Annotated in this window: 107 protein-coding genes and 5 pseudogenes (2 of these 112 only partly in view); 62 read left to right on the forward strand and 50 right to left on the reverse strand. The window is 74.3% G+C overall.

The annotated features are described in order from the left end of the window. On the reverse strand, positions 1 to 726 hold the 5' portion of the coding sequence (locus FHR36_RS21100; protein WP_253799719.1) for a GNAT family N-acetyltransferase. It extends 72 nt beyond the left edge of the window; the window shows 726 of its 798 coding nt (coding positions 1–726); its start codon is at positions 724 to 726; its stop codon lies beyond the left edge, outside the window. A gap of 591 nt (positions 727 to 1317) precedes the next feature. Between FHR36_RS21100 and FHR36_RS21105 the strand changes: the two genes are divergently transcribed. The 8 genes from FHR36_RS21105 to FHR36_RS21140 are packed head-to-tail and all read left to right on the forward strand — an operon-like array spanning position 1318 to position 8728. Then, a complete protein-coding gene (locus FHR36_RS21105) occupies positions 1318 to 2268 on the forward strand; it encodes a SagB/ThcOx family dehydrogenase (RefSeq protein WP_253799720.1) in 951 nt (316 codons plus the stop codon). Between the two features lie 3 nt (positions 2269 to 2271). After that, positions 2272 to 3360 carry a hypothetical protein gene (locus FHR36_RS21110; RefSeq protein ID WP_253799721.1) on the forward strand — a complete coding sequence of 363 codons (1089 nt, stop codon included), beginning with the start codon at positions 2272 to 2274 and terminating at the stop codon, positions 3358 to 3360. Further along, positions 3357 to 4721, forward strand: coding sequence for a YcaO-like family protein (locus FHR36_RS21115; RefSeq protein ID WP_253799722.1), 1365 nt, complete (start codon positions 3357 to 3359; stop codon positions 4719 to 4721). The genes FHR36_RS21110 and FHR36_RS21115 overlap by 4 nt, the downstream gene beginning before the upstream one ends. Further along, complete coding sequence (locus FHR36_RS21120) at positions 4696 to 5430, forward strand: CPBP family intramembrane glutamic endopeptidase (RefSeq protein WP_253799723.1); 735 nt, start codon at positions 4696 to 4698, stop codon at positions 5428 to 5430. Before FHR36_RS21115 ends, FHR36_RS21120 begins: the two co-directional genes overlap by 26 nt. Beyond that, positions 5427 to 6188 (forward strand): CPBP family glutamic-type intramembrane protease, encoded by a 762-nt coding sequence (locus FHR36_RS21125; protein ID WP_253799724.1) that lies wholly within the window; start codon positions 5427 to 5429, stop codon positions 6186 to 6188. Before FHR36_RS21120 ends, FHR36_RS21125 begins: the two co-directional genes overlap by 4 nt. Further along, on the forward strand, positions 6185 to 7195 hold the full coding sequence (locus FHR36_RS21130; protein ID WP_253799725.1) for an ABC transporter ATP-binding protein: 1011 nt from the start codon (positions 6185 to 6187) through the stop codon (positions 7193 to 7195). Before FHR36_RS21125 ends, FHR36_RS21130 begins: the two co-directional genes overlap by 4 nt. Position 7196: 1 nt before the next feature. Continuing rightward, a complete protein-coding gene (locus tag FHR36_RS21135; RefSeq protein WP_253799726.1) occupies positions 7197 to 7946 on the forward strand; it encodes an ABC transporter permease in 750 nt (249 codons plus the stop codon). A gap of 2 nt (positions 7947 to 7948) precedes the next feature. Then, the gene (locus FHR36_RS21140; protein ID WP_253799727.1) at positions 7949 to 8728 is read left to right on the forward strand and encodes a class I SAM-dependent methyltransferase; all 780 of its coding nucleotides are present in this window, start codon (positions 7949 to 7951) and stop codon (positions 8726 to 8728) included. Between the two features lie 102 nt (positions 8729 to 8830). Here FHR36_RS21140 and FHR36_RS21145 read toward each other — a convergent pair whose 3' ends face one another. Then, the gene (locus tag FHR36_RS21145) at positions 8831 to 9280 is read right to left on the reverse strand and encodes a MarR family winged helix-turn-helix transcriptional regulator (protein WP_253799728.1); all 450 of its coding nucleotides are present in this window, start codon (positions 9278 to 9280) and stop codon (positions 8831 to 8833) included. 97 nt (positions 9281 to 9377) lie between these two features. Between FHR36_RS21145 and FHR36_RS21150 the strand changes: the two genes are divergently transcribed. After that, entirely contained in the window at positions 9378 to 9770 is a 393-nt protein-coding gene (locus FHR36_RS21150; protein WP_253799729.1) for a nuclear transport factor 2 family protein, read from the forward strand. Positions 9771 to 9857: 87 nt separating this feature from the next. Here FHR36_RS21150 and FHR36_RS21155 read toward each other — a convergent pair whose 3' ends face one another. The 3 genes from FHR36_RS21155 to FHR36_RS21165 form a co-directional block, all read right to left on the reverse strand. Beyond that, positions 9858 to 11891, reverse strand: coding sequence for a transglycosylase domain-containing protein (locus FHR36_RS21155; RefSeq protein ID WP_253800637.1), 2034 nt, complete (start codon positions 11889 to 11891; stop codon positions 9858 to 9860). Between the two features lie 149 nt (positions 11892 to 12040). Continuing rightward, a complete protein-coding gene (locus FHR36_RS21160; protein WP_253799730.1) occupies positions 12041 to 12979 on the reverse strand; it encodes an aldo/keto reductase in 939 nt (312 codons plus the stop codon). A 186-nt stretch (positions 12980 to 13165) separates the two neighbouring features. Continuing rightward, positions 13166 to 13765, reverse strand: coding sequence for a hypothetical protein (locus tag FHR36_RS21165; RefSeq protein WP_253799731.1), 600 nt, complete (start codon positions 13763 to 13765; stop codon positions 13166 to 13168). 102 nt (positions 13766 to 13867) lie between these two features. Here FHR36_RS21165 and FHR36_RS21170 point away from each other — a divergent pair, with 102 nt between their 5' ends. Further along, a complete protein-coding gene (locus tag FHR36_RS21170; RefSeq protein WP_253799732.1) occupies positions 13868 to 14215 on the forward strand; it encodes a hypothetical protein in 348 nt (115 codons plus the stop codon). 27 nt (positions 14216 to 14242) lie between these two features. Here the strand turns inward: FHR36_RS21170 and FHR36_RS21175 are convergent, their stop codons facing one another. The 3 genes from FHR36_RS21175 to sigJ form a co-directional block, all read right to left on the reverse strand. Beyond that, on the reverse strand, positions 14243 to 14836 hold the full coding sequence (locus FHR36_RS21175) for a hypothetical protein (protein WP_253799733.1): 594 nt from the start codon (positions 14834 to 14836) through the stop codon (positions 14243 to 14245). Between the two features lie 40 nt (positions 14837 to 14876). Next, positions 14877 to 15305 (reverse strand): VOC family protein, encoded by a 429-nt coding sequence (locus FHR36_RS21180; protein ID WP_253799734.1) that lies wholly within the window; start codon positions 15303 to 15305, stop codon positions 14877 to 14879. 100 nt (positions 15306 to 15405) lie between these two features. After that, a complete protein-coding gene (sigJ, locus tag FHR36_RS21185; protein WP_253799735.1) occupies positions 15406 to 16368 on the reverse strand; it encodes an RNA polymerase sigma factor SigJ in 963 nt (320 codons plus the stop codon). Positions 16369 to 16539: 171 nt separating this feature from the next. Between sigJ and FHR36_RS21190 the strand changes: the two genes are divergently transcribed. The 5 genes from FHR36_RS21190 (at position 16540) to FHR36_RS21210 (ending at position 20268) form a co-directional block, all read left to right on the forward strand. After that, on the forward strand, positions 16540 to 16926 hold the full coding sequence (locus FHR36_RS21190) for a hypothetical protein (protein WP_253799736.1): 387 nt from the start codon (positions 16540 to 16542) through the stop codon (positions 16924 to 16926). A gap of 178 nt (positions 16927 to 17104) precedes the next feature. Then, entirely contained in the window at positions 17105 to 17581 is a 477-nt protein-coding gene (locus FHR36_RS21195) for a hypothetical protein (RefSeq protein WP_253799737.1), read from the forward strand. 84 nt (positions 17582 to 17665) lie between these two features. After that, positions 17666 to 18232 (forward strand): DinB family protein, encoded by a 567-nt coding sequence (locus FHR36_RS21200; protein WP_380231049.1) that lies wholly within the window; start codon positions 17666 to 17668, stop codon positions 18230 to 18232. A 155-nt stretch (positions 18233 to 18387) separates the two neighbouring features. Continuing rightward, positions 18388 to 19641, forward strand: coding sequence for a sugar ABC transporter substrate-binding protein (locus tag FHR36_RS21205; protein WP_253799738.1), 1254 nt, complete (start codon positions 18388 to 18390; stop codon positions 19639 to 19641). A 126-nt stretch (positions 19642 to 19767) separates the two neighbouring features. Further along, positions 19768 to 20268 carry a DUF7919 family protein gene (locus FHR36_RS21210; protein WP_253799739.1) on the forward strand — a complete coding sequence of 167 codons (501 nt, stop codon included), beginning with the start codon at positions 19768 to 19770 and terminating at the stop codon, positions 20266 to 20268. Positions 20269 to 20322: 54 nt separating this feature from the next. Here FHR36_RS21210 and FHR36_RS21215 read toward each other — a convergent pair whose 3' ends face one another. From FHR36_RS21215 to FHR36_RS21225, 3 genes are all read right to left on the reverse strand, one after another. After that, positions 20323 to 20682 (reverse strand): gamma-glutamylcyclotransferase family protein, encoded by a 360-nt coding sequence (locus FHR36_RS21215; RefSeq protein ID WP_253799740.1) that lies wholly within the window; start codon positions 20680 to 20682, stop codon positions 20323 to 20325. Between the two features lie 68 nt (positions 20683 to 20750). Continuing rightward, entirely contained in the window at positions 20751 to 21404 is a 654-nt protein-coding gene (locus FHR36_RS21220) for a pyridoxine/pyridoxamine 5'-phosphate oxidase (protein ID WP_253799741.1), read from the reverse strand. 91 nt (positions 21405 to 21495) lie between these two features. Continuing rightward, on the reverse strand, positions 21496 to 22077 hold the full coding sequence (locus FHR36_RS21225) for a TetR/AcrR family transcriptional regulator (protein ID WP_253799742.1): 582 nt from the start codon (positions 22075 to 22077) through the stop codon (positions 21496 to 21498). Positions 22078 to 22212: 135 nt separating this feature from the next. On the opposite strand from FHR36_RS21225, the gene FHR36_RS21230 reads away from it, so the two are divergent. Both FHR36_RS21230 and FHR36_RS21235 read left to right on the forward strand, forming a co-directional pair. Further along, on the forward strand, positions 22213 to 22659 hold the full coding sequence (locus FHR36_RS21230) for a nuclear transport factor 2 family protein (protein ID WP_253799743.1): 447 nt from the start codon (positions 22213 to 22215) through the stop codon (positions 22657 to 22659). Between the two features lie 125 nt (positions 22660 to 22784). After that, positions 22785 to 23102: pseudogene (locus tag FHR36_RS21235) on the forward strand (mycothiol transferase); the annotation flags it as partial. Positions 23103 to 23126: 24 nt separating this feature from the next. On the opposite strand, the gene FHR36_RS21240 reads toward FHR36_RS21235, so the two are convergent. Beyond that, complete coding sequence (locus FHR36_RS21240) at positions 23127 to 23948, reverse strand: GNAT family N-acetyltransferase (protein ID WP_253799745.1); 822 nt, start codon at positions 23946 to 23948, stop codon at positions 23127 to 23129. A gap of 61 nt (positions 23949 to 24009) precedes the next feature. Next, positions 24010 to 24903, reverse strand: a complete 894-nt coding sequence (locus FHR36_RS21245; RefSeq protein ID WP_253799746.1) for an aminoglycoside phosphotransferase family protein — start codon at positions 24901 to 24903, stop codon at positions 24010 to 24012. 99 nt (positions 24904 to 25002) lie between these two features. Here FHR36_RS21245 and uxaC point away from each other — a divergent pair, with 99 nt between their 5' ends. Further along, positions 25003 to 26424 (forward strand): glucuronate isomerase, encoded by a 1422-nt coding sequence (gene uxaC / locus FHR36_RS21250; protein ID WP_253799747.1) that lies wholly within the window; start codon positions 25003 to 25005, stop codon positions 26422 to 26424. A 75-nt stretch (positions 26425 to 26499) separates the two neighbouring features. Here uxaC and FHR36_RS21255 read toward each other — a convergent pair whose 3' ends face one another. Further along, complete coding sequence (locus FHR36_RS21255) at positions 26500 to 27771, reverse strand: alpha-L-fucosidase (RefSeq protein ID WP_253799748.1); 1272 nt, start codon at positions 27769 to 27771, stop codon at positions 26500 to 26502. Positions 27772 to 27891: 120 nt separating this feature from the next. Here FHR36_RS21255 and FHR36_RS21260 point away from each other — a divergent pair, with 120 nt between their 5' ends. Next, positions 27892 to 28659, forward strand: coding sequence for an AraC family transcriptional regulator (locus FHR36_RS21260; RefSeq protein WP_253799749.1), 768 nt, complete (start codon positions 27892 to 27894; stop codon positions 28657 to 28659). Between the two features lie 93 nt (positions 28660 to 28752). Here FHR36_RS21260 and FHR36_RS21265 read toward each other — a convergent pair whose 3' ends face one another. Continuing rightward, on the reverse strand, positions 28753 to 30354 hold the full coding sequence (locus FHR36_RS21265; protein WP_253799750.1) for an FAD-binding oxidoreductase: 1602 nt from the start codon (positions 30352 to 30354) through the stop codon (positions 28753 to 28755). A gap of 82 nt (positions 30355 to 30436) precedes the next feature. On the opposite strand from FHR36_RS21265, the gene FHR36_RS21270 reads away from it, so the two are divergent. Further along, positions 30437 to 31135, forward strand: coding sequence for a TetR/AcrR family transcriptional regulator (locus FHR36_RS21270; RefSeq protein ID WP_253799751.1), 699 nt, complete (start codon positions 30437 to 30439; stop codon positions 31133 to 31135). 61 nt (positions 31136 to 31196) lie between these two features. Here the strand turns inward: FHR36_RS21270 and FHR36_RS21275 are convergent, their stop codons facing one another. Next, positions 31197 to 32267: an alkene reductase gene (locus FHR36_RS21275; RefSeq protein WP_253799752.1), complete on the reverse strand. Its 1071-nt coding sequence runs from the start codon at positions 32265 to 32267 to the stop codon at positions 31197 to 31199. 189 nt (positions 32268 to 32456) lie between these two features. On the opposite strand from FHR36_RS21275, the gene FHR36_RS21280 reads away from it, so the two are divergent. Continuing rightward, the gene (locus FHR36_RS21280; RefSeq protein ID WP_253799753.1) at positions 32457 to 32987 is read left to right on the forward strand and encodes a MarR family winged helix-turn-helix transcriptional regulator; all 531 of its coding nucleotides are present in this window, start codon (positions 32457 to 32459) and stop codon (positions 32985 to 32987) included. Positions 32988 to 33103: 116 nt separating this feature from the next. On the opposite strand, the gene FHR36_RS21285 is transcribed toward FHR36_RS21280, so the two are convergent. Beyond that, complete coding sequence (locus FHR36_RS21285; protein WP_253800641.1) at positions 33104 to 33544, reverse strand: phage tail protein; 441 nt, start codon at positions 33542 to 33544, stop codon at positions 33104 to 33106. Positions 33545 to 33854: 310 nt separating this feature from the next. On the opposite strand from FHR36_RS21285, the gene FHR36_RS21290 reads away from it, so the two are divergent. Together FHR36_RS21290 and FHR36_RS21295 are read left to right on the forward strand one after the other, a co-directional pair. Continuing rightward, positions 33855 to 34487, forward strand: coding sequence for a TetR/AcrR family transcriptional regulator (locus FHR36_RS21290; RefSeq protein ID WP_253799754.1), 633 nt, complete (start codon positions 33855 to 33857; stop codon positions 34485 to 34487). Further along, positions 34484 to 35395 (forward strand): SDR family oxidoreductase, encoded by a 912-nt coding sequence (locus FHR36_RS21295; RefSeq protein WP_253799755.1) that lies wholly within the window; start codon positions 34484 to 34486, stop codon positions 35393 to 35395. Before FHR36_RS21290 ends, FHR36_RS21295 begins: the two co-directional genes overlap by 4 nt. A gap of 17 nt (positions 35396 to 35412) precedes the next feature. On the opposite strand, the gene FHR36_RS21300 is transcribed toward FHR36_RS21295, so the two are convergent. From FHR36_RS21300 to FHR36_RS21310, 3 genes are all read right to left on the reverse strand, one after another. Continuing rightward, the gene (locus FHR36_RS21300; protein WP_253799756.1) at positions 35413 to 35913 is read right to left on the reverse strand and encodes a GNAT family N-acetyltransferase; all 501 of its coding nucleotides are present in this window, start codon (positions 35911 to 35913) and stop codon (positions 35413 to 35415) included. Between the two features lie 50 nt (positions 35914 to 35963). After that, positions 35964 to 36470, reverse strand: coding sequence for a hypothetical protein (locus FHR36_RS21305; RefSeq protein ID WP_253799757.1), 507 nt, complete (start codon positions 36468 to 36470; stop codon positions 35964 to 35966). A 149-nt stretch (positions 36471 to 36619) separates the two neighbouring features. After that, positions 36620 to 36964, reverse strand: a complete 345-nt coding sequence (locus FHR36_RS21310; RefSeq protein WP_253799758.1) for a hypothetical protein — start codon at positions 36962 to 36964, stop codon at positions 36620 to 36622. A gap of 98 nt (positions 36965 to 37062) precedes the next feature. On the opposite strand from FHR36_RS21310, the gene FHR36_RS21315 reads away from it, so the two are divergent. Then, entirely contained in the window at positions 37063 to 37812 is a 750-nt protein-coding gene (locus FHR36_RS21315) for a hypothetical protein (protein WP_253799759.1), read from the forward strand. Positions 37813 to 37959: 147 nt separating this feature from the next. Here the strand turns inward: FHR36_RS21315 and FHR36_RS21320 are convergent, their stop codons facing one another. After that, positions 37960 to 39639, reverse strand: coding sequence for a CocE/NonD family hydrolase (locus tag FHR36_RS21320; RefSeq protein ID WP_253799760.1), 1680 nt, complete (start codon positions 39637 to 39639; stop codon positions 37960 to 37962). Between the two features lie 313 nt (positions 39640 to 39952). Here FHR36_RS21320 and FHR36_RS21325 point away from each other — a divergent pair. The 5 genes and pseudogenes from FHR36_RS21325 to pip all read left to right on the forward strand — a co-directional run. Continuing rightward, positions 39953 to 40852, forward strand: a pseudogene (locus FHR36_RS21325) (ketopantoate reductase family protein); the annotation flags it as partial. Positions 40853 to 40987: 135 nt separating this feature from the next. Beyond that, positions 40988 to 41569, forward strand: a complete 582-nt coding sequence (locus FHR36_RS21330; protein WP_253800643.1) for a class I SAM-dependent methyltransferase — start codon at positions 40988 to 40990, stop codon at positions 41567 to 41569. 100 nt (positions 41570 to 41669) lie between these two features. Beyond that, positions 41670 to 42263: a cysteine hydrolase family protein gene (locus FHR36_RS21335; protein WP_253799761.1), complete on the forward strand. Its 594-nt coding sequence runs from the start codon at positions 41670 to 41672 to the stop codon at positions 42261 to 42263. Positions 42264 to 42324: 61 nt separating this feature from the next. Next, positions 42325 to 43254, forward strand: coding sequence for a GlxA family transcriptional regulator (locus FHR36_RS21340; protein WP_253799762.1), 930 nt, complete (start codon positions 42325 to 42327; stop codon positions 43252 to 43254). Positions 43255 to 43384: 130 nt separating this feature from the next. After that, positions 43385 to 44344 (forward strand): prolyl aminopeptidase, encoded by a 960-nt coding sequence (pip, locus tag FHR36_RS21345; RefSeq protein WP_253799763.1) that lies wholly within the window; start codon positions 43385 to 43387, stop codon positions 44342 to 44344. 103 nt (positions 44345 to 44447) lie between these two features. Here the strand turns inward: pip and FHR36_RS21350 are convergent, their stop codons facing one another. Both FHR36_RS21350 and FHR36_RS21355 read right to left on the reverse strand, forming a co-directional pair. Then, positions 44448 to 44657 (reverse strand): hypothetical protein, encoded by a 210-nt coding sequence (locus FHR36_RS21350; RefSeq protein ID WP_253799764.1) that lies wholly within the window; start codon positions 44655 to 44657, stop codon positions 44448 to 44450. Then, positions 44654 to 45319, reverse strand: a complete 666-nt coding sequence (locus tag FHR36_RS21355) for a class I SAM-dependent methyltransferase (RefSeq protein WP_253799765.1) — start codon at positions 45317 to 45319, stop codon at positions 44654 to 44656. Before FHR36_RS21355 ends, FHR36_RS21350 begins: the two co-directional genes overlap by 4 nt. Positions 45320 to 45403: 84 nt before the next feature. Between FHR36_RS21355 and FHR36_RS21360 the strand changes: the two genes are divergently transcribed. Together FHR36_RS21360 and FHR36_RS21365 are read left to right on the forward strand one after the other, a co-directional pair. Continuing rightward, positions 45404 to 46033, forward strand: a complete 630-nt coding sequence (locus FHR36_RS21360) for a TetR/AcrR family transcriptional regulator (RefSeq protein WP_253799766.1) — start codon at positions 45404 to 45406, stop codon at positions 46031 to 46033. A gap of 124 nt (positions 46034 to 46157) precedes the next feature. After that, positions 46158 to 46490 (forward strand): DUF1330 domain-containing protein, encoded by a 333-nt coding sequence (locus FHR36_RS21365; protein ID WP_253799767.1) that lies wholly within the window; start codon positions 46158 to 46160, stop codon positions 46488 to 46490. Between the two features lie 109 nt (positions 46491 to 46599). Here FHR36_RS21365 and FHR36_RS21370 read toward each other — a convergent pair whose 3' ends face one another. After that, positions 46600 to 47061 carry a DUF5709 domain-containing protein gene (locus FHR36_RS21370; RefSeq protein ID WP_253799768.1) on the reverse strand — a complete coding sequence of 154 codons (462 nt, stop codon included), beginning with the start codon at positions 47059 to 47061 and terminating at the stop codon, positions 46600 to 46602. Positions 47062 to 47494: 433 nt separating this feature from the next. Here FHR36_RS21370 and FHR36_RS21375 point away from each other — a divergent pair, with 433 nt between their 5' ends. The 9 genes from FHR36_RS21375 (at position 47495) to FHR36_RS21415 (ending at position 55466) form a co-directional block, all read left to right on the forward strand. Then, a complete protein-coding gene (locus tag FHR36_RS21375) occupies positions 47495 to 47644 on the forward strand; it encodes a hypothetical protein (RefSeq protein WP_253799769.1) in 150 nt (49 codons plus the stop codon). 189 nt (positions 47645 to 47833) lie between these two features. Beyond that, entirely contained in the window at positions 47834 to 48307 is a 474-nt protein-coding gene (locus tag FHR36_RS21380; RefSeq protein ID WP_253799770.1) for a hypothetical protein, read from the forward strand. Between the two features lie 98 nt (positions 48308 to 48405). Further along, positions 48406 to 49230 carry an SDR family NAD(P)-dependent oxidoreductase gene (locus FHR36_RS21385; protein WP_253799771.1) on the forward strand — a complete coding sequence of 275 codons (825 nt, stop codon included), beginning with the start codon at positions 48406 to 48408 and terminating at the stop codon, positions 49228 to 49230. A 95-nt stretch (positions 49231 to 49325) separates the two neighbouring features. Continuing rightward, a complete protein-coding gene (locus tag FHR36_RS21390) occupies positions 49326 to 50207 on the forward strand; it encodes a hypothetical protein (protein WP_253799772.1) in 882 nt (293 codons plus the stop codon). A gap of 106 nt (positions 50208 to 50313) precedes the next feature. Next, positions 50314 to 51108, forward strand: a complete 795-nt coding sequence (locus FHR36_RS21395; protein ID WP_253799773.1) for a Mut7-C ubiquitin/RNAse domain-containing protein — start codon at positions 50314 to 50316, stop codon at positions 51106 to 51108. Positions 51109 to 51209: 101 nt separating this feature from the next. After that, entirely contained in the window at positions 51210 to 51929 is a 720-nt protein-coding gene (locus FHR36_RS21400) for a TetR/AcrR family transcriptional regulator C-terminal domain-containing protein (RefSeq protein WP_253799774.1), read from the forward strand. Further along, positions 51926 to 52822 carry an alpha/beta fold hydrolase gene (locus tag FHR36_RS21405; RefSeq protein WP_253799775.1) on the forward strand — a complete coding sequence of 299 codons (897 nt, stop codon included), beginning with the start codon at positions 51926 to 51928 and terminating at the stop codon, positions 52820 to 52822. Before FHR36_RS21400 ends, FHR36_RS21405 begins: the two co-directional genes overlap by 4 nt. Before the next feature lie 118 nt (positions 52823 to 52940). Continuing rightward, positions 52941 to 53723: an alpha/beta fold hydrolase gene (locus FHR36_RS21410; protein ID WP_253799776.1), complete on the forward strand. Its 783-nt coding sequence runs from the start codon at positions 52941 to 52943 to the stop codon at positions 53721 to 53723. A gap of 192 nt (positions 53724 to 53915) precedes the next feature. Beyond that, a complete protein-coding gene (locus FHR36_RS21415; RefSeq protein WP_253800645.1) occupies positions 53916 to 55466 on the forward strand; it encodes an MFS transporter in 1551 nt (516 codons plus the stop codon). Positions 55467 to 55485: 19 nt separating this feature from the next. Here FHR36_RS21415 and FHR36_RS21420 read toward each other — a convergent pair whose 3' ends face one another. The 5 genes and pseudogenes from FHR36_RS21420 to FHR36_RS21440 all read right to left on the reverse strand — a co-directional run bounded on the left by FHR36_RS21420 (position 55486) and on the right by FHR36_RS21440 (position 62722). After that, a complete protein-coding gene (locus FHR36_RS21420; RefSeq protein ID WP_253799777.1) occupies positions 55486 to 55932 on the reverse strand; it encodes an SRPBCC family protein in 447 nt (148 codons plus the stop codon). A gap of 336 nt (positions 55933 to 56268) precedes the next feature. After that, positions 56269 to 57177: pseudogene (locus tag FHR36_RS21425) on the reverse strand (RNA polymerase sigma-70 factor); the annotation flags it as partial. Beyond that, positions 57174 to 58106 (reverse strand): NAD-dependent epimerase/dehydratase family protein, encoded by a 933-nt coding sequence (locus tag FHR36_RS21430; RefSeq protein ID WP_253799778.1) that lies wholly within the window; start codon positions 58104 to 58106, stop codon positions 57174 to 57176. The pseudogene FHR36_RS21425 and the gene FHR36_RS21430, both read right to left, overlap by 4 nt. An 81-nt stretch (positions 58107 to 58187) precedes the next feature. Further along, on the reverse strand, positions 58188 to 60395 hold the full coding sequence (locus FHR36_RS21435) for an MMPL family transporter (protein ID WP_253799779.1): 2208 nt from the start codon (positions 60393 to 60395) through the stop codon (positions 58188 to 58190). A 113-nt stretch (positions 60396 to 60508) separates the two neighbouring features. Next, the gene (locus FHR36_RS21440; protein ID WP_253799780.1) at positions 60509 to 62722 is read right to left on the reverse strand and encodes an FUSC family protein; all 2214 of its coding nucleotides are present in this window, start codon (positions 62720 to 62722) and stop codon (positions 60509 to 60511) included. Positions 62723 to 62930: 208 nt separating this feature from the next. On the opposite strand from FHR36_RS21440, the gene FHR36_RS21445 reads away from it, so the two are divergent. Then, positions 62931 to 63800, forward strand: coding sequence for an MBL fold metallo-hydrolase (locus FHR36_RS21445; protein WP_253799781.1), 870 nt, complete (start codon positions 62931 to 62933; stop codon positions 63798 to 63800). On the opposite strand, the gene FHR36_RS21450 is transcribed toward FHR36_RS21445, so the two are convergent. Then, positions 63767 to 65029 carry an MFS transporter gene (locus FHR36_RS21450; protein ID WP_253799782.1) on the reverse strand — a complete coding sequence of 421 codons (1263 nt, stop codon included), beginning with the start codon at positions 65027 to 65029 and terminating at the stop codon, positions 63767 to 63769. The genes FHR36_RS21445 and FHR36_RS21450 overlap by 34 nt on opposite strands. Positions 65030 to 65322: 293 nt before the next feature. On the opposite strand from FHR36_RS21450, the gene FHR36_RS21455 reads away from it, so the two are divergent. Beyond that, a complete protein-coding gene (locus FHR36_RS21455; RefSeq protein ID WP_253799783.1) occupies positions 65323 to 65787 on the forward strand; it encodes a DUF2871 domain-containing protein in 465 nt (154 codons plus the stop codon). A gap of 6 nt (positions 65788 to 65793) precedes the next feature. Continuing rightward, on the forward strand, positions 65794 to 66165 hold the full coding sequence (locus tag FHR36_RS21460) for a DUF4267 domain-containing protein (RefSeq protein ID WP_253799784.1): 372 nt from the start codon (positions 65794 to 65796) through the stop codon (positions 66163 to 66165). A gap of 70 nt (positions 66166 to 66235) precedes the next feature. Here FHR36_RS21460 and FHR36_RS21465 read toward each other — a convergent pair whose 3' ends face one another. Further along, positions 66236 to 68488, reverse strand: a complete 2253-nt coding sequence (locus FHR36_RS21465; RefSeq protein ID WP_253799785.1) for an MMPL family transporter — start codon at positions 68486 to 68488, stop codon at positions 66236 to 66238. A 132-nt stretch (positions 68489 to 68620) separates the two neighbouring features. On the opposite strand from FHR36_RS21465, the gene FHR36_RS21470 reads away from it, so the two are divergent. From FHR36_RS21470 to FHR36_RS21480, 3 genes and pseudogenes are all read left to right on the forward strand, one after another. Then, positions 68621 to 69340: a TetR/AcrR family transcriptional regulator gene (locus FHR36_RS21470; protein ID WP_253799786.1), complete on the forward strand. Its 720-nt coding sequence runs from the start codon at positions 68621 to 68623 to the stop codon at positions 69338 to 69340. Between the two features lie 401 nt (positions 69341 to 69741). Next, positions 69742 to 69978: pseudogene (locus FHR36_RS21475) on the forward strand (peptidoglycan-binding protein); the annotation flags it as partial. Between the two features lie 108 nt (positions 69979 to 70086). Beyond that, positions 70087 to 70377 (forward strand): annotated as a pseudogene (locus FHR36_RS21480) (M23 family metallopeptidase); the annotation flags it as partial. 7 nt (positions 70378 to 70384) lie between these two features. Here FHR36_RS21480 and FHR36_RS21485 read toward each other — a convergent pair. Next, entirely contained in the window at positions 70385 to 71188 is an 804-nt protein-coding gene (locus FHR36_RS21485; RefSeq protein ID WP_253799787.1) for a hypothetical protein, read from the reverse strand. A gap of 90 nt (positions 71189 to 71278) precedes the next feature. Between FHR36_RS21485 and FHR36_RS21490 the strand changes: the two genes are divergently transcribed. Further along, positions 71279 to 72073 carry a hypothetical protein gene (locus tag FHR36_RS21490; RefSeq protein WP_253799788.1) on the forward strand — a complete coding sequence of 265 codons (795 nt, stop codon included), beginning with the start codon at positions 71279 to 71281 and terminating at the stop codon, positions 72071 to 72073. 12 nt (positions 72074 to 72085) lie between these two features. Here the strand turns inward: FHR36_RS21490 and FHR36_RS21495 are convergent, their stop codons facing one another. Next, a complete protein-coding gene (locus tag FHR36_RS21495; RefSeq protein WP_253799789.1) occupies positions 72086 to 72814 on the reverse strand; it encodes a MerR family transcriptional regulator in 729 nt (242 codons plus the stop codon). 62 nt (positions 72815 to 72876) lie between these two features. Here FHR36_RS21495 and FHR36_RS21500 point away from each other — a divergent pair, with 62 nt between their 5' ends. Continuing rightward, positions 72877 to 73329 carry a DUF6194 family protein gene (locus FHR36_RS21500; protein ID WP_253799790.1) on the forward strand — a complete coding sequence of 151 codons (453 nt, stop codon included), beginning with the start codon at positions 72877 to 72879 and terminating at the stop codon, positions 73327 to 73329. Positions 73330 to 73359: 30 nt separating this feature from the next. On the opposite strand, the gene FHR36_RS21505 is transcribed toward FHR36_RS21500, so the two are convergent. Further along, positions 73360 to 73704: a rhodanese-like domain-containing protein gene (locus tag FHR36_RS21505; RefSeq protein WP_253799791.1), complete on the reverse strand. Its 345-nt coding sequence runs from the start codon at positions 73702 to 73704 to the stop codon at positions 73360 to 73362. Between the two features lie 37 nt (positions 73705 to 73741). Here FHR36_RS21505 and FHR36_RS21510 point away from each other — a divergent pair, with 37 nt between their 5' ends. Continuing rightward, complete coding sequence (locus tag FHR36_RS21510; protein ID WP_253799792.1) at positions 73742 to 74398, forward strand: TetR/AcrR family transcriptional regulator; 657 nt, start codon at positions 73742 to 73744, stop codon at positions 74396 to 74398. A 68-nt stretch (positions 74399 to 74466) separates the two neighbouring features. Here FHR36_RS21510 and FHR36_RS21515 read toward each other — a convergent pair whose 3' ends face one another. The 8 genes from FHR36_RS21515 to FHR36_RS21550 form a co-directional block, all read right to left on the reverse strand. After that, positions 74467 to 75597, reverse strand: coding sequence for a nucleotide disphospho-sugar-binding domain-containing protein (locus FHR36_RS21515; RefSeq protein ID WP_253799793.1), 1131 nt, complete (start codon positions 75595 to 75597; stop codon positions 74467 to 74469). A gap of 178 nt (positions 75598 to 75775) precedes the next feature. Continuing rightward, positions 75776 to 76570, reverse strand: a complete 795-nt coding sequence (locus FHR36_RS21520; protein ID WP_253799794.1) for a hypothetical protein — start codon at positions 76568 to 76570, stop codon at positions 75776 to 75778. 40 nt (positions 76571 to 76610) lie between these two features. Beyond that, the gene (locus FHR36_RS21525; protein WP_253799795.1) at positions 76611 to 77147 is read right to left on the reverse strand and encodes a SigE family RNA polymerase sigma factor; all 537 of its coding nucleotides are present in this window, start codon (positions 77145 to 77147) and stop codon (positions 76611 to 76613) included. A gap of 102 nt (positions 77148 to 77249) precedes the next feature. Then, positions 77250 to 77753 carry an NUDIX hydrolase gene (locus tag FHR36_RS21530; protein WP_253799796.1) on the reverse strand — a complete coding sequence of 168 codons (504 nt, stop codon included), beginning with the start codon at positions 77751 to 77753 and terminating at the stop codon, positions 77250 to 77252. Between the two features lie 16 nt (positions 77754 to 77769). Beyond that, complete coding sequence (locus tag FHR36_RS21535; RefSeq protein WP_253799797.1) at positions 77770 to 78972, reverse strand: geranylgeranyl reductase family protein; 1203 nt, start codon at positions 78970 to 78972, stop codon at positions 77770 to 77772. 121 nt (positions 78973 to 79093) lie between these two features. Beyond that, entirely contained in the window at positions 79094 to 80029 is a 936-nt protein-coding gene (locus tag FHR36_RS21540; protein ID WP_253799798.1) for an NADP-dependent oxidoreductase, read from the reverse strand. 202 nt (positions 80030 to 80231) lie between these two features. After that, positions 80232 to 80615, reverse strand: a complete 384-nt coding sequence (locus FHR36_RS21545) for a VOC family protein (protein WP_253799799.1) — start codon at positions 80613 to 80615, stop codon at positions 80232 to 80234. A gap of 53 nt (positions 80616 to 80668) precedes the next feature. Further along, on the reverse strand, positions 80669 to 81151 hold the full coding sequence (locus tag FHR36_RS21550; protein WP_253799800.1) for a cysteine/serine endopeptidase inhibitor: 483 nt from the start codon (positions 81149 to 81151) through the stop codon (positions 80669 to 80671). 175 nt (positions 81152 to 81326) lie between these two features. On the opposite strand from FHR36_RS21550, the gene FHR36_RS21555 reads away from it, so the two are divergent. Then, complete coding sequence (locus FHR36_RS21555; protein WP_253799801.1) at positions 81327 to 81707, forward strand: nuclear transport factor 2 family protein; 381 nt, start codon at positions 81327 to 81329, stop codon at positions 81705 to 81707. 57 nt (positions 81708 to 81764) lie between these two features. Here FHR36_RS21555 and FHR36_RS21560 read toward each other — a convergent pair whose 3' ends face one another. Next, complete coding sequence (locus tag FHR36_RS21560) at positions 81765 to 83168, reverse strand: NAD(P)/FAD-dependent oxidoreductase (RefSeq protein WP_253799802.1); 1404 nt, start codon at positions 83166 to 83168, stop codon at positions 81765 to 81767. A gap of 54 nt (positions 83169 to 83222) precedes the next feature. Then, positions 83223 to 84446 carry a saccharopine dehydrogenase family protein gene (locus tag FHR36_RS21565; protein ID WP_253799803.1) on the reverse strand — a complete coding sequence of 408 codons (1224 nt, stop codon included), beginning with the start codon at positions 84444 to 84446 and terminating at the stop codon, positions 83223 to 83225. A 151-nt stretch (positions 84447 to 84597) separates the two neighbouring features. Between FHR36_RS21565 and FHR36_RS21570 the strand changes: the two genes are divergently transcribed. Further along, positions 84598 to 85305, forward strand: coding sequence for a TetR/AcrR family transcriptional regulator (locus FHR36_RS21570; RefSeq protein WP_253799804.1), 708 nt, complete (start codon positions 84598 to 84600; stop codon positions 85303 to 85305). 5 nt (positions 85306 to 85310) lie between these two features. Here FHR36_RS21570 and FHR36_RS21575 read toward each other — a convergent pair whose 3' ends face one another. Further along, positions 85311 to 85784, reverse strand: a complete 474-nt coding sequence (locus tag FHR36_RS21575; RefSeq protein ID WP_253799805.1) for a riboflavin biosynthesis intermediates N-glycosidase — start codon at positions 85782 to 85784, stop codon at positions 85311 to 85313. A 220-nt stretch (positions 85785 to 86004) separates the two neighbouring features. Here FHR36_RS21575 and FHR36_RS21580 point away from each other — a divergent pair, with 220 nt between their 5' ends. Further along, positions 86005 to 87111 carry a PP2C family protein-serine/threonine phosphatase gene (locus tag FHR36_RS21580; protein WP_253799806.1) on the forward strand — a complete coding sequence of 369 codons (1107 nt, stop codon included), beginning with the start codon at positions 86005 to 86007 and terminating at the stop codon, positions 87109 to 87111. Positions 87112 to 87155: 44 nt separating this feature from the next. Beyond that, positions 87156 to 88040, forward strand: coding sequence for an NAD-dependent protein deacetylase (locus tag FHR36_RS21585; RefSeq protein WP_253799807.1), 885 nt, complete (start codon positions 87156 to 87158; stop codon positions 88038 to 88040). Between the two features lie 30 nt (positions 88041 to 88070). On the opposite strand, the gene FHR36_RS21590 is transcribed toward FHR36_RS21585, so the two are convergent. Next, positions 88071 to 88274: a hypothetical protein gene (locus tag FHR36_RS21590; protein WP_253799808.1), complete on the reverse strand. Its 204-nt coding sequence runs from the start codon at positions 88272 to 88274 to the stop codon at positions 88071 to 88073. A gap of 182 nt (positions 88275 to 88456) precedes the next feature. Here FHR36_RS21590 and FHR36_RS21595 point away from each other — a divergent pair, with 182 nt between their 5' ends. Both FHR36_RS21595 and FHR36_RS21600 read left to right on the forward strand, forming a co-directional pair. Beyond that, on the forward strand, positions 88457 to 89047 hold the full coding sequence (locus FHR36_RS21595; RefSeq protein WP_253799809.1) for a helix-turn-helix domain-containing protein: 591 nt from the start codon (positions 88457 to 88459) through the stop codon (positions 89045 to 89047). Continuing rightward, positions 89031 to 89975, forward strand: coding sequence for an MBL fold metallo-hydrolase (locus FHR36_RS21600; RefSeq protein WP_253799810.1), 945 nt, complete (start codon positions 89031 to 89033; stop codon positions 89973 to 89975). Before FHR36_RS21595 ends, FHR36_RS21600 begins: the two co-directional genes overlap by 17 nt. Positions 89976 to 90055: 80 nt before the next feature. Here FHR36_RS21600 and FHR36_RS21605 read toward each other — a convergent pair whose 3' ends face one another. Together FHR36_RS21605 and pth are read right to left on the reverse strand one after the other, a co-directional pair. After that, entirely contained in the window at positions 90056 to 90877 is an 822-nt protein-coding gene (locus tag FHR36_RS21605; RefSeq protein WP_253799811.1) for an SAM-dependent methyltransferase, read from the reverse strand. A 206-nt stretch (positions 90878 to 91083) separates the two neighbouring features. Next, positions 91084 to 91680, reverse strand: coding sequence for an aminoacyl-tRNA hydrolase (pth, locus tag FHR36_RS21610; protein ID WP_253799812.1), 597 nt, complete (start codon positions 91678 to 91680; stop codon positions 91084 to 91086). Between the two features lie 330 nt (positions 91681 to 92010). Here pth and FHR36_RS21615 point away from each other — a divergent pair, with 330 nt between their 5' ends. Beyond that, the gene (locus FHR36_RS21615; protein ID WP_253799813.1) at positions 92011 to 95835 is read left to right on the forward strand and encodes a Pls/PosA family non-ribosomal peptide synthetase; all 3825 of its coding nucleotides are present in this window, start codon (positions 92011 to 92013) and stop codon (positions 95833 to 95835) included. Between the two features lie 29 nt (positions 95836 to 95864). Next, positions 95865 to 97274, forward strand: a complete 1410-nt coding sequence (locus FHR36_RS21620; RefSeq protein ID WP_407660850.1) for a M1 family metallopeptidase — start codon at positions 95865 to 95867, stop codon at positions 97272 to 97274. A 36-nt stretch (positions 97275 to 97310) separates the two neighbouring features. Here FHR36_RS21620 and FHR36_RS21625 read toward each other — a convergent pair whose 3' ends face one another. Continuing rightward, complete coding sequence (locus FHR36_RS21625) at positions 97311 to 97913, reverse strand: class I SAM-dependent methyltransferase (protein WP_253799815.1); 603 nt, start codon at positions 97911 to 97913, stop codon at positions 97311 to 97313. 296 nt (positions 97914 to 98209) lie between these two features. On the opposite strand from FHR36_RS21625, the gene FHR36_RS21630 reads away from it, so the two are divergent. The 5 genes from FHR36_RS21630 to FHR36_RS21650 all read left to right on the forward strand — a co-directional run bounded on the left by FHR36_RS21630 (position 98210) and on the right by FHR36_RS21650 (position 110710). Continuing rightward, the gene (locus FHR36_RS21630) at positions 98210 to 99076 is read left to right on the forward strand and encodes a DUF4132 domain-containing protein (RefSeq protein ID WP_253799816.1); all 867 of its coding nucleotides are present in this window, start codon (positions 98210 to 98212) and stop codon (positions 99074 to 99076) included. Beyond that, positions 99073 to 104019 carry a DNA-binding protein gene (locus FHR36_RS21635; protein WP_308199616.1) on the forward strand — a complete coding sequence of 1649 codons (4947 nt, stop codon included), beginning with the start codon at positions 99073 to 99075 and terminating at the stop codon, positions 104017 to 104019. Before FHR36_RS21630 ends, FHR36_RS21635 begins: the two co-directional genes overlap by 4 nt. Positions 104020 to 104109: 90 nt before the next feature. Further along, entirely contained in the window at positions 104110 to 105279 is a 1170-nt protein-coding gene (locus tag FHR36_RS21640; RefSeq protein WP_253799817.1) for an ATP-binding protein, read from the forward strand. Continuing rightward, positions 105276 to 108827 carry a vWA domain-containing protein gene (locus FHR36_RS21645; protein WP_253799818.1) on the forward strand — a complete coding sequence of 1184 codons (3552 nt, stop codon included), beginning with the start codon at positions 105276 to 105278 and terminating at the stop codon, positions 108825 to 108827. Before FHR36_RS21640 ends, FHR36_RS21645 begins: the two co-directional genes overlap by 4 nt. Continuing rightward, positions 108824 to 110710 carry an SWIM zinc finger family protein gene (locus FHR36_RS21650; protein WP_253799819.1) on the forward strand — a complete coding sequence of 629 codons (1887 nt, stop codon included), beginning with the start codon at positions 108824 to 108826 and terminating at the stop codon, positions 110708 to 110710. Before FHR36_RS21645 ends, FHR36_RS21650 begins: the two co-directional genes overlap by 4 nt. Positions 110711 to 110791: 81 nt before the next feature. On the opposite strand, the gene FHR36_RS21655 is transcribed toward FHR36_RS21650, so the two are convergent. After that, on the reverse strand, positions 110792 to 111564 hold the 3' portion of the coding sequence (locus FHR36_RS21655) for a TIGR03617 family F420-dependent LLM class oxidoreductase (RefSeq protein ID WP_253799820.1). It continues 277 nt past the right edge of the window; the window shows 773 of its 1050 coding nt (coding positions 278–1050); the start codon falls outside the window, past its right edge — the gene reads right to left on this strand; its stop codon occupies positions 110792 to 110794.

Consider the following 111564-nt stretch of genomic DNA (forward strand, 5'->3'; position numbering starts at 1 on the left):
CGCGTTGGAGCGGTCGACCTCGGCGTAGGCCGAGGTCTTCCCGCGGTGGTGCAGTGCGTCGAGCGTGTGGGCGAGCAGGGCCCGGGCGACACCGCGGCGCTGCCAGTCGGCCCGGACGGCGACCAGTCCGATCCGCGGCTGCCGGGGCAGCTGCGCGACCCGGAGCAGCCCCACGTACTGGTCGCCGTGGCGGGCGACCGCGTACATCGACGGGTCGATCACGGTGTCCCCCGCCGGGCGGGGCCGGACCTCGGCCGGCATGGTGCACCAGCCGACGGTGGCCTCGACCTCGTCCCGGACGATGCGGTCGAGGGCGCGCAGCGGCCCCTCCTCGGCCTCGCCGGACGGCACGATCGTGATGCCGGACGGCGGCTGCACCGGGCCGGGCCCGGTGAGCTGCGGGTCGGTGCGCAGGAGGTAGTTCTGCTCTCTCCGGGCGACGGTGAAGCCGGCCTGTTCCCAGGCGGCGGCGGTGTCATGGTCGCTCTCGTCGACGACGGTGTACAGCGGGGTCGGCAGGTCTGCCAGCATCGCGTCGGCGATGGGGGCGAAGTGCGCGGCGTGCCACACGTCGACGCTGACGAACAGCCGTCCGTCGGGTCGGGGCGAGACGTCGCCGTGGCCGACCACCCGGTCGCCCTCGAGGGCGTGCCACTGGGTGTCGGAGAGCCGCGTGACGTGGACGGCGTGCTCGCCGGTGCCCGCGGCGGGATGCGAAGCGTTCATAGGTGTTGCCTCTCGGGAGTGCGTTCTCGAGGCGCTCCCGGCGACACCTTGGTCAGCCGCCTGCCGTGACGACAGAGGGGAGCACCCACACGGATACGGCCTTCATCGGGTGTCACCTCCTTGCGTTCTCTCACGGCTGCCCCGACGCTATCAGCCCCGTCGGCCCGGGCCCAACCGCTTTTTCCGGGAGCCGTCGACCGTGACATCTGATGGTCGGTCAAATGAACTGTACTGAACGGTAATTGAAGCCTGACGAGGCCGTTCCCCGGCGCTGTGCGGACTGCTACGCTCCGAGGCGGCTACCCAGCCGGATCCTTCTCCTTCGTGCCCTCGATGGGAGGTGAGGGAAACATGTTGAGCTTCTCCAGCCAGGTCGGCAGCACGGCGACCGGTGGTGCATTCGTCCAGGTCGCTCCGGGCGCCAGCACCACCTGCGGCGGCGGGAACTGCTGCTGCAGCTCGTGCTGCAGCTGGTAGTCCCCCGAGGTCGGGCGGGGTCGTGCGATCCCGCCCGACGCACCGGTTCCCAGGTACGACTGCTAGGCACTGCAAGGCCCCGTCGCGCACACCCTCGTCGAGCGAAAGGCCGAGATGTCACTGAAGGACTCGCAGGAAGCCGTCTCCGAATATCTGGGCCGCAACAGCCACGTCACCACGGTGGCGGCCTTCGGGCAGCAGCACACGTCCGTGTCGATGTACAGCGCGACGACGGTGGTGCGGGCCCCGGAGTCGGTGGTGCGTGGCCGGTGGAGCCAGGCCGTGCACGGCTTCGTCGGTGAGGAGCTGCTGCTCAACCACCGCCGCAGCGGACGGGACCTGGGGATGCAGTTGGGGGTGTCGCGGTTCTACGGCCATGACGCCGTGCTCTCCAGTGCGCACAGCGACCTCCAGGAGCGCCTTGACGGGGCGATCGCGCTGCCCTCGCACCGGCGGCTGCGCAGCGGCCTGACGGACACGGTCGCGAGCCGCCGCAGTGGCCGGGGCTTCTCGGGGAAGCCGGCGTCGCTGGAGGAGCTGGCGACGGTGCTGTGGCACGCGCAGGGGGTGTCGGGCAGCCTGCCGGTGCCGACCGCGCAGGACGGCGACGCGGCGGTGGCGCTGCGCAACGCGCCGTCGGGCGGCGGCCTGTACCCGGTGCGGCTGGCGGTGCTGGCGCAGCACGTGAAGGGTCTGGCCCCGGGCGCGTACGAGTACCAGCCGCACAGCCACACGCTCTTCCCGTACCGGCCGACCACGCAGCCGCTGGAGTTGAGCCGCCAGCTGTGGACGGCGGACGTGGAGCTCGACAAGGTGGCGTTCGCCCTGGTGTACGTCTACGACCTCTACGTCAACTCGCAGAAGTACGGGGACAGCGGGCTGGTGTTCGCGCTGATCGAGGTCGGCGGGATCTCGCAGAACGTGCACCTGGCCCGGACGGCGCTGGGCATGATCGGCTGCGACCAGGGCGGGTACGACAAGCAGACGCTGGAGCGGACGCTCGGCTGCGACGGCACGTCGCGCCACGTGGTCCATCTGACGCTCCTCGGACACGGAGAGGCCTGAGCCATGACCCTTGCACCCTCCGATGCGGGCGTCGTCCTGGCGACCTCGGTCCGGCTGCTGGCGGTGGAGCCGGGGGTGGTCCGGCTGCGCTGGGGCATCTGGAACTTCTCCGAGGTCAATGTCGACCTGCGGGCCGAGTCGCCCGCGGTCCGGGCGGCGATGACCGCCCTGTTCGAGACGCTGGCGGCGGGCAAGCCGGCCGACGGGACGTTCGCGGACGCCGCCGATCTGACGCCGGTCGAGCGGGCCAATCTGCAGCTGGCGGTCAACGAGCTGCGGCAGGCCGGGTTCCTGGCCTTCGACCGCGCCGCCGAGCGCGGCGGGGACATGGCCCGGGCGCTGCTCGGCAATCTGGACCTGTACGGCGCGGGCAGCTCGGCCGAGGCGACGGTCGCGTTCGCGGCCGACTCCCCCAGCGCCGCCGCATACGTGGCCGCCCAGGCGGAGAGCCTGGGCCTGCCGCTGGAGCTGCTGCCGGCGGACTTCCTGGACGGGCTGCGCGGCGCCGACCTGACCTCCGGGATGGGGGGTCTGGCGGCAGCGGACGCGCTGAAGCGCCTCGGCGCGGCGGTGGAACACTGCGACTCGCTGGTGGTGCACCTGGGGCAGGCCTCGATCCTGGCGCTGCGCAACCTCAACCGGCTGGCCTGCCACCTGGAGAAGCCGGTGGTGGTGGGCCTGGTGGACGGGCCGTTCGCCACCGTCGTGGGCGCGGACAGTCCCCGGACGGGCTGCCTGGAGTGCTTCGAGCAGCGTTCGCTGGCCCGGTTGGAGGACCACATCGGCTACCACGCCTTCGTGGGGGCCACCGCTTCGGCCGGCCCCGGCCGGGCGAACGGCGTGGAGTCGCTGATCTGCGCCCACCTGGTGAACGAGGCGGTGCTGCTGCGCTCGCTCGGCACCTCCCGCTTCCTCGGCCGGGCCCTGTCGATCTACCTGCCGACGTACGAGATCCAGGCGCAGGACGTGCTGCGGATCGGGACGTGTCCGGCCTGCGGCCACGTCGCCCGGGACATCGTCCGGGAGATCAACTTCAGCAGCCGGGTGGTCGTCGACCGGCACGTGCGCGAGGCGCTGGGAGGGGGCCGGTGAGCACCATCCCGATCGGCGGCCACCCGGGGATGGCCGACGCGCTCGCCCGGTACGGGCGGATCGGCGGCAACCAGGGCGGGATCCTGCCCGGCATGCTGGTGTCGGTCGCCGCGGTGGAGGGCGAGCCGTACCTGCGCTCGGCCACGGCGGCGATGCCGCAGTACCACCGCCTCGCGCTGGACGACCCGCACATGCAGATGCAGTACCACCTGGCGGGCTACGGCTCGACCAACGAGGAGGCGGTGACCCGGCTCACCGGCGAGTCGGTGGAGCGCTACGCGGCGATCATGGCGATGCCGCTGTTCGCGGACCGGATCGAGTACGCCTCCCACCGTTCGCTGTCCTCCCGGCACCGCTGCCTGCCGCTGGAGCTGCTGGGCATCTTCGACGCCGAACAGCAGCGGCAGATCGGCCGGATGATGCACCGGTACTCGCCGGAGCTGCCGACCGAGGACGACGTGATCGCATGGATCGCCTGCCCGTCGCTCACCCGTCCCGGGGAGGAGGTGTACCTGCCGGCGCAGCTGGTCTTCCTCGGCTTCCGCAGCAACCCGACCGCGGCCGACAAGATGTTCACCCCGTCCTTCTCGACCGGGACGGCGGCCCACGTGTCGCTCGACAGGGCGCTGCTCGGCGCGCTCGTCGAGGCCGTGCAGATCGACGCCTTCGTCCTCAACTGGTACACCGGCGCCAAGGCGCCGCTGATCGACCTGGACGGGGACGGCCGCGAGCTGCTCGCGGCGGCCGGGCTGGCCCCGGACGGGCCGTACGAGGTGCGGGCCAGCCTGCTGACCCGGCCGGAGCTGCCGCTGCCGAACATCGGGGTGACCCTGGTGCGCCGGGACGGGAAGCTGCCGTACATCGCCTTCGGGCTGCAGGCCGATCCGGATCCGCGGCGGGCGCTGCTGCGCGGCGCGGCCGAGGCGACCGCGATCCTCGGGATCGGCATGTTCAGCACGGTCTTCGACCTGCCCAACGTGCACTTCGCGCAAGCCGGTTCGGCCTACACCGACCTGGACACCAATGTGCTGTGGTTCGCCGCGCCCGGGGAGGCGGAGCGCAAGCTCGCCGCGGTGGAGAGCCGGATCGACGGGCGGGTCGGCTTCGCCGGGCTGCCGGGCTACGCCGACGACGACACCGCGGCGATCCGCCGGCTGCTGGCCGACCTCGCGGGCGTCAGCGAGTACGCGGGCTACCTGGACTTCACGCCGCCGGAGCTGGCCGACACCCCGTGGCGGGTGGTCCGGGCGGTCGTCCCGGAGCTGCTGAGCATGTGCCTGCCCGGGTTCCCGCCGAAGGGCCATCCCCGGATGCTCGGTCATGGGGGTGTGACCCATGTGGTCCCACACCCGCTCCCTTGAGCTGCTGGTCCTGGTCGCCACCGTCGCGCCCGCCGAACTGGTCCGCGTCGCCACCGCGTTCGGGCCGGCGGCGCGGCCGGGCGCGGACCGCGGACGGGCCGCCCGGCTGGGGCTGATCGGCGCCCCCGCCGCGTACCTCGCGGTGACCGCGCTGGCAGTCGCCGTCGCGGCGGACGGCGGGTTCGCCCCGGCGGCGCTGACCGGCTGGCGGGCCGGCGCGCCCTGGCTGGTGGCCGCCGCCGTGGTCGGCGCGGCGCTGGTCGGCGCGGAGTTCGCGGTCGGCGCGGTGCCCCGCCTGCTGGACGGCACGGGACGGCTGCGCCTCGCGGTGCACCGCGGCGGCGGTCCGGCCGGCGGCGGGTACGCGGCCGCCATCCTGGTGACCGCGGTCGCCGAGGAGCTGCTGTACCGGGGCCTGTGGATCGGCGTGCTGCACGAGCGGCTGCGACTGCCGGTGGGCGTCGCGGTCGCGGCCGCCGCGGTGGCGTACGCGGTGGGCCACCTGTTCTTCGGCGGTCTCGCGGTGGTGCAGAAGACGCTGTCGGGGGTGGTCTTCGGGCTGCTCCTGGTGGTGTCGGGCAGCCTGGCGGTGCCGCTGGTGGCGCACCTGGCGCAGAACGCGGCGGTCTTCGCGCTGGCGGTCCGTCAGGGCCGCGGCGAGCGGGCGGCCGGTGGAGGAGTGAGCGGCGGACGGGAGGCGGCCGGATGAGCGTGCCCGCCTTCGCCGCGCTCGCCACCGCCGTGGTCGCCGGGTGGCTCGCGCTGTACCGGCTGCCGTTCAACGACCCGGCGCGCCGGCGGCGCACCGCGCTGTGGCTGGCGGGCCGGACCGGCCTGCGCCCGGAGCCGGCCTTCGCGGTGTTCGGCACGGTGGTCTACCTGGTCCTGGGCACGCTGGCGCTGGCCGCCCTGCTCGCGGCCACGCCCCTCACCCTGAGCGGGCTGTTCGGCGTTCCGGCACCCGGGATGCTGCTCGCCCTGCTGCTGGCGGTCTTCGGCACCTCCAGCGCCAACATCCTCTGCGTGTCGCTGCTCTACCGGGCCGACCCGCGGGTGGACGTCCCCGGCGAGATCGCGCGCATCCAGTGGATCGCCTCGATTCTCGCGCTGCCCCGGCACTACCGGTGGATCGTCCCGGCCGTCGCGGCCCTGTTCGAGGAGGTGCTGTTCCGCGGCGCCGTCCTGCTGGGGCTCGGGGCGCTGGGCAGCGGCCTCTTCCTCGCCCTCGCCATCAGCACCTGCCTGTTCGCGGCCGGCCAGGTCGCCCTGGTCTCCACCCGGGTCCAGGCGTACGTGCTCGGCACCTCCAGCCTCACCCTCGGCGTGGTCGGCGGCCTGCTGACCGCGGCCACCGGCAGCGTGCTGCCCGCCCTGGTGCTGCACATGTCCTTCGCCGGCTTCTACACCAACCTCAGCGCCTCCGCGTCCCCCGGAGCGCGCCCGGCCACCGGGAGGCTCAGCCTGTGACTGCCAACCAGCCGTCCGCCGAACCGGCACCGTCGCCGGGGCCGTCGCCGTCGCCGTCGCGGCCCGAGGCGGTGGTGCGGGTCGAGGGGCTGACCGTCGCGTACGGGGAGTTCGTCGCGGTGCGCGAGGTCTCGTTCCGGATCGCCCCCGGCGAGGTGTTCGGACTGGTCGGTCCGAACGGCGCCGGGAAGACCTCCGTGGTCGAGGCGGTCGGCGGCCTGCGGCCGGTCCGCGGCGGCACGGTCGCCGTCTGCGGCCACGACCCCCGCCGGGACCGCGACGCGGTCACCCGCCTGATCGGCATGCAGCTGCAGGAGTCCCAATTCCCCAGCCGCGCCCGGGTCGGCGAGCTGTGCGACCTGTACGAGGCGATCTACCGGGCGCCCGGCGCCTCGGCCGCGCTGCTGGACTCCTTCGGCCTCGCCGACCGCCGCCGCAGCATGATCGCCGAACTCTCCGGCGGCATGCGCCAGCGACTCGCGCTGGCCCTCGCCCAGATCGGCGACGTCCGCCTGGTCGTCCTCGACGAGCTCACCACCGGCCTCGACCCGCACCAGCGCCGGGAGACCTGGCGCTCGGTGCTCGACCTGGCCGCGCGCGGCGTCGCGATGCTGCTCACCTCGCACGCGATGGACGAGGTCGAGGCGCTGTGCGGCCGGGTGGCCGTGCTGCGCGCCGGGGAGATCGTCGCGCTCGACACACCGGCCCGGCTGACCGCGGCGCACGCCGGTCCGTCCACCTTCACGGTCGACCTCGGAGCCTCGGACGGTCTCTCGCCCGGCGTCGAGGAACGACTCGACGGCCTCGGGCTGACCCGGCTGCCGGGCTCGCCGGATACGCCCCGTCTGGTGGAGTTCACCGGGAGCTTCCCCGCCGACTACGACCGCATCGTGCGCCTGCTCGCGGACGCCGGACTCCCCCCGTCGGCGGTGGGCCGCCGCACCCCCACCTTCGAGGACGCCTATCTGCGGCTGGTCGGCGACGCCGCCGGGAACAAGGGGGCCTGAGATGGCGACACTGTGGCCGATCCTCCGGTTCGAGTGGCGGCGGATGATGCGCAACTTCGCACCCGTCTTCTTCGCCCTCGCCTTCCCGGTGCTGATGCTCTGCATGTTCGGCGGGATCTACGGCAACAAGCCGTCGCAGCAGTTCGACGGCCGCGGCACGGTCGACATGTCGGTGCCCGCCTACCTGGTGCTGGTGGTCTCCGTCACCGGGCTGATGAGCTTTCCGCTCGGCCTCGCCGAGTACCGCGACCGCAAGGTGCTCAAGCGCTTCCGGGCGACACCGGTGGACGCCTCGGCGTTCCTGGTCGCCCAGGGCCTGGTCAACATCGCACTCAGCCTGCTCGGCGCACTGCTGCTGGTCGCCGCCGGGTGCCTGTTCTTCGACCTGCACCTGCCGCCGTCCGGGGCGGCGACCGCCGCCACAGCCGGGGCGCTGGTCCTCGCCACCCTGGCGATGTACGCCCTGGGCGGCGTGGTGGCGGCCGTCGCCCGGTCCGAGCGGGCCGCGGTGGCCGTCGCCAACCTGGTCTACTTCCCGATGATCTTCCTCTCGGGGGCGACCGTCCCGCTGCAGATCTTCCCCTCAGCGATGAAGCGGATCAGCGACGCCCTGCCCGCGACCTACGCGGTCGAACTGCTCCAGCACGCCTGGCTGGACGGCTCCGCCGACGTCGCCCTCGACCTCTCGGTCCTCGCCGGGGTGGTCGTGCTCGGCACGGCCGCCGCCGTCCGGCTGTTCCGCTGGGAGTGACCGTGCCCGCCGACCACGTCCCCGCCACCGCCTTCCTCACCGCCCTCGCCCGGGCCCGGGCGACCGGCGCACCGGACGGCGGGCTGCGGGACCCGTACGCCGAGCGCTTCGCCCGCCTCTGCCCGGAGCCCGTCCGCCGCATCACCCGCAACACCGCCGGGACGCCGGTCGTCGTCGCCCGCACGCTGGCCGTCGACCGGCTGCTCACCGACCTGCTGGCGGACGGGACCTGGGAGGTGTGCGTCAACCTCGGCGCCGGATTCGACGCCCGCACCCACCGCCTCGACTGGCCGGCCGGCTGCCGGGTGGTCGAGATCGACTGCGCCCCCGTCCTCGACCTCAAGGACCGCCTGCTGCCCGCCGCGGACGCAGCCGTCCCGGTCGAACGGCTGCGCTGCGACCTCCGCGACCTCTCCGCCCTCGCCCGACTGCTGCGACCTCGGACGGTCGGTCGGCGCACCCTCGTGCTGGCCGAAGGGCTGCTCACCTACCTCACGGAGCCTCAGGTCCGCGCGCTCGCCGGTGAGATCGCCGAGGCGGTCGGCGCGGGTGGCGCCTGGATCTGCGACGTCCTCTCCCCCGCCTCCGCCCGCACCCTCACCGCCGCCGCCCGCGCCACCGGCACCGAGCTGGCCATGCACGGCCTCGCCGACCTCACCGCCTTCGAGGCCGCCGGCTGGCACTGCGAACGCCTCTACCTCCTGCCCACCGCCCAACGCAGCCCCACCACGCGCGAGTTGCCCGACAGCGTCCTCCAGCTGCGGCAAGCGATCAACCACTGAGGGGCGCGAGGAACTGCGCGACCGACCACCAGCTCACGTAGGGCGATGGCAGGTCGCGCAGTTCCTCGCGCCCCTCAGTGGTCACGCCCGCACCCCGCAACGCTAGTCGGCGGCGAACGGTCCCTCGTCGACGAAGCGGCGCAGGTACCGGGCGAAGGTTTCCGCGTCGGCTGACGGCCAGGCGGCGAGCGAGGCCTCGATGACGTCGGCGAGGCGCTGCCGGGTGACGGCCACCAGGTGGGTGCCTTCGCTGGTGAGGGCGAGGAGGGTGGCGCGGCCGTCGGCGGGGTCGGGGCGGCGTTGGAGGAGCCCGGCCTGTTCGAGGCGGTCGGCGCGGCGGGTGACGGTGGTGCGGTCGAGGCCGATCTCGCGGCCGAGGTCGGCGGCACTGCTGGGGCCGATGCGGGCGAGGCCGCTGAGGACGGGGTAGGTGAGGTCGTCGACGGCCTCCCCCAGTCCGTCGGTGAGGCGGGCGTAGAGGCGGGCGCGGGTGTCGCGCCGCAGGAGCAGCCCGAGGGCTTCGGCGATGTCGTGTCCGGTCGAGTGGGTCACCGTCCAAGATTAGCGTGCGCCGCACACGCTTTTGCTGTACTGTCGGTTGCGTGCTTGAGGCACGCATCGACATCGCCCCACGGACCCAGGAGTCACCATGACCCGCACCGACATCCGCGCCGCCCTGACCGACCTGCTCCTCACCCCGGGCCTCGACCTGGACGAGGCCGCCGACCGTCACTTCGACCCCGCGTACCGCCAGCGCACCGACGGCAGCTGGGCCGACCGCACCGAGTTCCTCACCCACATCGCCCACCTGCGCAAGGTCGTCGCCGGCGGCTCCGTCGAGGTGCACGACGAGCTCGTCGACGGCGACCGGTACGCGGACCGGCACACCGTCACGGTGACCAAGACCGACGGCTCCACCGTCCGCATGGAGGTGTACCTGTTCGGCGAGTTCGCCGCCGACGGCCGTTTCCTGCGCATCGAGGAGACCACCCTGATGCTGGAGGGCGCCGAGCACGACCGGAACCTCGGCAGCGCCCGCTGAGCCGCAGCGGCGGTCCGCCCGTCCGTCCGCCCGTCCGCCCCGTGGCGCGCCGTGCCCCCTCGGCCGAGGAGGGGGCACGGCCGGACCCTACGGCTGCCTCGCGTCCGGCTGCCGCGGGTCCGGCAGCCGCACGTCCGCGAGCCGGCCGGCCGGGACGCCGGCCAGCGCGCCCCCGACCGCGTCGCGCCAGATCGGCCCGGCCAGGGTGCCGCCGAAGGCCTGCTCGACCACGTGCCCGGCGATCCGCTGGCCGTCCAGCGGCTTCGGGTCCTCGGTGTCGCTCACCACGGTCGCCGCCGCCATCTCGGGCGTGTAGCCGACGAACCAGACCTGGCGGCTCTCGTTGGTGGTGCCGGTCTTGCCCGCGCTGTCCCGGTCGGTGAGCCCGGCCTGGCTGCCGGTGCCGTCCTGGACCACGCCCTTGAGCATCGCCGTGACGGTGTCCGCGGTGGTCGCCGACATCACCTCGGAGCAGGCGGCCTGCGGCACCGCCAGTTCCTTGCCGTCCGGCCCGGTGACCGAGGCGACGGCGGTCGGCGCGCAGTACGTGCCGTGCGCGGCGAAGGCAGCGTAGGCGCTCGCCATCCCCAGCGGCGTCAGGTCGTTGCTGCCCAGCGTCATCGACGGGACGACCTGCAGCTTCTCTCCGCCGGCCTGCTCGGTGATGCCGAGCTTCGCGGCCATCCGGGAGACCTCGCACAGCCCGGTGTCGGCCTCCAGGTTGGCGAAGTAGGTGTTGACCGACTGGGCCATGGCGGCCGGCATGGCGAATGCCCCGGTGAGGTTCTGGCTGTCGTTGTGCACCTGGCCGGCCGAGGGGAACTTCCCGCCCGCGCAGTCCTTCATCGCCGGCCACGGCATGCTGTAGCCGCTGGTGTAGCTCTGGCTCGGCTGGATGCCCTTCTCCAGCGCGGCCGCCGCGACGATCGGCTTGAACGTCGACCCGGTCGGGAAGCCCAGCCCGCCGCCCATCGCCTTGGTGACGTTCAGGTTGATCTGCGTCTGGTGCTGCTCCGCGCTCACCCCGTACGGCCGGCTCTGGCCCATCGCGAGGATCTTCCCGGTGCCCGGCTGGACGATGCTCATCGCGGTCGCCGGCCGGTCGGCGGCATAGACGTGCCGGGTCACCGAGGCGTCCAGTGCCGCCTGGGCCTTCGGGTCCAGGGTGGTGCGGATCCGCAAGCCCCCGCGCTGCCACAGCGCCTGCCGCTCGGCGGCGGTCCGCCCGAAGGCCGGGTCGGTGAGCACCACCTTGCGCACGTAGTCGCAGAAGAACCCCTCGCCGCGCTGCGCGGTGATGCAACCCTGCTGCGAGGGGTGGACGTTGAGGCCGAGCGGGGTGGCGATCGCCTGCTGCGCCTGCTCCTGGGTGATGTGCCCGTACTCGGCCATCTTGCGCAGGACGGTGTCGCGCCGTTCCTTCGCCGCGGTCTTGTTGACCACCGGGTCGTACCCGCTGGGCGACTGCACCAGGCCGGCCAGCATCGCGGCCTGCGGCAGGGTGAGGTCCTTGGCGTGGACGCCGAAGTAGCGCATCGCGGCCGACTCGACGCCGTACGCCTTCTCGCCGAAGAAGGTGATGTTCAGGTAGTTGGTGAGGATCTGATCCTTGGTCAGCGTCTCCTCGACCTTGATCGCGTACTTCAGCTCCTGCAGCTTGCGCCCGAGGGTCTGGCGCTGCGCCTCCTGCACCTTCTGCGGGTCGTCGCCCGCCGCGTCCACGAACACGTTCTTCACGTACTGCTGGGTCAGCGTGGACGCGCCCTGGACGGTGCCCCCCGAGGTGGCGTTCTTGTCCAGCGCGCGCAGCACGCCCTTGAGGTCGACCGCGCCGTGTTCGAAGAAGCGGTTGTCCTCGATGTCGACCAGCGCGGTCCGCACGTACGGGGACATCGCCTCGGCCGGCACCACGGTCCGGTCGCGGTCGAAGACCGTGGCGATCACCCCGCCCTGCGCGTCGTAGACCGTCGACACCTGCGACAGCGCCGGCTCCTTGAAGTCGTCGGGCAGGCTGTCGAAGTCGTCGACCGCCGACACCGCGCCGAGCCCGACCGCCCCCACCGCCGGCAGCGCGACGCCCGCCACCACCGCTCCCGCCACCACGCTGGCCCCCACCAGCATCACCCCGCTGCGCACCTTCCGTCCGCCCGAACCGGCCACGGCCGCCCCCACTCCCGATGGTCACCATGTCGACCGCGTCGTTCGCGGTCCCGACTGCAACCACGCGTCGGGTACGCCTCCGGGTTTCACCGGGATGTGGGGGCGAATTCTCAGGTCGCCGGGCTGTCCGTCCCCCCGAGCAGGGCCAGTTCGTCCCCGGACAGCCGCAGGGCGCCCGCGGCGATGTTCTCGGCGAGGTGCGCCGGGTCGGCCGTGCCGGGGATCGCCAGGACGTGCGGACCGCGGTGGAGCGTCCAGGCGAGGCGTACCTGGGCCGGCGTCGCACCGTGGGTCCGGGCCACCTCCAGGACCCGCCGGTCGAGTTCCCCCGCGCCGGTGCCCGCCTCGCTGCCGGTATCCGCGGCGGCCTCGCGGCGCCGGCCGGCGATGGCGAAGAACGGCACGAACGCGATGCCGTGCTCCCCGCACAGGTCGACCAGCCCGTTCTCGTCCGAGAGGCGCCACTCCAGGCCGTACACGTTCTGCACGCACACCACCGGCGCGATCGCCCGGGCCTCAGCGAGGTGGTGCGGCCGGACGTTGGACAGGCCCAGGTGCCGGATCAGGCCCGCCTCGCGCAGCTCCGCCAGGGCGCCGAAGTGCTCGGCGATCGAGTCCGTCGCCGGACCGTTGTGCCGCAGGTTCACCACGTCCAGGTGGTCGCGGCCGAGCTGGCGCAGGTTCTCCTCCACCTGCCCGCGCAGCTGGTCGGGGCGGGCGGATCCCAGCCACTCCCCGGACGGGTCGCGTCCCGGGCCGACCTTGGTCGCCACCACCACCTCGCCGCGCCAGGTCGACAGCGCCCGGTTGATCAGCTCGTTCGCCGAGCGCAGCGGCGAGAAGTAGAACGCGGCGGTGTCCACATGGTTGACGCCCTGCTCGAACGCGCTGTGCAGCAGCCGCACGGCGGCCTCGCGGTCGATCGGCGCGGCGTCCGAATTGCCCATCATCCCGTTGCCGGTCAGCCGCATCGCCCCGTAGCCGACCCGGTTGACCTCCAGGTCACCGAGCTTCCACGTCCCCGCCGCCACCACTGCCGCTGTGCTCACTGCACTCCTCGAAACCGTCGACCCGTCAGGTGCCCGAGTATGGGACCGTCGTGTCCTGCCGCGACAGGCCCGGCGGCTGGGTGAAACCTCACACCCGGATCGGGAACGAACCGACGCCGCCCGACCGTTCGACCATGCGAGGAAACACACCGCCGGGGGCCCGTCGGCGACTGCCGGCCCGCCCGATCAGATCGCCCCGCTGCCGGCCGGCACGGCCGTGGCCAGCCCGAGCGCGCGGCGTACCGCCGCGGCATGCGGCTGCCCCGCCAGGTCCGCCGCCAGCGCGGCGGCCAGCGGCCCCTTCACCGCATCGGCCCCGGTGGCCGCCGCCGCGGACTGCCACGCCGTCAGCGCCGCACGGTGCCGGTCCAGCAGCGCGGCGAGCTCGGGACGGGCCGCCTCCGGTACGCTCGCCTGCTCCAGCGCGGCGACGGTGCGCTGCTCGCCGTCGGCCATCCGCCGACTCCAGCCCACCAGGTCGTCCCCGCTCACCAGCCCGCTGCCGGGGTCCAGCGACCCCGCGTCGGCGGCGTCGAACGGTTCCACCGCCGCCAGGTAGGCCCGCTGCTCCGCCGTGAAGCCCGACGGGTCCGTGTGCAGCGACGCGGTGGCCGGCGCCGACCGGGCGTCGTACAGGCACCCGACCGACCGGTCGCCGTGCGCCACACTCTGCATGGTCGGGAAGATCGCCACCGCGCGGACGCCCTTCGGCGCCGCCCAGCGGTCCGGCGCGAAGGCCGCGAAGGAGGGCTGGCAGGCCACGTTCGCCGCGGGTTCTGGATCCACGGCGCCGACGACCCCGGGCACTTCACCATCGACCTCCTGCTCGGCCCGGGCGCGACCCGGCCGCTGGACCTGACCGCCCCGCTCGGCCCGGAGGGCGTCGCCGTGGAGATCGAAGGCCCGGACGGACTGATCGGCGGGGCGCACGGCCTGCCGGTCGCCCTCGACGACTCCATCGAACGCACCGACGACGGCAGGATCCGCATCAGCCCGGAGACCGCCGGCTCCGCCTCGCTGACCCTGCCCGTCCAGGCCCTCTGCCCGGGCTTCGACGGCATGGCGGTCCAGCGGTCCCTCCAAGCGCCGACCGACTCGTCCAACACCATCACCGGCCAGCCCCGCTACACCCTCACCGTCTCCATCAGCGATCCCGCGATCGGCGCACTCCGCCACGCGGTCGGCTCGAACACGACAGGCGACGTCCTGAGCGCCGACAACCGCATCCCGCGCTGACGCCTGACCCCCTGCTCCGCAAGTGCGCTACGCGGTCGCTGTGGCCGCAGGACCGTGGACTTCCAGGAGGACCGCAGTTCCACCCACGGTCCGGTCCTCGTGCATGGCGATCGTCCGGCCGGGCCGGAGGTGACGCCACCGCGAGGGGTCGAGGGGTGCGAGTCGCACCGAGGATCGCTCGCCGGGCCCCAGGAGGGGCGTGAGTTCGACCCAGAGGACTGCGATGTCGAGGGTCGGTTCGCCGGTCGGCGTTCGGTTTCCGATGTTCCACATCGGCCGGAGCATCCCTGCTCCCGAGAAGGGGGTCTGCCGCCGGCTCTCGTTCGCCGGCCGGAGGGTGAGGTCGGCTCGGATGATCCCGTGACGGGCTTCGTAGCAGCGCCAATGGCACCAGGCCGCACTCTTCCTCAGCTGCATGTGCTCGGCCGCTGTGGCGAGGGTCTCCCAGAAGCCGACCGGAAGCGGCTGGACGTCGCCAAGGTCCTCCAGCAGCCCGAGGGCCACCTCCCACTCGTCGTGGATGAGGTAGTCCCAGACGTCGTTGACCGTGAGGTCGTTCTCGGTGGCGGTCTCCTCCGGGACCAGCAAGGAGGCGGCTTCCAACAGCTTGGGGACGTCCATCCCCCGATTCTGCCAGCGCTCTCCCTGCGGGCGGGCGCGGTCAGCTGTTCCAGCTGCGGCTGCACAGGACCAGCCGGTAGCCGTCGGGGTCGGCGACGGTCACGCCGTACTCGTCCCAGTAGGCGTTGTGCGCCGGGACGCGGGTGCCCCCGGCGGCGATCAGCCGGTCCACCAGGGCGTCCTCGACGGGCCCGGCCAGGTAGAGGACGAAGAGGTCGTCCACGGTGGGCGTGGGATCGAGGGGCTTCAGCGGGTCGCGGGTGAACTCGAAGTGCCAGGTGCCGCCGGCCGGCCCGGCCATCAGCAGGTCGTGCTCCCCGGGCACGCTCTCCTCGGTCCGCCAGAGCACGTCGAGCCCGAGCGCCCCGACGTAGAACCGCTCGACCGCGGCCAGGTCCCGCGACGGTCGGGCGATGCGCACCCGCATCCCGGCGGTGACGGCCGGCCCCTGCTGCGACGACTGGTTCATCGGCGATCTCACTCTCCTCGAACGGCGACCGGTCCACCGGCCCGCCGGAACGGACTCTCTCCGGAGGCGACCCTACGGGGCAGCGGATGGTGGCGGTGGGTCAGGTCCGGGAGTCGGTGTTCCAGGGGCGGAGTTTGTCGGGGTTGCGGACGGCCCAGATGTGGGTGATGCGGCCGGCGTCGAGGGCGAAGGCGGCCACGGTGACGGTGCGGCCGGCGTGCTGGGCGATCAGGCCGGGGTGGCCGTTGACGGTGCGTTCGAGGAGGGTGAGGCCGGGGGCCCGGTCGGCGAAGTGGACCAGGTAGCGGGCGATGCGTTCGGCGCCGTCGACCGGGCGGAGGGCCGCGCCGGCCAGGCCGCCGCCGTCGGCGGTCATCCTGGCGTCGGGGTCGAGGAGGTCGACGAGGGCGGCAATGTCGGCGGCCTGCCAGGCCTGCTTGAACTGCCGTACCACCGCGCCCGCCTGTCCGGCCGAGGCAGCCTGCGGGGCCTGGGCGGCGCGGACCCGGCGGCGGGCCGAGGTGGCCAGTTGGCGGCAGGCGGCGGGGGTCCGGCCGACCATGTCGGCGATCTCGGCGAAGGGGTAGCGGAAGACGTCGTGGAGGACGAACGCCACGCGCTCGGCCGGCGTCATCGACTCCAGGACGACGAGGAAGGCCATGGTCACCGACTCTTCCAGGGTGACCCGGTCGGCGGGGTCGGCGGGGCCGGTCCGGTCGCCGCCGAGGGTGGCGCCGGCCCACTCGGACCGGTCGGGCAGCGGTTCGGGGATCCAGCTGCCGACGTAGCGTTCGCGCCGGGCGCGGGCGGACCCGAGCAGGTCGAGGCAGACCCGGGTGGCGACCGTCGTCAGCCAGGCGCCGGGCGCTTCGACGGCGTCGCGCCGCTCCGGCGCCATCGCGTACCAGCGGGTGTAGGTCTCCTGCACGGCGTCCTCGGCCTCGGCGAGCGAACCGAGCAGGCGGTAGCAGAGGTTGATCAGCTGGCGCCGCTCGCCGACGACCGCGCTCAGGGCGGGCTCGGTCCGCCCGCCGTCCTCCGGCGACCCCGATGTGCTGCTCATGCCGCTGCTCCCCCTCCGCTCGACCCTGCGCTCCACCCCTACGACGAAGCAGCGCACCGGATGGTGAGGCGTCCCGCCTCACATTTCACCGGCCCGCGTCGTCGCACCACCGAGACCGTACCGATCCACCGCCGCGCGAGCGTCGCGCGGGGCAGACGAGGGGACCGTGCCATGACCGCACCGATGATCGCGAAGCAGCGCAGCCTGACTTTCCTCCAGGTCGCAGTCGCACTGCAGACCGCGGCCCTGTTCTTCCAGGCGACCACCGCCGGGCTGCTGCTGGTCACGTCCCACGGCGAGATGGTGCACGGCGTCGGGGCGCGGGTGATGTACGGGGCGTCGATGCTGTACGTGCTGGCAGCGGTGCTGGCGTGGCGGCCGGGCGGTGCGGCGCCCAGACCGATCCTGTACGCGACCGGGTCCCTGGTGCTGGCCTCGGTGCAGGTGGTGCTGGGCATCGCGCACGTGCGGGCGGTGCATGTGCCGCTGGGCGTCCTGATGCTCGTCCTGAGTGTGCTGGCGCTCCGGGGCACGGGGCGCCGCGGCGGCCGCCCGTAACCGTCCGCAACCGGCCGGATCTGCTGCGGCGTCGCCGAATCCGGGCCTATCGGATGCAATCCGCCGAAGCCGTCCGGGCGGGTCCGCTACGGTCGAGGTGAGGTGCGGTGCGGGCCGACACCGGCTGGCGGGCTTTCGCCGGGCGGCGCCCCGCGGGATCGGGCAGCAGGATGGTGACATGGTGAGCAGCGCGTTCTTGGCGTTCGGGCAGGATCCGGCGGTGTGGGTGGCCGGGGCGTTCCCGGGACCGCTGGTGCGTGCGCTGGAGGGGCGCGGCGGTCTGCCGCGGGCGGTCCGCGAGGAGATCGCGCGGCAGTTGGCGGAGGACGTGGGTCCGAGCGTGCTGCGGGAGCGGATCGAGCGGCGCTGGTACGAGCGGTTCGCGCATGTGCCGCCGGGTGAGCTGGCGGACCGGGCGGACGAGGTGGCGATGCAATTGGTGGCCGCCTCGGAGTGCCCGCTGGGGTGCGAGGACGGCTGGCTGCTGGCGGAGTCGCGGGTGTGCGCGTGGTGCCGGCCGAACGGCACGGTGGTCGACGTCCGGCCCGAGGACCTGGAGGGCGGCCGCCGGCTGTCGTCGGACGAGCACGTGGCCCGGGCCGAGGAGGTCCGGGCGCTGATGCGCCACTCGCGCCGCTACCCGAAGCCGCGCTGACGAGAGCCCGGTTCTCCGGCGAGGTGCTGCGCGTGCGGCGAAACTCGGTGGCGGCGCGGGCGGGCACCGACCACCATGCACCGCATGAACGTGAACGATCGACCCGAGCGCTGGACCGAGGCAACCGTCCACCCCGACATGTGGGCCGACCCCGATCGCGACCCGCGCAACAGCGAGGGCCCGAGCCCGGAGGGCGAACTAGCCACCCTCCGTGACTTCCTGACGAACTACCGGCTGACCCTCCGGATGAAGTGCGAGGGCCTGGACGCGGAGCAGCTGGCACGCCGCTCGGTGCCGCCCTCGACGATGTCACTGCTCGGTCTGGTCCGGCACCTCGCCGAGGTGGAGCGGGACTGGCGCAACTGGATCACCGACGGCGAGCCGCTGCCCAAGCTGTACGGCAAGCGCGACGCGGACTTCGACGGCGCCGTCGGCGACCCGGCCCTGGTGGACGCGGCGTTCGCCGATCTGGAGCGGGAGCAGGCGGCGACCGACGCCGAACTCGCCCGCCACGGCGACCCGGGCGCCCGGGTGGGGCGGGAGCGGATCGCGGTCCGGGAGCTGCTGGTGCACCGGGTCGACGAGTACGCCCGGCACTGCGGGCACGCCGACCTGCTGCGCGAGTGCGTGGACGGGCGGGTGGGCCAGTAGGCGGCGGTTCAGGCGGCGGTCCGGAGCGGCCGGGAAACCTCCCGGAAAAGTTTCTGTAATTTTCAGCAAGATCTTGCCCTGGCGAGAGGGCGTTGCTAGCTTCTGCGCACCCGGCGGTTCCGGCCGGGCCCCCACCCTCTCGACTGGAGCCACGCGTGCGAAGACACCTCGCACTCCTCGCCGGAGCGATCTGCCTGTCACTCGGCCTGTCCGCCTGCGGCTCGACGGGCGCCTCCCCGCACGCCGCGGCCGGCTCGAACCGGACGCTGGTGATCTGGGCCGACCAGAAGCGGGCCGACGTCCTGCGCCCGTTCGCCGAGGCGTTCGCCGCCAAGAAGGGCGCGCGGGCGGAGGTCGTCGCGATCGCCGAGAACCAGCAGGAGGAGTTCGTCAAGGCGTCCCAGGAGGGGCGGGGCCCGGACGTCATGGTCGGCGCCCACGACTGGATCGGCAACCTCGTACAGAACGAGCTGATCGACCCCATCGAGGTGCTCGACAACCGGATGGGCGACTACGTCGACGTCGCCCGCCGGGCCGTCACGTACCAGGGCAAGTTCTACGCGATCCCGTACGCAGTCGAGAGCCTGGTGCTGTTCCGCAACACCGCGCTCGCGCCCGACGCCCCGCGCTCCTTCGACGAGCTCGTCGCCACCGGCGAGTCGCTGCGCAAGGCGGGGAAGGTCTCGCAGGCGGTCGGCTACACCGTCAGTTCCCCGGACGGGCAGTCCGGCGACACGTACCACATGTACCCGCTGTTCAGCTCCGGCGGCGGCTACCTGTTCGGCACCGACTCGCAGGGCGACTCCGACCCGTCCGACATGGGTGTGGGCACGCCCGCGTCGGTCGCGGCGTTCGAGAAGATCGCGGCGCTCGGCGAGAAGGGCTCCGGCGTCCTGCGCAACAGCTACAACTCCGACAACTCGGCGGCCGCCTTCACCTCCGGCAAAACGCCGTTCCTGGTCTCGGGTCCGTGGCGGCTCGCCGACGTCCGGTCCGCCGGGATGAACTACGCGATCTCCCCGGTCCCGGGCTTCGCCGGCAAGGAGCCCGCGCGCTCGTTCGTCGGTGTCCAGTCCTTCTTCGTCTCCAGCAAGGGCAAGAACAAGGACCTCGGCCAGCAGTTCGTCCTCTCCACCCTCGGCAACCTCGACCTCGCCGACGCCCTCTTCAAGGCGGAACCGCGGATGCCCGCCCTCAAGGACGCCCTCGACCACGCCCGCCAGACCGACCCCGACGTCACCGCCTTCGAGCAGGCCGCCAAGAACGGCGTCCCGCTGCCCTCGATCCCGCAGATGTCCGCCATCTGGGGCCCGTTCAACACCCTGATCCACCAGACCATCAAGGGCGACCCCGTCCCACCCGCGGTCGCCGCGGCCGGCAAGGCCATCAAGGACCAGCTCGGCCACTGAAAGCCCGCGGCCCCGCCCCCGCCCCACCTCCCCGCGGGCGGGGCCGCGCCCCGAGCCGACGGATCGTCACCGCTCGTCACCGCACGCCCCTGGCGGTCGCGGCCGCGCACCTGCTATCACCGTCGGATGGTCCACTTCACCGACCTCAGCCCGTACGGCGACGGCCCCGAACTGGTCGCGACCGCGCACGGGTACCTCAGGTTCACCCCTGGCTACGTCCGGCTCTGCGTGGGCTGGCTCGGCTCCACCTGCAGTGCGGGGCCGGTGGACCGGGCGTTCGCCGACGCGCTGCACGAGGTTGTCACCCACGCGGCCCGCTTCAACGCGACCCGCGGCTTCCACCGCTGCCGGCTGTGTCCGCAGTCGGCCGTTCCGGACGTCCCGGCCGGCACCATGGGAACACCGGCCGACATCCGTGCCAACGCGGAGATCCGGGTCCCCGGGCGCGCGGACACCGTGTTCGCCGCCCCGACGACGATCTGGCACTACGTCACGGCCCACGGCTACGTCCCGCCGGCCGAGTTCCAGGCCGCCGTCCTCGCTCTCGTCGCCTCCGGCGGCCACCACGGCACACCCGACTGGATCGCCGCCTGGATCGGCGCCGACGCGTACCGCTTCCCCGGCTGACCTCCCGCTGCCGCCGGCGGGGCCGGCCCCTCCCGGGACCGGCCCCGCCGAGTGCTACGCGTCCGCCGGGGCGGCGAGGTAGGCCCAGGCGGTGCCGCCGGAGCGGAGCCGGACACTGGTGCGCGCGTAGTCATCGACCTCGTAGTCGTCGGCGGAGGCGAGTTCCTCGTCGGTGATCTCGAAGACCGAGCCTTCGACGGCGTCGTCCGGGTCCGTCGAGGGGGTCACGAGGGGGTGGCGGTCGGAGCCGCTGGCGGCGATCACCTCGGGGTCGGCGATCCGGACGTAGCCGAGGCGGTAGCCGAGCAGGGCGTCGGCCCGACCGTCGAGGAGCCGCCCGAACCGGGCGAGCTGGACCTCCGGCAGTTGCAGGGTGCCGTACGAGAACAGCCGGTGGGTGGGAAGGGAGGACATGCGGACCTTTCCGGTCGGGCGCGCCGAGGCGGCGCGATGGGTCGCGATGGGTCGAGGTGCCGTAGCAGCTACGGCCACAGCAGTTGCTTGTGCCAGCCGTCCGCCGTCGGCCGGTAGGCGAGGCGGAGGTGCCGGCGTTGCCGGTCGCCCTGCCAGAACTCCACCGAGTCCGGTCGCAGCGTGTACAGCGTCCAGGTCGGGGACACGAGTTCGGGCTCGCGCTCCAGCCGGGCGAGGGAGGCGGCCACCGCGGCGTCCCGCTCGTCGAGGTCGGCCAGCGGCTGCGACTGGCGGCCGAGCAGGGACTCGGCGCGGGCGCCGGTGCCCCGGGCGAGGAAGTCTGCGGTGCACGCCTCCGGCGGTTCCGGGGCGACCGGTCCCCGGATACGCACCTGACGCGCGAGCGCCGCCCAGTAGAAGGTCAGTGCCGCGTACGGACGGGCCGTCAGGTCGCGGCCCTTGGGGCTCGCGGCGTCGGAGGCGAACTGCCAGCCGCGGTCGCCGACGTCCTTGAGGATCAGTACGCGCGCCGCCGGGCGGCCTTCGGCGTCCACCGTCGCCAGCGTGGTCGCGTGTGGCTCCCGCACCCCGGACCTCAGCGCGTGGTGGAGCCACTGCGTGAACAGCTCGACCGGATCGTCCGGCGTCAGTACGGGGTCGAAATCGGGCAGTTCCCCCGCGAAGACCTCGATTTCGCGCAGCAGTTGACGCAGCTCACCCACCCGGCCACCGTCCCCTCCGCCGACCTGCCGCCCACCCTATCGACGTCGGCCCGCGGCAGCGGAGGGGGGTTCCGGCGGCGGACGTGGCGGTTCAGCGGGGCCGGAGGCCGTCGAGGACGACGGTGAGGATCCGTTCGCGGGCAGCGGGGTCGGCGCCGAGTTGTTCCAGGGCGGAGTTGGCGCCCACCAGGAGGGCGATCAGTTCGGGCAGGTCGAGGTCGGGCCGGACGGCTCCGGCGTCCTGGGCGCCGGCGAGGAGCTCGCCCAGGTGGGCCCGGATGGCGGCGGACGTCTCCCGGAGGGCCGCGTGAGGATTCCGGCCGGCAGCGGCGAGCGCGCGGGTGAACGCGTCCTTGCCGGCGGACCGGTCGACCACCAGGCGGAAGGCGTCGAAGAAGGCGTCGGCGGGTTCACCGGCGGCGGCGAGGCGGGCGGTCCCGGCGGCGATGGACTCGAGTCGCCGGACCATCACCGCCTCCAACAGTGCCTCCTTGGTGGGGAAGTGACGGAAGAGGGTGCCGACACCGACACCGGCGGCCCGGGCGATGTCCTCGGTGGGCGCGTCGACGCCGCGGGTGGTGAACACCTCGGTGGCGACCTCGAGCAGCCGGGCCCGGTTGCGGGCCGCGTCGGCTCGCAGGGGACGCTCCTGGGTACCGCCGGTTCCGCTCACTGGCCGTCAACTCCTCTCCTTCCAGGGTGAATCCTCCCCCTGGACAACCGGACTGGACACTCCGTATCGTCGGACCCGGATCGAACCGGAGTCGCCGGTCCGATTCTACCGACGGACGACGCCAGGAGGCCGATCATGTCCGGAACGCCCACCCCGCGCGAGGTCTTCCACCGGCTGCTCGACGGCATCACCGCCGGGCGGTTCTCCGACCTCGGCGCCCTGTACGCCGAGGACGCCGTCGTGGAAACCGTCTTCGAACCGGTCGGACCCCGCCGGTTCGAGGGCCGGGCCGTGCTCGAGGAACGGTTCGCCGCGGTCGCCGAGCGCTCGCCACTGGCCCTGACCGCCGCCAACGTGGTCGTCCGGGAGACCGACGACCCGGAGGTGGTCGTGGCCGAGTGGGACTACCGGGTGCACCACCGCACCACCGGGCGGAGCTTCGGCTGCGCCAACATCCAGGTCCTGCGGGTCCGCGACGGACTGATCGTCAGCAGTCGGGACTTCCACGACCACCTGGCCCTCGCCGTCGGCGGCGGCGCCCTGCCGCAGCTGGTGGCCGCGCTGGGCAACGACGACCGGTGAGGCACCCGGCCGGTGGCGGCGGGTTCGCCCATGAGCGTGCCGTACGACCGGCCGCTCGGCGCGGCGAAGAAGGCGCACCACCGTGACCGTCCGCTTGCACGAGCCCGACCGTGACCTCGGTGCACCTGCGGGCCACCCGGCTGCCCTCCGGCTGGTCGCCGCTGGAACTGGTCAACCACCTCGCGCACATGGAGCGGCGCCGGCTGCGCTGGGGCTTCCTGGCGGAGCAACTGCCGGACCCGCTCGGCGAGCAGACCCGGGCCATCGTCGCCGCGCCAGACCTCTCCGACGTCAGCGCGGTCGGCGGCCGGTTCGCGCCGGACGATCCGAAGCCGCGGCCCACGCTCGCCTGGATCCTGATGCACGTCCTCCAGGAGTACGCGCGGCACGCCGGACACCTCGACGCCGTCCGGGAACTGATCGACGGCACCACCGGGGAGTAGCGCCACACTCCACCGCGCCGGCCGCTACGGCTGTCCGCGCAGGTCGGCGAGCATGGTCAGGGCGGCCTCGCCCTCGCGCGGGTCGTGGACGCGGAAGCCCTCGCGCCGGTACAGCCGGGCGGCGGGGTTGTCGCGTTCGACGCTGAGGGACACCCGCTCGACGCCGGCCGCGCGGGCTTCCGCCAGCAGGCGGCGGATCAGCAGCGTGCCCACGCCCCGGCCGCGATGCGCCGCGTCGATCCCGATGCTCAACTCGGGCACGCCGCGGCCGATGAAGCCGTAGCCCGGATCGTCCTCACTGAAGTGGCGCAGCCAGGCGGCGCCGACCGGCACCGGCAGCCACCGGTTCTCCTCGTGGGTTGCCACGGCGACGACGCCCAGGTCCCCGTCGCGGGGCCAGCCGTCGACGTAGTGCGCGTTGTGCGGGTCGGCCAGCACGGCCTCGCGCGGCATGTCCCGCCCGGGTGGCCAGTTGACGGCGGCGACGAGCATGTCATGGAGCAGCTCGATGTCGGTGGCGAGCGCGAGCCGCGTGCGGATGTCGGGCGGTCCGCCGTCCGGATCGCTCGTCAGTTCCCGGCCGTGGAACCTCCAGATCCGGACGTTGCCGTTCTCCTGCTCCCTCACGAACAGTTGCACGCACTCCGGTCGCCGCCAGGGCATCCGCCCGACCTGGGCGACCAGCCCGGGCAGGTCCGCGTGGTCGATCACCCCGGCGTACACCTCGTCCTCCGGGCGCATTCCGCCACGCCATGGGGCCGCCACCCGCAGCCGTCGGCTCAACTCCTCGGCGGCGGCGCGGTCGTCCGGGTCGAGGGAGATCATGACGTCGACGACGTGGCTCATACCGGCATTCAACCGCCGATCGCGGGCCCGCGGCCACCGAGTTGACACAGCGATGCAGCCATTACGGCGCGAGCACGGCCCGGAAGGCCCGTTCGCCGATGCCGCCCATCAGCGGGTTGTCGGCCGAGTGCGTCAGGAAGGCGACGGCCAGGGCGAGCGCCCATCCGCGGGCCCGTTCCCACATCGCGTCGTCGGCCCGCCCGTACGCCTGCCGCAGGTCCGCGCGCTGCTCGGCGGGGAACAGCATCCACGTCACCGACAGGTCCGCGGCCGGGTCGCCCGAGGTGAGGTCGCCGAAGTCGATCACGGCGCTGATCCGCTCCCCGTCGATCAGGATGTTCGCCGGGTGCAGGTCGCCGTGCAGCCACAGTGGCGGGCCGTCCCACACCGGCGAGGCGGTCGCCGACTCCCACACGCGCAGCGCGGCGCGCCGATCGGCGGCGTCGGCGAGGTGCGCCAGCCCGCTCACCACGCCCTCGGCCCGACCGGCCAGCGGGATCCCCCGGTGCGGGTTGACCGGCGCGTCCGGCGCCGAGGGGAGGTGCAACGCAGCCAGGAAGTGGCCGAGTTGGGCTGCCGCTGCCGGGCAGGTGCCCGGTTCGTGCTCCGCGGCCGTCCGGCCCGGGAAGTACGGCACGATGCTCCACGACCACGGGTAGTGCTCCGTCGCCCGGCCGGTGCGCACCGGCGCCGGCACCGGCAGCGGGAGGCGGGCAGCCAGCTCGGGGAGCCACCGCTGCTCGTGCGCGGCGAGTTCGGCGCCCAGGGCCCGCCGGGGCAGCCGCACCAGGTACTCGTCGCCGAGTCGGCACACGAGGTTGTCCCAGCCGTTGGCGAGCACCTCGACCGGCAACCCCGCCAGGTCCGGGTGCTGCTCCGCCACCAATCGCCGCACCAGCCCCACGGAGACCTCGACCTCCGCCGCCGGCATTCCGCGAACCGCCCGCACCGTCATACCGGGAACCCTACGCACTCCTCGGACGGGTGCAAGGAGCTGCGGCAACTGGTGGCAAGCGATTGCCACCACCGGGCCGGGCGGCGGACACTCCACCCCATGTCACCCCCTTCCGTGCCCCTGCGTCCGCACCCGGACCGGCTGCTGCCCGCCGACCCGGGGGTGCGGGCGCTCGCCCGGCGCCTCTACGCGAGCGTGCGCGCGCTGCCGATCCTCTCCCCGCACGGGCATGTCGACCCGCGGCCGCTGGTGGACGACGTCGCGTTCCCCGACCCGGCGACGCTGCTGGTCACGCCGGACCACTACATCACCCGGCTGCTCCACGCGAGCGGCGTCGGCCTGGCGGAACTCGGCGTCGGGCAGGGGCCGCTGACCGAGCGGCAGGCCAGGGTGGCGTGGCGCCGGCTCTGCGAGCACTGGTACGTCTTCCGCGGTACGCCGGTGCGGTACTGGCTGGAGTCCGAGCTGGCGGAGATCTTCGGCGTCACCGAGCGCCCGGACGCCGCGAACGCGGACCGCCTCTACGATCGGATCGCCGAGCGGCTGGCCGAGGACGCCTTCCGCCCGCGTGCCCTGTTCGACCGCTTCGGCATCGAGGTACTGGCCACCACCGACGACCCGTGCGACGACCTGGCCGCCCACCGCGCGCTGGCCGCCGACCCCGCTTTCCGGGGCCGGGTCGTCCCGACCTTCCGGCCCGACCGCTACCTCGAACCCGCCGGGGCGGGCTGGGCCGCGGCGGTCGCCCGCCTGGGCGAGGCCGCCGACGAGGACACCACCACCTACCCGGGCTACCTGCGCGCCCTGGAGTCCCGGCGCCGGTACTTCGTCGCGCACGGCGCCACCTCCGCCGACCACAGCCACCCGGATGTCCGCACCGACCCGCTCGACCCGGCCACCGCCGCCCGGATCCACGCCGCCGCCCTGGCAGGCACGGCCACGGCGGCCGAGTGCACCGCCTTCCGCCGCCACATGCTGCTGGAGATGGCCCGGATGTCCTGCGAGGACGGGCTGGTGATGACCCTCCACCCGGGCATCCGCCGCAACCACCACACCCCGACGCTCCATCGCTTCGGCCCGGACACCGGCCACGACATCCCGGTCCGCGTCGAGTTCACCGACGCCCTGCGTCCGCTGCTGGAGCGCTACGGCACCGCGCCCGGCTTCCAGCTGATCCTGTTCACCGTGGACGAGAGCGTCCTCTCCCGCGAGATCGCCCCGCTCGCCGGGTTCTACCCATCGGTGTTCGCGGGCGCGCCGTGGTGGTTCCTGGACGCCCCCGACGCGATCCGCCGCGCCCGCCGGGCGGTCACCGAGACGGCCGGCTTCACCCGCACCTCCGGCTTCGTCGACGACACCCGTGCCTTCTGCTCCGTCCCGGCCCGCCACGACATGTCCCGCCGCCTCGACTGCGGCCTGCTCGCCGAACTCGTCGCCGAGCACCGCCTCGACGAGGACGAAGCCTTCGCCACCGCCCGCGACCTGGTCGACGCGATCCCCCGAAAGGCGTTCAAGCTCTGACCCACCCGCCCGTCGGGGCCCGCCTCCCTGCCGGGAGCCCGCCCACCGGCCGGCTGACCGCCGGCGCAGGCCGGTTCACTGCCGTCCGCGCCCCCGGTAGAGGTCGAGGTCGTCGGAGAGTTCGACGGCGAGGACGGTCGCGTACTCGTCGAGGTCCGCGGCGCCCGGAGCGTCGATCCAGGTGATGCCCGGCACCTCCCCGTGGCCGCCCGTGACGTGGTGGCCGAGCTCCGTTCCGGAGCCCAGCACGGACACCCGCTTCACCGGTGTGCGCAGTCCCTTGAGTGCGACGTACTCGCGGGGGATGTCGGGGCAGATCAGGTAGAGCGTGCGGCGGTCGGCGGAGAGGGTGCTCGGGCCGTGGTGGTGGCCGGGCGGCAGTCCGGCATCGGTGCCGTGGACGGCCGCGTCGTGCCGGGCGATCCACGCGCCGAGTCCCTCGAGCCGCTCGGCCTGCTCCGCCGGGATCGTCCCGTCCTCCCTCGGGCCCACTCCGAGCAGCAGGTTCCCACCCATGCCGATGGTCTCGGTGAAGTAGCGGACCAGCTGACGCACGCTCTTGTGATTCCCGTCGGCGTGCTGGTGGCCCCAGGAGTCGTTGACCGTCAAGCAGAGCTCCCAGGGCCCGTCGGGCGCCCGAACGGGCAGCCCCTGCTCGGGGGTGGCGTAGTCGCCGCGGGAGAGCATCCGGGCGTTGAGGACGGTGTCCGGCCCCGAGGCCGAGATCAACTCGGCCAGCGCGTCAATGCCCCACTGCTCCTCGCTGCGCTCCCACTCACCGTCGAACCACAGCAGGTCTGGGCGGTAGCGGTCCATCAACTCGGCCACCTGTCCGTCCCGGTAGGCGAGATAGCGGCGCCAGGCCGCCGGATCCTCCCGTCCGTCGACCGGCACGACCAGGGGGTGGGTCCGCGCGTGCTCCTCGCGGGACCCGGGGTACGACACGCTCGCGTAGTCCGGGTGGTTCCAGTCCGAATGGGAGTAGTACAGGCCCACCCGGAGGCCGGCACCGCGCACCGCGTCCACGAATCCCCGGACCAGGTCCCGGCCCGCGGGCGTGCGCCGGGCGACGTCGAGCCCGCCGTGGTCGCTGTCCCACAGGGCGACGCCGTCGTGGTGGCGGGCGGTGAGGACGGCGTAGCGAGCCCCGGCCCTGGCGAAGAGCGCAGCCCATGACGCGGGGTCGTAGTGGGCGGCGGTGAAGCCGTCGAGCTGCGCCATGTAGCGCTCGCGGGTGACCTGTCCGCTGTAGAACGCCCAGGATTCCGGCACGCCGTCGACGGCATAGATCCCGTAGTGGATGAAGATGCCGAGCTTGGCATCGGTGAACCAGGGCTGCATGGGCACGAGGATGCTCCGGGGGGTGCGGCACCAGCGGGAAGGCCGGTGGTCGGATATCTGCAGCCTAGGATCGACAGGGGCATCGCCACATGGGTCCGATTCACCCAGTTCTGGTAATTTTTCACCATGGCCGAGCCCCTGTGCGCAGATGTTTTCCTCGATGCTCCGCCGCTCGTGGCACAGCTCGGGGTCGGTGTGCACGGCACGGCGGTCGACCGGGAGGTCTTCCGGCTGCCCGGGCTCTGGCAGCTCCATCTGTACCGTTACCGGGCCCGGGTGATCATCGACGGGACGGTGCACGAGGTCCGTCCCAACTGGGTGACCCTGACTCCGCCGGGCTCGGTCGTGGAGTTCCATTACCGGGGCCGGTCCGAGCACGTGTATGCGCACTTCGAGACGGAGGAGGTGGGCGAGCCGCGTCGGGTCCCGGTGGCGCAGGACTTGTCGGTGGACGCTCCGCACCTGGCGGACGCACTCTCGCGGGCCGTGGCCGCCCACCCGCGCACGCCGAGGCGCGCTTCGGCGGAGCTGTGGACTGTGCTGTGGTCCATCGCCGAGTCGGCGGCGGCGCGCTCGGACGGGCCTCACCCGGCGGTCGCCACGGCGCTGGCGTACATCGAGGCGAACCTCGCCGGGCCACTGACCGTCCCCGGGATCGCCCGGGAGGCGGGGGTTTCGCACAACCATCTCACCCGCCTGTTCCGTGCCGAGCTCGATACGACCGTGGTCGGCCACCTGCGCCGCCGCCGGCTCGAGGTCGCCCGCCACCTGCTGCGCAACTCGACCCTGTCGATCCACGCCGTCGCCACTCAGGTGGGAATCCCGGACCTTCAGGCGTTCAACAAGGCGTGCCGACGCGAATTCGGGGCTTCCCCGCGGGCGTTGCGCCCGTAAAGACGGTGTGTCGGCTTCGGCCGCCGGCACCCGCGCGGCGCGGTGCGACACTCCGCCGGATCACCGGAGGGCGGGCGTCCGGCGGATGCGCCGTCAGCCGTCCACCAGCACGCCCGGGTTGAGGATCCCGTGCGGGTCGAGCGCCCGCTTGGCGGCGCCCAGCGCGAGCGCGAAGTGCTGCGGGCGCTGGCGGTCGTACGCCGGGCGGTGGTCGCGGCCGACGGCGTGGTGGTGGGTGATGGTGGCCCGGTGGCGGTGGAGTACGTCGGCGGCGACGGCCTTGAGCTCGTCCCAGACGGCGAGTTCGTCGCCCGGGCGGCCGCCGGCGATCACCGTGAAGTACGGGGCGGCGCCGTCGGGATAGACGTGGGTGAGGCGGCAGTTGATCAGGGCGGGGTGGCCGGTGGCCCGGCTCGCGGCGGCGCCGAGCTCGCTCCGGACGTCGGCGATCAGCGCGGGGATGCGGTCCCAGGTGGCGGCGGTCTCGAAGGTCTCCACGACGGCGCCCATCCGGGCCAGTCCGTCGCGCAGGTAGGGCATCCGCAGGAAGGCGGACCGCCAGGCGCGCACCGCGCCGTCGTCGGCGGTGCCGGACGCCGCCTCCGGGCCGGGGCGCCCGCCGTGGGCGCGGGCCAGGTCCACGGCGAGGGCGAGCCGGTCCTCCACCGGTGCGGTGGCGGACTCGAAGCCGAGGACGAGGACCGCCGACCCGTCCGCGGACGCCCCGGCGAGCGCGGCCTCCCCGGCGTCCAGCAGGCGGCAGTTGGCGGGCAGCAGGTCCGACTGCGCGATGTCGCGCACGGCGCGCAGCGCGGCGTCGAGACCGGTGAAGGCGACCGAGGCGGACGCCTTGTGGCGGGGGCGTTCCTGCAGCCGGATCCAGGCCCGGGTGATCACCCCGAGCGCGCCCTCGGAGCCGAGGAAGAGCCGGTCGGGCGACGGCCCGGCGCCGGAGGAGGGCAGGCGCCATGACTCGTCGGTCCCGGCGGGGGTGACCACCCGCAGCGCCTGGGTGAACTCGTCGATGCGGGTCCGGCCGGTCGCGTAGTGGCCGCCGGCCCGGGTGGCGAGCCAGCCGCCGAGCGTGGAGAACTCGAAGCTCTGCGGGAAGTGGCGCAGGGTCAGGCCGTGCGGCCGGACCCGGTCCTCCAGGTCGGGGCCGAGGATTCCGGCCTGGACGAGGGCGGCGCGGCCGTCGGCATCGACCTCCAGGACGCGGTCCATGGCGGTCAGGTCGAGGGAGAGTACCGCCCGGTGCTCGTCGCCGCGGTACTCGACGCCGCCGACGACCGAGGACCCGCCGCCGTACGGGACCACCGCCACCCGCTGCTCGCCCGCCCACTCCAGCAGCTCGGCCACGTCCCGGTCGCGGCGGGGGAACGCGACCAGGTCGGGGATCCGTCCCGGCCGGCCGCGCAGGGCCCGGACGACGTCGCGGTACGCCTTGCCCATCGCGTGTGCGGCGCGCGGGCCGGGATCCGCGGTGACCAGCGGCGCCAGGCTTCCCGGCGGCTCGACGGCGGGGCGGCCGATCCGCAGGTCGGCCACCTCGGGCTGCGGGAGGGGGCGGGCCAGGGTGCCGGGGACCAGGGCGCCCATGGCCGTGCACTCGGCGTCGTCGGGGTGGGCGTCGGCCCATCCCCAGCCCCACCAGGAGCGGGTACGGGACGGGCGGGGCGCGGCTCCTGCGGTCATGGCGGGACCTTCCGACGGCTGCGACGGCTACGGCGACATGAACTTACCGATTGGTAAATTACCGTAGGGTAAGATCCATGGCATGGCAATGCCTCCCTCCCGCCGAGCGGGAACCAGCCGAGCGGGAACCAGCCGAGCGGGGACCAAGGGCGTACCGCGCGCCGACCGCGAACAGCAGATCCTCGCCGCCGCCACCGAGGAGTTCGGCCTGCGCGGATACGACGCCACCTCGCTCGCCGCCGTCGCGGCGCGCGTCGGAGTCACCAAGACCCTGCTGCACCAGTACTTCGGCCCCAAACAGGACCTCTACCTCGCCTGCCTGAACGCCGTCGGCGACCGGCTCCTCGCCGCCATCCGCACCGCCATGGCCGACGGCGGCGCCACCGGCCCGCACACCCCCCTGCGCGTGCTCCACTCACTCTTCACCGCCCTCGAAGGACAGCGCGAAGCCTGGTTCGTCCTGTACGACACCTCCCTGCCCCCCGACAGCGAACCCGCCCGCCGCGCCGCCCACTACCGCGCCGCCATCGACACACTCGCCGAGACCGGCAGCCTCGACGTCCTCCGCCGCTCCGGCCCGGCCCACAGCCCGGACGCGGACCACCTCGGCGCGGACCCGCTCGACAGGGACCTGCTCGCGTACGCCTGGCGCGGCCTGGCCACCACCCTGGTCCGCTGGTGGATCAGGCACCCCGACGAGTCCGTGGACGCCATGACCCGCCGCTGCGCCCGGCTCTTCACCACCGCCCGCACCGCCCTCGCCCCCGACCCCGACGCGTGACCCCTGCGGCCCGGCCCGTGCCGCACGCCCCGGATCCGGAGCATGCGGCACGGACGGAGCGTCAGGCCGCGAGCGTCGGGTAGTCGATGTACCCGCGGTGGTCGCCGCCGTAGAAGGTGGACTGGTCCGGGGTGTTGAACGGCCCGTCCGCGGCGAGGCGGGCGGGGAGGTCGGGGTTGGCCAGGAACAGGGCGCCGAAGGCGATCACGTCCGCGGTGCCGTCCTCGATCAGGGCCAGCGCCTCCGGGCCGGTAGTGGCCGGATGGGTGAAGGGGTTGAGCACGAAGGCGCCCGGCCAGGCCTTGCGCAGCGAGAGCGTCAGGTCGCGGTCCGGCCCCTCCAGCACGTGCAGGTAGGCCAGGTCCAGGCCGGCCAGCCGCTCCACCAGGGCGGGGTAGACCTCGCCCGGGTTGTCCTCGGCGATGTCGTTGTACGGGTTCCCGGGCGAGATCCGCAGGCCGACCCGCTCGCCGCCGATGGCGTCGGCCACGGCGGTGGCGACCTCGACGGCGAACCGGATCCGGCGTTCCGTGTCGCCGCCCCAGCCGTCGGTACGCCGGTTGGAGTTGGGAGCGAGGAACTGGTGGATGAGATAACCGTTGGCGCCGTGGATCTCGACGCCGTCGAAGCCGGCCTCGATCGCGTTGCGGGCGGCGGTGGCGTAGTCGGCGACGGTGCGCAGGATCGCGTCCTCGCTCAGCTCCGCCGGCTCGACGAACTGCTTCGGCCCCTCACTCGTGTAGACCTGACCCTGGGCGGCGACCGGCGACGGGCCGACCGGCACCAGCCCGTCGGGCAGCAGGTCGGGGTGGCCGATCCGGCCGGTGTGCATCAGCTGCGCGAAGATCACGCCGCCCTCGCGGTGCACGGCTTCGGTCACCTTTCGCCACGCCCGCACCTGACCCTCGGTGTGCAGGCCCGGGGTGTCGGGGTAGCCCTGGCCGACGGCCGACGGCTGGATGCCCTCGCTGACGATCAGCCCGGCGCTCGCACGCTGCGCGTAGTAGGTGGCCGTCAGGTCCGTCGGCTCGGCGGCGGGGCCGTGGGCGCGGCTGCGCGTCATGGGGGCCATCGCAATCCGGTTGGCCAGGTGGCGGCCGCCGACGACGATCGGGTCGAATGCTGTGGTCATGGTCTCTTCCTCACGCACGATGAGCGATTTACCTGTCCGAACAGGTAAATCCGCGGACCCATTCCACGCCACCACTGTGACCCACATCACATGCCGTGACCTGCCTGGATGTGTCGACGTGACGAGCTGTCGCGATGCAGGCACGACCTGGCGCTACCGTTGACTGATCGATCAAGGAAGTGAGACCTGATGACCCAGCCCACCCCGAACGCCCCTGGCGCCCCGGGCGGACCCACCGGCGCCAGCGTCCCGGTCCCGGCCGCAGCCGCTGGCGGTCCCATCAGCCACGCGATCTTCCGACTCGCCCGCCTCCACCGCATGTACGCGGGACAGCTCCTGCGCCGCGTCGGCCTCCACCCCGGCCAGGAGCTGGTGATGATGCACCTGTGGGAACTCGGCCCGCAGCGCCAGACCGACCTGATCCGCCTGCTCGACTCCGACGCGGCCACCATGACCCGTACCGTCCAGCGCCTGGAGCAGGCCGGCTTCGTCCGCCGCCGCCCCTCCCCCACCGACCGCCGGGCCTCCCTCGTCGAACCCACCGCCGCCAGCCAGGCCCTGCGCATCGAGGTCGAACAGGCCTGGAGCCGCCTCGAAGACCTGGTGACCGCGGGCCTGTCCACCGACGAGCAGGCCGCCGCCCTGCACACCCTGGAGCGCCTCGAACAGAACCTCGCCCACGCCGCCGGTGACCCGACCTGCCCCGACGGCGGATGCTAGGAACCGCCCGGCCATGCGACTGTCTCCTGAGCTGCTCGCCGCCGGAGAAGCCGACAGCCAGGCCGCCCGCGTGCGCAAAGGATCGCGGCGGGCGGCCGCCGGCCAGAACTCGGCAACTACTCGACAGTGATGTCTTCGTAGGTGATCGTCACCTGTTCCGTCGCTGGCCCGGACTCGGAGGCTCCAAGCGACGGTCCCTCCCAGCGGGACGCCCAGGCGTTGCTGAGGTGAATGCGGCGGACCGTCTGCGCCTTCGCATCCTTCAACGCGATCGTGATGTTCTGGCGGGCAGCGTCGAGGTCGGCGTTGACCAGAGTGGCCTTGATCCAGTCGGTGAACGCGGTGCTCTTGTCCATGCCACGAGTGATCGTGATCTCACCGCTCTTGCGCGCCCCCGGCTGCTTGCGAACAAGCAGCTCACCGGTCGGTGAGACCTGCCGCACCTCGACGACGTCCTGCTCCAGTTGCAGCCCCGATACGGACTGAACGGTCTCAACCTGAAACTTGCCCAACTCGATGGCAAAGGTGCTGCTGCTGAACGAGTCACCGGTCAACACGATGTACGCCTCCCACGGCTCATCACGGAACAGGCCGGTGATCATTTCCTCCGGCCCGCAAAGTGCCTAACGCCACAAGCCCACGGCGGTCACGTGATCCCGCCGGCTCCCGCACGCCGCTCTCTTCCGCGAACGCGGCGATGGCCCGCAGGTACGAGGCTTCGACCGGGCCGTGCTCGCAGACCTGTCGCAGCCCTTCACGCGTCCGCAACCGCGCCCTCACCGTGCGATCCGTCCGATCCGTGCGATCCGTACCCACGTGCGCTTTAATGAATGAACAGTCATTTATGAACGACGGAAGGATGCGGCAGTGGCACGCCCCCGAGGGCTCGACGACGCGGCGATCCTGCGGGCGACCGCCGAGGTGATGGGTCGGCTCGGCCCCACCGGGCTGACGCTCGCCGCCGTGGCGCGGGAGGTCGGCCTGGTCCCCGGGACGCTCATCCAGCGCTTCGGTTCCAAGGCCGGGCTGCTCGCCGCCCTCGCCGAGCAGTCCGCGCGGGAGGCGGACGCCCTTCCCCAGCGGGTCCGCCGCTCACCCGGATCGGTCCTCACCGCCCTCTCCGCCCTGTCGGCGCTGGCCGGCGAATGGGCGGCCCCGCTGGACACACCGGAGCGGTTCGCCAACCACCTCGCGTTCCTCTGCACGGACCTCACCGATCCGCAGCTCTACCCCCACGCCCTCACGGTCCACCGCGCCCAGCGCCGGGCGATCGAGACGCTGCTCACTGAGGCCGTCGCCACCGGCGAGCTCCACGCCGGAACCGACGTGGCAGCCCTCGCCGGCTCCGTCCAGGCGGTCGTCACCGGTGCGGGCGTGACCTGGGCGCTGGAGCGCACCGGCACCCTCGCCGAGCGGATCCGGCACGAGCTCGACACCGCACTCTCCCCCCACCGTCCGTCCCACCAGGACGACACCACCCGGACCCCGGAGGAATCATGACCACCGACGACCGCCCGCTCGCCGGAAAGGTGGCCCTGGTTGCCGGTGGCACCCGCGGCGGCGGCCGGGGCATCGCCGTCGAACTCGGCGCCGCCGGCGCCACGGTGTACGTCACCGGACGCAGCAGCGCCGCCGGGCGCTCCGCCCTCGACCGCCCCGAGACGATCGAGGAGACCGCCGCCCGGGTCACCGCCGCCGGCGGGCGCGGCATCGCCCACCGCACCGACCACAGCGACCCCGACGACGTCCGGGCCCTGGTCGATCGGATCGCGGCCGAGCAGGACGGGCGCCTCGACGTCCTGGTCAACTCCGTCTGGGGCGGCGACCCGCTGACCGACTGGGCGCACCCGCTGTGGGAGCAGGACCTCGAGACCGGCCTTCGGCTGCTGCGCCAGGCGGTCGAGACCCACGTGATCACCAGCCGCCTCGCCCTCCCCCTGATGGTCGCCCGCCGCAGCGGCCTGGTCGTGGAGGTCACCGACGGCAACACCGCCCGCTACCGCGGCTCCTTCTTCTACGACCTCGCGAAGTCCTCGGTCATCCGACTCGCCGTCGCGCAGGCCGCCGAACTGGAGCCGCACGGCGTCGCGGCCGTCGCCCTCACCCCGGGCTTCCTCCGCTCCGAGGCCATGCTGGAGCACTTCGGCGTGACCGAGGCCACCTGGCGCGACGGCGCCGCCAAGGACCCGAACTTCGCCCACTCCGAGTCCCCCGCCTACCTCGGACGCGCCGTCGCCGCCCTTGCCGCGGACCCCGACGTCATCGCCAAGACCGGCCGGGCACTGGCCACATGGGGCCTCTACCGGGAGTACGGCTTCACCGACGCGGACGGCACCCAGCCCGACTTCGCCGCCCACTGGGCCGAGCACCTCGTGGACGAGTACGGACCGCTCGGCGACCCGCTCTGACGCCGGCGCCGCGCCGGTCACTCGACCTCGACGCGGTAGCGCCGCAGTCCTCGCTTCTCGTAGCTGCGCAGGGCGTTCGGGTGGTCCTGCGAGCAGGTGTGCAGCCACACCCGCCGCAGCGCCTCGGCCTCCACCGGCTCGGTGTCCCACGCCTGCCGCAGGGCGAGCGTCAGCGCGTACCCGCCCAGGCCCTTCCCCACGTACGCGGGCAGCAGCCCGAAGGCGACGATCTCCACGTCCCCGCCGGGCTGCGGCTCCAGGTACGCGACGCCCGCGGGCTCCCGCTCGTGGGTGACGAGCCAGTACTGGCGCAACGGGTGGGCCCGGATCTTCGCCTCCCACTGATCCTCGGTGCGAGTGGCGCTGTCCCAGCCGTAGTCGGCCCCCACCCGCGCTTGGACCGTGCGGACCAGCGGCGAGGACCGGTCCAGCCGCGCCAGCCCGAGGCCGGCCACCGCCTCGGCCGGTCGCAGCTCGCCCGGCGCCGTCATCTCCAGGTACGAGACCGTCTTTCCCACCGCCGCAGGCTACCGCGCTGCCCGGGCACCAGTCCCGGAGCGGCCCAACCCTACGAGGTGGGGATCGCCAGGAGCAGCCCGCCCTCGAGGCGTTCCTGCATGTAGCGGCCGTGGGCGGCGCAGACCAGGACGGTTCCGCCGAGGGCGTCCATGGCGAGGTAGGCGCCGGGTTCGCCGCAGGGGCCCTGGGAGCGGTCGTAGTTCCAGGCGGTGCCGCACTGGCGGCACCAGGAGCGGCCGTCCTCCGCCATGAGGGTGGGCCCGCAGTGGGGGCAGACCCCCCACCAGGCCGTGCACGCCCCGGACCACTGGGCGGCGCGTACGCGGGCGAGCTTCTCAGCGGCCGTGCCGATCCGCTGCGCGGCGAGGGCGAGGGCGTCCTCGACGGAGGCGGCCAGGGCGTTGCGGACCCCGCGGGGCAGTTCGGACTGGCCCGTGAGGCGAGCCCGCATGGCGGCCACGTCCTGCGCCAGCGCGTCCGCGCGTGCCTGTAGGTCGCGCAGTTCCGCCGGAGTCGGCTCGGCGCCGCCTCCGGCCGGGCATGCGTCTGCGAACACGGCCAATCACCCCCGACATGACGTACTGCGGGGCCGGCCCATGATCACGCGCCGACCACCCGCACAAACTCACCGTGATCAAAGCATGACAGTCGCCGGTCGACAAGTGACCGCCACCACATCCGGCCCGCCGACCCGCCGCGGCGGCCTCACTCCCCTCGCCGCTGGGGCCGCCCGGCCGCCTGTGCGTCCGGCGGGACGGGAACCTGCCTGATCGTCGCCCGGTCGTAGATGAACCAGCCCCACGCCAGATCCTCGCCCCAGCGGACGTGCGCCACCCACACCCGGCTGCGCGCCGGACGGCGCCAGACGGTCAGGATCCCGGTGCGCCATTCCCCGCCGACCCTGATGTGCACCGCCCGCCACGTCCGGTCCTCCTGGCACGGCCCGGACGCCTCCAGCAGCGCCGGAGGCGCCGGCTCGGCGTCGCCGGGCTGCCGCCCCGGGCGGGCGGGGCGTCCGTAGTACTGGCGGGAGGGGCTGGTGGTGCTCACACCCCCAGTATCGAATGCCTGTTCGATCGAAGGCAAGCGGTCGACCGGCCCGGGTCGGCGGCGGAGACGTGTCGGTGGGGCCTGAGACACTCCGGTCCGTGCTGATCAAGGGATACGACTACGGGCCGCTGGTCGCGGGTGAGCGGCTGCTTGAGCGCGCCGGGTTCTGGTCCAATCACCTGCTGGCCACGTGCCGGTTCACCTCGGGTGAGGCGCGGCCGGAACCCGAGTGGTTCGGTGATGACGGCGCCGACACGGACGCCCTGGCCGACGTCCTCCTGGACGATCAAGCCTGGCCGTCGTTCCGCATCCCCTTCCACGGCGGTCACAGCGCTGTCGTCGTCTACCGGAACCTCATCGGCGACTACGGGATCGACTACCTGCTGACCCAACCGGATTGGCCTCGGAAAGAGGACCTGTCCAGCTTTGACGGCGACTGGTACGGCCCGGGCCTGTCCTGGCGCGACATCGTGCACATCGCCGAGACGCCGGACCTGACCGCACCCGGCGTGCACGACACCGCCGCCCGGCTCCTGCTTCTGCTGCCGCTGCTCGCCGACGACGGTTTGCCTCCGGAAGCGCGAACCCGGGTGAACGCCGCTCTCACGGCCATCGGAGAACCCGAGGACTCTGCCCAGGACACGGCTGACCATCTCCTTCGAAACAGCCGGCCTTCAGCCAGGCGCCGTGGCGGCGCCGACTCCCCTCTGAGTGGTGGCAGCCACCAACACACTGAGCCCGAATCGGATGAATCGGCGGTGTTGTGGGCACTCAACCTCACTCGAACCCAGAGCGATGCCCTCGCCGACGCCCTGGGAAGCAGGCCTCTGCCGGCGCCGGCGCCTTGAGGCAGGCCTACACAAGCTCCAGGACGGATGCGCTCCGTCCGAAAGCCTCAGGCGTGTGCCGGCGCGGTCGTTCTGTTGTCCCAACCATGGGTGGACGCCGGGCGGGCCGGTCCGCGTGCGGCGGACCGGCCCGTCGGGCGGGTGGCGTTACGGCAGGGGGGCGAGGGGGATGTCGATGTAGGACTCGCTGCCCTGGGGGGAGGTGATCTCGAGGGCGGAGGGGATGGTGTTGTCGTCCGCGAAGAACGGGTCGTAGCTGTCGACGATCAGCTGCAACTGGCGGCCCTTGGCGAGGACGTAGTGGGCGGGCTGCAGCCGGAAGGTGATGGTGGCGGCCTGCTGGTCGGCGAGGGTGTAGGGGGCGTGGGTGATGATGCCGGCGCGGCCGGTGGCGGGGTCGCAGTCCAGCAGGTAGACGATGAGGGTGGCGTTCTCGGCCTGCGGCTTGACGGTGAGCCGGGCCTCCAGGTCGCCCTGGACGCGCATGGCCTGCTCGAGCGGCGCGGTGGTCCAGACGGCGGCGACGTCGCGCTTGATCTCGGCGGTCTTGTAGACGTGGGGCAGGCCGGTGCGTTCGGCCAGGCCGGTCTGGATCAGCTTCGGGGCGACGACGATCCCGGTGTCGGGCCCGGCGGCCTGGACGGAGCGGGTCCAGCCGGGCTGCGGCTGCCCCGCCGCCATCGGCGCGTCCTGCTGCCCGGCGGGCACGGCGCCGAGGTGGAAGCGCTGCTTGGGCAGGGCGTAGGCGGCCCAGTCGCGGTGGGAGAGGTTGGAGAGGAGGTTGTGCATGTACTCGGAGCGGATGCCGAACTGCGGCTGCGAACCGTCGCCGGCGTGGCCGCCGAGGTGGTGGTCCATCCAGCGGTAGGCCATCTCGGTGGGCTTGGACACGCCGCCGAACAGGCCGAGCAGTTCGCCGTTGCCGTGGTCGCCGATCTGGACGAGCAGCGACTTCGGGCCCTGGAGCCCGGTGAACAGGTCGACGACGGCGGGCACGGAGAAGATCGTCTCGTGCCAGTAGGTGGTCATCAGGACCGGCAGCTCGCGCTCGTTGTAGGTCTTCAGGTGCTGCATCGGCGACCGGAGTCGGGCGAACTCCTTGACCTCGTCGTCGATGATGTTGCGCCTGATCTTGTCAATGACGTTGCGGAACTCCTTGGAGCACCGCTCCTCGTCGAACAGCTTCACCAGCGCCTCGAAGGCCTTGATGTGCCGGGTGCCGTTCTCGTAGAGCGAGGTGAACAGGTCACCCCAGGCGCTGGCACCGGCCACGGCCTTCACCCGGGGGTCCGCCGCGGCCAGCAGCAGGCTCGTCCCGGCGCCGTACGAGGCGCCGAAGCAGCCGATCCGCTCAGGGTCCACACCCTCGTGCTGGGTCAGCCAGTTGAGGATCTCGCCGCCGTCGGCGACGTCCTGGGGCCCGGCACACTGGATCTCGCCCTTGGACTGGGCCAGGCCGCGCTGGCTGTATGTCAGGACGATGTAGCCGCCGAGCGCCCAGCGCGGGATCATGCCGAAATAGGCGAGGCGGCCGAGCGGGTTGAGCGGGGCCGGCATGACGATGACGGGACAGGTCTGACCGGGTGCGAGGTTGCGCGGCACGGTCAGGCCCGCGTCGATCGCGGTCCCGTCCGTCATGACGATCGGGGCCTCCCGGTACTCGGCGATCTCCGCCTGCGTCTCGTAGGTGTCGGCGAGGCCCCACTGGTCGAGCCGGCCGATGCGACGCGGCGACGGGTCGAGCATCGCGTCCCGGATCGCCTCCAGCCTGGCGATGTCGTCGGGGGCGAGGGCGAACGGGTTCTCCGCGGCTCCGTCAATGGGCATGGCTGTGCCGCCTTCCAGAAATAAGAGGTATGACGAACTGTCAGTGACATGCTCGCCCGGCGGACTCCATCCGAGGGATGCGAATCGCCGTCACCACCCGAACGTGTGACAAGGACCGGAGTCGCCGCTTACCGACCTGCACACCAGGCCACTTGACGTCATTCGCGGGCGAATCGGCCCACCCCGGCGGGGATTGACGGGGCCGACGGCGGAGTGGATGATCGCGGCGGGCCCCAGGGCGGCAACCCGTACCGGGTGTCGACCCGCAAACCGAGAGGATCCCGCCGTGTCCGAATCCGGGCAGAGCTCTGCCGTGTCCGCGTCCGCTCCCCTTTCTCCCTCCGCCCGTTCGACCGTCGCCGTGCTCGGTCCGGGAGGCGTCGGCGGCCTGCTCGCCGCGCTGCTCTCCCGGGCGGGCCACCGGGTGATCTGCATCGCCCGCGGGGAGACCGCCGCCGTCCTGCGTCGGGACGGAATCCGGGTCCGCAGCAGGCAGTTCGGCGAGTTCACCGCCGCGGTCGAGGCGGACACCGAGCTGCGCGAGCGCGTCGACCTGTGCCTGGTGACGGTGAAGAGCACCGCGCTCTCCGCCGCCCACGACCGAGTCCCGCCTCGGCTGCTCGCCGACGGCGTCCTGGTACCGCTGCTGAACGGTGTCGAGCACATCGACACCCTGCGCGGCCGGTTCGGCCCGGACCGTGTGGTCCCGGCTGTGGTCCGCGTCGAGGCCACCCGCACCGCACCGGGCGTCGTCGAACACGGCAGCCCGTTCGTCGAGATCGACCTCGTCGGCGAGCGGGAGCGGCTCGGCCCGGCGGCCGCCCTGCTCACCGACGCCGGTGTGACGACCCGCGTCCTGGCGGACGAGAACGCTGCGCTGTGGGGGAAGTTGGCCTTCCTCGCCCCCTTCGCCCTGCTCACCACCCGGCACCGGCAGCCGATCGGCGCCGTCCGTACCGAGCGGCGGGGCGAACTGGCCGCGCTGGTCGGCGAGACGGTGGCGGTCGCCCGGGCCTGCGGCGCGCCTATGTCCGCCGAGGACGTCCTGCACAGGTACGACGCCTTCCCCGCCGACAGCAGGTCGTCCATGCAGCGTGACGCGCAGGCCGGTCGCCCGCTCGAACTCGACGCGATCGGCGGCGCCCTGCTGCGCGCGGCCGGGCGCCACGGCGTCCCGGTCCCGTCCGCGAGCCGCCTCGTCACCGAACTCGCATCGCCACCAAGCGCGTCGGGCGCGTCGAGCAGTGCGCAGGACCACGGACGGACCCGCCGCAGCTACGACACGGTCGCCGAGGAGTACCGCTCCCGGATCGGCGGCGAACTGGCGCACAAGCCGCTGGACCGGGCGCTGCTCACGGCGCTCCTCGAACAGGCCGGCACCGAGCATCCCGTCGCGGACCTCGGCTGCGGCCCCGGCCACGTCACAGCATGGCTGACGGAGCGGGGCGTACGCGCTGTCGGCATCGACCTCTCCCCCGCCATGGTCGCTCTCGCCCGCCGCGACCACGGCGCGACCGGGTCCGGGTCCGGGTCCGGCGACCATGGCGCGGCCGAGTTCCGCGAGGGCGACCTGCTCCGCCTCCCGGCGGCGGACGGCGAGTTCGGCGCGGCGGTCGCCCTCTACTCGGTCATCCACCTCGAACCGTCCGAACTGCTCGGCGCCTTCGCGGAGATGCGACGGGTCCTGCGGCCCTCCGGGTTGCTGCTGGTCGCCTTCCACCTCGGCTCGGAGGTCAACCGCCTCACCGAGTGGTGGGGACACGACGTCGACCTCGACTTCCACTTCCTCACCGCCGAGACCGTGGCCGAGGCGCTGCGGGAGGCCGGTTTCACGGTCGAGGCCCGGCTCGAGCGGGCGAGCCACCCGCAGGAGGCGAGCACCCGCCGCGCCTACCTGCTGGCCCGCCGTGATGTCGGTGCACCAGCCTGACGGCGGAAACCTGCGATCCGAAGGCCGGTGACCGGATCGTTCCGGGAGCGGGCGTGATCATGCCTTCATCCGGCGCCGCGACCGGGGCCAGGATGGAGGCATGAACACCGCACTCGTCGTCATCGACGTCCAGGAGTCCTTCCGCCAGCGCGAGAACTGGGCGGCCGTGTCCAATCCGAAGATCGTGGAGCAGGTGAACCGGCTGGTGGAGGCCGCTCGGGCCAAGGGTGACCTGGTGGTCTGGGTCCTGCACTCGGAGCCGGGCAGCGACACCGTCTTCGACCCGGCGCGCGGCTTCGTCCGGCCGATCGAGGGGCTGGAGCCGGCCGCGGGCGAGCCGGTCGTCACCAAGACCTCGCACAACGCGTTCACCACCACCAACCTGCAGCAGCTGCTGACCCTCCACGGGGTCGGCGAGGTAGTAATCAGCGGCATCCGGACCGAGCAGTGCTGCGAGACGACCGCCCGGGTGGCCTCCGACCTCGGGTACCAGGTGGTGTTCGCGATCGACGCGACCGCGACCCACCCGATCCCGCACCGGGACGCCCCGGCCGACCGCAGCCTGGCAGAGGTCCTGGCCGACCCGCGTACGCTCGGTACGGACGAGATCGTCGCGCGCACCGAGTACGCGCTGGCGGGCCGGTTCGCCCGGATTGCCACCGTCGTCGAGCTGACCGCCGGACCGACGGACTGACGGACTGACCACAGGACCGGGGGCCGACCCGCCGCCGAACCCGCGAGGAGCTGACCGGATCGTGAGCAAGGTGGTCTTCCTGCTGGTCCCGCAGCTGCATCTGCTGGACCTCGCCGGGCCCGCCCAGGTGTTCTTCGAGGCGGCGGACCTCGGTCTCGGGTACGAGGTCGCCTACGTCGCCGAACGGGAGGACGTGCCGACGGCCCAGGGCATCACCCTGCGGGCGGGGACGGAGTGGCCCGAGCTGACCGCCGACGACCTGCTGCTGGTGCCGGGCTGGCGGGCGCCCGGGCTGCTGGGCACCGGCGAGATCAGCGAGAACTCGCTCCGGCGGCTGGCCGCGCACCATGGGGTGGGCGGCACGGTGGCCAGCGTCTGCGCGGGCGCCGGCGCGCTCGGCCGGGCCGGGCTGCTCGACGGGCGCCGCTGCACCACCCACCACGAGCTGCAGGACGAGCTGGCGCGGCTCCATCCGAAGGCGCACGTGGTGCGGGACGTGCTGTTCGTGGTGGACGACCGGGTGGTGACCTCGGCGGGGATCGCCAGCGGGATCGATCTGGCGCTGCACCTGGTGGCGGGGCGGCACGGTCCGGCGGTCGCGGCCCAGGTGGCCCGGGCGATGGTGGTCTTCGCCCGGCGCAACGGGGACGAGCAGCAGACGAGCGCGATGCTGCGCCACCGGGCGCACGTCAGCGACGCCGTCCACCGGGCGCAGGACCTGATCGACGCCCGGTTCGCCGACGGCCTGGCGCTCGCCGACCTGGCCCGGGCGGTGGGGGTGAGCGAGCGTACGCTGACCCGCCGGTTCGGCGCGGCGACCGGGCTGAGCCCGCTCAGGTACCAGCAGGAGCTGCGGGTGGAGCGGGCGGAACACCTGATCGCGCACGGCACGACGGTGGAGGCGGCGGCCCGGGCGGTGGGGTTCCAGGACGCCCGGATGCTGCGACGCCTGCGCGCCCGCGCCACCGAGCCGCCGGCGCCTCGGCGGTGAGTCGGCGGGCGGTGTCGAGGGCGCGCCCGCTGCCGCCTCCGCCACCAGGTCGCGGGCCGCAGCGGCCACCACGGCCGGGACTCCCCACGACAGCAGCCGAGTTGGGATCCTTCGCATAGGATCTGCGGTCATGACTGATCCGTATCCCCCGACCAGTCCCTACGATCACGGCTTCCTCGACACCGGCGACGGCAACCGGATCTACTACGAGCAGCACGGCAGCCCCGGCGGCAAGCCGGTGGTGAGCCTGCACGGCGGTCCCGGATCGGGCGCCCCGCAGCGGCCGTTGAAGGCGTGGGATCCCGAGCGCTACCGCGTCGTCCGCTTCGACCAGCGCAACTGCGGCCGGTCCACCCCGCACGCCGCCGATCCGGCCGCGGACATGAGCCTCAACACCACCCGGCACCTGATCGACGACATCGAGCGGCTGCGCGAACACCTGGGCATCGACCGGTGGTTGGTGACCGGCGCGTCCTGGGGGTCGACCCTCGCCCTGGCGTACGCGCAGCAGCATCCGGACCGGGTCACCGAGATGATCATCCCGGTGGTGACGACGACCAGCGCCGCCGAACTGGACTGGCTCTACCGGGGCGCGGGCCGGTTCCGACCGGAGGCGTGGGACCGGTTCCGCGACGGCGTCCCGGCCGACGAGCGGGACGGCGACCTGCTCGCCGCGTACGCCCGGCTGATGGAGAACCCCGACCGGGCGGTCCGGGAGAAGGCGGCCGCCGACTGGCTCGCCTGGGAGGACGCGGTGATCTCCGGCGAGCCGCACACCCCGCCGGGGATGTACAGCGACCGCGAGATCGACGCGCAGATCGCGTTCGTCCGGATCTGCGCCCACGTCTTCAGCCACGGCGCCTGGCTGGAGGAGGACCAACTGCTGCGGGGCGCGGGCAAACTGGCCGGGATCCCGGCGATCCTGATCCACGGACGGCACGACATGGGCAGCCCGGTGCAGACGGCGTGGGAGCTGGCCAAGGCGTGGCCGGGCGCGCGGCTGCACATCGTCGAGGACTCCGGTCACGGCGGTGGCGAAGCGATGGCGCAGGCGATCCGCGCGGCCATCGAGGAGTTCAAGGACCGCTGAGCGCGGCTGATCCGACTGATCCGACCCCCGCGATACGGGCGGGCCGTCACCGCGTGCACCGGCGACGGCCCGCCCCGGCCGCCTACTGCCCCGTCCCCGCGGCCTACTGCGCAGCGCCCGCCTCCGCGGCCCGCGCGCGGCCGCGCGCCCAGCGGCGGGCCGCCAGGCCGGCGGCAAGGTGGCAGGCCAGACCGACCGGGACGGCGAGCAGCGGAAGCCGGGCGCCGAGCCACAGGTGGAAGGCGACCCCGCCGAGGACCAGCCCGACGGCCGCCGCCCGCAGGGCGCGATTGGCCCGCAGTGCCCCGCTCATGCGTCCGGGCCCGGGTTGACGGCCCGGACGTAGTGGATCCACGGGTGCAGATCGCCCGTCCGCACCTCGGTGAACCCGGCCTGCTCGACCAGCGCCCCCAGCAGATGGACGGGGTTGCGCTCCATCACGGGCCCGGTGACCGCGCCGATCAGGTGTCGGGCGACCGGGTTGCTCGGCGGCCGGAAGTCGGCGAGCAGCAGCCGTCCGCCGGGCCGCAGTGCGCGGCGCATCTCCGCGACGGCCCGCGCACGGACGTGTTCGGGCAGGTGGTGGATCATCAGGCTGCTCGCCACGACGTCGAACTCTCCGTCGGCGACGGGCAGTTCCTCGGCGATGCCGTCCCGGAAGGTGCACTGGCCGCGACCACCGGCCCGCCGCCGGGCGTGGGCGAGCACGTCGGCGGAGGGGTCGATGCCGACCGCGCTGCCGCGCGGGGTGACGGCGTCGGCGAGGCGCAGGGTGAGGTAGCCGGTGCCGCAGCCGACGTCGAGGACACGGTCGCCGGGCCGCGCGCCGCTCAGTTCGGCCAGGCGGGTGAAGACCCGGTGGCGGCGGCCACCGAACAGGACGGTGCCGAACAGCTCGTAGGAGCGCCCGTGGGTGATGGTCTGCCCGCCGGTGCGGGCGTCGGCCGTGCCGTGCAGGAAGCGTGCGAGTTCCATGCCGGAACCTTTCTTAGTGGCGACTAAGTACTTTCAACTTAGTCGCCACTAAGTCCCATGGCAAGGGGCCGATAGGATGCCGGTGTGCCAGCCCCCCAGTCCGACCGGAAGCCCCGACGCCCCCGCCTGAGCGCGGAGGACCGCCGGGCGTCGATCCTCGACGCCGCCACCGAGGTCTTCTCCGAAGTCGGCTACCAGCGCGGCAAGATGTCCGAGGTGGCCCGCCGGGTCGGCGTCAGCGAACCCGTCGTCTTCCAGAACTTCGGCTCCAAGGCCGCGGTCTTCGCCGCCGTCCTAGACCACGCGGCCGAGCGGATGTCCGCCGGGCTGCGCGCATGGGCCGACCGCTGCCCCGACATCGGCACCTGGCTGGGCGAACTGCTCGCCCCGGAACACCTGACCCGCATCCACGCCCGCGGGTCTCTCGGCGTGCTGTTCGAGGACGCCATGACGCTCTCCGGCGAGCCGGCGATCCTCGAGTCCGCCCGCCGCGCCAACCAGGCGCTCGCCCGCACCATCGCCGACCTGCTGGAGCACGGCCGCACCGACGGGAGCGTCCGGGCCGACCTCGACCCCACCGCCGGGGCCTGGTGGCTGATCTCCCTCCTCGCCTCCCAGAACTTCCGGCGCACCGTCTCCCCGGACCCGGCCCACACCGACACCGCGCTCGCCGCCCTGACCATGCGCCTGCTCGCCGTCGACCCGCCGAACTGACCGCAGGGGCATCCTCCGAACGATGGTCAGGGGTTACCTATGCACGACTGATTCCCGCTGCGGGCGGACGCCGTAGCGTCGTGGTCATCAGGAAGCGAACCACCCGGCCCGCAGGGGAGAGACCATGACCGCCTACGCCATCGCCCACGTCCGTTCCGTCGAACTCGGCCCGGGCATCCTCGAGTACCTGGCGCGGATCGACGCGACGCTGGAGCCGTTCGGCGGCCGGTTCCTCGTCCACGCGCCCAAGGAGCGGCGCGCGGTCGAGGGCGAGTGGGACGGCGACGCCATCGTCATCGAGTTCCCTGGCATGGCGGAGGCCACCGCCTGGTGGGACTCGCCCGCCTACCGCGAGATCCTGCCGCTCCGCACGCAGCACATGGCCGCCGACATCGTCCTCGTCCCCGGCGTGCCCGCCGGCTACCGGGCCGCGGAGGCGCTCGACGGCCTGCGGTGACGGACGACGCACAACCGCCGATCGCCGACCGGTGACCGGTGACCGTTCAACCGCCCGGACCTTTCGACCACCCGGACCGTTCAACCGCCCCGGGGCGGTCGGCCGGCTGTCAGTCGATGATCGCCTCCGGGTCGTCGGTGGTGTGGATGGCCGCCTCCTCCGCCGAGGCGGCACCGCCGGAGATCCCCACGTCCTCCGCGATGGTGTCGCTCAGCGCGCCGACGGGCACGACCAGCCGGCCGGTTCGCCGGTCGCCCGCCTCGGCGTCGAGGGGCTCACCGTCCGTACCGGAGACGTCGCCGATGCCGTCCCCGTCGGCCCCCACGACGTCCGGCAGCTCCGCGGCCAGCCGCCGCTCAAGGCTCTCGCGGCTGCGCTGCTCGTTCGCGGTCTCACCGTGGCGCCCCACCGCGAGCGGCCGCTCCGGCGGCGCGTAGCCCTCGTCGAGCGCCGACTCGAGGCCGCGGTCGTCCAGGGTGTCCTCCGGCTCCAGCGGTCCGATGTCGTCCTGCACGTCCTGCGAGCCGTCGGGCTGGTACACCTGGTCGCCCAGCAACCCTTCATCCGACATGAGGCCTTCTCCTTCGTTGACACGACCCGTGCACGCGGGCGGAGCGGATCGGGGCCCCGCGTGAGGGCCGGGCGCCGAGGTACGTCCCGACGCCGGTCGGCGCACCCGGTCGGCGGGGGTGGCCACCCACCCGAAAGGGGGGTGACCGCCGTTCAACGGTGGTCCCTCCCAGCGTCCCACGCCCCCGCCCACTCCGCACCGGGCCGCTCCGCCGAGCGCACCGTCCCCACCTGCGGCGATGCCCGACGCCGTCCGCCTCACGGGGCCGATTCACGGTTTGACCTTCGATAGGCAGGCGCTTGTTGCAGTCTCAAGACATAAATGAAGGGCAGCGGGCGAGTTTTGGTGTAGAATCGTTAGCACGAGGGCGGCCTCCGGGACCGACATCACAGCGATGTCGGCGGGCCACCCACCACCCAGGGGGTTGGACACCATGACCTACCAGCAGCTCGATGCAGCTCGCGCCACCATCAACGAGCGCCTGCGCGAGGCCGAGGAGTACCGCCTCGCCGTCCGCGCCGCCCGCGGCAAGAACCGTCTCGCCCGCCGCGCTCGCCAGGGCCTGACCAGCCAGAACGCGTGAGCACCGCAAGCCCCGCGGGCCGTCACCGAAACAGTCGGTGACGGCCCGCCCGCTTTTCCGGCGCCTCCTCGGCCCGCCCCCGCCTGCCGCCCGGGTATGACGGCGGATCCGGCACCCCGGTACGACGACACCGACGGCGATCCCGCCGCACCATCGGGCCCCAGCCGACCGAGGGTCAGGAGCCGGATGATGCCCGCCGACCGACGCACCACCACCCGCACCACCACCCGCACCGCCGCCCTGGCGTTCCTGGCCCTGCCGGCCGGCCCGGTGGCGACGGGACTCGCTCTCACCGGGCGCCCCGAACGCGCCGCCCGGCTGTGGGGCGGCCGTGCCTGGACCGGCCCGCGGGCACTCGCCCGGGTGGTCCTCGGGCTCCCGCTGGACGTCCCCGCCTTCCTCCTCCTGGGGTTCGCCCTGGTCAACTCGGTGCGCAACGTCGGCTATCCGCTCTGGTACGCGGGCACCGACTACCACGACGCCTGGGGCGGACCGACCATGGCCGGGATCTGGGCGGTGCACGCGGGCGGTTGGGCCCTCTGCCTGTACGTACTGCTCCGCTGGCCGGTCGCCTGGTTGGCCGCCGCCCAGCGCGCCCTCGGCGCCCGGCTCGCCCTCCCCACGACGCACACGACGCCGGCGACACAGGCGAGGCAGCGGTAGGACCGCCTGCGGGGTCGATGTCACAGCCGACCGGGCTCGCTCGTCCTCAGGGTGTACGGCGGCGCACCACGCCCGCCCCGGAGGGATCGGAAGACACGATGAGCAAGATCTGGCTGGTCACCGGCTCGTCCCGCGGCCTCGGCCGCAGCTTCGTCGAGGCCGCCCTGGCGCGCGGCGACCGGGCGGCCGCGACCGCCCGGGACACCGCCGACCTCGACGACCTGGTCGCCGCGTACGGCGACGCGGTGCTCCCGCTCCGGCTGGACGTCACCGACCGGGCCTCCGTCGACGCCGCCGTGGCGCGGGCCCAGGAGCACTTCGGCCGGCTCGACGTGATCGTGAACAGCGCGGGCCACGGACTCTTCGGCGCGGTCGAGGAGTTGTCCGAGCGGGATCTGCGCGAGCAGTTGGACACCAACCTGTTCGGCCCGCTGCGGGTCGTCCAGGCGGCCTTGCCCTACCTGCGCGCGCAGGGCAGCGGGCACATCGTCCAGATCTCCTCGGTCGGCGGCGTGGCGGCGTTCCCGCTCGGCGGCGGCTACCACGCCTCCAAGTGGGCGCTGGAGGGGCTGAGCGAGTCGCTCGCCCAGGAGGTCGCGGGCTTCGGCATCCGGGTCACGCTGGTCGAACCGGGCTCGTACGCCACCGACGCGATCGCCGGCGCCGTCCACGCCGACGTCCTCCCCCAGTACGACGCTGCCCGCGCGGGGTTTGCCGCCTTCGCGCGGACGCTCGACCTCGGCGATCCGGCGGCCGCCGGCCGGGCACTGCTGCGCGTCGTCGACTCCCCCGAGCCGCCACTGCGGGTGCTGTTCGGCACACAGGGCGGCGCGATCCTCGACCAGGTCTACGCCGACCGGTTGAAGACCTGGTCGGGCTGGCAGGAGCTCGCCGCCGAGGCGCACGGCCACCTGCCGGCCTGACCCGGCCGACCTCCCCCCGTCCTCCCCCACCGAGCCCACCGAGCCGCCCGGCGTTGCGCGTCCGGGCGGCTCGGACGGCGATCTACCCTCGGTCCGTGGCGCAACACGAACAGCAACCCGAACAGCGACCGGAGCCGCAGGCCGAGCCGCGGACCGAGGGCGTGGGACCGTTCACCACCCGGGCCACCTGGCGCCTGCCCGACGGCGGCACGGCGGTCTGGGAGTCGCGCAAGGCCCGGCGGCGGGCGCTCCTCGCCGTACGGGCCCCGACCACGTCCACCGCCCCGGCCGCGCCCGCTGCCGCCGACCCGGTCGCCGTCGCCCGGCTCGGCCGGCTCAACGCCATTGCCGCCACCGCGTTCGTCATCGGCGGCGCGCTCTTCGCGGCGGGCGCCGGGGTCGCCCAGTTCGGCTCGGGCGACGCCACCACGTGTGCCTCGATCTACTTCGCCGGCGGCCTGTTCTTCAACACCGGCGGCTACACCTCGCTGCTCCAGACGGTCAACGCGCCCCGCCACGTGGTCGGCACCGCTGCCCTGGTCACCCGCCGCTGGCGGTGGTGGAGCTACGAGCCGCACCGGCTGGACTGGCTGGGCGCCTTCCTGCTGTTCTGCGGCACCGTCGTCTTCGGGGTGAACCTGCTGGACTCCTTCCTCCAGGGCCTGAACGTCCAGCAGGTCAACCGGCTGATCTGGGTGCCCGATGTGATCGGCTGCATCCTCTTCCTGACGTCCGGCCACCTGGCCGTGCTGGAGGTCTGCCACGGACGGCCGCGGATCATCGCCCGCGACCTCGGCTGGTGGATCGTCGCGGTGAACCAGCTCGGCTCGGTGCTGTTCATGGTCTCGGCCCTCGCCGCGTACACCCGCCCCGCCACCGGCAGCCTGGTCAACGTCGACATCGCCAACTGGGGCACGCTCACCGGCGCCCTGTGCTTCTCGGTCGGCGGCGTGCTCCAGTACTTCGAACGCCCCTGAAGCCCCTGCCCCCGACCCCCTGAGCCCCCGACCCCCTGAGCCCCGCCCGCTCGCAGCGCCCGAAACCCGGGTGACCGCCACCCGGCCGCGCTGGCATGCTGGCCGTGTGGACAAGCCCGAGATCCGGATCGACTTCCCCTCCTCCCTGCACACCTTCGTCGGCGCCCGCCGCCGGGCCGGCTCGACGGCCGTGCAGGTCGACGGCACCTCGACCCTCGGCCATGTGGTGGAGTCCCTGGGCGTGCCGCTCACCGAGGTCGGCGGACTGACCGTGGACGGCGCACCCGCCGACGCCTCCCATCTGCCGGCGCACGGCCAGCACGTGTCCGTCCTCGCCGTGGCCCGGCCGCAGCACCTCGACGGCCCGCTGCGGTTCCTGCTCGACGTCCACCTCGGCACCCTGGCCCGCCGGCTGCGCCTGCTCGGCGTCGACGCCGCGTACGAGAGCGTGGACATCGGGGACGCCGCGCTGGCCGCCCGGTCGGCCGCCGAGCAGCGGGTGATGCTCTCCCGCGACCGCGGGCTGCTCCACCGCCGCGAACTCTGGGCCGGCGCGTACGTCTACAGCCACCGTCCCGAGGAGCAACTGCAGGACGTGCTCTCCCGGTTCGCGCCCCCGCTCGAGCCGTGGACGCGCTGCACCGCCTGCAACGGCGTCCTGCGCGAGGCCGCCAAGACCACAGTCCGCCGGCACCTCGAGGACGGCACCGAGCGCTCCTACGACGTGTTCGCCCAGTGCACCGCCTGCGAGCAGGTCTACTGGCGCGGCGCCCACCACGCCCGGCTGAGCGCCATCGTGGCCGAGGCGGTGGAGCGGTACGGCGGCCCGCGGACGGCGCCGGTCGGCCCGCTCAACACCAGCATCGCCCCGCAGCGCGACACACCGGCCACCGCGCGCTGACCGGACGGCCCGGGCCTGCGCGGCCCACACCCCCTTGCGAAATGCGTCCACTGGACGCATGATGGGCGCCTCCAGGCCCACGACCGTCGAGGGAGGACACGGTGACGGACCCGACCACCGTGCCCCCGGTCCCCGGCTCGGCCGCGTGGTGGCGGCAGCGGTACGGGGAACGGTCGCGTCGGCGCCCCCGCGTCGGTGGGCTCACCCTGGCGGCCATCACCGACGCCGCGCTCGCGATCGCCGACCACGACGGCCTCGACGCGCTCACCATGCGCCGGCTCGCCGAACGCCTCGGCACCCGGCACACCTCGCTCTACCGGCACGTCGCGAGCCGCGAGGAACTCCTGGTCGAACTGGTCGACCGGGTCCTCGCCGAGGTACGGCTCCCGGTCGACGGCCCCGACTGGCGCACCGCGACCGAGGCCGGCGCCCGCGAGTTCCGCCGCGTGCTGCGGCACCACCCGGCCGTGGCACCGCTGTTCGTCGCCGGACAGCTGCTCGGCCCGCACGCGCTCCGGGCCCGCGAGCAGGGCCTCGGCCTGCTGATCCGCTCCGGCTGGACCCCGGAGTCGGCGGTGCACGCCTACCTCACCGTGATGCACTTCGTCATCGGCGCCGCCCAGCTCGACGCCGGCGGCGCAGCCCGCACCGCCGCCGAACGCATGGCCATGGCCGCACTGTTCGCGAGCCTGCCCGCCGACACCCACCCGGTCGTCCGCGCCCACGCGGAGCTGCTCAACGCCCCCGACAGCGACCAGGAATTCGACTTCGGCCTCCAGGCGCTCCTGGACGGCCTCGATCGGCGCCGGGAGGCCCCGTGAACCCCCCGACCGACACCGCCGCCCTGCCGCCCCTGGCCGAGTGGACCGCCGGCGGCCGACGCCTGCGCGTCCCCGCGCGCGGCCGCGAGCACTCTCTCTTCGTCCGACAGGACGGGCCCGCCGACGGCCGGCCGGTCACCCTCGTCCACGGCTTCCCCACCTCCTCCCACGACTGGGCCGCCGTGGTCCCCGCCCTCGCCGCCGACGGCTGCCGGGTCACCACCCTCGACCTGCTCGGCTTCGGCGAGAGCGACAAGCCGCGCCGCCACCCGTACTCGCTGCTCGAACAGGCCGACCTGGTCCAGGCCGTGTGGCAGCGGCTCGACATCGGCGACACCGCCCTGGTCGCCCACGACTACGGCGTCAGCGTCGCCCAGGAGCTGCTCGCCCGCGACCCCGCCCGGATCACCCGAATGGCCTGGCTCAACGGCGGCCTCTACGCCGATCTGCACCGGCCCGTCCTCGCCCAGCGCCTGCTGCACGGACCGCTCGGACCCCTGCTCGTCCGGGCCATGAACGAGCGCCGGTTCCGGGCCTCGATGCGACGCGTCCTGGGCCGCCCGGTCCCCGACCGCGTCCTGCACGACATGTGGCTCGCCGTCGCCCGCGACAACGGCCACCTGCTGGCGCCGCTGCTGCTGCACTACATCGACGAACGCCGCACCCACGGCCCGCGGTGGAACACCGCCCAGGAGACCCACCCCGGCCCCACCCTCTACCTCTGGGGCCCCGCCGACCCGATCAGCGGCGCCCACGTCCTCGCCCGGATCCGCACCCGCGCACCCCACGCCACCGTCACCGAACTCGCCGGCCCACCCCCCACCGGCCACTACCCGCAGGTCGAGAACCCGCACGAGGTCGCCGCCGCCCTCACCGCCTTCCTCCGCCCCTGACAGCCCGACCCCCTGACACCCCCTCACCTGCTCGCCCGCGGAAATTCGGTGGCTCGGCCCGGGCCGGCCGTGCGACGGTCGGATCATGCAGAACCCGGTCGAATCGCCAGCGTCCTTCGTGTCCGTCGCATCCCCCGACGGGACCGCCCTCACCTGTCGGCGCATCGGATCCGGGCCGCCGGTCGTGATGGTCCACGGCTCCGGCGGCGGGCTGCACTCCTGGCAGCCGGTCGCCGACCGGCTGGCCGACCGGTTCGAACTCTGGACGCCCGCCCGCCGCGGCTACGCCCCCAGCGGACCGGGCCGCTCGCCGAAGCGCTTCGCCGACGAGGTGGGCGACCTCGCGGCACTGATCGACCTGATCGGCCGGCCCGTCCACCTGGTCGGCATGTCCTACGGCGCCACCGTCGCCCTGCACGCCGCGGCGGCCGGACTCCCGGTCCGCTCCCTGGTCCTCTGGGAGCCGCCGCTCTACGCGGCGGGCGAGGAACTCACCCCCGTCCTGGCCCGGTACGAGGAGCTGACCGCCCGCGGCGACCGGCGGCAGGCCGGCCTCCTCCTGGCGGCGGAGGTCGCCCGCGTTCCGGCCGCCCTGCTCGCCCTCATGGACGCGGGCGAGCCCGCCGACGAGGAACCCGACGACTCCTACGGCTGGTGCCGCGACCTCGAATCGATGGCCGCGGACACCACGGACCTTCATCGGTGGTCCGCCGTCACCGTGCCGACCCTGGTCATGGGAGGCGCGGACACCTGGCAGCCGATGCCGCAGACCCTCGACCGGCTCGCCGACGCCCTCCCCCACGTCACCCGCACGACGTTCCCGGACCAACTGCACTTCGCACCCTCGCTGATCCCGGACGCCGTCGCAGCCGAGATCGCCCGCTTCCTGCCCGGCCCCTGACACCACCGAGCGGCGGCCGCGCCTGCCGGTCCCGGCGTGACGGTCCGTCACCCGGCGGGACGGGCCGGAGTGCGGCGCCGCTCACCCTCCGCGATCGTGGTCGCTGTGAACACCCACACCGGCTCCACCCCCTCCGGCCGCGGCGGCGTCGACGCGAAGGCGCGCGGGAACGAACGGCTCGCCCTGGCCGCGATGATGTTCGCGGTCGCGATGACCTTCATCGACCAGACCATCGTCTCCATCGCCGCACCGAACATCACCCAGGAGCTGCACCTCACCTCCTCCGGCATGCGCTGGGTGGTGAACGCCTACCTGCTCGCCCTCGCGGCGTTCTTCGCGCTCGGCGGGCGCCTGTCCGACCTGCTCGGACACCGGCGGATGGTGCTGATCGGCACCGTGGTGTTCGTGGTCTCCTCGGCGATGTGCGGCCTGGTGCCGTCCGGCAGCGCCGCGCTGACCTGGCTGATCGCCTTCCGCGCCCTCCAGGGGCTGGGGGCCGCCCTGCTCTTCCCCGCCGCGCTCGCCGTGGTGATCACGGTGTTCCCGGTGGAGCGGCGCGGCTCCGCCCTCGCCCTGTTCTTCGGCCTCTCCGGCGCCCTCACCGCGCTCGGACCGCTGCTCGGCGGCTGGCTCACCGAGTGGACCTGGCGGGCCATCTTCTGGGTGAACGTCCCGGTGGCCGTGATCGCGGTCGTCCTCACCCTGCTCGCCCGCATCCGCGACGTCCCCCGCCGCGAACCGCTCGACGTGACCGGCGCCGTCCTCGTCGCCGGCGGCATGGCCCTCAGCGTCCTCGGCCTCCAGCAGGTGCCCTCCTGGGGCTGGACCGGCCCCGCCACCTGGGTCTGCATCGTCGGCGGCGCGGCGATCCTGGTCGTCTTCGGCCGGTACGAGCTGCGCCGGCGCCACCCGCTGGTGAAACTGCGGGTGTTCGCCGACCGGGCGTTCGCCGCCGACAACGCCGTGCTGTTCTTCGCGATGCTCGCCTTCGTCCCGGTGTTCTTCTTCGCCTCCGTGTACGCCCAGGTCTGCCTCAGCTCCTCGCCCAACCAGGCCGCGCTGTACCTTCTGTACTTCTTCGCCGGGTTCGCCGTCGCCTCCCAGTGGGGCGGCCGCATCCTCGACCGGAAGGGCGCCCGGCCCGCGATGAAGCTCGGCTCGGTCGTCGGCTGCGTCGGCTTCGCCCTGTGGGCCGGGAAGCTCACCGACCTGTCGATCCACGACCAGTGGCCGTACGCGGCCCTGGCCGGCGCCGGCATCGGCTTCCTCCTCGCCCCGGCCTCCACCGACGCCGCCAACCGGGCGATCGACGCCTCCTACGGCGAGGTCACCGGTATCACCCAGACCGTCCGCAACTACTCCGCGGCCCTCGGCATGGCGGTCTTCGGCACCCTCCTCACCCGGGTCACCGTCGACCGCGTCACCGACACCCTCCAGGCCAAGGGACTGCCCTCCGCCCAGGCCCACTCCGTCGCCGAGAACGTCGCCCAGTCCATCACCGGCCAGGGCGACGGCAGCGCCCCGACCGGCAGCGGGCCCGTCGCCACCGCCATCCGGGGCTCCCTCCAGGACATCCAGATGGACTTCGCCCAGGCCAACCAGGTCGTCTTCTACGGCATGGCCGTCGCCCTCGGCCTCGCCTTCCTCTGCTCCCTCACCCACCCCGGCACCCGCGTCACCGCCACCACCCCCGAGACCGTCACCAAGGAACCCCAGCCCGACCGCCCCACCAGCGCCCCCTGAAGGCCGGGCGGGACGGCGGTCAGCCGGAGTGTTCCAGCAGTTCCTTCAGCTTCTGTTCGTTCCTCGGCATCTCCTTGCGCGCGGACGGCCTGACCACCAGCGGGACGAGGACGTGGCCCATCCCGTGGGCCTCGAAGTCGAGGGTGAGGGTCACCAGGGACCGGGTCCCGCCGCCCATCGGTTCGACGGTGGCGCGGACGTCGCCGCGGACCGGTCCGTCGATGCCGTGCATCCGCCAGCTGCGGGGCGGGTCGAACTCGGTGACCTCCGAGACCATCGGCATGTCCCGGCCGCGGAACCGGCGGGTGACCGCCACCCGGGAGCCGACGTGGAGCGGGGCGTCGTCGAGCGGCCTGGCGGCCACTGCGCTCTCCTGCCACTCGGTGATGTGCGAGGGGTCGGTGAGGTAGGCGAAGACCTCCTCGGGCGGGCGCGCGATGTCGATGCTCTCCTTGATCGCGGCCATGGCTGCCCCCTTTCACGGTGCTGTCACCCCCAGCCTGCCACCAAAGGCCTGTCTGACCATTCCCGTCGGATCAGCGGGCGGCGTTGATGGGCCCCTCCTGCCCGCTGGCGGGCAAGGAGGGAGCGTGGCTCGGCGGTGCGGAGGAGGGAGTCCATGCGGTGGGGGCACCTCCCGGCCGAAGGCTGGGGGCCATCGGCGACCGACGACAAGCCGGCAAGGTGCGTGCTCCGGCGGCGGCCGCCCGGCGGGAATGGTCAGACAGGCCTCAGGCCCGGCGCCGTCTCCCCCGCCGGCCCGGCCCCGTCCCGGAGAACGTCCGGCCGGCAGGTCCGCCGCGCGGGCGAGCGCCCAGGCGTCCGCCACCGGGCCCATGTGCCCGAGCTTGTCGGGGTCGGCCACCGAGCGGATCGCCCGGATCCGCCCGTCCAGCACGTCCAGCGCCCAGGTGTTGAGCACCCGCCCCTCCGGGGCGCGGAACACCGCGCCGGGCTGGCCGTTCACCTCGCACACCTCCCAGCCCACGCCCGCCCTGGCGAGGCGCCCGCGGTACCAGACCAGCACCCCGGCCACGGCGTCCGCGCCGGCCACGGCCCGGCCCAGCTGCGGCGCCTTGCCGCCGCTGTCGCCGACCAGCGACACGTCGGCGGCCAGCAGTTCCCGCAAGTCCTCGACCGCGCCCTCGTGCAGCGCCGCGAAGAACCGCTCGGCGAGTTGCTCGCGCTCGTGGCGGTCGGCCTCGAACCGCGGCCGGCCGGCGTCCATGTGACGGCGCGCCCGTACCGCGAGCTGGCGGCACGCCGCCTCCGAGCGGCCCACCGCCGTCGCGATCTCCGGGAACCCGAACGCGAACACCTCGCGCAGCACGAACACCGCCCGCTCCAGCGGGCTGAGCCGCTCCAGCAGCAGCAGTGCCGCCGTCGACAGCGACTCGGCCAGTTCCGCCGACCGCTCCGGGTCCTGGTACGGGTCGGCCAGCAGCGGCTCCGGGAGCCACGGCCCCACGTACTCCTCCCGCCGGACCCGGGCCGACCGCAGCACGTCGATCGCGATCCGGGTGACCGTCGCCGACAGGTACGCGCGGGTGGAGACGGGCGTGGTCGCCGAGAGCCGATAGCGCAGCCAGGTCTCCTGCACCGCGTCCTCCGCCTCGCTCACGCTGCCGAGGATCCGGTAGGCGATGGAGAACAGCAGCGGCCGCAGCTCCTCGAACTCCTGCGCCTCCTGCGCCTCCTCCGTCCGCCTCACGCCAGCTCCGCCCGGAAGCCCTGCCGCCACGAGGGGTGCCGCAGCTGCCAGCCGAGTTCCCGCTTGGCTTTGGCGTTGGAGAATCCGCGCCCCTCCAGCATCATCGCCACGGCCTGGTCCCCGGCCAGCAGCCGGGCCAGCCACGCCGGCACCCGCATCGGCGGCCTGGCACCCGCGCACGACGCCAGGTACGGCAGCCACTCGGCGGCCGGGGCCGGTTCGTCGTCGACGATGTTGTAGACGCCGCGGGCCCGCTGCTCCACCGCGAGGACGGTGGCGCTCGCCGCGTCGTCCAGGTGCACCCAGGAGCTGTAGCCGGTGCCGCGTCCCACCAGCGGGTACTGCCGCTTGCGGAGCAGCTCGACCTGGTCGTCGATGGCGCCCGGCCCGTAGAACGCGCCGTACCGCAGCACCGCGCCGCCCGCGCCGAGGACCGCCTGCTCGGCGTAGCGCAGCGTCTCCAGTCCGAACTGCGTGGCCGTCCCCTCCAGCATGTCCAGCGGGTCGTCCTCGGTCTTCACCCAGCCGCCCTCGCGGATGCCGTTCCAGCTGGCGTAGCCCTGGGCGACGACGTGCGGGACGCCGCTGCGCCGGGCCGCGGCCAGCAGGTGGTCGGTGCCCTCGCGGCGCAGCCGGTTGGTGAGGGCGAACCAGCGGTCCGGGTGCTTGATGTCCGGTTTGCCGGCGTGCGCCTGCGAGATCGCCGTCATCTGGTGCACGATCACGTCCGGCCGGGCCCCGTCCACCGCCTCGGCGACGGAGTCGGCGTCCAGGCCGTCCATCACCACGCCGGTCGCGCCCAGCCGCTGGACCGCGCCCAGCTTGACCGGCGTGGTCGTGGTCGCCGTCACCTGGTGCCCCCGCGCGACCAGCTGCGGCACCAGCCGCCGCCCGAGCACACCGCTTCCCCCTGCCACGAACACCCGCATGGCCCTCGCCCTCCTGATCTCCGGATTCGGTCTCCGGTAGGGGGACGAGACAGCCCCGCCGACTGTGACATCGGGCGCCGGTCACGGCAGGCGGGTGAGGCCCAGCGGGACGGGCACGGCCTCCACGGCCGGCAGCTCCTCCTCGTTCTCCGGGTGGCCGTCGCCCTCGATGTCCAGGTGGGGCAGCAGGCGGGCGAGCCACCGCGGCAGCCACCAGTTCCCGCGGTCCAGCAGGGCCATGCTCGCCGGGACGAGGATGCCGCGGACCACGGTCGCGTCCAGCACCACCGCGCAGGCCAGGCCGATGCCGAACATCTTCACCACCGGGTCGTCGGAGAGCAGGTAGCTCAGGAAGACGCTCACCATGATCAGCGCGGCGGAGGTGATGACTGGTCCGGTCGAGCCGAGGCCGGACACCACCGCGCGCCGGGTGTCGCCGTGGCGCAGGTACAACTCGCGGACGGCGCTCAGCAGGAACACCTCGTAGTCCATGGAGAGCCCGAACAGCACCGCGAACATCAGCAGGGGCACGAACCCGGGGATGTGCACGGGCCCGTCGAGTCCGATCACGGCGGCGCCGTGGCCGAGTTGGAAGACGGCGGTGAGGATGCCGTACGCGGCGCCGACCGCGAGCAGGTTCATCACGGCGGCCTTGAGCGCGACCAGCGGGGAGCGGAAGGCGAGCAGGAGCAGCAGCGCGGCGACGCCGAGGACGAAGGCGACGATCGGCGGCATCCGGTCGGCGATCCGGTCGTTGAGGTCGGTCTGGGCGGCGGGGGTGCCGCCGAGGTGGACGACCTGGCCGGTGCCGGTGGTGGCGGCGGGCAGGGTGTGCTCGCGCAGCCGGTGCACCAGGGCGGCGGTGGCGGGGTCCGCGGGGGCGGTGGTGGGGACGACCTGCCAGCGGGCGAGGCGGCCGTCGGCGGACAGCTCCGCCGGGCCGACCGACGCCACGCCGTCGGCCCGGCGCAGTTCGGCGGCCAGGCCGGTGAGGCGCTGGTCGCCGGCGCCGGAGGCGGGTGTGGGCAGGGTGTCGACGACCTGGAGCGGGCCGTTGAAGCCGGGGCCGAAGGCGTCGGCCAGCCGGTCGTAGGCGGTGCGGCCTGCCGTGGTGGTGGCGTTGTCGCCCGCGTCGAGCTGGCCGAGGGTCAGCCGGGTGGCGGGGACGGCCAGCAGGGCGAGGACGGCGAGCGCGGGCAGCAGGCAGCGCCAGGGCCCGGCGACGACGGTACGGGCGACCGCGGACCAGCCGCCGGGCCGGTCGGCCCCGGGCGCGGGTGCGCTGCCGAGCCGGCCTCCGAGCAGGGCGAGCAGCGCGGGCAGCAGGGTCAGGTTGAGTGCCATGGCGGCCAGCACCGCGACGGCCGGGCAGAGTGCCAGGGCGTACAGCAGGGGAAGTCCGCCGAGGCAAAGGCCCGCGAGGGCGGCGACCACGGCGGTGCCGGCGAAGGCGACGGACTTGCCGGAGCCGGCCGTGGTGCGGGCCGCCGCCTCCTCGACCGGGACGCCGGCCGCGCGCAGTTCCCGGAACCGGGTGAGGCAGAACAGGGTGTAGTCGATGCCGACGCCGAGGCCGATCATCGCCGCGACGGTCTCCCCGGCCGACGGGATGTCCATCCGGTGCCCGATCAGGCCGAGCGCGGGCAGGGTGAGTCCGAGCCCGAGGACGCCCATCACCAGGGGCAGTGCGGCGGCGATCGGGTTGCGGAAGGCCACGAGGAGGACCAGCAGGGCGGCGACGAGGCCGACCAGTTCGCTGTAGCGGGTGGGCTGCTTGTCGGCGGCGGCCGCGAGGAAGCCGCCGGGGGTGACCTCGATGCCCGCCGCCGTGGCCGGGGCGGCCGCTGCCACGATCGCCGCGGTGGTGCCGGAGGTGAGGTCGCGGGCGGGTACGTCGAGGTCGATCGAGAGGTAGCCGGTGTGGCCGTCGGCGCTCAGCGCGGAGTGCCCGGCCGGGTCGAGGAAGCCGGTCACGGCGGTCACGTGCGCCACCTTGGCGACGGCCCGGGCGGTCTCGTCGACGGCGGTCCGCTGGGCGTCGGCGGTGAGCGGGGCGGCCTGCGCGGGGGTGTGCAGCACCAGCGGCTGCCGTCCGGAGGCGGAGGCGGGGAAGGCGGTGTCCGCGACGTCCTTGGCGGCCTGGCTGTCACTGCCGGGCAGGGCGACGGTCTCGCTGGTGACGGCGCCGTACGCGAGGACGGCCGCGACGGCGGTCACGAGCAGCAGCAGCCAGGCGGCGAGGACCCGCTTCGGGCTGCGGGCGCAGCGGCGCCCGAGGGTGGCGAACATCGGTTTCGGTGGTTCCCTTCGGCAAATTCATTGCACTTCGAGTGCAGCGAAAACAGTTGCACCGGCAGTGCAAGAATGTCAACGCGAGGTGCCCCGACCGGGCGACGGCCGGATCAGGCCCGGGTGCTCTGGCCGCCCGGCGGTGGCAGGGGTGAGTCGAGCAGACGGGAGGCGTCGCGGCGGAGGCTGTCGAGCCAGGCGTACACGTCGAACAGCAGCGGCCGGGCCGGCGCCGCCGCGCCGGCGGAGTCCGGCTCGGGCACCGCCGCCGGGACGACGGGGCGGTCGGCGGCGGCGCCGGCCAGGTACGCGGCGGTGTCGGCGTAGATCCGGGCGACGTCCGACGCCCGCCCGAGGACCGGGTCGACCGGCAGCGGCGCCGGGCCTCCGTCCATCTCGACCACGTCGACCACGTCCGCCGCGCCGGCGGAGTCCGGCTCGTCCCGCTGGAAGCGGCGGACGCCGCGCAGCGCGTGGTGACCGGCCAGCAGCGCGGCCTGCCAGTCGGGCCGGTCGCCGGCGGGCCGCGGCCGCAGCACCTCGCACTGGTACTGGGCGTACGTGCTCTCGGCCATCACCAGCGCGTCCAGCAGGCGCGGCTGCCGCTGCCCGTCGGTGCGGCCGGTGAGCCGGGAGGTGGTGACGACGGTGGACGCGGCGACGGCGCGCAGCAGTTCGGCGAGGTCGCGGTGGAGCTGGCGATGGGCGCCCTTCGGCCAGGCGGCCAGGCCGATCACGATGCCGATCACCGAGCCGGTGAACACGTCCAGGAACCGGTCCTCGGCCAGGTGCCAGCCGGCCGGGGCCAGCTGCGCGAACACGGTGGCCACGGTCAGGGTGAACAGGGCCTGCGCCCAGCCGACGCCCCGGGTGGGCCCCAGGCAGAAGGTCGCCAGCATGACGACCGGCAGGATCACCGCGTACACGTCCGAGCGGTGCCCCACGGCCACCAGCAGCCCGGCGCCGGCCAGGGCGCCCACCAGGGTGCCGATCAGGGCGAGCCGCACGGTCTCCCGGGTCAGCGCGGCGGTGCTGCGGGTGAGGGTCAGCGCGGCGAGCATCGCCCAGAAGCCGTGCGGCAGGCTCAGCACCCCGGCGACCGCCCGGGCCGCCGCCAGGCCCACGCTCAGCCGGGCGGCGTTCTGGAAGTACACCGAGCGGGGCCGCAGGTGGGCGAGGAACCGGTGCGCCCACAGCGCGGCGTCGCTGCGGTCGGCGTACCAGAGTTCGCTGCGGCGCAGCGGTTCGGCGGCGCTCCGCGCCCCGGTGGCGAGGTACGCGGTCGCCGCCAGGGCGGCGGCGGCCTCGGCGGTCTCGGCGAGCACCGCGTCGCGCCGCAGCGCGGCGGTGCCGGCCGGCGGGCCGTCGGCGGCCTCGCCGCTCCGCAGCCGCTGGAAGTCGTGCGCCGCCTGCTCGATCGGCGCCGGGTCCGCGGGCCGGCCGGAGCGCAGGACGCGGGTGGAGCCGTCCGCGGCGGCCGCGACCTGCCGCAGCAGGGCGGCGCGGGCCGGGCCCGGCGGGCCGTCCGCCCGCGCGTCCAGCTCGCCGAGATGGGCGAGCAGCACGCGCGCCGCCCGGCCCGCATGGGTCAGTGCCCGCTCGCGACGGGACGGGCCGGCGGGGCGCTCCGCCTCGGGGACGTTCGACAGCCGCAGGCCCTGGATCGCCGCGAGGGCGGCCTCGCGCTCGCCGCCGGGCAGCTTCCACGGCTGCTCGGCGAGCCGGCCGGCGCACCGGGCGGCGAGGTCCGTCGCGTCCGCGGCGAGGTCGCGGTAGGACCGGGTGGGCGGGTCCGGCAGGACGAACGCCTCGGCGGCGATCAGCAGCACCAGGCCGAACGTCATGCCGCCCAGCCGCTCCCCCAGCGTGTCCGGGGCGTACGGCGGGAAGCACGGCAGGATGTACAGCAGTTGCAGGCCGGGCGCGGCGCCGGCCAGCCGCGGCCCGGCCGCCGCGCCGAACGCGAGCAGGAACCCGACCACCAGCATGCCGAGCACGGCCGCCCAGGTCCGGACCGCCAGCACGCTGCCCAGGGTGAGCAGCACCCAGCCCAGCGGGAGCAGTTGGGCCACCACCCGGGCCCGCTGCCGCCCCGTCCCGGGGATCCGGGACAGGCCGGCCATCGCCACCGCCCCGAACAACGCGTACGTCGCCGCGACCGGCCGGTCCAGCCCGTACAGGCCCACGTAGAACCCGGCCACCGCGGCCAGCGTCACCCGCACCGCCCGCCGCCCGGCCGTCGCGGCCACCCCGGGATCCCGCCGCGCCCTCCCCGCCGCCCGGGCCAGCCGTCCCAGCGGTCCGGCGGCGCTGACCTCCCCGCTCATCCGACGCGGCACCTGCCTGCCTCAAAGGGTGCGGACATTCCACCCCCACGATCGCACCGCCCCCACCTCGGGCGCGGCAGCCACACCGACCGCGGCGGCGCGGTGGTAGCGTCCCCGGCGGCGGCCCGGCCGGGCCGGCCCCGGACGGGATGTGCGCCCTACCCGGCCCGCCCCCGGCCGGTCTGGACGACGCACCCGAGGAGACGCCGTGGCCCCCGACCCGCAGGTGACCGGTTCCGTGCCGGTGGCCCGTCCGATCGACGTGGCGTGGATCCACGGGTCGCCGTCGGCCAAGCACGACACCGGCCCGGAGATCCAGGTCCACGCGTACGACGAGGACACCGTGATCCTGCGGCAGAACAAGGCGGTGCACTACGAGGCGCCGTTCCTGTTCCTGCTGTTCGGCGAGGAGCGAGCGGTGCTGCTGGACACCGGCGCGACCGCGGATCCGGCGCACTTCCCGCTGCGCCGGAGGGTCGACGGACTGCTGGCCGAGCGGCTCGCCCGCCGGCCCCGGGAGGGGTACGGGCTGCTGGTGCTGCACACCCACGGGCACGGTGACCACATCGCCGGCGACGGCCAGTTCGCCGGCCGGCCGGACACCACGGTGGTGGGGGCGGACCGGGCCGCGGTGTGGGAGTTCCTCGGCCTCGACGCGGATCCGGACGAGGTCGCGCGGCTGGACCTCGGCGGCCGGGTGCTGGAGTGCCTGGCCACTCCGGGGCACCACGAGGCGGCGGTGACGTTCTACGACCCGGCGACCGGGATCCTGTTCACCGGTGACACCGTCTACCCGGGCCGGCTCTACATCGAGGACGTTCCGGCGTTCACCCGCAGCATCGACCGGCTGATCGCGTTCGCCGACCGGCGGCCGGTCACCCATGTGCTCGGCTGCCACATCGAGATGACCACCACGCCGGGTGTCGACTACCCGATCCGCACCACCTACCAGCCGGACGAGCCGCCGCTGCAGCTGACCCCGGGTCATCTGCGGGAGATCCGCCGAGGCCTCGACGAACTCGGCGGGAGCGGCGCCCCGCGGCCCTACCGCGACTTCGTGCTCTTCCCGACCGGCTGAGCCGGCTCCGCCGGGCCCGCCACCGACGCGGTCGCGCCAGCGGTCGCCAGCCGGCGCAGGCTCGCCCGCCGCTGGAGGGCGCCGAGGCCGGTGGCGGCGCCGCCGAGCGCGATCCAGCCCAGCGGTCCGGCGGTCATCACCACGCCGGTCAGCAGCAGCGGGCCGAGCGACTTCTGCACCGACTGGGCCATCCCGGCGACGCCCAGGTAGGAGGCGCGGGCGTGCGGCGGGGCGAGGCTCACCGCCAGCTCCCAGGAGCTGACCGAGCGGAGCAGTTCGGCGAGGGTGACCAGGACGGCGGCGGCCAGCAGCGCCGCGGAGGCCGCCAGGGCGCCGCCGCCGGTCGCGGCGGCCAGCAGCAGGCAGGCGGCGAGCAGCGTCAGCCCGTACCGGCGCAGCGCCTTGACGGCTCCGAGCGGGCCCTCGGCCCAGGCGGAGACGCGCAGTTGGAGGACCACCACGAGGACGGTGTTGAGCACCAGGAAGGCGGGGACGAGGGCGTGCGGTGCGCCGGTGTGGTGGACCAGCCACAGCGGCAGGCCGACGTTGAGGACCGAGTCGTCCAGGTTGAGCGGGATGTCGAGCAGCACGAAGAGCAGGTAGCCGCGGTCGCGCCAGGGGCTGGGCGCCGCGGCCGGTGCGACGGCCGGTCCGGCCGCGCCGCCGTCCGGGTGCCGGGCCACCACCAGGCCGTGCCCGGCGGGCTCGCCGATGCGGCGGACCAGGGCGGCGGCCAGCACGAAGGAGAGGCCGTTGGCGATGATCAGCGCGCGGTACGCGCCGACGGTGCCGACCGCCAGGCCGACTGCGGCGAGGCCGGCGCCGAGCGCGTAACCGGCGTTGGCGACGCTGCGGAACAGGGCCTGGTAGGCGCCGCGGCGTTCGCCCGCGACCCGGGTGGCGAAGAGCATCTCCAGGGTCTTGGCGGCCCGTTCGCCGAGGCAGGTGAGCGCGACCACGGCGAGGAGCACGGCGTACCGGTCGACCACCAGCAGCAGCGCCATGGTGCCCAGGCGCAGCAGGTGGCAGGTGATCAGCAGGCCGCGGACCGGGAGCCGTTCGGCCAGCCGCCCGGCGAGCGGGGAGCCGGCGATCCCGGCGACCGCGCCGATGCCGAGCAGCAGGCCGAGCTGGCGGGCGTCGAGGTCGCGGACGAAGGTGAAGTACAGCACCGAGGCGGCCGACCACAGGCCCGTCCCGGTCCGGTCGACGAACTGGGAGAGCAGCATCGTGCGCCCGTCCCGTCCGCCCGGCGGCTGCCGCAGTTGCGCAACCAGTCCGTTCCCGCTACGCCGCATGGCGAGCCCCCGATCCGTTCTCCCGACATGAATCTCGACATCAAGATACTTCATGTCGAGATTCCTGGGGAGGTCGGGAGGTCACCGGCCGGCATGCAGCCGCCTCGATATCCATCGCACAACGGTTATGACGCGTTGTCAGCTCCGCCGTTGATCTCCGGGCGGGCGGCACGCAAGGGTGGTGGCGCCATCGCTTCCACGACCTCCACGGGGGAGATCCGTCCATGAGGAAGATCCTCAACACCGCCCACGCCTACATGATCGTCGGCCTGCTCAGCGGTCTGTTCTACCGCGAGTTCACCAAGGCGAAGGACTTCCACGGCGACACCCAGCTCGCCGTCGTCCACACCCATGTGCTGGCGCTCGGCATGCTCTTCATGCTGATCGTCCTGGTGCTGGAGAAGCAGTTCACCCTGTCCTCCGTCGGGCTGTTCGCCTGGTTCTTCCGGATCTACAACGCCGGCCTGGTGGTCACCGTGGGCATGATGACCCTGCACGGCATCCTGACCGTGCTCGGCCGGGAGTCCGGCGAGGCGATCGCCCTCGTCGCGGGCCTCGGGCACGTACTGCTGACCGTCGGTCTGGTGCTGCTGTTCATCACCCTCGGCAAGTGCCTGCCCGCCACCAAGGCGTCCGGTGCCACCGACCCGGGTGCGACGGCCGCGGCACCGAGCTCCGAAGGGCAGTGAACGGACGTGGCCACCACCCTCGCGTACGGCTTCTCCACCGTTCTCGACCTGCTCGTCCTCTTCATCGGCGCGCGCTTCCTGCTGGTCCCGCGCGCTGCGGCCGCCGGATACGGCGTCCCGGCCGCGCCGAACGGCGACCCCGCCTACCTCACCGTGAAAGGCGTGCGCGACCTCGCCTCCGGCGTGATCGGCCTCGCCCTGCTGGTCGCGGTCGGACTCCGGGCCGAGGCCTGGTACATGCTGGCGGTGGCCCTGGTGCCGCTGGGCGACACCGTTGTCGTGCTGCGGAACGGCGGCACCCGGGCCGCCGCGTTCGGCATCCACTTCGCCACCGCGGTGCTCGTCCTCGCGGACGCCGCTTTCCTCTTCACCTTCTGACCTCCGGAAAAACGCAGCGGCCCTGCGGGAGGAATCCCGCAGGGCCACTGCCTCTTTCCGACCGGTGCCGCTAGGCGACGGTGGCCGCGGGCCGGGGCTGCTCGGGCAGTTCGGGCAGTTCGGGCCGGTCCGCGGGCAGGTAGAACTCGGTGTGCCCCTCCACGTGCAGCTGCGGCAGGCGGCGGTCCAGCCAAGCCGGCAGCCACCAGTTGCCCCGGCCGAGCAGGTGCATCACGGCGGGCACCAACAGCAGCCGCACCAGCGTGGCGTCGATCAGGATCGCCGAGCCCATCCCGACCCCGATCACCTTGATCGGCAGGTCCGGTGACGGCACGAAGGCGGCGAACACCGCCACCATGATGGCCGCCGCCGCGGTGATCACCCGCGCGGTGCCGGCCAGGCCGCCGACGATCGACTCGGCGTTGTCACCGGTGCGCAGCCACGCCTCGCGCATCCGGCTGACCAGGAACACCTCGTAGTCCATCGAGAGTCCGAACAGCACGGCGAAGGTCAGCACCGGCACGAACGCGGGCAACGGGGTCGGGTTGTCGATGCCGATCAGCTTCCCGGCCCAACCGCCCTCCAGTACCAGGGCGACCACACCGTACGAGGCGCCGACCGAGAGCAGGTTCATCACGGCCGCCTTCAGGGCGACGGCCAGGCTGCGGAAGGCGACGACCAGCAGCAGCATCGACACCGTCACCACGCCGCCGACCAGCAGCGGGATCCGGCGGGAGATGTTCGCGGTGCTGTCGATCGCGGCCGCGGTCGCCCCGCCGACGTGCACCCGTACGCCCGTCCCGGCCACCTCGGGCAGCACGTGGTCGCGCAGCTCGCGCACCAGCTTCCCGGTCGCGGAGCTCTGCGGGCCGCTGTCGGGGACGACCGTCAGCAGGACCGCGCGGCCGTCCGCGCTCGGCACCGGCGGCGTCACCGCCACCACGTGGGCGACCTTGCCCAGCGCCGCCGGCAGACCGGCCACCGCGTCCGGGCCGGTGCCGGGCGCCAGCTCCGCCACCAGCAGCAGCGGACCGTTGCTGCCCGGCCCGAACCCGGCCGCCACGGTGTCGTACGCCTGCCGGTTGGACCGTCCCGCCGGGTCGTTGCCCGCGTCGGGGAAGCCGAACCGCACGCCGAGGAACGGCGCCGCCAGCGCCACCAGGACGGCCACGCCGGCCACCGCGCCGAGCACCCGGTACCGCTCCACCAGCCGGCTCCAGCGCAGCCAGCCCGCGCCGACCGCGACACCCGCGTCCGGGCGGCGCCGGGGCAGCGGCAGCCGCAGCCGCTCGATGTGCCGGCCGAGCCAGCCGAGCATCGCCGGGAACAGCGTCGCCGAGGCGGCGAGGACGATCAGCACGGACAGGACCGCGGAGACGGCCGCGCCGCGCATGAACGACAGGCCCATCGCGAACAGTCCGAGCATGCTGACCACCACGGTCAGGCCGGCCACCACCACGGCCCGGCCGGCCGTGTCCAGTGCCGCCACCGTCGCGGCCTCGGGCTCCAGGCCCTCGCTGCGCCACTCCCGGTACCGGGTGACCAGCAGCAGCGCGTAGTCGATGCCCACGCCGATGCCGAGCATCGCGGCCAGCGACGTCGACCAGTCCGGCACCGGCATGACCGCGGCCAGCACCGGCAGCAGCAGGCTGCTGACCGCCAGCGCGCCGAGCGCGGTCAGCAGCGGCAGGCCCGCGGCCACCACGGACCCGAAGGTGACCACCAGGATGAGCGCCGCGGCGGCCATGCCGATGCCCTCGGAGCCGATCGCGCCCTGCTCCGCCTGCTGGACGGTCATCCCGCCGAGGTGGATCTCCAGCCCGCCGTGGGCCCCACCCGCGAGGTCGAGCAGCCGCTTGGTGTCGTCCTTGGGCATGTCGGGGGCGTTGGCGACGTCCAGGTGCAGCTGGCCCATGGCCGTCTTCCCGTCCGGCGACACCTTGCCGCGCGGCCCGTACGGGTCGTCCACGGCCGCCACGTGCGGGACCTGCGCCATCCGGCCGATGATGCCCTGCACCTCGGCGCGGGCCGCGTCCCCGGCCACCCCGCCCTCGGCGTGCACCACCACGCCGATCGACTCGCCGCCCAGGCCCGGGAAGTCACGGGCCAGCAACTCCTGCGCCTGCTTGGAGTCCGATCCCGGCGCGCTGTAGTCGGCGCTGTACTTGCCGCCGAGGCCCGCCGACAGGCCGAACGCCACGCCGATGGCCAGCAGCCACAGCAGCACCGTTCGGCCCCGGTGCCGGAAGCTCCAGCCGGCTATTCGTCCCAGCGGTCCCGGCCGCTGGAGCCCGGCGGGCGGACCGCTCGGTGTCTGGGGCATGACGTCCTCCGAGAAAAGCGTGAAGCCTCGTAACGCTGATAATGGAGCGTAACGTAGCCCTCGACGGGTACACACTGTCAAAACGACCCGACAACGATGTGGCGCGGCTCACCGCGGACGGACGGAGGAACGATGGCGGCAGAGGCGACCCGGAAAGCGCCGGCGAGGACCGCGGCAGGCGGCGGCACCCCCACCGCGGGCGCCACGGGCACCGCGCCCACCCGGCGCGAACGCGCCCGCGCGGCCACCGTCGAGGAGATCAAGAACGCCGCCCTCGACCTGATCCGCGACCACGGCAGCGCCAACCTCCGCTTCACCGACATCGCCCGCACCCTCGGCCTCACCCCACCCGCCCTCTACCGCTACTTCGCCGACCGCGACGAACTCCTCACCGCCCTCGTCACCGACTCCTACGACAGCCTCTCCGACGCCCTCGACGCCACCCGCGGCACCGTCCCCGCCGACGACCTCGACGCCCGCTTCCTCGCCACCTGCGGCGCCTACCGCAGCTGGGCCCAGGACAGCCCCGAGCGCTTCGCCCTCATCTTCGGCAGCCCCGTCCCCGGCTACGCCGCCCCGCCCGACGGCCCCACCGCCGTGGCCGGCCGCCGCGCCATGGACCACGTCCTCGAACTCCTCGCCGACACCGCCACCGCCGGCCGCCTCGGCCACCCCCTCGTCCCCGACACCGAGCAGGCCACCATCCTCGCCTGGGCCACCGTCCACGGCTTCGTCACCCTCGAAGCCCACGGCCACCTCCACGCCCTCGACCCCGCCACCCGCGACCACCTCTTCACCACCCAGGCCCGCCTCGCCGCCCGCACCGCCGGCCTCACCCCCGCGAGTCCCTGACCCGGCGGTCGGATCCCGGCCCCCGGGTCCCGTCCTCCCGTTCCGCAGCATGCGCTCGTGAGACTCCGTCAGGCGAGTCCGGTAACGCTTCGTGAGGCTGACGCCGCCGCCGTGACGCACTGTCGAACAGCCCGCCCGGCTCCACGCCGGGGTGTTGCGTTCGCCCTCGAGGCGGCGCACGGTGGAGGTGAAGGGCCTGACCCGAACGGCCCTGAGCAGCACGGGCCCGAGTTCGCGGGACCCGGCACACGACCCGGCTGGTGCGGCCTCCAGGCGTGGCGTCCTCGTGACGCGACGCGGCGCCCGCATGCCCGGACGGCGGCGCCGGGCCCGGCGGCCCCGGCGTCCGAGCCGCCCACCACAGAACAGACCCAGCAGAAAGGAGCCCGGCCATGGGCCTGCAGCCTTTCCCAGGAGCAGGGTTCTTCCATGACGGACAGGTCAGTCCGATCATCACGGCGATGGGGCAGCGACTCGTCGCGGAGGGGTGCAGTCACTACCAGGTCGGCCCCGGTCCCTCGTGGGGCGGCGCCGACAAGGCGTCCTACGCCGCGTGGCAGCAGAAGCTCGGCTTCTCCGGCGGCGACGCCGACGGCATCCCGGGGCAGACGTCCTGGGACCGCCTCCAGGTCCCGTCACCCAACGGCGACAACGGCAGTCGCGCCTCCTCCCCCGTCCCCGACCACGGCATCACCACCGGCTACCACGTCCCGGGCTCGCACTGGAGCCTCGGCTACCACACCGGCGCCGACTACGCGGCCGACGAGGGCACGCCGTGCGTCGCGGTGCTCAACGGTTCGATCAGCCGGGCGGACGACGACCCGAGCTTCGGCCACTACCTGGTGCTTCGCGTCGACGGCTCCGACTTCTGGTACTGCCACCTCTCGGAGCGGCTGGTCGGCGCGGGCGCCGGTGTCGGCGCAGGGCAGGAGATCGGCCGGGTCGGTCAGACCGGCAACGCGACCGGCCCCCACCTGCACTTCGAGAAGCGCCCCGCCGGCGGCGGCTTCGGAAGCGACGTCAGCCCGGACTGGTGAAGCACGCTCAGCCGTCGGCGAGGGTGACACCTCCGTCCGCGCCGACGGCGTAGACCTCGATGCCGAGCCGTTCCCGCACCCGCAGCGGCACCCGGAGCGCGGCCCGCACACCCTCGGACGGCACGACCAGCGCGTAGCGCACGTCCGCCGACTCCGCCGTCATGCGTCGAAGCAACTGCCCGTAGGCGATGTCGGCGTCGATGCCCGGCTCGCTGGTCCGCCCCTTGGCCTCGGCGACCAGCCGCCGGCCATCGCGCTCGGCCTCGAGGTCGGTGTACGGGTCGGTGGGCGCGACGATGCGCCAGCCGTCGCCGGTGAGGTGGGTGCGGAAGGCGTGGACGACGCGGTCCTCGTCGCTCGACCAGCTCGGCCAGGTCTCCAGGACGGGTGCCAGCCGTGCGGCGACGGCCGCCAGGTCCGCGGTTCGGTCGCGCCGGCGCAGGCGCCCCCTGGCGTCCGCGTCCAGGTCTGCGGGGCGGACGACCGCCAGCCGCAGTCCGTGCCGCGGGATCTCGGCCTCCCGGCGGGCGTCGTACAGCGCCCGCTGCTCGCCGCGATGCACTCCGCTGACGGTCGTCCGCTCCGGCTTGTCGAAGAAGGCGACCGGCTCGTCGTGCTGCCGTTCGCGGTACTCCACCACGAGCCTGCGGCCGGGCCAGTAGCCGTCGACCGGCAGCCGGGCCCGGCGGCCGTTCGTTCCCGGGTCGCCGCGCAGCCAGTCGAACCGGTGCTGTCGTGACGCCCGCTCATCCAGGTACTCGTCGCACAGGTCGAGGACGTACGCCTCGTCACTTTCCGCTCTGGCGTCCATGGCACGGGATCCTGCCATCCCGCCCGCGGTTCGGTGGCGCGCGGTCGGAATTCGCTCGCACCGGTGCCCAGCGGCGGCGACACTCGGCCGGTGCGCACTTCCTCACCGCCGGCCGGCCCGTACGGCCCGGACCCGGTTCCGGATCCCCGCAGCTGTGACCTCGCCCCCGACTTTGCCGGCATGGAGGAGTTGGTGGGCGGACTGGTGCTGCCGGCCCACGCAGCCGCGGAGGTCGTGAGCGCGTTGGAGACCGCGCGTGAGCTCGTACGGCACTCCTACTACCGCTTCGAGTTCGCGACCGTCGCGGTGGCGCACGCGCAGCTCGCTCTGGAGCGCGCGCTCGCCCTGCGGCTGGGCGCGGCCGGTACGGTCCGGGAGCTGATCGACCGCGCGGTGGGCGAAGGTCTCCTCCCGGCCGATCCGGCCGCCCGGCTCGAACCCGGCTGCCGGGTCGCCGGGTTGCTGACCCGGGGCGAAGTGACGAGTGCGGCTGTCCTGCCGCTGCGCGCGGTCGCCCTGGTCGGCGCGGTCTTCGAGGCCGTTGGCCTGCTCCTCCCCGCGCCGCCCGACGCCGGGGCGGACTCCGACGAGTCGCTCGCCCGGCGGTGGGAGGAGCACTGCCGCGCGCCGTACCCGTCGAGCTTCCGGGGTGTCGACGTCGCGGGGGTGGAGCTGATCCTCCTCGACGCGGACCTGGCGGCCGTGACGCTGTGCGAACTGAGGGGAGAGCTCGACGACGACCGCATCGCCGTCCTGTGGCGCTGCATCGACGCCCTCGACCGGGCCGTTCCCGCGATCCCCGAGGCGTACTGCGCCGCGTACTTCGCCCGGTGGCGGACGACGGCGTGGCTGATCGCGAGGCGCTACGTTCCTGCCGCGATCTGACCCGAACGGCCCTCAGGGTGCCGGAGCGAGGACCGCGCCGAGCGCGACAGTGCCGTCGAGGAGGGCCTTCGAGCGGGCGGTGGCGGCGGCGTCCCGGGCGGCGAGTGCGGTGGCGAGTTGATCGGTACGGCGGGCGCGGCGCAGCTCGGGCATGAGGGCGCGGAGCGGTGCGATGCGGTAGCCGGCCTGCCGCAGCTGGTGGACGATCCGGGCGTCGCGCACCTGGGCGGGGGTGTAGCGCCGGGCGCCGCGGTCCGGGTCACGGTCGGGGACGGCGAGGCCTTCGGTGTCCCAGTGGCGCAGGGTGGAGGGGCGGACGCCGAGGGCGGTGGCGAGTTCGGTGACGGTCATCGCGTCGGCGGCGCGGACGTCGGTGATCGGTTCGGCGGAGATGGCCGCGGCGGCATCCTGGGCGTGCCGCAGGTCGGTGCGTTCGGTGTGGAGACGGGCGTGGGCCGCGTCGAGGAGGTGCAGCACCTCGTCGGAGGCGGGGTAGTGGTGGGCGGCCCGGACGATCCGCTTGGCTTCGACCGGGCCGACACCGGCGGCGAGGGCGCGGTACGCGAGGGCCGACCGCAGGTGGAGTTCGGTGTAGGTGCGGTAGCCGGTGCCGGTGCGTCCGGCCGGTGGCAGGACGCCGTCCCGTTCGAGGTTGCGGATCTGCTGCGCCGAGTACCCGGTGCGCCGCGCGATCTCGGCGGTACGGAGGCCGCTGGTTCCGGCTGATTTGAGACGTACCATGCCGAATCGCCCTCCACTGCGGGTCAAGTCTCCACAAGCACGTGAATGCCACGCTGGAGCATATGACCATGGACGAGATCATCAGCTTCGTGGACGGCCTCGGCGGCGTCCTGACCCTGCGGCCGGCGCCCGGGGACGGTTCGCCGGAGATCAGCTGGGGCGACGCCTTCTTCTACTTCGCGCCCGACGGCGCCGCTCCCGCCTCGGCCCAGCCGTTCGCGACGCTGGTCACCAAGGACTACCCGGGCGACGAGGCCTCCCGGCTCGACCGGCCGGACGCGTTCCGGGTGAACGTGGCCGCCGGGAAGGGGGAGTTCGCCCGCTGGACCGGGCACGGCCCGCTGGATCCGGGCGCCGAGGACGCCGTGATCGCCCACCCGGTGTACGGGGCTCTCGGGTGGCTGGCGGTGGTGAACCCGGGCCCGCGTACCGACACGGCGGTCCGCGAATTGCTGCGGACCGCCCACCGGCTCGCCCGCGCCCGGCACGAGCGGCGCGCGGCACCCGGGGCCTGACGCTCCGCCCCGGGTGCCGCCCGAGGCAGGTCAGGCCGATTCGAGCGACAGGCCGGACTCCACCGGCAGCCCCGCCTCGACCCAGTCCTGGATGCCCTCCCGGTACTTCCGCACGTTGCGGTAGCCGAGGGCGGTGAGTCGCGCAGCGACCTGCCCACTGTTGCCGCAGGCAGGGTTGGAGCAGTAGGTGACGATCGCCGCGTCGCGGTCGGGCAGCAGGTCGGCGGCGCGGCTGTCGACCTCACCGGGCGTCAGCGCGAGTGCGCCGGGCAGGTGCTGGTCGGCGTAGTAGTCGCCGCCGAGGGTGTCGAGGACGGTGACGGCTCCGCCGTCGATCGCCGCCCTGAGTTCGTCGCGGGTGATGAGTGTGGCCATGCTGGCGCCTCCCTGGGAATCGGACTACAGTCCAGATATGAACGAGAGTAGCGGACCGCAGTCCGGTTTGCCAGTGACGCCGGCGGCACCGGTACCGACGGCGCCACCGGTACCGCTGGAGCTCCTGCTGTCACCACCGCCGAAGGAACGCGCCGACGCGGCCCGCAACCGCGCGGCCGTCCTGGAGGCGGCCTCACGGCTGTTCGAGGAGCACGGGGTGGAGGCCGTCTCGCTCGACCAGGTCGCCGCGGCGGCCGGAGTCGGCAAGGGCACCCTGTTCCGGCGCTTCGGCGACAAGTCCGGGCTGGCCGTGGCCCTGCTGGACAACAGGGAGCGGGTGTTGCAGGAGGCGGTGCTGCACGGTCCGCCGCCGCTGGGGCCCGGCGCCCCTGCCGCCGAGCGCGTGCACGCCTTCCTGGACGCCTACCTCGACTACCTGCTGGGGCACCTGGCGCTGGTCCGGATGTCCGAGACCGCCTCACCGGGTGCCCGCTACCGGATCGGGGCGTACCGGTTCTGGCACCGCCATCTGGCCATCCTGCTCGTCGGCGCGCCCGACCCCGACCAGGTGGCCCACGCGCTGCTGGCGTCGCTGTCGGCGGAACACGTCGGTGCCTTGCTGCCCGAACTCGGCGACCGTCGGATCCGCGCCGGGCTCCACCACCTGGCCACGGCGGTCACCCCGCCCGCCTGACCCCGCAACGGCGACGCCGCCGCAGGTCGGACGACCTGCGGCGGCGTGACGTACCGAAACGATTCGGCTCAGTGGAGGCCGGCGGCGAGGGCCTCGATGTCGGGGACGAGGTCGGCGGGGGTCGGAAGGGCCTCGTTCTCGGCCCGGAGGCGGGCGGCCGAGGCCCGGAGGTCGGGGTCGGCGACCAGCCGGGTGAGGAGCGCCGCGTCGACGTCGGCGGAGGCGCTGCTCAGGGCGGCGCCGGAGCCGGTCATGACGTCGGCGATGGCGAAGTTGTCGGCGCCCTGCGGCAGCAGGAGCTGGGGGATGCCGGCCTGCATACCGGTGAGCGTGCTGCCGCCGCCGCCGTGGTGGACCACCGCGTCGCAGACCCGCAGCAGCTCCGCCAGCGGCACCCACGGCAGCGGGCGCACATTGGCCGGAACGGTACCGAGCTTGGTGAGATCCGCGTCACCCACGGCGAGCAGGAACTCGGCGTCGACCGCCGCGGCCGCCTCGATCAGCGGGGCGATCGCCTGGACGCCGTCCACCTGAGTGATCACGGTGCCGAGGGTGACGGCGACCCTCGGCCGGTCGCCGCGGCGCAGCAGGCCGGACGGGACCACGCCGCCGCCGTTGTACGGGACGTAGCGCATCCGCAGGCCGACCGGGTCGCCGCCGAGCGAAGCGGGGACGATGTTCAGCGGGGTGGTCCCGGCCGGGCCGGCCACGCCGTGCTTCTCGTACAGGTCGGTGACGTGGCCGGCGAGGCGCGCGGCCATGTCGAGGCCGGAGGTGATGCCGAAGTTCTGCAGCGCCGCCGGGATCCTCAGCTTGGCGGCGACCAGTTGGGCGGAGGCCATGCAGGAGTCGTGGACCAGCAGGTCGGCTCCCCAGGACCGGGCGATCTCCAGCAGGTCGTCCACGGTGGGGCGGGAGGCGTACGCGAAGGCGGCGGCGGCCATGTCGAGGATCTGGTCCTGGGTCAGGTCCGGCCGGGCGTAGCTCGCGGTCGCCCCTCCGCTGGACGCCTGGAACGCCTCGCGCAGCGTGGTGCCGTCGCCGATCTCGATCATCGAGAAGCCGGCCAGCCTGAGCTGGTCCGACGGTTCGGGGACGGCGAAGAGTATCTCGTGCCCGGCGGCCCGCAGGGCCTGCGCGGTCGGCACCATCGGGAAGAGGTGGCTGGGCGCGGCCGGGCCGGTGAACAGTACGCGCACGGTGGTTCTCCTGAACATGGGTCGGCGGGTCGTTCCGCGGGGGCCGCCCGCGGTGCCGGGCGGCACCGCGGGGTGATCGTCCCCGTTCGGATCAACTGACGAGCCATCAGTTCGCGTTCCCACCACCGTCGACATTCGGACGTTCTGGGAGCGGCCGGGCGGTTCCCGGGGCGGAGGGTCAGCTGTCACCCGGTACGGTCCTCCCGGCGGCGATCGCGTCGGACACCGACTGCCACACCGGGTCGGTCGCGAGGGCGGACAGCTGCGGGGTGTCGAGCACCGGCGCGTCGCGGGTCGGCCCGTCGGCCTTGCTGCCGGGGCCGGGGAGATTGCCGGAATCGGCGATCACCTGGGTGCCGTCCGGCTTCAGCAGGGTGACGACCCACACCTGCTCGCCGCCGAGGGCGGCCTCGGGCCGGTACGCCGTCAACCGGGAGCCGTCGGGCCGGGCGGTCACGGTGCAGGTGGTGGGGGTCGACCCTGGGGGGCAGTACGTCGTGGTGCTCGGGTTCCGGGGCTCGAGCCGGACGACCATCACCCGGACACTGCTCGAGCCGCGGCTGTCGGTCACGGTGAAGGCCGCCGACGCCGTCCTGACCGGGGCGTGCTGGTCGTCCCCGCCTCGCACCAGGCCGACCGGCGTGCTCAACGTCGCCCCGGGCAGACGCTCCCGGAGCAGGTCCAGCATCCGCTCGACGGTGACCGTGGGTTCGGTGGAAGGCGCGGTGGAAGGCGCGGTGGTGGACGGCTGCGCGGCCGGGGCCGCCACGGTGGCGGCGGGCCGCAGCTGCGCGGCGAGCGTGCCGGCCCCGGCGAGCAGGACGACGGCGGCGGCGCCCGCGAACACCGCACGGCGGCGCTTGTGGCGCGTACCGCGCTGGTGCGCGCCGAAGGCGATGCCCTCGACGGACGGGGGCGGTGCGTCGTCGACGGCCTGCCGCAGGGCACGGGTGAGTTCGTCTTCGAAGGACATGGCGGATACCAGGCTTCCTGATGGGGCTCGTTGAGGTCGGCTAGCCGGCGGCGCGCTCGGCGAAGGTGTCGCCGAGCAGGGCCCGCATCCGGTGCAGGGCGCGGTGGGTGCGCGAGCGTACGGCGGTGGAGCTGAGCTGCAGGATGGCCGCGGTCTCCTCGACGCTGCGGTCCTCCCAGTAGCGGAGCACGACGACCGCCCGGTCGCGGGCGGAGAGGGTCTGCAGGGCCTGCAGCAGGGTGACCCGCAGGGCGGGGTCGGCGTCGAGGACGGCCGGCTCGGGCAGCTCGTGCGCGGCGGACTCCCGGCTGCTGCGGCGCCGGCGGTGCGAGACGAAGGTGTTGAAGAGGACCTTCTGCGCGTAGCCGGCCGGGTTCTCCAGCCGGGAGACCCGCCGCCAGCGGACGAACACCCGGCTCAGGGCCTCCTGGACCAGGTCCTCGGCGAGGTGCCGGTCGCCGCCGGTGAGCAGGTACGCCGTCCGGTACAGCGGGCCGCCGCGGGCGGCGGCGAACTCCAGGAAGTCGGGCGGTGCCGCTGCCGCGGCCGCCTGACGAGTCGTCGGTGAGAGGTCCATGCCTGGCAAACGCTCCGGGCGGCGGATCCTGTTGCACCCCGGCGCCAGATTTGTTCGACGAGTTTCCGGCACGTCCGACCGGCGCCGCGGGAGGCGTCCCGGCTACTCGGGGTCGGAGTCCTCGTCGAAGCGGCCCAGGTCGAGCGGTGCGCGGCGGGTCACGCCGCGCAGCACGTCCGGCAGGAGTCTCGCCATCCGCTTGGGGCGGACCGCCTCGGTCGTGGTGGCCAGTTCCTCGACCGACCACCAGTGGTACCCGTAGCGGGCCTCCTCGGTGCCGACCCGGACCCGGCTCGCCTCGCCCGCGCTGAGCCGGGCGAACCGGTACTCCTCGAACTGGTCGAAGCCCCGGCCGTCCACGCTGAACACCGCCTGCCGGGTCCACACCACCGGGCCGAGCCGCTCGGCGGGCAGGGAGAGCGCCGTCTCCTCCCGCACCTCGCGGAGCGCGGCGTCGAGCGGGTGCTCACCCTCCTCCACGCCGCCGCCGACCGTGAACCACCACCGCGCCCCCGCCCGGCGCGGGTCGCGCCCGCAGAGCAGGAGCAGGCGGTCGCGGTCGTCGACCAGCAGGACCCGGGAGGTCCGGCGCTGTTCGAGGGTCACGAGGTACGGTCCTCCGTCAGGAGCTGAGGTGGGCGAAGAGGCGGGTGAGCACGCCGACTGCGGCCGGGCTGTTCATCAGGTGCCGGTTGAGCAGCGGCCGGTAGCCGAAGCGGCTGAAGACCTGCTCGGCGACGGTGTTGCCCAGCTTGTAGTAGCGGTTCCAGCGGCGGTCCACCTCGTTCGGGTAGTTCCGCAGCACCTGCTCGCGGCCCGGTCCCGGCGTCCGGGTGAGGGCCAGGGTCACCGTGTCGGCGGCGATCGCGGCGGCCTCCATGGCCTGGCCGATGCCCTCGCCGGTCCACGGGCTGACCATGCCGGCGCTGTCGCCGATCAGCAGCAGGCCCCGGCGGTACTGGGGGCGGCGGTTGAGGCCCATCGGCAGGGCGGCGCTGCGCAGCGGGGAGTCCTCGGTGGTCTCGTCCAGGTTCCAGTGGGCGGGCAGCCGGCTGATCCACTGGCGGAAGGTGGCGCGCAGGTCGGTGTTGCCGTGCTGGTGGTGCGGGACGCCGCCGAGGCCGAGGTTGACCCGGCCGTCGGCGAGCGGGAACAGCCAGCCGTAGCCGGGCAGGGTGCCGCCGGTGCCGGCGCAGCTGAGGTCGGCCCACAGGTGCAGCAACTCGTCCTTGGCGAAGGCGTCGGTGCGGTAGTAGCGGCGGGCGGCGGTGGCGAGGGGGGTGCGCGGGTCGCGCTGCCAGCCGGTGGCCAGGGCGGTGCGGGCGGAGGCGCCGTCGGCGGCGATGACGATCGGCGCGCGGTAGGTGACCGGCTCGTCGCTGCCGCGGCTGGTGGCGGTGACGCCGACCACCCGGCCGGTGGTGTCGGTGACCGGGCCGGTCACCTTGGTCTCGGTGAGCAGCCGGGCGCCGGAGGCCTGGGCGTGGTTGGCGAGCAGTTCGTCGAAGTCGTGCCGGCTGCGGGTGAGTCCGAAGTCGGGGTACCGGCCGATGGTCGGCCATTCCACGTCCATCTGGCGGCCGTCGCAGTAGAGCCGCATCCCGCGCGAGCGCCGCCAGCCCGGGGTGGTGGTGTCGATGCCCATCCGCAGCAGTTGGTGGACGCCGCGCGGGGTCAGTCCGTCTCCGCAGACCTTGTCGCGCGGGAACGCGTCCTTCTCCAGCAGTAGGACGTCGACACCGGCGCGGGCGAGGTGCACCGCTGCCGACGAGCCGGCCGGGCCGGCTCCGATGACGAGGACCTGTGCGTCGTACTCGGCGGCCATGTCCGCTCCTCCCCGTAAAGGATGATGACATTCTGTCATCGGAGGGGTTCGAGTGGTAGAAGACGCCGCGAGAGATCGCGGCCGACTCTGCGGGGATCGCCTCCCCGCGTCAGCGTCAGGGTCAGGGGACGGTGACGACGACCTTGCCGCGGATGTGCTTCGTGGCGAAGTCGGTGACCGCGGTGACAGCCTCGGCGAAGGGGTACCGGGCGCCGATCTCGACCCGCAGGGTGCCGTCCGCGGCGCGCCGGGCCAGGCTCTCCAGGTCGCCGGGCTCGGGCGTGAAGGAGCCGATGTACACCGGCGACACCTCCCGGCCGAGGTCGGGCGGCCCGTACAGCGGGGAGACCAGGCGTCCGCCGGGCCGGGCCGCCCGTGCGCTCTCGGCCAGGCCGTCGCCGCGGTTCACCAGGTCGACGACCACGTCGACCCCCGCGGGGACGAGGGTCAGGGTCTCCTGCACCACGTCGCGCTCCCGGTAGTCGACGGTGTCGGCCGCGCCGAGCTCCCGGACGTACGCCGCGTCCTGCGCGGTCGCGGTGGCGATCACCCGGGCGCCGAGGGAGTGCGCGAGCTGGACGGCGTACAGGCCGATGCCGCCGGTGGCGCCGACCACCAGCACGCTCTCCCCCGCCCGCAGGCCGACCGCCCGCAGCAGGCAGACCGCGGTCATGCCGGACTCGGGGAGGGCGGCGGCGCGCACCGCGTCCAGGCCGGGCGGCCGCGGGGCGAGCCGGGGTCCGGGTGCGGCCACCGTGTACTCGGCGACCGCGCCCGCCTGGCCGACGAACGCGAGGACGGGGTCTCCGGGCGCGTAGCCGACCACGCCGGCGCCCACCTCCTCGACGGTCCCGGCCACGTCCATGCCGACCACCAGCGGGTGCCGGACCGGGTACAGCTCCCTGGCGGCGCCGGTCACCAGGGCGAGGTCCAGCGGGTTGAGGGCGGCCGCCTCGACCTTCAGCACCAGTTCGCCGGGGCCGGCGGACGGCATCGGCCGGTCGGCGAGGGCGAGGCGGTCGAGCGCCTGGTACTCGGTGGCGACGAGGGCTTTCACGGCGGCTCCCTGACCCGGGGTGGGACGGCGGCCGGGCCGTACGGGTGGAGCACGGCCCGGGGCGGCGGCCGTCCGGACTCCCCCTGGGGCAGGCGGCCGGCGGCGCCGTTCCGTTTCTACGCCACCGGCCGGGACCGGCCGGGGAGGCCGACCGCGCGGCCCTGACGTTCGACACGTTCGGGCCAGCGTGCCACCCTCCGCCTCACGCCTCGGGGGTCACCCCCTCGGCCGTGACCAGGCAGAACGGGTGACCCACCGGGTCGGCGTACACCCGGTAGCCGATCGGCTTGTCCGAGCCCTCCAGCAGGGTCGCGCCCAGCGCGAGCGCCTGCGGCTCGGCCACGTCCAGGTCCTCGACCAGCACGTCCAGGTGCATCTGCGCGGGGCGCTCCGGGTCGGGCCAGCGCGGGGGCCGGAAGTCGGCCACCCGCTGGAAGGTCACCGTCTCGGTGCCCGCCGCGTTGCGGAGCACGACGTACTCGGGCGTGTCCTCGACCCGGGAGAGCGTCAGCAGGTCCTGGTAGAACGCCGCGAGGGCGGACGGGTCGGGGCAGTCGACGACGAGGGAGAACAGACGTCCGATCATGGCGCCCACCCTCGCACCTCCCCGCCGTCCGGCACCAGCCCGACGGCCGACGCTCAGCCGATCGCGGAGCCGGTGACCGGAGCGGAGATCGGCACCGTCCCGCCGGCCAGCCCGGTCCGGACGAACTGCCAGGTCAGACCGTTGATCACGCCCTGTCCCAGCGGGGCGAACGTCGCGAACGCCGGCTTGCTGAGATCGAGGTGGGTGGAGTCGCAGGACGGGCACTTGTCCCTGACCGGCACGGTGATGGACTTGCCCCGGTAGGTGACCTTGACCGAGATGCCCTTGCAGAGCGGGTCGTTGTTCGGGTTGGCGGTGGTCCACCAGCTGTGCGGGACGGCGACCAGCAGCTGCGTGGCGGCGTTGATCTGAGTCCCGCAGGCGCCGAAGCCGGCGTCGTCGTAGTACGTCGCGGTGCCGTTCATCGGCTTGTTGACCGGTATCGCGGCACTCGCCGTACCCGCGCCCAGGGCCAGCATCGCGGCGGCGGCGAGCGGGGCTCCGACCAGGGTGGTGAGCTTTCGGGTGACGCGCATGTTCCCTCCGGTTCTCGAGCGGACGGTGTGGATGGCGTGTCACCGAACCTATGTCGACGCCATGCCACCGGTCCAGACCTCTGACGCGTTGTCATGGACACATGCCGGATGGGTTTGCCGACCCGCACCACCGCGCCACCACCACCCCGCGACCACTCCCCCGTACCGTGACCCCATGACCGATCACGAACGCAACAAGGCCACCGTCAGGGCGTTCTACGAGCTGATGTTCAACGACTGCCGCCCGGCCGAAGCCATCGAGAAGTACGCCGGCGACACCTACACCCAGCACAACCCGCACGTCGGTGACGGCAAGCAGGCCTTCATCGCCTACTTCGAGCGGATGGCCGCCGAATACCCCGGCAAGCGCGTCGAGATCAAACGCGCCTTCGCCGACGGCGACCACGTGATCCTCCACTGCCGCCAGCTCTGGCCCGGCGAGGAGTACGCGGGCATCGACATCTTCCGCCTCGACGACGCCGGCCGCATCGTCGAACACTGGGACGTCCTCCAACTCGTCCCGCCCACCTCGGCCAACGACAACACGATGTTCTGACCCGCTCGGGGCCGGCTGTCGGAGGCTGCTGCGATGATCACCCGCCAGCGACTGGCGTCAGCGGCCGCTGACCAGGTCGGCGGCGCGGGCGACGGCGGAGGTGCGGCCGAGGCCGGCGGACTCGCGGCGGTCGGCGGCGCGGTAGGCGGTGTAGAGGGCGCGGATGCCGAGCCAGCGCAGCGGTTCGGGTTCCCAGCGGCGGACGCGGCGGCCGACCCAGGGCAGCTGGGCGAGGTCGGTGTCCTGGCGGAGGATCAGGTCGCGCAGGGTGCGTCCGGCCAGGTTGGCGCTGGTGACGCCGTGGCCGACGTACCCGCCGGCCCAGCCGAGGCCGGTCGACCGGTCGAGGCCGACCGTGGCGCACCAGTCGCGGGGCACGCCGAGCACCCCGGACCAGGCGTGGTCGATCGGTGTGCCGGCGGTGGCGGGGAACAGCCGGTGGAGCAGGTCGCGCAGCTGGACCTGGGTGACGGCGGGGGTCTCGCCCCGGGTGTCGATCCGGGAGCCGTAGCGGTAGGGGACGCCGCGGCCGCCGATCGCGATCCGGCCGTCGGCGGTGCGCTGCAGGTAGCAGTAGGCGTGGGCCTCGTCGCCGATGAGTTCGGCGCCCTGCCAGCCGATCTCCCGCCAGGTGTCGGGCGGGAGCGGCGCGGTGACGACGAGGCTGCTGTTCATGGGCACCCAGGTGCGGCGGTGGCCGGGCATCCGGGCGGTGAAGCCTTCCAGCGCGCGGACCACCTGGTCGGCCCGGACGGTGCCCTGCCGGCAGACGGCGGCACCGGGCCGGATGTGGGTGACCTCGGTGCCCTCGTAGATCCGCACGCCCATCCGCTCGACGGTGGCGGCGAGGCCGCGGACCAGCTTGGCGGGCTGGATCCGGGCGCAGTGCGGGGTCCACAGGGCGGTGTCGGCACCGGCTATCCGCACCCGGTCGGCGAGGTCGTGCCGGTCGAGCAGGACCATGTCCTCCTCGCCCCAGCCCTCCCGGCGCAGCGCGGGCAGCCGGTCGAGCAGGCGGCGCTGCTGGACGGGGTTGGTGGCGACGGAGAGTTCGCCGTCCTTGCGCAGGTCGCAGTCGATGCGTTCGGCGGCGGCGACGCGGGCGACCTCGTCCACGGTGTCGATCATCGCGCGTTGCATGGCGACGGCCGCCGCCTCGCCGCGGGCGGCGGCGAAGCGGCGGAACTGGCCGGGGAGGGCGGCGGTGAGCCAGCCGCCGTTGCGGCCCGAGGCGCCGAAGCCGGCGAACTCCTTCTCCAGGACGGCGATCCGCAGGTCGGGTTGCGCCTGCTTGAGGTAGTACGCGGTCCACAGGCCGGTGTAGCCGGCGCCGACGATCGCCACGTCGACCTGGAGGTCGCCGGGGAGCGGCGGGCGCCGTTCGGGCAGGGGGGCGCCGGCGTACCAGAAGGAGACCCGGCCGTTGGTGGCGGCGGGGCCGGAGGTCGGCGTCGGGTGCATGGCGGGTGGTTCCTCTGCTCGGGCCTGGGGGTCGGACGGCGTAAGGGGGACGGCCTACTGCTCGCGCAGGCCCCAGGGGCTGTCGTACGCGGTGAGCAGGTCGAGGAAGGGCCCCGGCGGCAGGGCCTCGGGGCCGAGCACGCCGGTGCCGGTCCAGGCGCCGGTGGCGAGCAGTTCCAGGGCGATGACGGGGTTGATCGCGGTCTGCCACACCACGGCCTGGGAGCCGTACTCGCGCATCGACCACTGGTTGTCGACCACGTGGTAGAGGTACACCTCGCGCGGGCGGCCGTCCTTGAGGCCCTTGACCCAGGTGCCGGCGCAGGTCTTGCCGGTCATCCGGTCGCCGAGGCCGGCCGGGTCGGGCAGGCAGGCCGCGACCACGTCACGCGGGGAGACCTGCACGCTGCCGCCGTCCGCTGCCTTGACGGTGACGGGGTCGGTGCGGTCCAGGCCGATGGCGTGCAGGGTCTTCAGCTTGTCGATGAAGTCCTGGCCGAGGCCGTACTTGAAGGTGACCCGCCGGGCGTCGACCCAGCGCGGAACGAGCAGCACCTCCTCGTGTTCGACGTTGACGCACTCCACCGGGCCGATGCCCTCGGGGAAGTCGAACACCTCGGGCTCGCTGAACGGCGCGGTGGTGTACCAGCCGCGGCCCGCCTCGTAGACGACCGGCGGGTTGAGGCACTCCTCGATGGTGGTCCAGATGCTGAACGACGGCGCGAAGTCGTACCCCTCGACGGTCAGGTTCGCGCCGTCGCGGACGCCGATCTCCTCGATCTCGTCGAACAGCTCGTCCGCGGCGTAGCGGGCGAAGACGTCGGACAGGCCCGGCTCGACGCCCATCCCGACCAGGGCGAGCCGGCCGGCCTTCTCCCACTCCCCCGCCTGCTCGAACTGGGCGTCGCCCAGCTTGACGCCGCACAGCTCGTACGGGCGCTCGGCGTGCGGGTGGGACAGCGACATCGCCATGTCCAGGTAGTGCGCGCCGCCCTCGAGGGCCGCCTCGAACAGCGGCATGACGAACCGCGGGTCGGTGGCGTTCAGCAGGACATCGCAGCGCTGCTCGGCGAGCAGCGCGGTGACGGCCGCCCGGTCCGAGGCGTCCACCCGGTGCGCGCTGAACCGTCCGCCCGCCGCGCCCAGGGCGGCCACCGCCGCCTCGGCCCGGGACAGGTCGTAGTCGGCCACCGCCAGGTGGTCGAAGAAGTCGCGTCGGGCGGCGATCCGGGTGATGGCGGTGCCGACGCCGCCGGCGCCCACAAGCAGTACTCGCATGGCGGAACTCATCTCTCTCCCAGGCTCTCGCCTCTCGGTGAGGTGATGAAACCGCCGCCTCGCCGACAGCGTCAATGGCGTTGGCATAAGGTTCACCCCGGAAGCCGAACGCCCCACGGCGGGGTGTCCGGGACGCCGGGAGGAGCGGGCGATGGCCAAGCAGGTGGTACCCGAGTCGGACCGTCGCCGGCGGCGCCCGACCAAGCAGGGCGCGGTCCTCTCCGAGCGGCTGATCGTGGAGACCGCGCTGCGGATGCTGCGCGAACACGGCGCCGGCGGCCTCACCGCCCGTCGCCTGGGCGCCGCCCTCGGCGCCGACCCCAGCACCCTCTACCGCTACTTCACCGGCATGGACGACCTCACCCTCGCCATCGGCGAGGAACTCATCGGACGTGCCCTGAGCGGCTGGACCGCCACCGGCGACTGGCGCCCCGACCTGCGCGAACTCGGCCTGGGCATCCACCGCGCCTACCTCGCCCACCCGCACGCCGCCGTCCTCACCGCCAGCAGGGTCAGCGGACGCCCCCGCGAGCTCGAGGCCGACGAGGCGATCCTGCGCGTCCTGCGCACCGCCGGCTTCCCCGACCCCGCCGCGGTCCGGATCTACCACGCCTTCATCGACCAGAGCCTCGCCTTCGCCGCCCTCGACGCGGCCGCCCTCGCCCTCCCGGCCGCGGCCCGCGCGTCCGACGAGGACATGTGGGAGTCCACCTACGCCCACCTGCCCCCCGACACCCACCCCCACATCGCCGCCACCGCCCCGCTGCTCGCCGCCCGGATGAAGGACAGCGCCTACCCGGCCGCCCTGGACATGCTGCTCGACAGCGCCGGCCTCCAGCTCGCCGCCGCCACCGGGTGACCGCCCTACCCGACCGGCGTCACCCGGAACCCGGGCAACTCCTCCTCCCGGAGGCGATTGCGGGTACGCATCAGAATCCGGCCGAGCATGTTCCTGCCGGTACCGGTCCTGCCGCGGCCCCAGTAGTGGTCGGTGAGGGTGTCCTCGACGATCTCCTCGTCGCCGGTGGACAGCAGGATGCCGCGGATGTCCGCATGCGCCCGGAACTTGCTCGCCACGGCACGGCGCATCACGTCGTCCTTGACACGCTCCCAGTCCCGCCGCAATGGCCTGGACGGATCACGCCCCAGTTCGGCGGCCCGCAGGGGCGTACGGGCCCGACGGATCAGATCGGCATGCCGGGTGCCGATGAACTTCTGGGCCTGGAAATAGTGCTCCGAGGTCGGCCACAGGTGCCCGTCGAGCTCCACGCTGTGCGCGGAGAAGTTCGAGAAGCAGCCGTAGGGGACGTCGTCGGCGCCGTAGAAGTAGATCGTCATTCGACCCTCGTCGCAGGTACGGAACCCGCACGCTCCCAGCCCCCCGGCCACCCCCGCAACCGGTTTCGCCCACCCTTCGCTGTCTCCATCGCCCCCACCGGCGTCACCGGCCCGTGTGTGATCCGCCGGGGCGGCCCGCCGTCGCCGCCCTGAACTCCTTCCCCCGGCCGTTTAGGATCGGTGGCAACCGCCTCCCCGAGCAGGAAGGCGGGTGTCGCCCATGACACCGATGTCCGCCCAGTGGCCGCGTTACGTGCGGGTCGCGCCGTGGCTGCTGATCGTCGGCGGGCTGGTGTGGAACGCCCTCGAACCGGCCGACTACTGGGGCGACCCACTGCTGGCCGCGGCCGCCGTGCTGGCGGGTGCGCTGCTCCCGCTGCGGGACGTGATCGCGGTGGGCGCCGCCAACATCGTCGGGATCCTGGTGCTCACCACCCGCGACGGCTCGCTCGGCACCCGGGCCGGCTGGCTGGAGCTGGCCAACACGCTCTTCGCCGCACTGCTCGGCGTCTGGCTCAACCGCCTGCTCGCGCGCCACGGGCGCCGCCTGGCCACGGTCCGCTCGGTCGCCGAGGCGGCGCAGCAGGCCGTGCTGCCCGATCCCCCCGAGCGGGTCGGCGAGCTCTCCGTGGCGGCCTGCTACCGCGCCGCCCAGACCGAGGCGCTGATCGGCGGGGACGCGTACGCGCTGCAGGACACGCCGTACGGGGTGCGGATGCTGATCGCGGACGTCCGCGGCAAGGGCCTGCCGGCGGTGGCGGCGGTCTCGGTGCTGCTGGGGGCGTTCCGGGAGAACGCCTCGCGCGAGGCCGACCTGGTGGGGCTCGCGGACGCGCTCGAGGGGTCGCTCGGGCGCGAGAGCGCGCACCGCGGCGAGGAGCTGCGGATGGAGGGGTTCATCACCGCGCTGCTGGTGGAGTTCGCCCCGGGGTCGGCGGAGCTGCGAGTGCTGAACTGCGGCCACCCGGGTCCGTACCTGCTGGACGGCGCCGACGGCGGGGTGCGGCGCCTGGACGCCAGCGATCCGGCGCTGCCGCTCGGCATGGGCGCCCTGGGACTGTCGCGGCCGGTGCCGGACGTGTGGCCGTTCGCGCCGGGCCACACGCTGCTGCTGGTCACCGACGGCGTGACGGAGGCCCGCGACGGCGGCGGCACGTTCTACGACCCGGTGACCGGCCTGGCCCCGCTCGGACCGTTCCGGGGGCCGCACGACGCCCTGGACGCCCTGGTCCGCGACGTGGAGCGGTGGACCGGCGGGCCCCGCGACGACGACATGGCCCTCCTCGCCGTAACCCGCCACCGCGCTCCCGCAGCGACCGGCCCGTGACCGGGGCGGCCGTAAATGAGGTAGCGCGTCCTACCCTGGGCGGCATGGGTGTGCCTGCGACGGTGGACGACGACGGCCGGACGGCCGATGAGGACGGCTTCGCGGCGCTGCTCCGGCTGGTGGCCGGGCGCGGCGTCGTGGTGCTGAGCGGCGCGGGGCTGTCCACCGAGTCGGGCATCCCCGACTACCGGGGCGCCACCGGCAGCCGACGGCGCGGCACGCCCATGACCTACCAGGAGTTCACCGGCAGCGAGTCGGCCCGCCGCCGTTACTGGGCCCGCAGCCACGCCGGCTGGCACACGATCGCCCGGGCCGAGCCCAACGCCGGGCACCTCGCGGTCGAGCAGCTGCGCCGCTCCGGCCACGTCTCGGCGGTCATCACCCAGAACGTGGACGGTCTGCACCACGCCGCCGGCACCCGCCACGCGGTCGAGCTGCACGGCGGCCTCGACCGGGTGGTCTGCCTCGACTGCCGGCGCACCACCGCCCGCGAGGAGCTCGGCCGGCGGCTGGAGCAGCTGAACGGCGGGTTCCGGGAGGCGGGCGCGGTCCTGCGGCCGGACGGGGACGCGGAGCTGCCGCAGCAGCTGGTGGACGGGTTCCGGGTGGCGCCGTGCGAGGCCTGCGGCGGGGTGCTCAAGCCGGACGTGGTCTTCTTCGGCGAATCCGTGCCCAAACCACGGGTCCAGCACTGCTTCGAGCTGGTGGATGCCGCTCAGGCGCTGGTGGTCCTCGGCTCTTCGCTCACCGTGATGTCCGGTCTGCGCTTCGTCCGCCACGCCGCCCGCACCGGTACCCCGGTCGCCATCGTCAACCAGGGTCCGACCCGCGCCGACGACCTCGCCGCCACCCGCCTCGACCTGCCCCTCGGCCCCACCCTCACCGATCTCGCCCACCGCGTCCGCACCACCCCAGGACCCTGCCTCTGATCGGTACGTCGGGTACAGGGTCGTACGGGGTCAGGACTCCGGGGTGGTGAAGGTCAGACCGCCGGCGGCGAGACGACGACGGCCCGGGGCCGCGGTAGCCGGCTCCTCCGGGGCCGGGGGCAGGAAGAGGGACCGGTCCACCGGTGGGAGCGGGCGGCGGTCCCCGGTGGCGGGGCGGTGGGCGGCCGGCGCGGCGGCGTTCGGCAGGCCCAGCGGGCGGCGCTGATCGGTCATGCGGGCCAGTCTTCACCACCCCGCCCCGGTTGAACATCCCGGGCGGTCATCGGTTCGCCGACTCGATCCCGTGACCCGGCGTCAGGCCAACCCCGCCCTGGCGCTCTTCACGCACCGGGAAGCCGCAACCCAATCCCAAAGAACCCGTTGACACTTCGAGATGTCAAAGTATTCTTTGACATATGGAGATCAGCGATCCCAAGGCGATCCGGGCCCTGGCCCACCCGCTCCGGCTCGACCTGCTGGAGCTGCTGACCGCCACCGGCGCGGCCACCGCGGCCCGGTGCGGACGCTCCCTGGGCACCTCGCAGGCGAGCTGCTCGTTCCACCTGCGCCAACTCGCCAAGTACGGCTTCGTCGAGGACGCCGGTCCCGGCCGGGACCGACGCGAACGCCTCTGGCAGGTGCCGGACCCGACCCGGCCGATCCGCATCGCGGCGGCCGAAAGCCCGGCACTCAGGCAGGAGTTGGAGCACCTGGTGATCGAGCGGCAGATGCACGCGATCCTGGCGCACGCCGATCGGCGGGACGCCGAGTCCACCGCCTGGCGCCGCAAGGCGGGCATCGTCACCGCGCTCGCGGTGCTCTCCGCAGAGGAGGCCGCCGACCTGCGCGAGCAGTGGAAGGCACTCCTCGCGCCGTACGTCGAACGGACCAGGAACAGCGGCAACACCCGGCACCGGCCCGGGCAGCACCACGTCCGGTACTTCATGGCGGCGACACCGCTGCCGGATCTCGAATCGGGGGAGAATCAGGATGAGTCCGACCACTGACCGCACGATCGACTTCACCACCGGCGCGCCCGTCGCGGGCTCGCTCGACGTCGCCTGGGTCCATGGCGCGGCCGGTGAGCCGAACCTCCAGGTCCACCACTACGACGAGCACACCGTCATCCTGCGGCAGAGCAAGCGGGTCACCTACGAGGCGCCGTTCCTGTTCCTGCTGTTCGGCGAGGAGCGGGCCCTGCTGCTGGACACCGGCGCCACCGAGGACGCGGAGCTGTTCCCGCTGCGCGCCACCGTCGACCGGCTGATCGACCAGTGGCTGGAGCGGCACCCGCGCGAGGGGTACGGCCTGGTCGTCGCGCACACCCACGGGCACGGCGACCACGTCGCGGCCGACGCCCAGTTCGCCGACCGGCCGCAGACCGCGGTGGTGGCCCGCGAGCCCGAGGCGGTACGGGACTTCTTCGGCTTCGGCGACGGCTGGCCGACCGGCGCGGTCACCTTCGACCTCGGCGGCCGGGTGCTGGACATCCTCGGCTCCCCGGGCCACCACGCCGCCGCGATCACCTGCTACGACCCGTGGACCGGCATCCTGTTCACCGGCGACACCGTCTACCCCGGGCGCCTGTACGCCTTCGACTTCCCCGCCTTCCGGGCAACCCTGGACCGGCTGGTCGCCTTCGCCGAGACCAACCCCGTCACCCATGTCCTCGGCTGCCACGTGGAGATGAAGCGCCGCCGGCGCCGCGACTACCCGATCGGCGCCACCTACCAGCCGGCCGAGCACCGACTCGAGTTGACCTCCGCCGACCTCGCCGCCGTCCGCGACGCCGCCCACGCCGTCGCCGGACGCAAGGGCATCCACCGCTACGACAACTTCGTGATCTTCAACGAGCCGGGCAAGGCCGACCAGCTCCGCCTGCTGGCGCGCGGCCGTCTCCACCAGGCCCTCGCGAAGCTCACCCGCCGCAACTGACACCCGCCGAACCGGCAACGGCCTGCCAGGGACGTGGAGTTCACCCCACCCCGGCAGGCCGCGGCCGCGTCGGCGAATCGTCAGACCACCAGCCCGGTCGCACCGTAGCCGAGCGCCCGGGACGGCGTCTGGGCGTCGACCGCCTGGCCGGGGTCGGGCCGCCAGTCGGCCATCAGCGTCACGCCCGGCTCAACCAGGTCCATCCCCTTGAACCAGGAGGTCATCGTCTCCCGGTCCCGGACGTACAACTGCTGCCCCACACCGACCCGGTACGCCTCCGTCATCCGGCCCACCTGGGCCCGGGTCTCGGGGTCGGCGAGGTCCTGCGAGAGATGGGAGATGGCGATGTAGCTGCCGGGAACCACGGCGTCGCGGTAGGCGGCGACCAGGCCGGCCGGGTCATCCTCGTCCTCGACGAAGACCAGGAGGCCGCCCATCAGGATGCCGACCGGTCGGCTCAGGTCGATCAGTTCACGGACCGCGGGGTGCGACCAGATCTGCTCCGGCTCGCGGCCGTCCGCCTCGATGATGGCGGCCAGCGGCACCTCGGCGAGGATCTCCTCACCGTGCAGGACCGCCGACGGCTCGTGGTCGACGTAGACGACCCGGGCCTGCGGATTGCCGGCGTGCGCGACCTCGTGGACGTTGTTCACCGTCGGCAGGCCGGACCCCAGGTCGATGAACTGGTCGACGCCCTGCGCCAGCAGGAAGCGCACGGTCCGGCGCAGCCAGTCCCGGTTGGCCCGGGCGAGCAGGTCGACGCTGGGCAGCATCGCCTTGATCCGCTCCGCCTTCTCGCGGTCCACCGCGAAGTTGTAGAGCCCGCCCAGGTAGTAGTCGTAGATCCGTGCGATGTTGGCGACGTCCACGTCGGCCGTCGGCCGCGGGGTGGCGGTGGTCATGAGGGGCCCTCACCTCAAACGGGAGCACACCACACCGGCGCGCCCGGACACCGCCGGATCCTATCCACTGTTTTCCGGACACGTGGCCGAACAAAGGATATTGACGACGCGTCAGGTCTGGCGCCAGGACTCCCGAGTGGCCGAGCACGACGTTGCATCCCCGTCCTGCGCCTGCACTCAACCGGCCGCGACCGCGCGCGGGCAGGTCACCTGCGCGGGGCGCCGGCCCCGTTCAGCTCGGACTGGGCGCGGCCGAGGCCGGCGGTGACGAGGGTTTCGACGGCGTCGGCGCAGCGGTCCAGGAGGGTGGGGAGGGTCTGCTGCTCCTCGGGGGTGAAGGCGGCGAGGACGAAGGAGCCGACGGTGGTTCCCTTGGGCGGGCGGCCGAGGCCGAAGCGCAGGCGCAGGTAGTCCCGGGTGCGCAGCGCCGCGTTGATCGAGCGGGCGCCGTTGTGGCCGGCGGGGCCGCCGCCGCGCTTGAGGCGGGCGACTCCGAACGGGAAGTCCAGGTCGTCCTGGACGACGAGCAGGCGGTCGACCGGGATCCCGTGCCTGCGCAGCAGGGCGGCGACCGGGCGGCCGGAGAGGTTGATGAAGAGCTGGGGTTTGGCCAGAACCACCTGTCGTCCGCCGATCTCGATCTCGGCGACGCGGGAGCGCAGGCCGTGCCTGCGGAAGCGGGCGCCGTGGCGTTCGGCAAGCCGGTCGACGACCAGGAAGCCGGCGTTGTGCCGGGTGCCGGCGAACCAGCGGGTCGGGTTGCCCAGTCCGGCGATCAACCAGCGGTCCTCGGCCGTCGTCACGGGAATCGTCCTCCTCGGGTGCGGTGCTGGGGCCGACCGTCGGCCCGCGCCGGCAGCAGTCTGCCGAACCGCCCCGGGGTCCATGATCGCGGGGTGGCCGACCACCGCCGATCGCCCGACCACGGCCCCTCGCCGGACCCGCCGCGCGCCGGTGACAACGGGTGACGACCGGCGACTACCGGCCACCGGACGCGCCCCGCACGGCCGCCTTCCAGCGTGGCTGCACCCGCCCGGCACGGCCTGATCGGTAGACTCGATCGGGTTGTCTTGTTTCTCATCGCCTTCGGTTGCCGGCCGTGGGACCTATGGACGAGGACCGTGTTGGCTGTGATGACCCACTCCGAGGCGCCGCCCGCGTTGTTCCCCGGCCGTCCGGCGCCCGCCGTCCGCACGCTGGTGGACGTGGTGCGCGCGACGGCTGCGGCGTACCCGGACGAGCCGGCCCTCGACGACGGCCGCCGGGTCCTGACGTACGGCGCGCTGGCCACGGAGGTGGAGCGGCTGCGGCGCCGGCTGGCGACGGCGGGGATCGGGCTCGGCGACCGGGTGGGCATCCGGGTGCCGTCGGGCACCAACGACCTGTACGTGTCGATCCTGGCCACGCTCGCGGCGGGCGCCGCGTACGTGCCGGTGGACGCGGAGGACCCGGACGAGCGGGCCGAGCTGGTGTTCGGCGAGGCGGACGTGAACGCGGTGCTCGGTGCCGAGGCGCAGCTGAGCCGGGTGAAGCCGTCGGGGAACGAGGCGGCGGACCCGGGCCCGGAGCACGACGCGTGGATCATCTTCACCTCGGGCTCGACCGGCCGGCCGAAGGGCGTGGCGGTGAGCCACCGCAGCGCGGCGGCGTTCGTGGACGCCGAGGCGGCGATGTTCCTCCAGGACGAGCCGATCGGCCCGGGCGACCGGGTGATGGCCGGTCTGTCGGTCGCGTTCGACGCGTCGTGCGAGGAGATGTGGCTGGCGTGGCGGCACGGGGCGTGCCTGGTGCCGGTGCCGCGTTCGCAGGTGCGCAGCGGCGCCGACCTGGGTCCGTGGCTGGCGGAGCAGGAGATCTCCGTGATCTCGACGGTGCCGACGCTGGCGGCGCTGTGGCCGGCGGAGGCGCTGAACGAGGTGCGGCTGCTGATCTTCGGTGGTGAGGCGTGCCCGCCGGAGCTGGTGGAGCGGCTGGTCACCGAGGGTCGCGAGGTGTGGAACACCTACGGTCCGACCGAGGCGACGGTGGTGGCGTGCGGGTCGCTGATGACCGGCGAGGGCCCGATCCGGATCGGCCTGCCGCTGGACGGCTGGGAGCTGGCCGTGGTGGACGAGGCCGGGGAGCCCGTCGCGATGGGCGGCAGCGGCCAGCTGGTGATCGGCGGCGTGGGCCTGGCCCGCTACCTGGATCCGGCGAAGGACGCGGAGAAGTACGCCCCGCTGGAGTCGCTGGGCTGGGCGCGCGCCTACCGCAGCGGCGACCTGGTCCGGGCGGAGCCCGAGGGCCTGGTGTTCCTGGGCCGCGGTGACGAGCAGATCAAGCTGGGCGGCCGCCGGATCGAGCTGGGCGAGGTGGACGCCGCGCTGCAGGCGCTGCCGGGGGTGGCGGGCGCGGCGGCCGCGGTGCGGACCGCGCGCAGCGGCAACCAGCTGCTGGTGGGCTACCTGGTGGCCCAGGAGGGCTTCGACCGGGAGTCGGCGGTGGAGCGGCTGCGGGCCGAGCTGCCGGCGGCCCTGGTGCCGCTGCTCGCCGCGGTGGACGAGCTGCCGACCCGGACCTCCGGCAAGGTGGACCGCGACGCGCTGCCGTGGCCGCTGCCCGATCTGGAGCAGTCCGGACCGAGCGAGCAGCTGTACGGCACCGAGGCGTGGCTGGCCGAGCAGTGGGCCGAGGTGCTCGGTGTGCCGGTCCGCGGCGCGGGCGACGACTTCTTCGCGATCGGCGGCGGTTCGCTGGCCGCCGCGCAGCTGACCACCCGCTTGCGGACCCGCTACCCGGCGGTGTCCGTCCTCGACATCTACCAGCAGCCGACGCTGCGGCGCCTGGCCCGGCTGCTGGAGCGCTCCGCGCAGGCGGACGGGCGGGCCCGTACGGTCGCGCCGACCCCGGCCCGGGCGGGGCTGCTCCAGCTGCTGCTGTTGCTGCCGCTGGCGACGGTGACCGGCCTGCGCTGGAGCGTCGCGCTGCTGGCGTTCGGCAATGTGCTGCACCTGCTCGGCGGCTACGCGTGGGCTCCGACGGCGTCCTGGTGGGCGGTGGGCGCCGGGGCGCTGCTGCTGTTCTCGGCGCCGGGCCGGATCGCGCTGGCGGCGGGCGGGGCGCGGCTGCTGCTGCGCGGCGTCAAGCCGGGCACGTACCCGCGCGGCGGCTCGGTGCACCTGCGGCTGTGGACGGCCGAGCGCCTCGCCGAGGCGTCCGGGGCCGACGAGCTGTCCGGCGCGTGGCTGATCCGCTACGCCCGGGCGCTGGGTGCCAAGGTCGGCGAGGACGTGGACCTGCACACCCTGCCGCCGCTGACCGGTCTGCTGAAGCTGGGCAAGGGCAGCGCGGTGGAGAACGAGGTCGACCTGTCCGGCTACTGGCTGGACGGCGACCGGCTGGAGATCGGCCCGATCCGGATCGGGTCGGGCGCGGTGATCGGCACCCGTTCGACGCTGTTCCCGGGCGCCCGGGTCGGCAAGCGGGCCGAGGTCGCGCCGGGTTCCGGCGTCACCGGGCACGTCCCGACCGGCCAGCGCTGGGGCGGCGCCCCCGCCGTCAAGATCGGCAAGGCGGAGCGCGGCTGGCCCAAGCAGCGTCCGCACCGCACCACGTTCTGGGCCGCGGTGTACGGCGCGACCGGTTTCGGCCTGGCCCTGCTGCCGCTGCTGTCCGCCGTCCCGGCGCTGCTGATCGCGGGCCTGTTCGTCCACCCGGGCGACGACCTGCCGACCGCCCTGCGCGGCGCCCTGCTGGCCGTCGTCCCGGCCACCCTGGCGTACGGGCTGGCGTACGCGGCGCTGGTGCTGGCCGCGGTGCGGGCGCTGAGCGTCGGCCTGCGCACCGGCTACCACCCGCTGCACGGCCGGGTCGGCTGGCAGGCCTGGACGGTCAGCCAGCTGATGGACCTGGCCCGGGAGACCCTGTTCCCGCTGTACGCCGGCCTGATCACCCCGGTGTGGCTGCGCCTGCTCGGCATGCGGGTGGGCCGCCGCGCCGAGGTGTCGACGGTGCTCGCGCTGCCCAGCCTGACCCGGGTCGGCGACGGTGCCTTCCTCGCCGACGACACCCTGATCGCCCCGTACGAGCTGGGCGGCGGCTGGGTGCGGGTCGGGAAGGCGGAGATCGGCCGCAAGGCGTTCCTCGGCAACTCCGGGATGACCGCGCCGGGCCGCTCGGTGCCCGACCGGGGCCTGGTCGGGGTGCTCTCGGCGACCCCGAAGAAGGCCAAGCGCGGCAGCTCGTACCTGGGCATGCCGCCGGTGAGGCTGCCCCGCTCGGCCGACCGGGCGGAGGCGGGCCGCACCTACGACCCGCCGACCCGGCTGATGTGGGCCCGCGGCCTGACCGAGCTGGGCCGGCTGGTGCCGGTGTTCGCCTCGTCCACGCTGGCCGTGCTGACCGTGGCCGCGCTGTGCGCGCTGGACCGGCCGCTGCTGGCCGGCCCGGTGCTGCTCGCTTCCGGACTGGCGGCCTGTGTGGTGTCGGTCGCCGCGAAGTGGCTGCTGGTCGGCCGGTTCCGGGCGGTGGAGCACCCGCTGTGGAGCGGCTTCGTGTGGCGCAACGAGCTGGCCGACACCTTCGTGGAGGTGCTGGCGGTGCCGTGGCTGGTCGGCCGGGTGCTGGGCACCCCGCTGCTCAACCTGTGGCTGCGCTCGCTCGGCGCCCGGGTCGGGCGCGGGGTGTGGTGCGAGAGCTACTGGCTGCCCGAGGCCGACCTGGTCACCCTGGGCGACGGGGTGAGCATCAACCGGGGCTGTGTGCTGCAAACTCACCTCTTCCATGACCGGATCATGAGGCTGGATACTGTGATTCTCCGCGAGGGTGCCACCCTGGGCCCGGGCGGAATCGTGCTGCCCGGCAGTACGGTCGGGGAACGCTCCACCCTCGGCCCGGCCTCCCTCGTGATGCGTGCGGAGACCGTCCCGGCCGACACCCGCTGGCTCGGCAACCCGATCGAGGCCTGGCACCAGCCATGATCGAGACCGCGCACGGAGAGAACGCACCGGTGAGCCCCAAGCAGGTCGTCGCAGCGGCCGACCCGTACTTCCCGAACAACGGCGACCACCGGTTCCACGCCCACCGGTACGAGCTCACCCTCGACTACCGGCCCGGACCGAACCGGCTCGCCGGCACCGCCCGGATCAACGCCATAGCGGGCGTCGGCGCGCCGCTGCGCGAGTTCGCCCTGGACCTGGCCGACTTCCGGATCGGCCGGGTGCTGGTGGACGGCCGCGCCGCGCACTACACGCACCGCGCCGGGAAGCTGCGGATCAAGCCCGCCAAGGCCCCGGCGGCCGGCGCCGCGTTCACCGTCGACGTGCACTGGTCGGGCAACCCGAAGCCGGTCCGCAGCCCGTGGGGCGGGCTGGGCTGGGAGGAGCTGACCGACGGCGCCCTGGTGGCCAGCCAGCCGGTCGGCGCACCGTCCTGGTACCCCTGCAACGACCGCCCGTCCGACAAGGCGAGCTACCAGATCTCGGTCACCACCCCGTCCGCGTACTCCGTGGTCACCGGCGGCCGGCTGCTCACCCGCACCACCCGCGCCTCGGCCACCACCTGGGTGTACGACCAGCCGGCGCCGACCGCCAGCTACCTGGTCGGACTGTCGATCGGCGTGTACCGGCCGGTGCCGCTGACCGAGCCGCACGGCGGCGGGGTGCCGCAGACCGGGTACGTCCCGGCCCGGCTGCAGCCGCAGTTCGAACACGACTTCGCCCGGCAGCCGCAGATGATGGCGCTGTTCGAGGAGCTGTTCGGCCCGTACCCGTTCGCCGAGTACACGGTGGTCGTCGCGGACGAGGAGCTGGACGTCCCGGTGGAGGCGCAGGGCCTGGCCACCTTCGGCACCAACCACGTCGACGGCGCCCGCAGGTTCGAACGGCTGGTCGCGCACGAGCTGGCCCACCAGTGGTTCGGCAACAGCGTGACCATCTCCGGGTGGCAGCACATCTGGCTCAACGAGGGCCTGGCCAAGTACGCCGAGTGGCTCTGGTCGGAGCGCTCCGGCGGCCCCTCCGCCCACCACAAGGCCGAGGCCGCGTACCGCCAGGTCACCGCTTTCCCCCAGGACCTGCGCATCGGCGACCCCGGCCGGCGCCTGCTCTTCGACGACCGCGTCTACGAGCGCGGCGGCCTGACCGTGCACGCCCTGCGCGTCGCGCTCGGCGACGACGCCTTCTTCCGCATGCTCCGCGGCTGGGCCACGCTCAACCGCCACTCGGTCGTCACCACCGCGGACTTCGTCGCCCACGTCGCCCGTTCCACCGACCGGCCGGTGGGCGACCTGCTCACCGCCTGGCTGGACCGCCCCGAACTCCCCCCGTTCCCGGTCCGCACCCCGCCCCCGCCGCCGGCCGCGCCGCTGCGGGCCGCCCCCGCCACGCGCTTCTGGCTCCGCCGGCCCAGCGGGTCCTGAGACCTGTCCGGCACCTCCCGCCCGGCGGGCGCCGGTTCAGCGGGCCAGCACCAGGCGGGTCCAGCTGACGCCGGGGCGGCCGTGCAGGTCGCCGCGGTGGGTGCGGTGGACGGCGGCCAGGCCGCTACGGCGGGCCAGCTCCGCGGTCTCCTCCGCGGTCACCGGGAACATCCGCCGGCCCGGCGGCACCGGGCCGTGCCGCAGCGACAGCACCACCAGGCCGCCGTCGGCCAGCAGCGCGGCCAGGGCCGGCATCCCGGCGGCGCGCTCGGGCTCGTCCAGGTGCATCCAGACCGCGGTCAGCAGGACCAGGTCGAAGCGCTCCCGACGGCCCCTCAGCAGCGCCAGCTCCGGCAGCGCGTCGTCCACCCACTCGATCGCCCGCTCCGCGTGCAGCCGCTGCCCGATCGCCCGGAACTCCGCGACCGGCTCGGCCGCCACCACCCGGTGGCCGAGCGCGGCGAGCGCCGCCGCGTCGCGGCCGCTGCCGGCGCCGACGTCCAGCACCGAGACCGGCGAGGTGGGGAAGAACTGCAGCAGCTCCCGGTGCACCTCGGCGAACGTCACGCTCTCGTACTGCTTGGCCAGTTCCGCGGCCGCCACACCGTACCCGGCCGTCCCACCCACGCCTGCGTCCATGCCGTCGGACCCTACCGCCGGACCCCGATCGCCCGGAACCCGATCAACCGGAACCGGATCGGCCCGGAACACATCCTCATCGGTGCAGCCACGGACCATCAGGTGTGATCTGCAGCACGTCCTGTCGGTCCTCGGTCCGCGACGGACGGCTGGTGCGTGCAGCGACCAGCGGCCGACGGGACCGGACTGTCGGCGGCGGCCGCTACGTTTTCCGACATCACCGCGGACGGGGTGGAGGAACCCCCGGTCGGCTGCGGGGTTTTCCGACGACGTGAAGAGCACGAGGTGGGGTCGTTATGGGTTGGCTTGCGGCGGGCGACGGGTACGAGGTCGCCCTGGTGGAGGGCAGGGTGACGGCCCGCTCGACGGCCGGCCGTTCCGCCGGGCGGCAGTTGAAGTCGCTGCCGAAGGCGGTGCGCGAGCATCCGCAGACGGACCGGCTGCGCCGCCTGGCCGCCTGGCTGGACCGGCACGCCGCGTCCTGCCGCGAGCAGGTGGACGCGTGGATGGTCTCCTCGCTGCCGGTGCCGACCGATCTGCTGGCCCGGGTCTGGCCGGACGAGGCCTGGCAGGCCGCCCTGCGCGACCTGGTGGTGGTCGGCGAAGGCGAGGACGAGGTCGGCTTCCTGCGCGACGCCACCGCCGACGGCGGTCTGCGGCTGGTCGACCTGGACGGCGAGACCGTCCGGATCGCCCCGGCCACGGTGACCCTGCCGCACCCGGTGCTGCTGGAGGACCTGGACGACCTGCGGGAGTTCGCGGCCGAGCTCGGCGTGGTGCAGAGCGTGGACCAGATCCACCGGGCGACCTGGCGCAAGCCCGACGACCTGGCCGAGAAGGCCACCGAGGTCACCGACTTCACCGGCGGCCGGTTCGCCTCCCGGTTCGGCCTGGCGGCCCGCGCCACCTCGCTCGGCTACCGGGTCTCCGGCGGCTACGCGACCACCCGGGTGCGCGACGGCGGACGGACGCTGGAGCCCGCGGTGTGGATCGGCGAACCGTACTGGGACGGCGAGTCGGAGACCGGCGCGCTGTGCTGGCGCGACGGCGAAGGGCGGGTGCTGCCGCTGCGCGAGGTCGGCCCGGTCGCCTGGTCGGAGGGGATGCGGATGGCCGCCGCGCTGTACGCCGGCCGCACGGTCGAGGAGGACAAGACCGCATGAGCACCGAGCCGATGACGGGGATAACGGGAACGACGACGGGGACGGGGATGACCGAGGACCAGGCCACCGAACTGCTGCTGGCGGGCGCCGTGCTGCCCCCGGGCACCGAGGGCGCCGGCGAGCGCGCCGTGCCGCTGACCGCACGGACCTACCGTCACCCGGGCCTCGACGACCGGGTGGTGGTCCGCCTGGTGGTGGCCGAGCTGGGCGCCGCCGAGGACCAGGCGCTGGGCTTCCTCGGCCTGGCGGCGGACGGCGAGCCGGCCGAGGTGGGCCTGGGCCTGCGTCAGGCACTGGGCTTCCCCGAGTGGGTGCTGGCCCACCACCCGCAGGACGGCCACCACGCGCTCGGCATCATGCCGGAGCTGGAGCGGGTCGCCAAGCAGGCGGTGTCGCGCCCCAAGGCCGCGCTGGACACCTACACGGAGATCGCCGAGCGGCTGGCCGCCGCCGTGCCGCACTTCCTGCCGACCTTCTACGAGCAGGCCGGCCGGGTCTTCCTCGGCGTGGAGAACTCCCAGTACGCCGCACAGATGTTCGCCCGGGCCCGCAAGGCCGAGGCGCAGCACGGCCTGGCCCTGGACGAGCAGCGCCTGGACGCGGTGTTCCTGGAGTTCGCGCTGGCCGGCGCGCTGCCGGTCAAGGTGCTGTCGGGGTACGCCAAGGAGCTGAGCGCCCGGGTGCCGGCGGCCGAGGCGTTCGACCGGTTCCGGCGGCTGTGCGTGCGGCGCACGGCGGGCGGCCTGGAGCCGTCCGCGGTGATGGCGGCCGACCTGCGGCGCCTGGCCAAGGCGGCCGGCACCGACCCGGAGGAGGCCGAGGCCGCCTACCTGGCGGAGCTGCTGACCCTGCCGGCGACGCTGCGCGCGGCCGCGGGCTGGTGGCAGCGCCACCGCGGGGCGCTGCTGGCGCTGGCCAGGCAGGACGCCGCGGTGCGCGGCCGGCTGCTGGAGCTGATGCCGGTCTCGCACGACAGCGACCTGCCGGGTTTCTGGCTGGAGCTGCTGACCGAGTCGGGCGCCGCGGCGGGCCTGTACGACGGGGCGCTGCCGGCCGAGGAGCGTCCGTCCGACGGCGCGGCGGGCTGGTTCGGCCGCTTCCTGGCCTGGCGCGGGGAGCGGTGGAACGCCCCGGCCCGGATCCCGGCGCTCTACCCGCTGGTCGACCTGATCGCCGGGCGGCTGTGCGAGGAGCACGCGGCGGCGGGCACGACGGTCGCTTTCAGCGGTATCGACGTGGAGCTGCTGGACCAGCTGCTGGCCCTGGGCGTGCCGGTCGGCGACCCCGGTCCGCACGCCTTCCTGCGCCTGGAGCAGTGGGCGCAGGAGGAGGAGCGACGGGACCTGGTGGCGCTGGAGGCCGACCGGCGGTTCCGGCCGGCGTTCGACACCGGCGCGTCCCGGCTGTCCAACGACGACGACGGCCGGCACGCGTTCACCGTGCTGGCGGCTTCGCCGGGCGGGCGCCCGATGCTCGCCGACTGGATGGCGGAGGTCGCCCGCCGGCCGCTCGCCGCGGGCCTGCCGGAGTGCCTGAGCTCCTTCCACACCCTGGGCTGGCTGCCGGGCGAGGTCCTGGTGCTGGCCGAGGAGGAGGTGCGCGCGGCCGCGGCCACCGATGTGGCGGCGGTGATGGCGCGCACCCTGCGGGCCGGTCTGCTGGACGAGCTGTCCTGGCCGGCCTGGGAGGAGGCGGCGGGCGAGCTGGTGGCCCGCAAGGACGTGGACGAGATCGTGGTCGCCGACGCCTGGCCGCACCTGATCGCGGCCGGCGCCGCGCAGGCCCGGGTGCTCGGCGCCGACGGCACGGTGCTCACCCACGACCTGCGGATCCCGGCGGGCGACGCCTACCAGACCGGGTTCCACTACGTGGACGGCTCGCTGCTGGTCCAGTGGACCTCGCGCGCCAACAACCACCAGAAGCTCGGGTACTGGCACACCGCCGCGGACCGGGTGTTCCCGATGACCGACCCGACCGGGCTGCGCGGCACCCGCACCACCTGGCTGGGCACCCTGACCTCGCACAGCCTGCCGCTGGCGGGCGGCGGCTGCACCGGCGGCGTCGGCACCGTGCACGCCGAGGACACCGCGCTGCCCGCCGAGCGGGCGGTGATCGGCGACGGTCGGTCGTTCTGGGTGTGGGCCGACCCGGGCGGCGAGGACCCGTACACCTGGATGGAGTTCGACCCGGCGACCGGCGAGCTCGGCCGCGCCGCGAAGCCGGCGTTCCTCGCCGACGCGCTGCGCGGCGCCCCGGCGGGCAGCACGTACGAGGCCGGCTGGGTGCTGCCCGCGCCGACCGCCGACCCGGCGCCCGCCGGGGTGCCGGTGGACGGCCTGCTCGGCTGGCGCTCGATCGCGCTGCCGGACGGTACGCGCCGCGGCGAGGACCTGGCCGGACGGAGCGTCACCGTGCCCGCCGGCACCGGCACCCCGGTGCGGCTGGTCCAGTTCCCCGGCGCCGAGCAGCCGCAGGCCGTGGTCCAGGACGGCAGCTACGGCATCCGCCTGGTGGACGCCGACGGCGTCACCACCACCACCGCCCGCACCGACAACGCGCCGGGCGCGTTCGCCGAGGGCACCCTGATCCTGCCGCCGCTGCGGTTCTGGCACCTGCTGCGGGCCCGCGACGCGCAGGGCTCGGCGGCGCTGCGGCGCCTGGACGGCGAGACCGCGGCCGCGCTGCTGAAGGCTGCCTGCGCGGTGGACCCGCAGCAGCCGGACACGCTGCCCGAGGCGATCCGTGCCCTGCTGCCGGAGGTCACCTCCGACGCGCTGCTCGCGGGCATCGCCGGTGTGGTGCGCTACGCCGTCGCCCCGTACCAGCGGCTGCAGGCCGTCACCGAGCGGCTGGAGCTGGAGCTGGCCGGCGGCGCCACCGCAGGCACGGTCGCCCCCGGCCCGGGCGACCGGGAGATCCAGCCCGCGCTGAGCGGTCTGGGCGCCATGTCCAGCTGGTACAACAACAAGGCGACCCGCTACGCCGCCGAGCAGCTGGCCTTCCTGGCCGCGGCGACTGCGCCCGAGGCGGTGGCCGCCGCGCCGGGCACGGTGCACCTGGACGCCGTGGAGCCGCCGGCCGAGCGGATCGACTGGGCGATGCTGCCCGTCCTGCCCTCGGCGGTGGCGCTGCGCGCGGTGTCGGCCACCGCGCGGCCCGAGGACCGGGCGGCGCTGACCGGCCTGTTCGAGCTGCTCGCCGGACTCGGCCTCACCAGCCCGGCCGGGACGGCCCGCTGGCGCACCGTCCGGCTGAAGGTGGCCGCCGGTCACCTGGTCGGCCGGGACGGCACGGTCCGCCACGGCGACCGGAAGAGGCTGCTGCCGCTCGGCGGAGGGGCGTTCCTGTTCTTCGTCGACGCCGACGTGGCGACCGGCGGCGACACCGAGGCGACCGCACTGTTCCACGACCCGGCGGGCGCGTTCGCCGTCCCCGAGCCGTACACCCAGGTCTCCGCCGAGCCGCTGGACGGCGGCCCGGACGACGACCGGATGGCCGAGCTGGTGGCGTACGCGGCCGGGCGGGAGCCGGCGCCGTGGTTCCCGGAGGCGGCCGCCCGGTTCGCCGAACTGACCGGCGTCACCGCCACCATGGCCGCCCTGGTGGTGGCCGGCCTGCCGCACGTGGAGGGCTGGGAGCGCAACTTCCTGCCCCCCGAGACCCGGGCGCTGCTCGGGCTGAAGGTCGCCGACGCGGCGGTCGCCCGCGACGAGCTGCGCGCCCTCGGCGCCGCGACCCGCCGGGCGCTGCTGGCCGCGCTGGTGCCGGCCGACCCGGTGCTGCTGTGGACCGAGGGCCCGGAGGTGGCCGCGGCCGCCCGGGTGTGGAACGAGCGGGTGGGCCGCCGGGTGGCCGTCCCGGAGGCGCTGCTGGCCGAGGCGGTCCGCGCGGTGCGCACCGGCTGGAAGTCCCGCGAGGCGCTCGCTGCCGTGCTGGACCCGGCCGCGTCCCGGGAGCTGACCGAGGACCTGGCCTGGACCGTCCGCGGCGACCGGGTGGTGCCGGTCGAGTCGCGGCCCGGCTTCACCGCGCAGACTCTGGTCGGCGCGGTGGCGATGGCAGGCTGGCTGGCCCACCGGCTGCCGGCCGGCGACCCGCTGCGCTCCCCGCTGCCCGCCGTGCTGGCCGACGTCCGCGCCCGGCTGGCCGCCCCGGAGCTGATGCTCGACCTCGGCCGGTACGTCAGCCTGTCGAACTTCCGCAAGGTCGCCGGCGCCGCCGGCGAGGTGACCGACACGTACGAGCGGTACGGCGCGATCGTCATGGCGACCCACGACGACCAGCCGGCGCCGGGCATCCGCACAGCCCTGCTGGACGCGGCCGGCCAGGACCCGTACCTGCCGGCGCTGCGGGAGAACTCCACCGAGCCGTTCCCGGCCGAGGCCGCGCTGGCGGCCGCCCGCTCGGCCGCGTTCGAGGCGCTGCTCGCCGACCCGGGCGAGCCGGCCGCCGGCGAGCGCGGCGCGGACGGCACCTGGTGGCCGCAGGACCCGACCCGCTCGGTGCCCGACCTGGTCGAGACCGTCGCCGCGGAGCACGGCCTCGGCGCGGACGCCGCGGCGCTGTACCTGATGCTGCTGGCCATGCCGGACCCGACCGACCGCAACACCGCCCGCTGGACGGGCTGGCGGCCGGCCCGGCTCAAGGCGGCCCGGGCCGAGCTGGCGGCGACCGACCTGGTCGTTGAGGCCTCCCGTACCCGCGCCGGGCGCACGCTGTTCCTGCCCGGCGGCTGGAGCGAGCAGCGCAGCCCGTACCTGCCGCTGGAGACCTGGAAGCTCCCGCTGCTGCTCGGCGGCGGTTCCACCGCGCTGGGCGTGCAGCTGCCGGCGGAGCCGCCGGCCGGGCTGTACCGCCGGGCCTGGCAGCGCCTGCTCGACGGCGACCTGCCCCGCTTCGAGGAGCTGAAGGCGCCCAGGGCCCGGCGCGGCCGCCGCCGCTGACCCGGCGTTCCCCACCCGGGGTGCGGCGCCGTGCGCGCCGCACCCCGGTCCGACCACCGTTTCCCCGATCCGCACCGAAGGACCCGCATCATGACAACGACCCCCGACCAGGCGGCCCCGCAGGCCCGGCAGATCCTGCCGGCCGAGGAGCGCCACCAGCAGGAGCTGGCCTTCCTCGCCGCCTTCGACGAGGGCCCCCGCCCGCCCGGCTGGGCGCTCACCCCGAGCGCCGTGGTGACCTTCGTCTGCGGCAGCGGCGGCGAGGCGCTGAGCCTGCCGCCGAAGCGCCGCAAGGACGGCGCGCTGCCCGCCAAGCTGGTGGTGGCGCCCAAGTTCGTTGGCGAGCGCGCCCTGGTGGAGCGCTGCGTGGTCACCCTCGCCGGTGAGCGCGGCCTGCTGCTGGTCGGCGAGCCCGGCACCGCCAAGTCGATGCTCTCCGAGCTGCTGGCGGCCGCAGTCAGCGGCACCAGCGAGCTGACCGTCCAGGGCACCGCCGGCACCACCGAGGACGCCTTCCGCTACGGCTGGAACTACGCGCTGCTGCTCGCCCAGGGGCCGACCCCGCAGGCGCTGGTCGCCTCCCCGGTGATGACCGCGATGCGCACCGGCCGGGTCGCCCGGATCGAGGAGGTCACCCGCTGCCTGCCCGAGGTGCAGGACGCGCTGGTGTCGATCCTCTCCGACCGGCGGGTCAGCGTGCCGGAGCTGTCGGGCACCCCGGACGCCACGGTCGCCGCCGTCCCCGGCTTCACCGTGATCGCCACCGCGAACCTGCGCGACCGCGGCGTCTCGGAGATGTCCGCCGCGCTCAAGCGCCGCTTCAACTTCGAGACCGTCCACCCGATCGCCGACGCCGAGGCGGAGACCGCCCTGGTCCGTACCCAGGCCACGGCCGCCGTGCAGCGCGCCGGGGCGGCCTTCGGTGTCGACGACGCGGTGCTCGACGTCCTGGTCACCGTCTTCCGCGACCTGCGCACCGGCCGCTCGGCCGAGGGCTGGGACGTGGAGCGGCCCGGCACCGTGATGTCCACCGCCGAGGCCGTGCACGTCGCCGCCTCGCTCGGCCTGGCCCGCGCCTACCTGCCCGGCGGCGACGTGCTGGACCTCGTCCCCGGCCACCTGCTGGGCGCCGTCCGCAAGGACGACGCGGCCGACCACGGCCGCCTGCTCGGCTACTGGGACGGCCCGGTGCGCCGCCGCGCCGAGGACGGCTCGGCCATGTGGCGTCGCCTCTGGGACCTGCGGGAGAACCTGCGGTGACCGAGCCCCGTACCCCGACCGCCCCGGCCACCGACCCCGCCGACCCGCGCGGGGCGGTGGACGCCCTGGCCGGCTGCACCCGGCCGTACCTGATCGGCGTCCGGCACCACAGCCCGGCGCTGGCCGCCGTGGTGCCGGCGCTGCTGGAGCGGGCCGACCCGCAGGTGCTCTGCGTGGAGCTGCCCGCCGACTTCCAGTCCTGGCTGCCGCACCTCGCCGACCCCGGCACCCTCGCGCCCGTCGCCCTCGCGGGCGCGGACGGGACCGGCCGGCTCGGCTTCTACCCGTTCGCCGACTTCTCGCCCGAACTCGCCGCGATCCGCTGGGCGCGCGAGCACGGGGTGGAGGTCCGCTGCTGCGACCTGCCGCTGGCCGACAAGGGCTGGACGGCCGACGCCGCGCCGGCCGGGACCGGCGCCCGGCCGGCCGGGCGTACCTACGCCGCCGCGCTGCAGGCCTCCGGCACCGGCCGGGACGGCGACGACCTGTGGGACCGCTCGGTCGAGGTCCGGGCGCCCGGCAGCGACCCCGAGGCGGTCCGCCGGGCGGCGCTGGCGGTCGGCTGGGCGCTGCGCGGCGACGCCGTCGCCCGCGGCGGCGTCCCGGCCGGCGACCTCGCCCGCGAGGCGCACATGCGCGCCGTGATCGCCGACGCGGCGGCCGGCGGCCGCCGGGTGGTCGCGCTGGTGGGTGCCTTCCACGGCCCCGCCCTGCCCGCCGAGGACGGCGACCACCCCGCGCCGACGGCGCCACCGTCGGCCACCGCGGACGACGCCCCGGTCACCTCGCTCGTCCCGTACACCTTCGACCTGCTCGACGAGCGGTCCGGCTACCCGGCCGGCATCCGCGACCCGCGCTGGCAGCAGGCCGTGCTCGGCGCCCAGGGCGACCCGCAGCGCGTCCAGCGGGCGGCGGCCCGGGCGATCACCGACGTGTGCCGCGAGCTCCGTGCCGCCGGCCACCCCGCCGGGACCGGCGAGGCCGCCGAGACCCTGCGGCTGGCGGGCGACCTGGCCCGGCTGCGCGGCCTGCCCGCGCCCGGCCGCGGCGAACTGCTGGAGGCGGTCACCGCCGTCCTCGGCCAGGGCGAACCGCTCGGCCGCGGCCGGGCGCTGGCCCGGGCCCTGGAGACGGTGCTGGTCGGCACCGAGCGCGGGCGGCTCGCGCCCGGCACCCCGCGCTCCGGCCTCGGCCCGTCCGTGGAGGCGGAGCTGACCGCCCTGCGCCTGCCCTGCCCGGACGACCCGGACTCCCGCGAACTGCGGCTCGACCCGCTGCGCTCCCCGCTGGACGGGCGCCGCGAGGTGCTGCTCCAGCGGCTCGACGTCTGCGGCATCGGCTACGGCACACCGGTCGAGGTCGCCGGCACCGGCGACGGCGCCGCCCTGACCACCCGTTGGCGGATGGCCTGGACGCCGTCGGCCGCCGTCCGGCTCGACCTGGCCGGCGTCCGCGGCGTCACCGCCGAGATCGCCGCCGCCGGCACCCTGCGGGAGACCGCCCGCCGCCAGGCTGCGGACGGCGGGCCGACCTGCGAGCAGCTGCTGGCCGGGCTGCGCGCCGCGGCCCGCTGCGACCTGCCCGCCCTGGTGGCCGAACGGCTCACCGAGGCCGAGCACTTGCTGCCCGCCACCGCGACCCTGCCGGAACTCCTCGCCGCCCTGGACCTGCTGGAGGCACTGCGGCTGGCCCACCTGCCCGGCACCACCGAGGACACCCGGGCGCAGGCCGCCGAACTGGCCGCCACCCTGCTGGACGCGGCGGTCCGCGGGCTGCCCGGCCTGGCCGGCAGCGAGGACCCGGCGGACGCCGCCGCCCTCGTCGCCCTCGCCACCCGGGCCGGTGAGCACCGGCTCGGGCTGCGGATGGACGAGGCGCTCGCCGCTCTCGCCGCCACCGGCTCGCCGCTGGTCCAGGGCGCCGCCCTGGCCTGCCGCGTCCTGCTCGACCTGGACGCCGCCGACCGCCTCGGCGCCCGCGCCGCCGGCTGGGTCGACGCCGCCGGCGAGCCCGAGGGCCGGCGCCGCCTCGCCCGGCTGCTCACCGGCCTGCTGACGGCCGGCGGCCCGCTGCTCCAGTACGCGCCCGACGCGCTGGGCCCGCTCATGGGGCGGATCGACGCCCTGCCCGACCGGGGTTTCCTCGACCGCCTCCCCGCGCTGCGGGCCGGCTTCGACGCGCTCAGCCCGACCGGCCGCGGCCGGCTCCTCGACACCGTCGCCGAACGGCTCGGCGACCGCCTCGACCTGACGCTGGCCGCCCCGGCCGACCTGATCGCCCTCTGGACGGCCGCCGACGCGGCCGCCGCCGAGGCCCTCGCGGCTCTCGGCCTCCCGGGCACCGGGCCCTCCCCCACCACCCCGGCCCCCACCGCCCCGGCCGAGGACACCCCACCCGTGGTCGATCCGGCGCCGTCGTCCGACGCCGGCCGGCTGTCGCCCACCGACCGCTGGCGCCTGCTGCTCGGCCGCGAGCCGGAGCGCCTGGCCGGCGGCGCCCGCCGCTACGCCCACGCCCTCGACGAGCTGTACGGCGCCGGCCGGGGCGAGGGCAGCGCCGACCACCAGGGCGGTTCGGGCACCGGCGGCGGCCAGGAGGCGTCCTTCCCGACCGCCCGGGAGTGGTCCGAGGAACTGGAGGCGCTGTTCGGCGCCGACGTCCGCGAGGAGGTGCTGGCCGCCGCCGCGGACGCCGGCCGCACCGACGTCCTCGCCGAGCTCGACCCGGCCTCCGTCCGCCCGTCCATGGACCTGCTCACCTCGGTGCTCAACCTGGCCGGCGGCATGCCCGAGCACCAACTCGCCCGGCTGCGGCCCCTGGTGCGACGCCTGGTCGACGAGCTCTCCCGCGAACTGGCCACCCGGCTGCGCCCCGCGCTCACCGGCCTGGCCACCCCGCGACCGACCCGCCGCCCGGGCGGCCGGATCGACCTGCCGCGCACCCTGCGCGCCAACCTGGCCCACACCCGCCGGCTGGCGGACGGCCGGACCGTCGTGGTGCCCGAGCAGCCGGTGTTCAGCACCCGCTCGCGCCGCGAGGCGGACTGGCGGCTGATCCTGCTGGTCGACGTCTCCGGCTCGATGGAGGCGTCGGTCATCTGGTCCGCCCTCACCGCGGCGGTCCTGGGCGGGGTGCCGACCCTGTCCACGCACTTCCTGGCGTTCTCCACCGAGGTCGCCGACCTCACCGAGCGGGTCAGCGATCCGCTGTCCCTGCTGCTGGAGGTCCGGGTCGGCGGCGGCACCCACATCGCCGCCGGCCTCGCCCACGCGCGCTCCCTGGTCACCGTGCCCAGCCGCACCCTGGTCGTGGTCGTCTCCGACTTCGAGGAGGGCTACCCGCTGGGCGGCCTGCTCGGCGAGGTCCGGGCCCTGGCCGCCTCGGGTGTGCACCTGATGGGCTGCGCGGCGCTGGACGACTCCGGCACGCCCCGCTACTCGGTGCCGGTGGCCCGTCAACTCGTCGCCGCCGGAATGCCGGTGGCCGCACTCAGTCCGCTCGCCCTCGCCCGCTGGGTCGGCGACCGCCTCCGGGGAGAGACCCGATGACCCCGACGTCCCCTGCCGACGACCTCCGCCTGCCGCCCGTCGCACCCGAGGTGCTGGCGGCGGCGGTGGAGTCCCTCACCTCCCGGCTGCGCAAGAAGCTGGACGCGGCGATCGAGCAGTACGCCGCCCTGCCGCTCGCCGCCCCGGCCGACGGCCTGGACGGCGTCGCCGTCCGCTGCGGCGAGGACGCCGTGGTCACCCTCGTCCCGGGCCCCGGTGGCGCGGTCACCGCGGAGGACCAGGCGCGGTGCAGCTGCCTGCTCGCGCCACGCTGCCTGCACCGGGCGGCCGTCCTCGGCTGCTGCCCGCTCGCCGACCCGGCCGCCGCCCCTGACACCCCCTCGGAGTCCCCGGAATCCGGAACGGGCGCCGAATCGGCGGCACCGGTTGCCGAAGACGCTTCCGCGGAGCCCGAGCCCGCCGAACCCGTGACGCCCACCCCCGCCCAGGCCGCGGCCGCCGCGGACCTGTGGGCCGCCGCCGCGGCCGCCCTGGCGGCCGGGGTGCCCGCCGCCGGGGCCGTCCCGCAGGCCGAACTGCTGCGCGCCGCCCACACCGCCCGGCTGGCCGACCTGCACCGCGCGGAGGCCGCGGCCCTGCGCGTGGTCCGCGGACTGCGCTCCGCCCGGGCCCGGCACGGCAGCCACCGCACCGCCGACCTGGCCGCCGCGCTGCGCGAACTCCTGCTCACCACCGCACTGCTGCGCTCCGGCCCGGCCGACCGCGCCCTGTTCGGCACCGCCCGCCGCGCCTACCGCCCGGGCGGCGCCCTGCGCGTGTTCGGCGTCTGCCGCGAACCGGTGCTGGCCGCCACCGGCTACGGCGGCGTGGTGACCCACCTGGTCACCGAGGACGGCCGCTGGCTGTCCGTCGCCGACGTCAAGCCCGGCGGACCGGCCCGCGCCCGCGCCGCCGGCACCGCCCCCGTCTCGGTCGGCGCCGCCGCCCTCGACCACGCCGCGCTGTCCCGCGGCGGCCTGCTGATCTCCGGCGCCACGGTCTCGGCGGACGGGCGGCTGGGCTCCGGCCGGGGCGTACGGGCCAACCCGGTCCCCGGCCTGGACTGGCAGTCCGGCCCGCTGGCCGCCCTGTTCACCCGCCCGCTGGCCGACGCCGTGGCCGAACGCCTCGCCGACGGCCCGCTCGCCGACCCGGAACAGACCGACCGGCTGCGCCGACCGGTCGGCTGCGACCTGCTGGTCCTCGGCGCGGAGGCCGACACCGTGCTCGCCCGCGAGCTGGACCCGGCGACCGGGACCCCGCACGGTCCGCTGATCCACCTGATCGCCGCCAACCGGCACCCCGACCTGGCCCACACCGCCAACCTGGCCCGCCTCGCCGGCCGCCCCGGGCTGCGCATCCGGGTGCTCGCCCGGGTGGAGCCCGACCGGGCCACCACCCTCCGGCCGCTGGCCGTCGCCCCGGTCCCCGGTGCGCCCGCCACGCTGCGGCTGCCGGCCGAGTGGCAGGGCCGCGCCGACCTCGGCTACGACCTGCTCCAGGGGACGCACCTGCCCTCCGCGGAGGAGTGCGCGGCCCACGCGGCACCCGTCGGCGCCGGTCCCGACCCGCTCGGCGACTCCCCGCTCTGGCGGGTCCGCCGTCAGGTCGAACTCGCCGTCGCCGGCGGCCGACGCGCCCTCGCCGAGGCCCAGCGCAGCGGCACCGCCCGGTCGGACGCCACCGCCCTGCGGCGCACCGGCTTCCACACCGCCGCCGACCTGCTGTCCGGGCTGACCGGCGAGGCCGACCGGCGCCGCCGCGACGCCTTCGGCCGCCTCGGCGACCCGGACGCCGACCGCTACGCCGCGAGCTGGCTCGCCGCCGCCCTCCACCTGACCGCCGCCGAACGCGAAGTCGTCCGCACCACCTGGCACATTTAGGGGGCTCGGGGAACTGCGAGGCCGACCCCGGGAGTGGCGACACCAGCGAAGTGCGCCGGCCCCGGGATCGGCCTCCCTCCGTCAGTCCAGCGCCCGCAGGGCGGTCAGCACGGCGATGTCGAGCGCCGGGTCGGTGCCGTCCGGGGAGCTGACGGACAGCCGGGTCGCCAGACCCGCGTAGCGGCGGTGGATCTCCGCCGCGACCTCCTCCACCGTCCCGGCGACGGCGAACGCGTCGAACACCTCGTCGTCGATCAGTTCCGCCATCCGCTGCCAGTTGCCGCGCAGCGACAGCCGGTGCAGGTCCTCGTGCAGGTCCTGCCAGCCGTGCTGGGCGAGGACGGGCAGGTAGGCGGGGGTGGAGGCGTAAAAGGCGATCCGCCCGCGCAGGGCGGCGCGGTTGGCGGCGAGTTCCTCCGCGGTGCGGCCGGTCGCGGCCAGCACGTTGCCGGCGATCTCGAACGGCCGGTCCGTCCACGGCTCGCGGTCGGCCTCGGCCTGCGCGCGCGCCGCACGGACGCCCGGCAGCACCCGGTCGCGCAGGTACTCGACGGTGGTGAACGGGTGGCTGATGAACCCGTCGGCGACCGCGCCGGCGGTGACGGTCATCAGCGGTCCGACCCCGGCGAGCAGGATCCGCGGGACGCCGGCGGCGACCGGCGGCGGCGCGAACACCGGCGTCATCACGGTGTGGGTGTAGAAGTCGCCGCGGAAGCGCAGCCGGTCGCCGGTCTGCCAGCTGTGCCAGATCGCCCGCACCGCGTGCACGTACTCCCGCATCCGGGCCGCCGGGCGGTCCCACGGCATGCCGAAGCGGCGCTCGATGTGCGGCTTGACCTGCGATCCGAGGCCGA

The sequence above is a fragment of the Kitasatospora cinereorecta genome, assembly GCF_024172095.1.
Taxonomy (GTDB): domain Bacteria; phylum Actinomycetota; class Actinomycetes; order Streptomycetales; family Streptomycetaceae; genus Kitasatospora; species Kitasatospora cinereorecta.

Coding starts and splice junctions, on each gene's coding strand:
- FHR36_RS21570 (WP_253799804.1), top strand. CDS start 84,598: ATGGCCAAGCAGGTGGTACCCGAGTCGGACCGTCGCCGGCGGCGCCCG.
- FHR36_RS21595 (WP_253799809.1), top strand. CDS start 88,457: ATGGAGATCAGCGATCCCAAGGCGATCCGGGCCCTGGCCCACCCGCTC.
- FHR36_RS21500 (WP_253799790.1), top strand. CDS start 72,877: ATGACCATGGACGAGATCATCAGCTTCGTGGACGGCCTCGGCGGCGTC.
- FHR36_RS21565 (WP_253799803.1), bottom strand. CDS start 84,446: ATGCGAGTACTGCTTGTGGGCGCCGGCGGCGTCGGCACCGCCATCACC.
- FHR36_RS21505 (WP_253799791.1), bottom strand. CDS start 73,704: ATGGCCACACTCATCACCCGCGACGAACTCAGGGCGGCGATCGACGGC.
- FHR36_RS21120 (WP_253799723.1), top strand. CDS start 4,696: ATGTGGTCCCACACCCGCTCCCTTGAGCTGCTGGTCCTGGTCGCCACC.
- FHR36_RS21625 (WP_253799815.1), bottom strand. CDS start 97,913: ATGGACGCAGGCGTGGGTGGGACGGCCGGGTACGGTGTGGCGGCCGCG.
- FHR36_RS21350 (WP_253799764.1), bottom strand. CDS start 44,657: ATGAGCGGGGCACTGCGGGCCAATCGCGCCCTGCGGGCGGCGGCCGTC.
- FHR36_RS21335 (WP_253799761.1), top strand. CDS start 41,670: ATGAACACCGCACTCGTCGTCATCGACGTCCAGGAGTCCTTCCGCCAG.
- FHR36_RS21430 (WP_253799778.1), bottom strand. CDS start 58,106: ATGCGGGTGTTCGTGGCAGGGGGAAGCGGTGTGCTCGGGCGGCGGCTG.
- FHR36_RS21295 (WP_253799755.1), top strand. CDS start 34,484: ATGACCACCGACGACCGCCCGCTCGCCGGAAAGGTGGCCCTGGTTGCC.
- FHR36_RS21155 (WP_253800637.1), bottom strand. CDS start 11,891: ATGCTGGTGGGGGCCAGCGTGGTGGCGGGAGCGGTGGTGGCGGGCGTC.
- FHR36_RS21190 (WP_253799736.1), top strand. CDS start 16,540: ATGACCGCACCGATGATCGCGAAGCAGCGCAGCCTGACTTTCCTCCAG.
- FHR36_RS21580 (WP_253799806.1), top strand. CDS start 86,005: ATGACACCGATGTCCGCCCAGTGGCCGCGTTACGTGCGGGTCGCGCCG.
- FHR36_RS21180 (WP_253799734.1), bottom strand. CDS start 15,305: ATGAACCAGTCGTCGCAGCAGGGGCCGGCCGTCACCGCCGGGATGCGG.
- FHR36_RS21545 (WP_253799799.1), bottom strand. CDS start 80,615: ATGATCGGACGTCTGTTCTCCCTCGTCGTCGACTGCCCCGACCCGTCC.
- FHR36_RS21260 (WP_253799749.1), top strand. CDS start 27,892: ATGGCCGAGCCCCTGTGCGCAGATGTTTTCCTCGATGCTCCGCCGCTC.
- FHR36_RS21210 (WP_253799739.1), top strand. CDS start 19,768: ATGGTCCACTTCACCGACCTCAGCCCGTACGGCGACGGCCCCGAACTG.
- FHR36_RS21635 (WP_308199616.1), top strand. CDS start 99,073: ATGAGCACCGAGCCGATGACGGGGATAACGGGAACGACGACGGGGACG.
- FHR36_RS21495 (WP_253799789.1), bottom strand. CDS start 72,814: ATGGTACGTCTCAAATCAGCCGGAACCAGCGGCCTCCGTACCGCCGAG.
- FHR36_RS21275 (WP_253799752.1), bottom strand. CDS start 32,267: ATGACCACAGCATTCGACCCGATCGTCGTCGGCGGCCGCCACCTGGCC.
- FHR36_RS21535 (WP_253799797.1), bottom strand. CDS start 78,972: ATGGCCGCCGAGTACGACGCACAGGTCCTCGTCATCGGAGCCGGCCCG.
- sigJ (WP_253799735.1), bottom strand. CDS start 16,368: ATGAGCAGCACATCGGGGTCGCCGGAGGACGGCGGGCGGACCGAGCCC.
- pip (WP_253799763.1), top strand. CDS start 43,385: ATGACTGATCCGTATCCCCCGACCAGTCCCTACGATCACGGCTTCCTC.
- FHR36_RS21245 (WP_253799746.1), bottom strand. CDS start 24,903: ATGACGGTGCGGGCGGTTCGCGGAATGCCGGCGGCGGAGGTCGAGGTC.
- FHR36_RS21215 (WP_253799740.1), bottom strand. CDS start 20,682: ATGTCCTCCCTTCCCACCCACCGGCTGTTCTCGTACGGCACCCTGCAA.
- FHR36_RS21150 (WP_253799729.1), top strand. CDS start 9,378: ATGACCCGCACCGACATCCGCGCCGCCCTGACCGACCTGCTCCTCACC.
- FHR36_RS21520 (WP_253799794.1), bottom strand. CDS start 76,570: ATGTCCTTCGAAGACGAACTCACCCGTGCCCTGCGGCAGGCCGTCGAC.
- FHR36_RS21135 (WP_253799726.1), top strand. CDS start 7,197: ATGGCGACACTGTGGCCGATCCTCCGGTTCGAGTGGCGGCGGATGATG.
- FHR36_RS21230 (WP_253799743.1), top strand. CDS start 22,213: ATGTCCGGAACGCCCACCCCGCGCGAGGTCTTCCACCGGCTGCTCGAC.
- FHR36_RS21575 (WP_253799805.1), bottom strand. CDS start 85,784: ATGACGATCTACTTCTACGGCGCCGACGACGTCCCCTACGGCTGCTTC.
- FHR36_RS21375 (WP_253799769.1), top strand. CDS start 47,495: ATGACCTACCAGCAGCTCGATGCAGCTCGCGCCACCATCAACGAGCGC.
- FHR36_RS21560 (WP_253799802.1), bottom strand. CDS start 83,168: ATGCACCCGACGCCGACCTCCGGCCCCGCCGCCACCAACGGCCGGGTC.
- FHR36_RS21365 (WP_253799767.1), top strand. CDS start 46,158: ATGACCGCCTACGCCATCGCCCACGTCCGTTCCGTCGAACTCGGCCCG.
- FHR36_RS21105 (WP_253799720.1), top strand. CDS start 1,318: ATGTCACTGAAGGACTCGCAGGAAGCCGTCTCCGAATATCTGGGCCGC.
- FHR36_RS21110 (WP_253799721.1), top strand. CDS start 2,272: ATGACCCTTGCACCCTCCGATGCGGGCGTCGTCCTGGCGACCTCGGTC.
- FHR36_RS21265 (WP_253799750.1), bottom strand. CDS start 30,354: ATGACCGCAGGAGCCGCGCCCCGCCCGTCCCGTACCCGCTCCTGGTGG.
- FHR36_RS21640 (WP_253799817.1), top strand. CDS start 104,110: ATGACAACGACCCCCGACCAGGCGGCCCCGCAGGCCCGGCAGATCCTG.
- FHR36_RS21195 (WP_253799737.1), top strand. CDS start 17,105: ATGGTGAGCAGCGCGTTCTTGGCGTTCGGGCAGGATCCGGCGGTGTGG.
- FHR36_RS21485 (WP_253799787.1), bottom strand. CDS start 71,188: ATGGACGCCAGAGCGGAAAGTGACGAGGCGTACGTCCTCGACCTGTGC.
- FHR36_RS21555 (WP_253799801.1), top strand. CDS start 81,327: ATGACCGATCACGAACGCAACAAGGCCACCGTCAGGGCGTTCTACGAG.
- FHR36_RS21125 (WP_253799724.1), top strand. CDS start 5,427: ATGAGCGTGCCCGCCTTCGCCGCGCTCGCCACCGCCGTGGTCGCCGGG.
- FHR36_RS21370 (WP_253799768.1), bottom strand. CDS start 47,061: ATGTCGGATGAAGGGTTGCTGGGCGACCAGGTGTACCAGCCCGACGGC.
- FHR36_RS21200 (WP_380231049.1), top strand. CDS start 17,666: ATGAACGTGAACGATCGACCCGAGCGCTGGACCGAGGCAACCGTCCAC.
- FHR36_RS21550 (WP_253799800.1), bottom strand. CDS start 81,151: ATGCGCGTCACCCGAAAGCTCACCACCCTGGTCGGAGCCCCGCTCGCC.
- FHR36_RS21355 (WP_253799765.1), bottom strand. CDS start 45,319: ATGGAACTCGCACGCTTCCTGCACGGCACGGCCGACGCCCGCACCGGC.
- FHR36_RS21415 (WP_253800645.1), top strand. CDS start 53,916: ATGATGTTCGCGGTCGCGATGACCTTCATCGACCAGACCATCGTCTCC.
- FHR36_RS21585 (WP_253799807.1), top strand. CDS start 87,156: ATGGGTGTGCCTGCGACGGTGGACGACGACGGCCGGACGGCCGATGAG.
- FHR36_RS21605 (WP_253799811.1), bottom strand. CDS start 90,877: ATGACCACCGCCACCCCGCGGCCGACGGCCGACGTGGACGTCGCCAAC.
- FHR36_RS21320 (WP_253799760.1), bottom strand. CDS start 39,639: ATGCCCATTGACGGAGCCGCGGAGAACCCGTTCGCCCTCGCCCCCGAC.
- FHR36_RS21450 (WP_253799782.1), bottom strand. CDS start 65,029: ATGCTGCTCTCCCAGTTCGTCGACCGGACCGGGACGGGCCTGTGGTCG.
- FHR36_RS21525 (WP_253799795.1), bottom strand. CDS start 77,147: ATGGACCTCTCACCGACGACTCGTCAGGCGGCCGCGGCAGCGGCACCG.
- uxaC (WP_253799747.1), top strand. CDS start 25,003: ATGTCACCCCCTTCCGTGCCCCTGCGTCCGCACCCGGACCGGCTGCTG.
- FHR36_RS21615 (WP_253799813.1), top strand. CDS start 92,011: ATGACCCACTCCGAGGCGCCGCCCGCGTTGTTCCCCGGCCGTCCGGCG.
- FHR36_RS21510 (WP_253799792.1), top strand. CDS start 73,742: ATGAACGAGAGTAGCGGACCGCAGTCCGGTTTGCCAGTGACGCCGGCG.
- FHR36_RS21630 (WP_253799816.1), top strand. CDS start 98,210: ATGGGTTGGCTTGCGGCGGGCGACGGGTACGAGGTCGCCCTGGTGGAG.
- FHR36_RS21440 (WP_253799780.1), bottom strand. CDS start 62,722: ATGAGCGGGGAGGTCAGCGCCGCCGGACCGCTGGGACGGCTGGCCCGG.
- FHR36_RS21420 (WP_253799777.1), bottom strand. CDS start 55,932: ATGGCCGCGATCAAGGAGAGCATCGACATCGCGCGCCCGCCCGAGGAG.
- FHR36_RS21175 (WP_253799733.1), bottom strand. CDS start 14,836: ATGGACGTCCCCAAGCTGTTGGAAGCCGCCTCCTTGCTGGTCCCGGAG.
- FHR36_RS21435 (WP_253799779.1), bottom strand. CDS start 60,395: ATGTTCGCCACCCTCGGGCGCCGCTGCGCCCGCAGCCCGAAGCGGGTC.
- FHR36_RS21240 (WP_253799745.1), bottom strand. CDS start 23,948: ATGAGCCACGTCGTCGACGTCATGATCTCCCTCGACCCGGACGACCGC.
- FHR36_RS21600 (WP_253799810.1), top strand. CDS start 89,031: ATGAGTCCGACCACTGACCGCACGATCGACTTCACCACCGGCGCGCCC.
- FHR36_RS21470 (WP_253799786.1), top strand. CDS start 68,621: ATGGCGGCAGAGGCGACCCGGAAAGCGCCGGCGAGGACCGCGGCAGGC.
- FHR36_RS21385 (WP_253799771.1), top strand. CDS start 48,406: ATGAGCAAGATCTGGCTGGTCACCGGCTCGTCCCGCGGCCTCGGCCGC.
- FHR36_RS21380 (WP_253799770.1), top strand. CDS start 47,834: ATGCCCGCCGACCGACGCACCACCACCCGCACCACCACCCGCACCGCC.
- FHR36_RS21590 (WP_253799808.1), bottom strand. CDS start 88,274: ATGACCGATCAGCGCCGCCCGCTGGGCCTGCCGAACGCCGCCGCGCCG.
- FHR36_RS21465 (WP_253799785.1), bottom strand. CDS start 68,488: ATGCCCCAGACACCGAGCGGTCCGCCCGCCGGGCTCCAGCGGCCGGGA.
- FHR36_RS21270 (WP_253799751.1), top strand. CDS start 30,437: ATGGCAATGCCTCCCTCCCGCCGAGCGGGAACCAGCCGAGCGGGAACC.
- FHR36_RS21455 (WP_253799783.1), top strand. CDS start 65,323: ATGAGGAAGATCCTCAACACCGCCCACGCCTACATGATCGTCGGCCTG.
- FHR36_RS21280 (WP_253799753.1), top strand. CDS start 32,457: ATGACCCAGCCCACCCCGAACGCCCCTGGCGCCCCGGGCGGACCCACC.
- FHR36_RS21650 (WP_253799819.1), top strand. CDS start 108,824: ATGACCCCGACGTCCCCTGCCGACGACCTCCGCCTGCCGCCCGTCGCA.